At 55.4% G+C, this 115,343-nt stretch carries 98 protein-coding genes, 8 tRNA genes, 3 rRNA genes and 1 riboswitch (2 of these 110 only partly in view); of the genes, 32 read left to right on the top strand and 77 right to left on the bottom strand.

All coding sequences use genetic code 11. From position 1 onward, the window contains the following. The 3 genes in view from trkH to pepQ are tightly spaced (at most 40 nt apart) and all read right to left on the bottom strand, a layout consistent with a single transcriptional unit that may run on beyond the window. Positions 1-14 carry the 5' end (the start) of a Trk system potassium transporter TrkH gene (gene trkH / locus NQ842_RS01930; protein ID WP_013099227.1) on the bottom strand. The gene continues 1,438 nt to the left of window position 1, outside the view, so only the first 14 of its 1,452 coding nucleotides appear in the window; its start codon is at positions 12-14; its stop codon lies beyond the left edge, outside the window. A 40-nt stretch (positions 15-54) separates the two neighbouring features. Then, complete coding sequence (locus NQ842_RS01925) at positions 55-669, bottom strand: IMPACT family protein (protein WP_014833685.1); 615 nt, start codon at positions 667-669, stop codon at positions 55-57. Then, complete coding sequence (pepQ, locus tag NQ842_RS01920) at positions 669-2,000, bottom strand: Xaa-Pro dipeptidase (RefSeq protein ID WP_014833686.1); 1,332 nt, start codon at positions 1,998-2,000, stop codon at positions 669-671. The genes NQ842_RS01925 and pepQ overlap by 1 nt, the downstream gene beginning before the upstream one ends. A 190-nt stretch (positions 2,001-2,190) precedes the next feature. Between pepQ and fadB the strand changes: the two genes are divergently transcribed. Both fadB and fadA read left to right on the top strand, forming a co-directional pair. Continuing rightward, the gene (gene fadB / locus NQ842_RS01915; RefSeq protein ID WP_047360235.1) at positions 2,191-4,380 is read left to right on the top strand and encodes a fatty acid oxidation complex subunit alpha FadB; all 2,190 of its coding nucleotides are present in this window, start codon (positions 2,191-2,193) and stop codon (positions 4,378-4,380) included. A 9-nt stretch (positions 4,381-4,389) separates the two neighbouring features. Beyond that, positions 4,390-5,553, top strand: a complete 1,164-nt coding sequence (gene fadA / locus NQ842_RS01910) for an acetyl-CoA C-acyltransferase FadA (RefSeq protein WP_025757514.1) — start codon at positions 4,390-4,392, stop codon at positions 5,551-5,553. A 161-nt stretch (positions 5,554-5,714) separates the two neighbouring features. On the opposite strand, the gene fre is transcribed toward fadA, so the two are convergent. Then, positions 5,715-6,416: an NAD(P)H-flavin reductase gene (gene fre / locus NQ842_RS01905; protein ID WP_014833689.1), complete on the bottom strand. Its 702-nt coding sequence runs from the start codon at positions 6,414-6,416 to the stop codon at positions 5,715-5,717. A gap of 30 nt (positions 6,417-6,446) precedes the next feature. Next, the gene (ubiD, locus tag NQ842_RS01900) at positions 6,447-7,952 is read right to left on the bottom strand and encodes a 4-hydroxy-3-polyprenylbenzoate decarboxylase (RefSeq protein WP_014833690.1); all 1,506 of its coding nucleotides are present in this window, start codon (positions 7,950-7,952) and stop codon (positions 6,447-6,449) included. Between the two features lie 170 nt (positions 7,953-8,122). Between ubiD and rfaH the strand changes: the two genes are divergently transcribed. Further along, positions 8,123-8,614: a transcription/translation regulatory transformer protein RfaH gene (rfaH, locus tag NQ842_RS01895; RefSeq protein WP_046889423.1), complete on the top strand. Its 492-nt coding sequence runs from the start codon at positions 8,123-8,125 to the stop codon at positions 8,612-8,614. Here rfaH and tatD read toward each other — a convergent pair. The 9 genes from tatD to udp form a co-directional block, all read right to left on the bottom strand. Continuing rightward, on the bottom strand, positions 8,611-9,393 hold the full coding sequence (gene tatD, locus NQ842_RS01890) for a 3'-5' ssDNA/RNA exonuclease TatD (RefSeq protein WP_096928768.1): 783 nt from the start codon (positions 9,391-9,393) through the stop codon (positions 8,611-8,613). The two genes, rfaH and tatD, sit on opposite strands and share 4 nt — an antisense overlap. A 41-nt stretch (positions 9,394-9,434) precedes the next feature. Then, on the bottom strand, positions 9,435-10,205 hold the full coding sequence (gene tatC / locus NQ842_RS01885) for a Sec-independent protein translocase subunit TatC (protein ID WP_096928769.1): 771 nt from the start codon (positions 10,203-10,205) through the stop codon (positions 9,435-9,437). 2 nt (positions 10,206-10,207) lie between these two features. Beyond that, a complete protein-coding gene (gene tatB, locus NQ842_RS01880) occupies positions 10,208-10,750 on the bottom strand; it encodes a Sec-independent protein translocase protein TatB (protein ID WP_046889422.1) in 543 nt (180 codons plus the stop codon). 3 nt (positions 10,751-10,753) lie between these two features. Beyond that, on the bottom strand, positions 10,754-11,008 hold the full coding sequence (tatA, locus tag NQ842_RS01875) for a Sec-independent protein translocase subunit TatA (RefSeq protein WP_014833694.1): 255 nt from the start codon (positions 11,006-11,008) through the stop codon (positions 10,754-10,756). 76 nt (positions 11,009-11,084) lie between these two features. Continuing rightward, on the bottom strand, positions 11,085-12,725 hold the full coding sequence (gene ubiB / locus NQ842_RS01870; protein ID WP_014833695.1) for a ubiquinone biosynthesis regulatory protein kinase UbiB: 1,641 nt from the start codon (positions 12,723-12,725) through the stop codon (positions 11,085-11,087). Further along, the gene (ubiJ, locus tag NQ842_RS01865) at positions 12,722-13,327 is read right to left on the bottom strand and encodes a ubiquinone biosynthesis protein UbiJ (RefSeq protein ID WP_046889421.1); all 606 of its coding nucleotides are present in this window, start codon (positions 13,325-13,327) and stop codon (positions 12,722-12,724) included. Before ubiJ ends, ubiB begins: the two co-directional genes overlap by 4 nt. Positions 13,328-13,340: 13 nt before the next feature. Next, positions 13,341-14,096 carry a bifunctional demethylmenaquinone methyltransferase/2-methoxy-6-polyprenyl-1,4-benzoquinol methylase UbiE gene (gene ubiE / locus NQ842_RS01860; RefSeq protein WP_013099241.1) on the bottom strand — a complete coding sequence of 252 codons (756 nt, stop codon included), beginning with the start codon at positions 14,094-14,096 and terminating at the stop codon, positions 13,341-13,343. A gap of 66 nt (positions 14,097-14,162) precedes the next feature. After that, positions 14,163-15,620, bottom strand: a complete 1,458-nt coding sequence (gene rmuC, locus NQ842_RS01855; RefSeq protein ID WP_257256446.1) for a DNA recombination protein RmuC — start codon at positions 15,618-15,620, stop codon at positions 14,163-14,165. 138 nt (positions 15,621-15,758) lie between these two features. Next, complete coding sequence (gene udp, locus NQ842_RS01850) at positions 15,759-16,520, bottom strand: uridine phosphorylase (protein ID WP_003860792.1); 762 nt, start codon at positions 16,518-16,520, stop codon at positions 15,759-15,761. A gap of 255 nt (positions 16,521-16,775) precedes the next feature. On the opposite strand from udp, the gene NQ842_RS01845 reads away from it, so the two are divergent. After that, entirely contained in the window at positions 16,776-17,582 is an 807-nt protein-coding gene (locus tag NQ842_RS01845; RefSeq protein WP_046889419.1) for a dienelactone hydrolase family protein, read from the top strand. 61 nt (positions 17,583-17,643) lie between these two features. Here NQ842_RS01845 and metE read toward each other — a convergent pair whose 3' ends face one another. Next, on the bottom strand, positions 17,644-19,905 hold the full coding sequence (gene metE / locus NQ842_RS01840; RefSeq protein ID WP_096928770.1) for a 5-methyltetrahydropteroyltriglutamate--homocysteine S-methyltransferase: 2,262 nt from the start codon (positions 19,903-19,905) through the stop codon (positions 17,644-17,646). A gap of 115 nt (positions 19,906-20,020) precedes the next feature. Between metE and metR the strand changes: the two genes are divergently transcribed. Further along, a complete protein-coding gene (gene metR / locus NQ842_RS01835; protein WP_014833699.1) occupies positions 20,021-20,974 on the top strand; it encodes an HTH-type transcriptional regulator MetR in 954 nt (317 codons plus the stop codon). On the opposite strand, the gene NQ842_RS01830 is transcribed toward metR, so the two are convergent. The 3 genes from NQ842_RS01830 to pldB form a co-directional block, all read right to left on the bottom strand. Next, complete coding sequence (locus NQ842_RS01830; RefSeq protein ID WP_014833700.1) at positions 20,862-21,761, bottom strand: carboxylate/amino acid/amine transporter; 900 nt, start codon at positions 21,759-21,761, stop codon at positions 20,862-20,864. The two genes, metR and NQ842_RS01830, sit on opposite strands and share 113 nt — an antisense overlap. Before the next feature lie 82 nt (positions 21,762-21,843). Further along, positions 21,844-22,644 carry a sugar/pyridoxal phosphate phosphatase YigL gene (gene yigL / locus NQ842_RS01825; RefSeq protein ID WP_047360241.1) on the bottom strand — a complete coding sequence of 267 codons (801 nt, stop codon included), beginning with the start codon at positions 22,642-22,644 and terminating at the stop codon, positions 21,844-21,846. Between the two features lie 25 nt (positions 22,645-22,669). Next, positions 22,670-23,662, bottom strand: a complete 993-nt coding sequence (pldB, locus tag NQ842_RS01820) for a lysophospholipase L2 (RefSeq protein WP_014833701.1) — start codon at positions 23,660-23,662, stop codon at positions 22,670-22,672. Between the two features lie 111 nt (positions 23,663-23,773). On the opposite strand from pldB, the gene rhtB reads away from it, so the two are divergent. Further along, on the top strand, positions 23,774-24,394 hold the full coding sequence (gene rhtB, locus NQ842_RS01815) for a homoserine/homoserine lactone efflux protein (RefSeq protein WP_014833702.1): 621 nt from the start codon (positions 23,774-23,776) through the stop codon (positions 24,392-24,394). Here rhtB and rhtC read toward each other — a convergent pair. The 3 genes from rhtC to pldA all read right to left on the bottom strand — a co-directional run bounded on the left by rhtC (position 24,391) and on the right by pldA (position 27,862). Then, entirely contained in the window at positions 24,391-25,011 is a 621-nt protein-coding gene (gene rhtC, locus NQ842_RS01810) for a threonine export protein RhtC (RefSeq protein WP_014833703.1), read from the bottom strand. The genes rhtB and rhtC overlap by 4 nt on opposite strands. Before the next feature lie 61 nt (positions 25,012-25,072). Beyond that, positions 25,073-26,902, bottom strand: coding sequence for an ATP-dependent DNA helicase RecQ (recQ, locus tag NQ842_RS01805; RefSeq protein ID WP_257256445.1), 1,830 nt, complete (start codon positions 26,900-26,902; stop codon positions 25,073-25,075). A 90-nt stretch (positions 26,903-26,992) separates the two neighbouring features. Beyond that, positions 26,993-27,862 (bottom strand): phospholipase A, encoded by an 870-nt coding sequence (pldA, locus tag NQ842_RS01800; protein ID WP_014833705.1) that lies wholly within the window; start codon positions 27,860-27,862, stop codon positions 26,993-26,995. A gap of 162 nt (positions 27,863-28,024) precedes the next feature. On the opposite strand from pldA, the gene yigI reads away from it, so the two are divergent. Both yigI and rarD read left to right on the top strand, forming a co-directional pair. Continuing rightward, positions 28,025-28,492, top strand: a complete 468-nt coding sequence (yigI, locus tag NQ842_RS01795; protein ID WP_014833706.1) for an acyl-CoA thioesterase YigI — start codon at positions 28,025-28,027, stop codon at positions 28,490-28,492. Positions 28,493-28,543: 51 nt separating this feature from the next. Continuing rightward, complete coding sequence (gene rarD, locus NQ842_RS01790; RefSeq protein ID WP_046889416.1) at positions 28,544-29,440, top strand: EamA family transporter RarD; 897 nt, start codon at positions 28,544-28,546, stop codon at positions 29,438-29,440. Positions 29,441-29,523: 83 nt separating this feature from the next. On the opposite strand, the gene corA is transcribed toward rarD, so the two are convergent. The 8 genes from corA to NQ842_RS01750 form a co-directional block, all read right to left on the bottom strand. After that, positions 29,524-30,474 carry a magnesium/cobalt transporter CorA gene (gene corA, locus NQ842_RS01785; RefSeq protein ID WP_008501540.1) on the bottom strand — a complete coding sequence of 317 codons (951 nt, stop codon included), beginning with the start codon at positions 30,472-30,474 and terminating at the stop codon, positions 29,524-29,526. A gap of 151 nt (positions 30,475-30,625) precedes the next feature. After that, a complete protein-coding gene (ysgD, locus tag NQ842_RS01780) occupies positions 30,626-30,682 on the bottom strand; it encodes a YsgD/CorL family protein (RefSeq protein ID WP_212743980.1) in 57 nt (18 codons plus the stop codon). A 149-nt stretch (positions 30,683-30,831) separates the two neighbouring features. Next, complete coding sequence (gene uvrD / locus NQ842_RS01775) at positions 30,832-32,994, bottom strand: DNA helicase II (protein ID WP_014833708.1); 2,163 nt, start codon at positions 32,992-32,994, stop codon at positions 30,832-30,834. Between the two features lie 108 nt (positions 32,995-33,102). Beyond that, positions 33,103-33,819 carry a 5-amino-6-(5-phospho-D-ribitylamino)uracil phosphatase YigB gene (gene yigB / locus NQ842_RS01770; protein ID WP_257256443.1) on the bottom strand — a complete coding sequence of 239 codons (717 nt, stop codon included), beginning with the start codon at positions 33,817-33,819 and terminating at the stop codon, positions 33,103-33,105. After that, positions 33,819-34,721: a tyrosine recombinase XerC gene (gene xerC / locus NQ842_RS01765; protein WP_118284037.1), complete on the bottom strand. Its 903-nt coding sequence runs from the start codon at positions 34,719-34,721 to the stop codon at positions 33,819-33,821. The genes yigB and xerC overlap by 1 nt, the downstream gene beginning before the upstream one ends. Further along, on the bottom strand, positions 34,718-35,425 hold the full coding sequence (locus tag NQ842_RS01760; RefSeq protein ID WP_023621549.1) for a DUF484 domain-containing protein: 708 nt from the start codon (positions 35,423-35,425) through the stop codon (positions 34,718-34,720). The genes xerC and NQ842_RS01760 overlap by 4 nt, the downstream gene beginning before the upstream one ends. Further along, positions 35,422-36,246, bottom strand: coding sequence for a diaminopimelate epimerase (gene dapF / locus NQ842_RS01755; RefSeq protein ID WP_013099259.1), 825 nt, complete (start codon positions 36,244-36,246; stop codon positions 35,422-35,424). The genes NQ842_RS01760 and dapF overlap by 4 nt, the downstream gene beginning before the upstream one ends. A gap of 35 nt (positions 36,247-36,281) precedes the next feature. Beyond that, the gene (locus NQ842_RS01750; protein ID WP_023621548.1) at positions 36,282-36,485 is read right to left on the bottom strand and encodes a lipoprotein; all 204 of its coding nucleotides are present in this window, start codon (positions 36,483-36,485) and stop codon (positions 36,282-36,284) included. A 135-nt stretch (positions 36,486-36,620) separates the two neighbouring features. Here NQ842_RS01750 and cyaY point away from each other — a divergent pair, with 135 nt between their 5' ends. Beyond that, the gene (cyaY, locus tag NQ842_RS01745) at positions 36,621-36,941 is read left to right on the top strand and encodes an iron donor protein CyaY (protein WP_014833711.1); all 321 of its coding nucleotides are present in this window, start codon (positions 36,621-36,623) and stop codon (positions 36,939-36,941) included. 73 nt (positions 36,942-37,014) lie between these two features. Here cyaY and cyaA read toward each other — a convergent pair whose 3' ends face one another. Then, positions 37,015-39,558 carry a class I adenylate cyclase gene (gene cyaA / locus NQ842_RS01740; protein ID WP_014833712.1) on the bottom strand — a complete coding sequence of 848 codons (2,544 nt, stop codon included), beginning with the start codon at positions 39,556-39,558 and terminating at the stop codon, positions 37,015-37,017. A gap of 350 nt (positions 39,559-39,908) precedes the next feature. Between cyaA and hemC the strand changes: the two genes are divergently transcribed. From hemC to hemY, 4 genes are read left to right on the top strand one after another with little or no spacing between them, the layout of a single operon-like run. Continuing rightward, positions 39,909-40,850, top strand: a complete 942-nt coding sequence (gene hemC / locus NQ842_RS01735) for a hydroxymethylbilane synthase (protein ID WP_063411891.1) — start codon at positions 39,909-39,911, stop codon at positions 40,848-40,850. Next, positions 40,847-41,587: a uroporphyrinogen-III synthase gene (gene hemD, locus NQ842_RS01730; RefSeq protein ID WP_063425632.1), complete on the top strand. Its 741-nt coding sequence runs from the start codon at positions 40,847-40,849 to the stop codon at positions 41,585-41,587. Before hemC ends, hemD begins: the two co-directional genes overlap by 4 nt. A gap of 21 nt (positions 41,588-41,608) precedes the next feature. Continuing rightward, positions 41,609-42,805 carry a uroporphyrinogen-III C-methyltransferase gene (gene hemX / locus NQ842_RS01725; protein ID WP_221345871.1) on the top strand — a complete coding sequence of 399 codons (1,197 nt, stop codon included), beginning with the start codon at positions 41,609-41,611 and terminating at the stop codon, positions 42,803-42,805. Between the two features lie 2 nt (positions 42,806-42,807). Continuing rightward, positions 42,808-44,007, top strand: coding sequence for a protoheme IX biogenesis protein HemY (hemY, locus tag NQ842_RS01720; RefSeq protein ID WP_014833715.1), 1,200 nt, complete (start codon positions 42,808-42,810; stop codon positions 44,005-44,007). A gap of 537 nt (positions 44,008-44,544) precedes the next feature. Here the strand turns inward: hemY and NQ842_RS01715 are convergent. From NQ842_RS01715 to trxA, 17 genes are all read right to left on the bottom strand, one after another. Further along, positions 44,545-44,621: transfer RNA gene (locus NQ842_RS01715), tRNA-Pro, on the bottom strand. A 42-nt stretch (positions 44,622-44,663) separates the two neighbouring features. After that, positions 44,664-44,750: transfer RNA gene (locus tag NQ842_RS01710), tRNA-Leu, on the bottom strand. A gap of 20 nt (positions 44,751-44,770) precedes the next feature. Beyond that, positions 44,771-44,846: transfer RNA gene (locus NQ842_RS01705), tRNA-His, on the bottom strand. Positions 44,847-44,913: 67 nt separating this feature from the next. Further along, positions 44,914-44,990: transfer RNA gene (locus tag NQ842_RS01700), tRNA-Arg, on the bottom strand. A 102-nt stretch (positions 44,991-45,092) separates the two neighbouring features. Further along, complete coding sequence (locus NQ842_RS01695) at positions 45,093-46,478, bottom strand: amino acid permease (protein ID WP_046889410.1); 1,386 nt, start codon at positions 46,476-46,478, stop codon at positions 45,093-45,095. 197 nt (positions 46,479-46,675) lie between these two features. Next, positions 46,676-47,416: a lipopolysaccharide N-acetylmannosaminouronosyltransferase gene (gene wecG / locus NQ842_RS01690; RefSeq protein ID WP_063425626.1), complete on the bottom strand. Its 741-nt coding sequence runs from the start codon at positions 47,414-47,416 to the stop codon at positions 46,676-46,678. Positions 47,417-47,428: 12 nt separating this feature from the next. After that, entirely contained in the window at positions 47,429-48,781 is a 1,353-nt protein-coding gene (wzyE, locus tag NQ842_RS01685; RefSeq protein ID WP_014833719.1) for an ECA oligosaccharide polymerase, read from the bottom strand. Beyond that, the gene (locus NQ842_RS01680) at positions 48,778-49,857 is read right to left on the bottom strand and encodes a TDP-N-acetylfucosamine:lipid II N-acetylfucosaminyltransferase (protein WP_046889408.1); all 1,080 of its coding nucleotides are present in this window, start codon (positions 49,855-49,857) and stop codon (positions 48,778-48,780) included. The genes wzyE and NQ842_RS01680 overlap by 4 nt, the downstream gene beginning before the upstream one ends. Further along, the gene (wzxE, locus tag NQ842_RS01675; protein ID WP_257256442.1) at positions 49,854-51,104 is read right to left on the bottom strand and encodes a lipid III flippase WzxE; all 1,251 of its coding nucleotides are present in this window, start codon (positions 51,102-51,104) and stop codon (positions 49,854-49,856) included. The genes NQ842_RS01680 and wzxE overlap by 4 nt, the downstream gene beginning before the upstream one ends. Position 51,105: 1 nt before the next feature. Continuing rightward, the gene (gene rffA / locus NQ842_RS01670; RefSeq protein WP_014833721.1) at positions 51,106-52,236 is read right to left on the bottom strand and encodes a dTDP-4-amino-4,6-dideoxygalactose transaminase; all 1,131 of its coding nucleotides are present in this window, start codon (positions 52,234-52,236) and stop codon (positions 51,106-51,108) included. A 4-nt stretch (positions 52,237-52,240) separates the two neighbouring features. Further along, positions 52,241-52,918, bottom strand: coding sequence for a dTDP-4-amino-4,6-dideoxy-D-galactose acyltransferase (gene rffC / locus NQ842_RS01665; protein WP_046889406.1), 678 nt, complete (start codon positions 52,916-52,918; stop codon positions 52,241-52,243). Continuing rightward, positions 52,915-54,177, bottom strand: coding sequence for a UDP-N-acetyl-D-mannosamine dehydrogenase (gene wecC, locus NQ842_RS01660; RefSeq protein WP_046889405.1), 1,263 nt, complete (start codon positions 54,175-54,177; stop codon positions 52,915-52,917). Before wecC ends, rffC begins: the two co-directional genes overlap by 4 nt. Next, positions 54,174-55,304: a non-hydrolyzing UDP-N-acetylglucosamine 2-epimerase gene (wecB, locus tag NQ842_RS01655; RefSeq protein ID WP_014833724.1), complete on the bottom strand. Its 1,131-nt coding sequence runs from the start codon at positions 55,302-55,304 to the stop codon at positions 54,174-54,176. Before wecB ends, wecC begins: the two co-directional genes overlap by 4 nt. Positions 55,305-55,360: 56 nt before the next feature. Beyond that, positions 55,361-56,407 carry an ECA polysaccharide chain length modulation protein gene (gene wzzE / locus NQ842_RS01650; RefSeq protein ID WP_014833725.1) on the bottom strand — a complete coding sequence of 349 codons (1,047 nt, stop codon included), beginning with the start codon at positions 56,405-56,407 and terminating at the stop codon, positions 55,361-55,363. A 13-nt stretch (positions 56,408-56,420) separates the two neighbouring features. Continuing rightward, positions 56,421-57,524, bottom strand: coding sequence for a UDP-N-acetylglucosamine--undecaprenyl-phosphate N-acetylglucosaminephosphotransferase (gene wecA / locus NQ842_RS01645; RefSeq protein WP_014833726.1), 1,104 nt, complete (start codon positions 57,522-57,524; stop codon positions 56,421-56,423). 242 nt (positions 57,525-57,766) lie between these two features. After that, positions 57,767-59,026: a transcription termination factor Rho gene (gene rho / locus NQ842_RS01640; protein ID WP_001054528.1), complete on the bottom strand. Its 1,260-nt coding sequence runs from the start codon at positions 59,024-59,026 to the stop codon at positions 57,767-57,769. A gap of 340 nt (positions 59,027-59,366) precedes the next feature. Next, a complete protein-coding gene (gene trxA, locus NQ842_RS01635) occupies positions 59,367-59,696 on the bottom strand; it encodes a thioredoxin TrxA (protein WP_004386384.1) in 330 nt (109 codons plus the stop codon). A gap of 144 nt (positions 59,697-59,840) precedes the next feature. On the opposite strand from trxA, the gene rhlB reads away from it, so the two are divergent. Continuing rightward, positions 59,841-61,106, top strand: a complete 1,266-nt coding sequence (rhlB, locus tag NQ842_RS01630) for an ATP-dependent RNA helicase RhlB (protein ID WP_063411897.1) — start codon at positions 59,841-59,843, stop codon at positions 61,104-61,106. A 6-nt stretch (positions 61,107-61,112) separates the two neighbouring features. After that, on the top strand, positions 61,113-62,597 hold the full coding sequence (gppA, locus tag NQ842_RS01625; protein WP_014833728.1) for a guanosine-5'-triphosphate,3'-diphosphate diphosphatase: 1,485 nt from the start codon (positions 61,113-61,115) through the stop codon (positions 62,595-62,597). Positions 62,598-62,648: 51 nt separating this feature from the next. Here the strand turns inward: gppA and rep are convergent, their stop codons facing one another. Continuing rightward, on the bottom strand, positions 62,649-64,673 hold the full coding sequence (gene rep / locus NQ842_RS01620) for a DNA helicase Rep (RefSeq protein ID WP_257256441.1): 2,025 nt from the start codon (positions 64,671-64,673) through the stop codon (positions 62,649-62,651). A gap of 85 nt (positions 64,674-64,758) precedes the next feature. On the opposite strand from rep, the gene ppiC reads away from it, so the two are divergent. Next, positions 64,759-65,040, top strand: a complete 282-nt coding sequence (gene ppiC, locus NQ842_RS01615; protein WP_008501570.1) for a peptidylprolyl isomerase PpiC — start codon at positions 64,759-64,761, stop codon at positions 65,038-65,040. Between the two features lie 85 nt (positions 65,041-65,125). Here the strand turns inward: ppiC and ilvC are convergent, their stop codons facing one another. Beyond that, positions 65,126-66,601 (bottom strand): ketol-acid reductoisomerase, encoded by a 1,476-nt coding sequence (gene ilvC / locus NQ842_RS01610; RefSeq protein WP_008501571.1) that lies wholly within the window; start codon positions 66,599-66,601, stop codon positions 65,126-65,128. A gap of 152 nt (positions 66,602-66,753) precedes the next feature. Between ilvC and ilvY the strand changes: the two genes are divergently transcribed. Next, the gene (gene ilvY / locus NQ842_RS01605) at positions 66,754-67,644 is read left to right on the top strand and encodes an HTH-type transcriptional activator IlvY (protein WP_046889426.1); all 891 of its coding nucleotides are present in this window, start codon (positions 66,754-66,756) and stop codon (positions 67,642-67,644) included. 45 nt (positions 67,645-67,689) lie between these two features. Here the strand turns inward: ilvY and ilvA are convergent, their stop codons facing one another. The 7 genes from ilvA to ilvL all read right to left on the bottom strand — a co-directional run bounded on the left by ilvA (position 67,690) and on the right by ilvL (position 74,240). Next, positions 67,690-69,234, bottom strand: coding sequence for a threonine ammonia-lyase, biosynthetic (gene ilvA, locus NQ842_RS01600; protein WP_014833732.1), 1,545 nt, complete (start codon positions 69,232-69,234; stop codon positions 67,690-67,692). Positions 69,235-69,236: 2 nt separating this feature from the next. Next, a complete protein-coding gene (gene ilvD / locus NQ842_RS01595) occupies positions 69,237-71,087 on the bottom strand; it encodes a dihydroxy-acid dehydratase (RefSeq protein ID WP_063411899.1) in 1,851 nt (616 codons plus the stop codon). Between the two features lie 60 nt (positions 71,088-71,147). Continuing rightward, positions 71,148-72,077 carry a branched-chain-amino-acid transaminase gene (gene ilvE / locus NQ842_RS01590; RefSeq protein WP_013099287.1) on the bottom strand — a complete coding sequence of 310 codons (930 nt, stop codon included), beginning with the start codon at positions 72,075-72,077 and terminating at the stop codon, positions 71,148-71,150. An 18-nt stretch (positions 72,078-72,095) separates the two neighbouring features. Next, positions 72,096-72,359, bottom strand: coding sequence for an acetolactate synthase 2 small subunit (gene ilvM, locus NQ842_RS01585; RefSeq protein ID WP_003860184.1), 264 nt, complete (start codon positions 72,357-72,359; stop codon positions 72,096-72,098). Continuing rightward, entirely contained in the window at positions 72,356-74,002 is a 1,647-nt protein-coding gene (gene ilvG / locus NQ842_RS01580) for an acetolactate synthase 2 catalytic subunit (protein ID WP_257256440.1), read from the bottom strand. Before ilvG ends, ilvM begins: the two co-directional genes overlap by 4 nt. A gap of 2 nt (positions 74,003-74,004) precedes the next feature. Then, positions 74,005-74,055, bottom strand: a complete 51-nt coding sequence (gene ilvX / locus NQ842_RS01575; RefSeq protein WP_102046757.1) for a peptide IlvX — start codon at positions 74,053-74,055, stop codon at positions 74,005-74,007. Between the two features lie 86 nt (positions 74,056-74,141). After that, positions 74,142-74,240 carry an ilv operon leader peptide gene (gene ilvL / locus NQ842_RS01570; RefSeq protein WP_001311244.1) on the bottom strand — a complete coding sequence of 33 codons (99 nt, stop codon included), beginning with the start codon at positions 74,238-74,240 and terminating at the stop codon, positions 74,142-74,144. Positions 74,241-74,581: 341 nt separating this feature from the next. Between ilvL and NQ842_RS01565 the strand changes: the two genes are divergently transcribed. Further along, positions 74,582-76,102: a YifB family Mg chelatase-like AAA ATPase gene (locus tag NQ842_RS01565; protein WP_257256439.1), complete on the top strand. Its 1,521-nt coding sequence runs from the start codon at positions 74,582-74,584 to the stop codon at positions 76,100-76,102. A gap of 32 nt (positions 76,103-76,134) precedes the next feature. Here NQ842_RS01565 and NQ842_RS01560 read toward each other — a convergent pair whose 3' ends face one another. Further along, positions 76,135-76,473, bottom strand: coding sequence for a DUF413 domain-containing protein (locus NQ842_RS01560; protein WP_013099290.1), 339 nt, complete (start codon positions 76,471-76,473; stop codon positions 76,135-76,137). A 118-nt stretch (positions 76,474-76,591) separates the two neighbouring features. Here NQ842_RS01560 and hdfR point away from each other — a divergent pair, with 118 nt between their 5' ends. Then, complete coding sequence (gene hdfR / locus NQ842_RS01555; RefSeq protein ID WP_014833736.1) at positions 76,592-77,413, top strand: HTH-type transcriptional regulator HdfR; 822 nt, start codon at positions 76,592-76,594, stop codon at positions 77,411-77,413. Between the two features lie 99 nt (positions 77,414-77,512). Here hdfR and NQ842_RS01550 read toward each other — a convergent pair. From NQ842_RS01550 to btuB, 9 genes are all read right to left on the bottom strand, one after another. Continuing rightward, positions 77,513-77,588 (bottom strand) — tRNA-Trp (locus tag NQ842_RS01550). A 52-nt stretch (positions 77,589-77,640) separates the two neighbouring features. After that, positions 77,641-77,717 (bottom strand) — tRNA-Asp (locus tag NQ842_RS01545). A 55-nt stretch (positions 77,718-77,772) separates the two neighbouring features. Further along, positions 77,773-77,888 (bottom strand): 5S ribosomal RNA (gene rrf / locus NQ842_RS01540). Between the two features lie 69 nt (positions 77,889-77,957). Then, positions 77,958-80,862, bottom strand: a 23S ribosomal RNA gene (locus NQ842_RS01535). Positions 80,863-81,032: 170 nt separating this feature from the next. Continuing rightward, positions 81,033-81,108: transfer RNA gene (locus tag NQ842_RS01530), tRNA-Ala, on the bottom strand. A 106-nt stretch (positions 81,109-81,214) separates the two neighbouring features. After that, positions 81,215-81,291: transfer RNA gene (locus NQ842_RS01525), tRNA-Ile, on the bottom strand. Positions 81,292-81,360: 69 nt separating this feature from the next. Further along, positions 81,361-82,900: ribosomal RNA gene (locus tag NQ842_RS01520) — 16S ribosomal RNA — on the bottom strand. Together the 16S, 23S and 5S rRNA genes with 4 tRNA genes alongside form the textbook arrangement of a ribosomal RNA operon. Before the next feature lie 384 nt (positions 82,901-83,284). Next, positions 83,285-84,136: a glutamate racemase gene (gene murI / locus NQ842_RS01515; protein ID WP_050860297.1), complete on the bottom strand. Its 852-nt coding sequence runs from the start codon at positions 84,134-84,136 to the stop codon at positions 83,285-83,287. Beyond that, positions 84,081-85,919: a TonB-dependent vitamin B12 receptor BtuB gene (gene btuB / locus NQ842_RS01510; RefSeq protein ID WP_047360293.1), complete on the bottom strand. Its 1,839-nt coding sequence runs from the start codon at positions 85,917-85,919 to the stop codon at positions 84,081-84,083. Before btuB ends, murI begins: the two co-directional genes overlap by 56 nt. A 65-nt stretch (positions 85,920-85,984) precedes the next feature. After that, positions 85,985-86,161, bottom strand: a riboswitch (cobalamin riboswitch). A 104-nt stretch (positions 86,162-86,265) separates the two neighbouring features. On the opposite strand from btuB, the gene trmA reads away from it, so the two are divergent. After that, entirely contained in the window at positions 86,266-87,366 is a 1,101-nt protein-coding gene (trmA, locus tag NQ842_RS01505; protein WP_014833739.1) for a tRNA (uridine(54)-C5)-methyltransferase TrmA, read from the top strand. 49 nt (positions 87,367-87,415) lie between these two features. Here trmA and NQ842_RS01500 read toward each other — a convergent pair whose 3' ends face one another. Together NQ842_RS01500 and fabR are read right to left on the bottom strand one after the other, a co-directional pair. After that, on the bottom strand, positions 87,416-87,775 hold the full coding sequence (locus NQ842_RS01500; protein ID WP_008501783.1) for a YijD family membrane protein: 360 nt from the start codon (positions 87,773-87,775) through the stop codon (positions 87,416-87,418). A gap of 9 nt (positions 87,776-87,784) precedes the next feature. Beyond that, entirely contained in the window at positions 87,785-88,423 is a 639-nt protein-coding gene (fabR, locus tag NQ842_RS01495) for an HTH-type transcriptional repressor FabR (RefSeq protein ID WP_008501784.1), read from the bottom strand. 196 nt (positions 88,424-88,619) lie between these two features. Between fabR and sthA the strand changes: the two genes are divergently transcribed. Continuing rightward, the gene (sthA, locus tag NQ842_RS01490; RefSeq protein WP_014833741.1) at positions 88,620-90,020 is read left to right on the top strand and encodes a Si-specific NAD(P)(+) transhydrogenase; all 1,401 of its coding nucleotides are present in this window, start codon (positions 88,620-88,622) and stop codon (positions 90,018-90,020) included. Here the strand turns inward: sthA and oxyR are convergent. From oxyR to argC, 4 genes are all read right to left on the bottom strand, one after another. After that, positions 90,003-90,920, bottom strand: a complete 918-nt coding sequence (gene oxyR / locus NQ842_RS01485) for a DNA-binding transcriptional regulator OxyR (protein ID WP_014833742.1) — start codon at positions 90,918-90,920, stop codon at positions 90,003-90,005. The genes sthA and oxyR overlap by 18 nt on opposite strands. A gap of 327 nt (positions 90,921-91,247) precedes the next feature. Further along, positions 91,248-92,621, bottom strand: coding sequence for an argininosuccinate lyase (argH, locus tag NQ842_RS01480; RefSeq protein WP_257256437.1), 1,374 nt, complete (start codon positions 92,619-92,621; stop codon positions 91,248-91,250). Positions 92,622-92,698: 77 nt separating this feature from the next. After that, on the bottom strand, positions 92,699-93,475 hold the full coding sequence (gene argB, locus NQ842_RS01475) for an acetylglutamate kinase (protein WP_020686923.1): 777 nt from the start codon (positions 93,473-93,475) through the stop codon (positions 92,699-92,701). Between the two features lie 6 nt (positions 93,476-93,481). Then, complete coding sequence (gene argC, locus NQ842_RS01470; protein WP_257256436.1) at positions 93,482-94,486, bottom strand: N-acetyl-gamma-glutamyl-phosphate reductase; 1,005 nt, start codon at positions 94,484-94,486, stop codon at positions 93,482-93,484. Between the two features lie 88 nt (positions 94,487-94,574). On the opposite strand from argC, the gene argE reads away from it, so the two are divergent. The 5 genes from argE (at position 94,575) to NQ842_RS01445 (ending at position 101,414) form a co-directional block, all read left to right on the top strand. Next, positions 94,575-95,726: an acetylornithine deacetylase gene (gene argE, locus NQ842_RS01465; RefSeq protein ID WP_013099301.1), complete on the top strand. Its 1,152-nt coding sequence runs from the start codon at positions 94,575-94,577 to the stop codon at positions 95,724-95,726. A 271-nt stretch (positions 95,727-95,997) separates the two neighbouring features. After that, a complete protein-coding gene (ppc, locus tag NQ842_RS01460; protein ID WP_014833745.1) occupies positions 95,998-98,649 on the top strand; it encodes a phosphoenolpyruvate carboxylase in 2,652 nt (883 codons plus the stop codon). Between the two features lie 93 nt (positions 98,650-98,742). After that, positions 98,743-99,507, top strand: a complete 765-nt coding sequence (locus tag NQ842_RS01455) for a helix-turn-helix domain-containing protein (protein ID WP_257256434.1) — start codon at positions 98,743-98,745, stop codon at positions 99,505-99,507. A gap of 128 nt (positions 99,508-99,635) precedes the next feature. Continuing rightward, positions 99,636-100,298, top strand: coding sequence for a fructose-6-phosphate aldolase (gene fsa, locus NQ842_RS01450; protein ID WP_050860300.1), 663 nt, complete (start codon positions 99,636-99,638; stop codon positions 100,296-100,298). Between the two features lie 12 nt (positions 100,299-100,310). Next, positions 100,311-101,414 carry a glycerol dehydrogenase gene (locus NQ842_RS01445; RefSeq protein ID WP_063412575.1) on the top strand — a complete coding sequence of 368 codons (1,104 nt, stop codon included), beginning with the start codon at positions 100,311-100,313 and terminating at the stop codon, positions 101,412-101,414. Between the two features lie 39 nt (positions 101,415-101,453). Here NQ842_RS01445 and katG read toward each other — a convergent pair whose 3' ends face one another. The 4 genes from katG to metB form a co-directional block, all read right to left on the bottom strand. Further along, positions 101,454-103,634 (bottom strand): catalase/peroxidase HPI, encoded by a 2,181-nt coding sequence (gene katG / locus NQ842_RS01440; protein ID WP_046889515.1) that lies wholly within the window; start codon positions 103,632-103,634, stop codon positions 101,454-101,456. A gap of 147 nt (positions 103,635-103,781) precedes the next feature. Then, entirely contained in the window at positions 103,782-104,669 is an 888-nt protein-coding gene (gene metF, locus NQ842_RS01435; RefSeq protein ID WP_014833750.1) for a methylenetetrahydrofolate reductase, read from the bottom strand. Between the two features lie 228 nt (positions 104,670-104,897). Further along, positions 104,898-107,330 (bottom strand): bifunctional aspartate kinase/homoserine dehydrogenase II, encoded by a 2,433-nt coding sequence (locus tag NQ842_RS01430; RefSeq protein ID WP_203461692.1) that lies wholly within the window; start codon positions 107,328-107,330, stop codon positions 104,898-104,900. A gap of 2 nt (positions 107,331-107,332) precedes the next feature. Next, a complete protein-coding gene (gene metB / locus NQ842_RS01425) occupies positions 107,333-108,493 on the bottom strand; it encodes a cystathionine gamma-synthase (protein ID WP_013099309.1) in 1,161 nt (386 codons plus the stop codon). A 276-nt stretch (positions 108,494-108,769) separates the two neighbouring features. On the opposite strand from metB, the gene metJ reads away from it, so the two are divergent. After that, complete coding sequence (gene metJ, locus NQ842_RS01420; protein ID WP_003862042.1) at positions 108,770-109,087, top strand: met regulon transcriptional regulator MetJ; 318 nt, start codon at positions 108,770-108,772, stop codon at positions 109,085-109,087. Between the two features lie 48 nt (positions 109,088-109,135). On the opposite strand, the gene rpmE is transcribed toward metJ, so the two are convergent. Further along, on the bottom strand, positions 109,136-109,348 hold the full coding sequence (gene rpmE / locus NQ842_RS01415; RefSeq protein ID WP_003862040.1) for a 50S ribosomal protein L31: 213 nt from the start codon (positions 109,346-109,348) through the stop codon (positions 109,136-109,138). A gap of 200 nt (positions 109,349-109,548) precedes the next feature. Here rpmE and priA point away from each other — a divergent pair, with 200 nt between their 5' ends. The 5 genes from priA to hslU form a co-directional block, all read left to right on the top strand. Further along, positions 109,549-111,744, top strand: coding sequence for a primosomal protein N' (gene priA / locus NQ842_RS01410; RefSeq protein ID WP_047360301.1), 2,196 nt, complete (start codon positions 109,549-109,551; stop codon positions 111,742-111,744). 152 nt (positions 111,745-111,896) lie between these two features. Next, positions 111,897-112,889, top strand: coding sequence for a DNA-binding transcriptional regulator CytR (gene cytR, locus NQ842_RS01405; protein ID WP_373692673.1), 993 nt, complete (start codon positions 111,897-111,899; stop codon positions 112,887-112,889). Positions 112,890-112,982: 93 nt separating this feature from the next. After that, entirely contained in the window at positions 112,983-113,987 is a 1,005-nt protein-coding gene (gene ftsN, locus NQ842_RS01400; protein ID WP_063411847.1) for a cell division protein FtsN, read from the top strand. Between the two features lie 94 nt (positions 113,988-114,081). Then, positions 114,082-114,612: an ATP-dependent protease subunit HslV gene (gene hslV / locus NQ842_RS01395; RefSeq protein WP_008501802.1), complete on the top strand. Its 531-nt coding sequence runs from the start codon at positions 114,082-114,084 to the stop codon at positions 114,610-114,612. 9 nt (positions 114,613-114,621) lie between these two features. Next, positions 114,622-115,343, top strand: partial view of an HslU--HslV peptidase ATPase subunit gene (hslU, locus tag NQ842_RS01390; RefSeq protein ID WP_014833755.1) — the 5' portion only. Its footprint extends 610 nt past the window's final position; 722 of the gene's 1,332 nt are visible here — the first part of the coding sequence; the start codon lies at positions 114,622-114,624; its stop codon lies beyond the right edge, outside the window.

Below are 115,343 nucleotides of genomic sequence, written 5' to 3'. Positions count from 1 at the left end.
GCACGAAAATGCATCTCTGCCGCTTCCTTTGGTATTCAAAAAGTGAGGTGGGGATTATTCTTCAATCGGCAGCAATTGCAACGAACCGCGACTAAAATCCGCCAGTTTTGCCGAAAAAGCAGCCAGTTCAGCCTGAGGAAGCGCCACACGCAATTGCACCATTGCCTGGTAATCACTGTGTGCAATCACACCGTTAAACTGTTTGAGCAGCGCTTCGACACCCGATAGCTGGGCGTAGTCGCACAACAAAGTATATTCGGTGAGTGGCGTTTTGCGGGTGGTGACCAACATATTAAGCGCCTGCTGTACGCCACCGCCATAGGCTTTCACCAGCCCACCGGTACCTAACAAGATGCCGCCGTAGTAACGAACGACCACGGCGGTTATTTCGCCCACACCGCTGCCCATGAGCTGGGAAAGCATGGGTTTACCGGCAGTGCCCGCAGGCTCACCGTCATCAGAAAACCCCAGCTGCTGCGAGTCGTCCGGCGGCCCGGCGACCCACGCCACGCAGTGATGACGTGCATCAGGATGCGCAGCGCGGACAGACTCTACAAATGCCTTTGCCGCCTCTACGCCGTCGGTGTGTGCCAGCAGCGTAATAAAGCGGCTTTTCTTGATTTCCTCAACAAAGGTGACCGGTTCAGCCGGTATCAGCCAGCTTTCCATCAGGCCAGCTTCAGGTCTCGCGTCATATTCTCGATACCGTTCTCATGAATCACCACGTTATCTTCGATACGAATGCCGCCAAACGGTTTCAGCGCGTCAATTTTTTCCCAGTTGAAGTGCTTGCTGAACTGACCTTCGCGCCATGGCGCTAACAGCGATTCGATAAAGTAGATCCCCGGTTCAATGGTCAGCACCATGCGCGGTTCAAGAATACGCGTGCAGCGCAGGTAAGGATATTTAGACGGCGCGGCAAGGTGCGTGCCGGTATCATCCTGCATAAAGCCCGCGACATCGTGTACCTGCAGACCCAGCGGGTGGCCGATACCGTGCGGCATAAAGGGCCCGGTCAGATCGTTTTCGACCATCGCCTCTTCGCTCATGTCTTTCACAATCTGGTGTTTACGCAGCAGTTTAGCGATGCGCTGATGGAACTGGATGTGGTAATCCACATAGCTGGTTCCGGCTTTCATGGTGCTGATCAGCGCCAGTTGCTCATCGTTGACGTCTTTAATCAGGTGCGCAAAATCGGTATCCGCATTGGCCGCCCAGGTACGGGTCAGGTCTGCCGCGTAGCCGTTGTACTCTGCACCCGCGTCCAGCAGGAAGCTGCGCATCTCAGACGGCACATGGTGATCCAGTTTGGTGTAATGCAGCACAGACGCATGTTCATTCAGGGCGACGATGTTGCTGTACGGCACATCGGTATCACGGTGACCGGTCGCGGTGAGGTATGCCTGATTGATATCGAACTCGCTCATACCGGACTGGAACGCTTCATGCGCCGCACGGTGGCCATTCACCGCCGTTTTTTGCGCTTCACGCATGCAGTAAAGTTCGTAGTCGGTTTTATACGCGCGGTAATAGTGCAGATAATCCAGCACCCCTTTCGGGTTGAGTTTGTCTGCCGGGATATCCAGCCCCAGCGCACGCTCGGGTACCGGACCAATGTAGGCGATATTGCCACGCGCGGCTGGCAACAGGCTGCCAATACCGTCGGCTTTTGGTAACGCAATAACGTCCACTTCTTCTGTCCAGAAGCTGGTCGGCAGTGGCTCAACGTTGTGCCAGTAATCGACTGGCAGATAGAACCACAGTTTCGGCTTGTTCACGCCATCCACCAGCAACCAGCAATTTGGCACCTGGGTTACCGGCACCCAGGCCTTAAACTGCGGGTTAACCTTAAACGGATACGCATGGTCGTCCAGAAAGGTATTCATCAGCTCGCCGGAGTGGATTAACAGCGCATCCAGCTTAAAGCGGGCGAGTACATCACGGGTACGTTCCTGTAGGGTAACGATATGATTTTTATAAAGCGAAGCCAGTGAGTCCATCATTCTTCCTTTCGTTTTTTTGACCTCAAGTCCTCGCATCTTAGCACACCTGTCTCCGGCTGCGTGATTTCCACCGACCGTGATCAATGCAGCAATTTCTTAATGAGTAATTTGCATTTTATTAACATAAATCCCACACTCCGACTCATCTGGTATGACCAGATCCACTTGCTGGATTCAGGAGACTGACATGCTCTACAAAGGCGACACCCTGTACCTCAACTGGCTGGAAGATGGCATTGCCGAACTGGTGTTCGATGCCCCCGGCTCAGTCAATAAGCTCGATACCGCGACGGTGGCCAGTCTTGGCCAGGCGCTGGATGTACTTGAAAAGCAAACTGATTTAAAAGGGCTGCTGCTGCGCTCGAACAAAGCGGCCTTTATTGTCGGTGCCGATATCACCGAATTTCTTTCACTGTTCCTGGTGCCTGAAGAACAGCTGAGCCAGTGGCTGCACTTTGCCAACAGCGTCTTCAATCGTCTGGAAGATCTGCCTGTCCCGACCCTTTCCGCCGTTAACGGCTACGCGCTGGGCGGCGGCTGTGAATGCGTGCTGGCCACCGACTACCGCCTTGCCACGCCGGATCTGCGCATCGGTCTGCCGGAAACCAAATTGGGCATTATGCCGGGCTTTGGCGGCTCCGTACGTATGCCGCGCATGCTGGGCGCCGACAGCGCCCTGGAAATCATTGCCGCAGGTAAAGATGTCGGCGCAGAGCAGGCACAAAAAATCGGCCTGGTCGATGGCGTCGTGAAACCAGAAAAACTGATTGAAGGCTCCCTTGCCATTCTGCGCCAGGCCATTAACGGTGATCTCGACTGGAAGGCCAAACGCCAGCCGAAACTGGAGCCGTTAAAGCTCAGCAAGATTGAAGCGGCCATGAGCTTCACCATCGCCAAAGGTATGGTGATGCAGACGGCGGGTAAACACTACCCGGCGCCGATCACGGCGGTGAAAACCATTGAAGCCGCAGCCCGCTTTGGCCGCGACGAAGCACTGAAGCTCGAAAACCAGAGCTTTGTCCCGCTGGCACACACCAATGAAGCCCGCGCGCTGGTTGGCATCTTCCTCAACGATCAGTTCGTGAAAGGCAAAGCAAAACAGCTGACGAAAAACGTTGAGACGCCAAAACATGCGGCGGTACTTGGCGCAGGCATTATGGGCGGCGGCATCGCTTACCAGTCCGCCTGGAAGGGCGTGCCGGTGGTGATGAAAGACATCAGCGAGAAATCCCTGACGCTGGGGATGACCGAAGCGGCCAAGCTGCTCAATAAACAGCTGGAACGCGGCAAAATTGACGGTCTGAAACTCTCAGGCGTGATCTCTACTATCCAGCCCGTACTGGAATACACCGGTTTTGACCGCGTCGATGTGGTGGTTGAGGCCGTGGTAGAGAACCCGAAAGTGAAGAAAGCGGTGCTGGCCGAAACGGAAGAGAAAGTGCGTCCGGAGACCGTACTGGCCTCTAACACCTCGACGATTCCGATTAGCGAGCTGGCAAGCGTCCTGAAGCGCCCGGAAAACTTCTGCGGAATGCATTTCTTCAACCCGGTGCACCGTATGCCACTGGTCGAAGTGATCCGCGGTGAAAAAACCTCTGACGACACCATCGCAAAAGTGGTGGCGTGGGCCAGCAAGATGGGCAAAACCCCGATCGTGGTCAACGACTGCCCGGGCTTTTTCGTCAACCGCGTGCTGTTCCCTTACTTCGCTGGTTTCAGCCAGCTGCTGCGCGACGGCGCGGACTTCCGCAAAGTCGACAAAGTGATGGAAAAACAGTTCGGCTGGCCAATGGGTCCGGCGTATCTGCTGGATGTGGTTGGCATTGATACCGCGCATCATGCACAGGCGGTTATGGCCGCGGGTTTCCCGCAGCGCATGCAGAAAGATTATCGCGATGCGATTGACGCCCTGTTTGACGCCAACCGTTTTGGTCAGAAAAACGGTCTGGGCTTCTGGCGCTATAAAGAAGACAGCAAAGGCAAACCGAAGAAAGAAGAAGATCCGGCGGTGGATAGCCTGCTGGCCGGGGTGAGTCAGCCAAAACGTGACTTCACGGACGATGAAATCATCGCCCGGATGATGATTCCAATGATCAACGAAGTGGTGCGTTGCCTCGAAGAAGGCATTATCGCCAGCCCGGCAGAGGCCGATATGGCGCTGGTCTATGGCCTGGGCTTCCCTCCGTTCCACGGCGGCGCGTTCCGCTGGCTGGATACGCTCGGCAGCGCCCGCTATCTCGATATGGTGCAGCAGTATCAACACCTCGGTCCGCTGTATGACGTGCCGGAAGGGCTGCGTAACAAAGCGCGCCATAACGAACCCTATTACCCAGCAGTTGAGCCAGCCCGCCCGGTTGGCGAGCTGAAAACGGCTTAAGGAGTCACAATGGAAAAGGTTGTCATTGTTGATGCGATTCGCACCCCAATGGGCCGTTCAAAAGGCGGTGCCTTCCGTAACGTGCGTGCTGAGGATCTCTCAGCGCACCTGATGCGTAGCCTGCTGGCGCGTAATCCGGCGCTGGACCCGGCTGCGCTCGACGATATCTACTGGGGCTGTGTGCAACAGACACTTGAGCAGGGCTTCAACATTGCCCGTAATGCGTCACTGCTGGCGGAGATCCCGCATTCGGTGCCGGCAGTGACCGTCAACCGTCTGTGCGGTTCCTCAATGCAGGCGCTGCATGATGCGGCGCGTATGATCATGACCGGCGATGCCCAGGCCTGCCTGGTCGGCGGCGTGGAACACATGGGCCATGTGCCAATGAGCCACGGGGTCGATTTCCACCCTGGCATGAGTCGTAACGTGGCGAAAGCCGCAGGCATGATGGGACTGACCGCCGAAATGCTGTCCCGTCTGCACGGCATCAGCCGTGAAATGCAGGATACCTTTGCCGCGCGTTCTCATGCTCGCGCATGGGCCGCCACGCAATCCGGCGCGTTTAAGAATGAGATCATCCCGACCGGCGGCCACGACGCTGACGGCGTTCTGAAACAGTTCAGCTACGACGAAGTGATCCGTCCAGAAACCACCGTTGAAGCGCTGTCCACACTGCGTCCGGCGTTTGACCCGGTTACCGGCACGGTTACAGCAGGGACCTCGTCAGCGCTGTCTGACGGAGCGGCCGCGATGCTGGTTATGAGCGAAAGCCGCGCCCGCGAGCTGGGGTTAACGCCACGCGCTCGGGTACGTTCGATGGCGGTTGTAGGATGCGATCCTTCAATCATGGGCTACGGCCCGGTTCCGGCCTCGAAGCTGGCGCTGAAAAAAGCGGGATTGACCACCAGCGATATCGACCTGTTTGAGATGAATGAAGCGTTCGCCGCGCAGATCCTGCCGTGCATCAAAGATCTTGGGCTGATGGAGCAGATCGACGAGAAGATTAACCTCAACGGCGGCGCGATCGCCCTCGGTCACCCGCTGGGCTGCTCCGGGGCGCGTATTAGCACAACGCTGATTAACCTGATGGAACGCAAAGATGCGCAGTTTGGTCTGGCAACGATGTGTATTGGGTTGGGTCAGGGTATCGCGACGGTGTTTGAGAGAGTGTAAGGCGATAACGTAGGCCCGATAAGCATCGCGCCATCGGGCTTTTGCCGGGAGGCGCTGCGCTTTCCCGGCCTACGAGAGGTACCTCACCGCAAGTGACGCCATTGGCGAAGAGAGACAGTTTAGTTGCCGTTCTTCCCGCCTGTCAGGGGCGGGTTTTTTATTTAGATAAACGCAAACGCATCGCCAAACAGACGATCTTCACGTGCATCACGTTCGTTACAGAACAGGTCACGGGCAATTTTCGCCATCTCAAAGCGGCCCGCGATATAGATGTCGTGCCCTGCCAGCGTGCCATGATCCTGCAGTACCGCCGTCAGCACCGTCCCGCTACGCCCACGCCAGCCCTCTTCCGGCTGCTCAACCACCGGCTCAACACGCAGGTTGGGATGGTTAACGCTCAGCGCTTCCAGCTCAGAGAGGTCGTAGAGATGTTTCTCTTCGCGGCCACCCCAGTAAATGGTGATATCACGGTCTGGATTACGGGCCAGTGCGGTCAACAGAATAGAGCGCACATACGAGAAGCCTGTGCCACCAGCGATCAGAATCAGTGGACGGTCTTCGTCATCGCGCAGCCACGCTTCACCGTGTGGAATATCCACTACGATTTCGCGTTCCTTCAGGATCCGATCCATCACCGCCATCGCATACAGGTTAAGCTCTGACGCACCAATATGAAGCTCAATAAATTCCTGCTCCGCTGGCGTTGAGGCCATAGAGAAAGGACGCTTATCACGTTCATCCATCACGACCATCAGGTACTGACCAGCACGGAAAGAGAATGCCGCTTCAGGCACTAAACGGACGCGATATACGGTGTCGGTGATAGCATCTACCGAGGTCACTTTACAGCTTAAGGTTGTCATTCGCTCTCTCTGTCGGGAAGTCTATAGGGCTTAACGGTCAGCCTGCGGTTTACCGTTACTCATTATGGCCAGTTCGTCCCAGATCGCGTCAATTCGCGCGGTCACAGCAGGATCTTTCTTGATCGGGCGACCCCATTCACGGTCGGTTTCGCCAGGCCATTTATTTGTGGCATCCAGTCCCATTTTTGAGCCAAGACCGGAAACCGGCGAGGCAAAATCCAGATAATCTATCGGCGTGTTTTCCACTAACACCGTGTCGCGTGCCGGATCCATTCGCGTGGTAATGGCCCAGATAACATCATTCCAGTCGCGGGCGTTAACGTCATCATCGCAGACAATCACAAATTTGGTATACATAAACTGGCGCAGGAAAGACCATACGCCCATCATCACCCGTTTCGCGTGGCCAGGATACTGCTTCTTCATTGTGACCACCGCCAGGCGATACGAGCATCCTTCAGGCGGCAAATAGAAATCAACAATTTCCGGGAACTGCTTTTGCAGGATCGGCACAAACACTTCATTCAGCGCCACGCCCAGCACTGCGGGTTCGTCCGGTGGACGTCCGGTATAGGTGGAGTGATAAATCGCATCTTCACGCTGGGTAATGTGCGTGACGGTAAACACCGGGAAGTTATCCACTTCGTTATAATAGCCCGTGTGGTCACCGTACGGGCCTTCGGGTGCCAGCTCGCCCTGTTCAATGTAACCTTCCAGGACAATCTCTGCACTCGCGGGCACTTCGAGGTCGTTAGAGATACACTTCACGACTTCCGTTTTGGTGCCACGCAGCAGTCCTGCGAAGGCATATTCCGACAGCGTATCCGGCACTGGCGTGACCGCGCCCAGAATGGTGGCGGGGTCGGCACCTAACGCAACAGAGACCGGAAAACGCTCGCCCGGGTGCGCAGCGCACCACTCCTGGAAATCCAGCGCGCCACCGCGATGCGACAGCCAGCGCATAATGAGCTTATTCTTGCCAATCAGCTGCTGGCGGTAAATACCCAGATTTTGACGCTCTTTGTGTGGCCCGCGTGTGACGGTGAGCCCCCAGGTGATGAGTGGCGCAGCATCTTCAGGCCAGCACTGCATGATCGGGATTTTGGTCAGATCAACCGCATCGCCTTCCAGCACTTTCTGCTGGCATGGCGCGCCGCGAAGGCGTTTGGTTGGCATGTTCAGTACCTGCTTAAACTGCGGCAGTTTATCGAACAGATCGCGGAAGCCTTTCGGTGGCTCCGGCTCTTTCAGAAACGCGAGAAGTTTACCTACTTCACGTAACGCGGTGACGTCCTCTTGCCCCATGCCCAACGCCACACGCCGAGGTGTCCCAAACAGGTTGCACAGCACCGGCATTGAATAACCTTTCGGGTTTTCAAACAGAAGCGCCGGACCACCGGCACGCAGGGTGCGGTCAGCAATTTCTGTCATTTCCAGATAAGGATCGACAGGAAGCGTAATGCGTTTGAGTTCGCCCTGCTTTTCCAGCAGCGTCAGGAAGTCGCGGAGATCGTGGTATTTCATGCAGTTAATCATGGCCTCTCTGTAAGCGCTTCATTATACGGCGTAAGCCTGCGTGATGCTGTAATTTTGTTAAATTAGCGTGAACTTCTGCATCCTGTTCCCATTTCGGCCATTATAATCAACTTAGCGATCCCGCCAGGGTTTTGATATGCTTGCGCCCGAAACTAAGGGAAAGAGTGATTATGCAGGCCTGGTATTTACTGTATTGCAAACGCGGGCAGCTTCAGCGCGCGCAGGAACATTTAGAACGTCAGTCTGTAAATTGCCTGACACCCGTGATCACGCTTGAAAAAATGCAGCGCGGGAAGCGCACAACCGTCAGTGAGCCGCTATTTCCGAACTATTTGTTCGTGGAATTCGACCCGGAAGTGATCCACACCACTACCATCAGTGCCACGCGTGGCGTCAGCCATTTTGTCCGTTTTGGTGCGCACCCGGCAACGGTGCCGTCGACGGTGATCCATCAGCTTTCGGTTTATCAACAACCTGACGATATTACCGACCCGGAAACCCCGTACGCGGGAGACAGTGTTGTCATCACCGAAGGTGCCTTCGAAGGCCTGCAGGCAATTTTCGCCGAGCCGGACGGTGAAGCACGCTCTATGCTGTTGCTCAATCTGCTTAATAAGCAGGTGCTGCAAAGCGTGAAAAACACCGACTTCCGCAAAGTTTAAAAATCAATGCCAAACAGGCGACGCACGTTGTCATCCGTCAGCGCAGATAACCCATGCGGATCTTCTCCGCGCCACTGCGCCACGCTCGTCAAAATATGCCCCAGACAGGCCGGTTCGTTACGTCGCGATGCCGGCTTAGGTTTCATATCACGCGGCAATAAATAAGGCGCATCGGTTTCGAGAAGCAGCCGGTCGGCCGGGATCGCCGGCAACAGTTCGCGAAGCGTGAGCCCGCGACGTTCATCGCATACCCAGCCGGTAATCCCCAGATAAAGCCCACGATCCAGACAGTCCAGCGCCTCCTGACGAGTACCGGTAAAGCAGTGCAGCACTGCGCCAGGCAGTTTATCCAGCCAGGGGTCCAGCAGCGCGAGGAAGCGCTCATGCGCGTCACGACAGTGCATAAACACCGGCATTTCAAGCTCGGCCGCCAGGGCGAGTTGCGCCGTAAACGCGTTTTCCTGTTCGGCAGGGGTGGAAAAATTGCGGTTGAAATCGAGGCCACATTCACCGATGGCCACCACTTCGGATGTTTTCGCCAGCCTGTGAATGATTTCAGCACTCTCCGAGGTCCACTGGCTACTGTCGTGAGGATGCACGCCCGCGGTAGACCAGCAGCGATCGTAGCGTTGAGCCAGCTGTCGCGCCTGCTCGCTTTCATGCAGATTGGTGCCTGTCAGCAGCAGGCCTTTTACGCCAGCGGCAAATGCACGCGCCACCACGTCGTCACGATCTTTCGCAAACTGCGAACTGGTCAGGTTGAGTCCGATATCAAACATGCAGATCCCCATATGACAACCGCCCTGACGGGCGGCTGGTTTTACTCTTCACTGCTCTTTTCAGAGACGTCGTCTTCGTCCTCTGATCGACGCCCTTTCCCCACATAGAAACGTGAGAAGAAGACGCCAACCTCAAACAGGCAATACATCGGTATGGCCAGCAGCGTTTGCGAGAAGACATCGGGCGGCGTCAGCAGCATGCCGACCACAAATGCGCCGACCAGGATATACGGACGCTTCTTACGCAGGTCATCCGGGGTTGTCACCCCTACCCAACAAAGCAGCACAATCGCTACCGGCACTTCGAACGCCACGCCGAACGCCATAAACAGCGCCATCACAAAGCTGAGATAGCTGGCGATATCGGTCGACACCTGTACCCCTTCCGGCGCGGTATGCGTCAGGAAGCCGAAGGCCAGCGGGAAGACCACGAAATAGGCAAACGCCATGCCGATATAGAACAGCAGCGAGCTGGAGACCAGCAGCGGGATCACCAGTTTGCGTTCATGCTTATACAAGGCCGGCGCCACAAACGCCCAGACCTGGTAAAGAATGACCGGAGCAGAAGCAATCAACGATACCCAGAACGTGAGCTTAATGGGCGTGAAGAACGGCGAAGCAACGTCCGTCGCGATCATCGTCGCGCCCAGCGGCATCTGCTTTATCAGCGGCGCAGAGACAACCTGGTAGATATCGTTGGCGAAATAAACCAGGCATAAGAAAATAACGAAAACCGCAATAATGCAGTTTAACAGGCGCTTACGCAGCTCTATGAGGTGCGTAATGAGCGGTTGAGTATCATCTACTGCCATGTTTACGCTTTATCACTCGACGAGGGGGATGATTCGGTAACAGGCGCGGCGGGCTTTGCCTCAGCCGCTTTGACCACAGGGTCTTCCGGCTGCGCCTGTTTTTTCAGTTCAGGTTCCTGCGGCGTATGTTCAGGCGCGGTGGCCTGATGCTCCGCGCTGGCAGGCGTTACGCCCTCGCGCTGCGCTTCACTGTTCTTCACCACCGGGTTGTGAATGGTGTTTGCTTCATCGCTCGCTTTTTCAGGATCGTTGACGCTGTAGGAGCGCTTCATGGATTCTGCCGCTTCGCGCAGTTCATCCATTGAAGCTTTCAGTTCCGGCGTCAGGTTATCCATGCTCGCCTTCTCAACCTTTTTCAGGCTTTCCTGAAATTCCTGCAGCTTAAGCTCCTGCGCCAGCTCGTTCTGTACGGTAGTCGCCAGCGAACGAAGCGCACGCACCCACCCCGCAACCGTTTTTACTGCAACGGGTAAACGCTGCGGACCCAGCACAATCAGGCCAATCACAAAGACCAGCAGCAGTTCACCAAAACCAATGTCGAACACGACTTATACCTGCTCTTTATCGTGGCGTTTAGCGTCTTCCTTTTTGGCATCTTCTTGCTTGTCGGAGATGGACTTAGCAGTGAAATCAGCATCCTGGCTGGTTTTATCCTGCTTGTTCTCATCATCGCTCATCGCTTTTTTGAAGCCTTTGATAGACGCGCCCAGATCGGAACCGATAGAACCGAGCTTTTTGGTGCCAAACAGCAGCACGACGATGACGGCAATAATTAACAATTGCCAGATACTGATACCACCCATACAAATTCCTCAGTGATAGATGATTAATTAGTCAGGCCGCATTATACGTACGCAGCCTGGTGATAGCGACGACTGTTCAGCGCGTCTTTCTCCAGCCAACGAACCAGACCACTATTCCGGCGGCCATCAGCCAGGCGGGCGCCATCTGCCAGTCCGGACGGTTGATTAACAACAACGTACCACTTAGCAGCAGTGTTGCGCCAATACCAAACAGATAGCGAGACTGGCCCTGACGCACACGATTCGACTGAAGCTCGTGGGCGATTTTATCCATGCTGAGTTGCAGGTTCTTGCTCTGACGCAAACTGTCATACACCAGTTCAGGAAGCTCCGGCATTTTTTCAACCCAGAACGGGGCTTTATCTTTGAACGCACGTACCAGTGCCGGAATGCCAACCTGATCTTTAATCCAGGATTCCAGGAAAGGTTTCGCCGTCTTCCACAAGTCTAACTGAGGATAGAGCTGTCGACCTACACCTTCAACGTAAAGTAATGTTTTCTGGAGTAAAACAAGCTGTGGCTGCACTTCCATGTTGAAGCGGCGAGCGGTGTTAAACAGATTCAGTAGCACGTGACCGAACGAGATTTCCGCCAGCGGTTTTTCAAAAATCGGTTCGCAGACGGTACGGATGGCAAACTCGAACTCTTCGACATTGGTATCCGGCGGAACCCATCCTGAATCGACGTGCAGTTCGGCCACCTTACGGTAGTCGCGGTTAAAGAAGGCGATAAAATTCTCCGCCAGATAACGCTTATCTTCTTTATTCAGCGAACCGACAATACCGCAGTCAATGCCGATATATTGCGGGTCATCCGGATGCTCATAGCTCACAAAGATATTGCCCGGATGCATGTCTGCGTGGAAAAAGCTGTCGCGGAAGACCTGGGTAAAGAAGACTTGTACACCACGTTCGGCCAACAGTTTCATGTTCGTTCCCTGCTTCTCCAGGGCCACGACATCCGAGACAGGAATACCGTAAATACGCTCCATAACCATCATGTTCTGGCTGCAGTAGTCAGAATAGACTTCAGGGACATACAGCATCGGGCTGTTTTCAAAATTGCGACGCAGCTGGATGGCGTTTGCCGACTCGCGCAGCAGGTTCAGTTCATCGATTAGCGTTTTTTCGTATTCCCGTACCACCTCCAGCGGGCGCAGGCGGCGTCCGTCAGGGAGCAGACGTGGAACCCAGCGCGCCAGACGATAGATAAGCTTCATGTCCGCTTTGATGATCGGCAGGATATCCGGGCGGATAACTTTGATAACGACTTCTTTGCCATTCTCTTTCAGACGTGCGGTATGCACCTGGGCAATGGAGGCAGAAGCCAAAGGCTGAATGTCGAAATCGTCGAACCAGGTCTCAACAGGAATATTGCCCATCGCCTCTTCGATCTGTTTTTTCGCGCGCACGCCGTCAAACGGGGCCACGCGATCCTGCAGCAGCGCCAGCTGATCGGCAATCTGTGGCGGGAAAAGATCGCGACGGGTAGAGAGCATTTGCCCGAACTTAATCCATACCGGGCCCAGCTCCTGTAGCGCCAGACGCAGGCGTTCACCCAGCGGCTGACCTTTATGGCGATTAGGCATCCAGAACAACATCCGCCGCCAGATACGAAGCGGCAGCGTGATACGCATTTTGGGGATAAGCTCGTCGAGCCCGTAACTCAAAAAGGTGTGGACGATAAAATAGAGGCGCCGAATTTCACCAGGCGTCATTTGCCCTCCAGTTTTTCCAGCCGTTTGGTTAACGCATCAACCGCACGTTCAACAGCCGCGGTCTCTTCCGCGAACCAGGCCACTTCCAGCGGTCCGGGGGCCATACGCCACTCTTCGGTCAGCACTTCTGCCGCATAGCGCTGCTGACGTTGCAGGCTTTTACGCAGGAACGCGGTACCGCCATGCAGGGCTTTGCCGATCCCTTCCGCTGCAATGTCGCCAATAAAAGGCGCAAGCAGCTCTGCCGGGTCGAACTCAGCCAGATCGCTGAGCGCAACGAAATTTTGTACGACCTGTATGTCGCCTTCCACTTCCAGCTCACCGCTACGGATCAGCGCCGTCAGCTGCTGGCGGTCACGCAGTTTTGGCAGCACGCTCATGTGCGTGATAACAGAGCAGTCGGCTTCTCCTTCCCACTCCCCCAGAACGTCAAGCTGGCGTTCGCTGAAGACCAGCACAAGCGGCGTCGAGAACTCTTTTAAAACGATGCGTAATACCTTCCCATTAAGCCGCTGACGCGCGGCTTTTAGCGCCGGCGCACGATAGAGGAAGGCATTCAGTACATTCTCGATGCCTGCGGTGACTAAGGGTTTAAAGGGCACGGGACACCTCCACTCAGAACTTATAACCGCGATGCAGTGCGACGACACCCGCCGTCATGTTGAAATACTCAACGTTTTCAAACGCCGCGTCCTGCATCATGGCCTTCAGAGTGTCCTGATCCGGATGCATGCGAATGGATTCCGCCAGATAGCGGTAGCTTTCTGCGTCGTTTGCCACCAGCTCGCCGATACGCGGCAGAACGTGGAATGAATAGGCGTCGTAGGCTTTGCTCAGCGGCTCGATAATCGGTTTGGAGAACTCAAGCACCAGCAGACGTCCGCCCGGTTTCAGCACGCGATACATTGAGCGCAACGCTTTTTCTTTATCAGTAACGTTACGCAGGCCAAACGAGATGGTGATGCAGTCAAAGGTGTTGTCCGGGAACGGCAGCGCTTCGGCGTTTGCCTGCACATACTCAACATTCCCCACCACGCCGATGTTACGCAGCTTCTCGCGTCCCATTTTCAGCATGGAGTCATTGATGTCGGCCAGAACGACACGCCCGGTTTCACCCACCAGACGGGAGAACTTCGCGGTCAAATCGCCAGTACCACCGGCAAGATCCAGTACCGTTTGTCCACGACGTACACCGCTACAGTCGATGGTGAAGCGCTTCCACAAGCGATGAATGCCGAATGACATCAAGTCATTCATCACATCGTACTTCGCCGCCACGGAATGAAATACGTGGGCCACCATGTCAGCTTTCTGCGCTTTGGCGACAGTCTGAAAGCCAAAGTGCGTCGTGTCTTGTGAATCGTCAACCATCTCAGAGCCTGCTTATCAGTAAAATGTTCGTGAAGTGTAACAGATTGGGCGCGTTTGCCCTACGTTTCAACCACCACGTAAGAAACGCGCCAGATGCGGGTCTGGCGATAACTCTGCCGCTAACTCGTTGTCTTCACTGTCTCTCTTTTGTTCATCAGCGCCTTCCCGCAGGCGAAACTCTTCGTCCTGTGCCGTGGCTTGTTCAACCAGTTCCGGATTAATCTCGCGTTTAACCTCTACCCCCAGTCCGCGGAAGGCTTCGGCTTGCGCCAGCAGATTGCCACGCCCGGAGGCGAGTTTTTTCATCGCCTGGCGGTAGTTGTCCTGCGCGCGGTCCAGGCTTTGCCCGACCGAGGACATATCATCCACAAAGAGGCGCATTTTGTCGTACAGCTTGCTGGCGCGATCGGCAATCTGCTGCGCGTTGCGGCTCTGATGTTCATAGCGCCACAGGTTGGCAATGGTGCGTAACGCCACCAGCAGCGTGGTGGGACTGACCAGCATAATGTTGTTTTTCAGCGCTTCAGTTATCAGTTCGGGCTGTCTGTCGAGTGCCAGCAGAAACGCGGGCTCTACCGGGATAAACATCAGGACATAGTCAAGTGAGCGCAGCCCCGGCAGCTGCTGGTAGTCTTTTCTGCCCAGCAGACGAATATGGTTCCGCACGGAGGCAATGTGCTCCTGTAGCGCCGATTCGCGGATGTAGTCATCCTCCGCGTTGAAGTAACGCTCATAGGCCACCAGCGTCATTTTGGCGTCAATCACCACATCCTTGCCCTGCGGCAAACGCACGATGACATCCGGCTGCATTCGCGAGCGGGCGTCGTTTTCGATGCTGACCTGAGTTTCGTATTCATACCCTTCACGCAGACCAGAAGCTTCCAGCACCCGGGTGAGGACGACTTCACCCCAGTTACCCTGCGTTTTGTTATCCCCTTTCAGGGCACGGGTCAGGTTGACCGCCTCCTGCGCCATTTGCGCATTCAGCTGCTGCAGATTACGAATTTCATGTGCCAGGGTGTGGCGCTCACGGGCCTCCTGACCAAAGCTGTCCTGCACCTGACGACGGAAACCGTCCAGTTGCTCACGCAGAGGCGTCAGGAGACTGTTCAGACTCTGGCGGTTTTGTTCATCAACGCGGCGGTTGCTGTGTTCAAAAATGCGGTTTGCGAGGTTCTCAAACTGTTCGCTGAGACGCTGCTCGCTGTTGATCATCTGGCGGATTTTATCTTCCGCATGCAGTTGAGTGGATTCAAGGCGGGTCGTTACTTCACGGAGATCGGCTTCCAGTGAAGTGTTGATATCACGCAGATTGCGCAGTTCGTTGTTGAGTAACTCGCACTCGTCTCGCCAGTGTTCACTCAACGCAAGTTGCTGTTTTGCCCCGCTTAGCTCGGCGACTATCTCTTCACGCTCTGCCAGCTGGTCGGCCTTTTGCTGCGCGTGCTGATAGCTGGAAATCAGCCAGCCTATCGCCACGCCCGCCAGCGCAATCACCGCGTAAATCAGGATTGAGAGATCCACAATGCCCCCTGCATCAACGTATTACCGCACAAAATAAGATTGTGCTGTATAAACGTCCAGTTTGAAAGGGTTTTCCTGCGAGGCGCTACGCAAAAAATAAAGGCCGAACGTGTCGGCCTTTGGTTGCAATAGAGGGAACTAGATCAGACGACGCGCGGCTTCAACCACGATTTTCACCGCATGACTTTCGGTCTGCTTCATGGTTTCGGCGTTCGGGATCTCCTGCTGGGTACGGTTGACGATAACGCCCGCCACCATACCGGCACGCAGACCCTGGCTTGCGCACATGGTCAGCAGCGTTGCGGATTCCATCTCATAGTTCATCACGCCCATAGACTGCCACTCTTCCATAGAACCTTTAAAACGGCTCACCACACGGCCAGAGAAGGTGTCGTAACGCTCCTGGCCTGGGTAGAAGGTATCGGAAGAGGCGGTTACGCCCACGTGCGTGGTGGCGCCAACGGATTTCGCCGCTTCAACCAGCGCCGTCGTACATTCGAAATCGGCAACCGCCGGGAACTCCATCGGTGCAAAGTGCAGGCTTGCGCCATCCAGGCGCACGGACGCGGTCGTGACCAGCACGTCGCCGACGTTAATATGTGGCTGAATAGCGCCAGTGGTACCGATACGCAGGAAAGTACGGATGCCCAGCTGCGCCAGCTCTTCAACGGCAATGGAGGTAGACGGGCCACCGATACCGGTAGAGCACACAATCACGGCCTTACCATCCAGCTCTGCACGCCAGGTGGTGAATTCACGATGGGCTGCCAGCTTAACCGGCTTATCCATCAGCGCGGCGATCTTTTCCACACGCTCAGGATCGCCCGGGACGATAGCGAGCGTAGCCCCTTGTAAATCGTTTTTGGTGAGGCCGAGATGAAAAACATCAGACTTAGACATAGGTGACTCCTCTGTGGGTCGGTTAGTCAGAAGAAGTAAAACGGTACTTTACAGAAGCAATACGCATAATTTCGTGACACATCTCACCATGAATGAAAATGATTGCAGTAAATTTCCATAAAAAAGTGATTTACATCACATTAACAAGTTATATCGTGGCGTGCTGCACAAAAGATAGACCGTTTAAGGCACTGTGGGTTGTTAACCTGGTGTCTATATTTACCTTTGCGCTAACTCATTGGTACGGAGAATGCCATGACTGAAAAAACCGGTTTTGCACCTGCTGCGGCCCCGCATGCCTCGACCATCGTCTCAACGCCTGAAGACGCCATCACGGCGGGAGAGACCTCCATTCCCTCGCAGGGGGAGAATATGCCTGCTTACCACGCGCGACCAAAATCGGCTGACGGTCCGCTGCCGATCGTGATTGTGGTTCAGGAAATTTTCGGCGTTCACGAACATATTCGCGACCTCTGCCGCCGACTGGCGCTGGAAGGTTATCTGGCCGTTGCGCCAGAGCTCTATTTCCGTCAGGGCGATCCGAATGACTACAGCGACATCCCAACGCTTTTGAGCAACCTGGTCAGCAAAGTGCCGGATGCACAGGTGCTGGCCGATCTGGATCATGTTGCCAGCTGGGCGGCGCGTAACGGCGGTGATGCGCATCGCCTGATGATAACGGGTTTCTGCTGGGGGGGACGTATTAGCTGGCTGTATGCCGCACACAATCCGCAACTGAAAGCTGCCGTGGCCTGGTACGGTAAACTGGTAGGCGAAAAAACGCTGAACTCGCCAAAACATCCGGTTGATATCGCCACAGACTTAAATGCCCCGGTGCTGGGACTGTACGGTGGTCAGGACACGGGTATTCCACTCGATACAGTAGAGACTATGCGTCATGCGCTACGCGCGGCGAATGCGAAGGCGGAGATTGTGGTCTATCCGGATGCCGGGCATGCGTTTAACGCCGATTATCGTCCGAGCTATCACGCAGAATCTGCGAAAGATGGCTGGCAGAGAATGCTGGCGTGGTTTAGCCAGTATGGCGGGAAGAAAGCGTAAACATTAAAGCCCGGTGGCGGCGATGCCTTACCGGGCCTACATAACGGGAGCAACGAACGTCTTATCCCTGACGCAAATTCTGCGCCGCCTGCACCATGTTCGCCAGCGCCGCGCGGGTTTCAGGCCAGCCGCGGGTTTTCAGACCGCAGTCCGGGTTCACCCACAGACGCTCTGCCGGAATGCGCCGGGCGGCTTTCTTCAGCAGGGCTTCGATCCACTCCACGCTCGGCACGTTCGGGGAGTGAATGTCATACACACCCGGCCCGATTTCGTTCGGGTAGTCGAACTCTTCGAACGACTCCAGCAGCTCCATATCTGAACGCGAGGTTTCAATGGTGATCACGTCGGCGTCCAGTGCGGCGATCGAATCCATGATGTCGTTAAATTCGCAGTAACACATATGAGTGTGGATCTGCGTGTCATCCTTCGCCACTGCGGCGTTGATGCGGAATGCTTCCACACCCCACTGCAGATAGGCATCCCAGTCGCTACGACGCAGCGGAAGCCCTTCACGCAGGGCCGGTTCATCAATCTGGATGATGCCAATGCCCGCCGCTTCCAGATCCGCCACTTCATCACGCAGCGCCAGCGCAATTTGCTTCGCGATCGTTTCGCGGCTGACGTCCTCACGCGGGAAGGACCAGCAAAGAATGGTCACCGGACCGGTCAACATGCCTTTTACCGGCTTGTCAGTCAGGGACTGGGCATATTTAGCCCATTCGACGGTGATCGGGTGCGGACGGCTGACGTCACCGATCACCACCGGTGGTTTTACACAGCGGGAGCCGTAGCTCTGTACCCAGCCGTTTTGGGTAAAGACAAAACCGTCCAGATGTTCACCGAAGTACTCCACCATGTCGTTACGCTCTGCCTCCCCGTGAACCAGCACGTCCAGACCTAAGCGCTCCTGCTCCACAATCGCCTGTTTGATATGTTCCGCGATGCCGGTGCGGTAGTTGGCCGCATCAAGGTTGCCCTTTTTGAAGTCCAGACGAAGACCGCGGATCTCGGTAGTTTGCGGGAAGGAACCGATGGTGGTGGTTGGCCATGCAGGTAAGTTGAAACGGGCACGCTGGGCTTCAGCACGCACTTCATACGGGCTTTGACGCTGGCTGTCCTGCGCGGTGATGGCCGCCAGGCGTTTTTCCACCGCCGGGTTGTGAACGCGAGCCGAGTGACGGCGCGCCTGAATCGGGGCGCTCCATTCGGTAATCGCCGCCGTGTCACCGCTGTTCAGGGCATCACGCAGCAGAGCCAGCTCTTCACATTTTTGCAGCGCAAAGGCGAACCAGCTCTTCACTTCCGCATCCAGACGGGTTTCTACGCTGAGATCGATCGGGCTGTGCAGCAGGGAGCAGGAAGAGGCAACCCACAATTCACGTTTGCCGACGATATCCTTAATCTGCGCATATTTCTCTGTCAGATCGGCGCGCCAGACGTTACGACCATTCACCAGACCGGCAGAAAGCAGCCAGTCCGCTGGCAGGCGTTTATGCAGTTCTGCGACATTATCTTTGCCGTGCACCAGGTCAACGTGCAGGCCCTGCACCGGCAATCTGGTGATGGTGCCGAGGTTCGGCGTCACACCTTCAAAGTAGGTGGTAAGCAACAGCTTCACCTGCCCGGTGAGTGCATCGTAAGCCGGTTTGAAAGCCTCAAGCCATGCTTGTGGCAGTTCGAGCACCAGCGCTGGCTCGTCAATTTGCACCCACTGAATACCGCGTTTGCCCAGCTCAATCAGCACCTGTTTGTAGACCGGCAGAATGTCCTTCAGCAGGCTCAGACGATCGAACGGCTCGCCTTTGACTTTCCCCAACCACAGGTAGGTCACAGGCCCCAGCAGCACCGGTTTCACCTGATGCCCCAGCGCCAGCGCTTCGTCCACTTCATCCAGTAACTGGGTCCAGGTCAGTTTGAACTGCTGCCCTTTAACAAATTCCGGCACCATATAGTGATAGTTGGTGTTAAACCACTTGGTCATTTCCGCCGCTGCCGCTGGCTCACCGGTTGGCGCACGGCCGCGTCCGATGCGGAACAGCGTGTCGATATCTACCGATCCATCGTTGTTCTGATGACGAGCCGGTACGTTGCCAAGCAGCAGGCTGGTCGTCAGAACATGGTCGTACCAGGCGAAATCGCCCACCGGCAGCAGGTCTACCCCCGCCTGTTTTTGCTGCTCCCAGTGGCGGGCACGCAGTTCGCGGCCCACTGCCAGCAGCTCTTCACGCGTGGTGTTTCCTGCCCAGTAGCTTTCTTGTGCTTTTTTTAGCTCGCGACGCAGGCCAACGCGAGGGAAACCGAGAGTGTGATTGCGGATTGTCATGTCATGCCCCTTGTGAAATTCGTTATTTAGACGTCCAGATGTTTACACTTCTATAATTGGCAGGTACTGTATATTCCTCAAGCGCAAAATGTTCATGGCGAAGTGAAGGACTTTCATGATCGAGATAAAACACCTGAAAACGCTACAAGCGTTGCGAAACTGCGGTTCTCTCGCGGCGGCGGCGGCCTCACTGCACCAGACTCAGTCCGCCCTTTCTCACCAGTTCAGCGATCTGGAACAACGTCTCGGCTTTCGTCTGTTTGTGCGTAAGAGCCAGCCGCTGCGCTTTACCCCGCAGGGCGAGATCCTCCTGCAACTGGCTAATCAGGTGCTGCCGCAGATTGCCAGCGCGCTTCAGTCCTGTAATGAGCCGCAGCAGACTAAATTGCGTATCGCCATTGAGTGCCACAGCTGTATTCAGTGGTTAACTCCCGCGCTTGAGAACTTCCGCCAGAAGTGGCCGCAGGTGGAGATGGACTTTACCTCCGGCGTGACGTTTGACCCGCAGCCGTCTCTCCAGCAGGGCGAGCTGGATCTGGTCATGACATCAGACATCCTGCCACGTAGTGGCCTGCACTATTCACCGATGTTCGATTATGAGGTGCGCCTGGTGCTGGCGCCGGATCATCCGCTGGCCAGCAAGACGCGTATCACCCCGGAAGACCTGGCGACTGAGACACTGCTGATATACCCGGTGCAGCGCAGTCGCCTGGACATCTGGCGCCATTTCCTGCAGCCAGCGGGTATCAGCCCACAGCTGAAAAGCGTGGATAATACGTTGCTGTTGATTCAGATGGTGGCCGCCAGAATGGGCATCGCGGCGCTGCCGCATTGGGTGGTGGAGAGTTTTGAACGCCAGGGCCTGGTGGTCACCAAAACCCTGGGTGAAGGACTGTGGAGCCGGCTGTACGCCGCCGTGCGCGATGGCGAGCAGCGTCAGCCGATTACGGAAGCGTTTATTCGCTCAACGCGGAACCACGCGTGCGACCATCTTCCGTTTGTGCGGAGCGCGGAGCGACCCAACGCCGATGTACCCACAGCGAAGCCAGGATCACCGCTCCCCCAATAAGGAAACTTGGCCAGTGTGGCTGTTGCTGCCAGATGGCAAGATTAACCAGCAGCCCCGCGGGTACATGCACATTGTTCATGATCCCCAGCGTACCGGCGTCTACCTGTGTAGCGCCGTAGTTCCACATGAAGTACCCCAGCCCCGAGGCCACCACGCCCAGCCAGACCAGAATGCCCCACTGCACGGAGGTGGTAGGTAGCTTTTGCGGGTTACCCAGCATAAACCACGCCGCGACCGCAACCACTGCCGCCCCCAGATAGAACCAGGCAAAGGCGTTGTGCTGCGGCATCGGGCGGGTTTCCATCAGGCGCTTGTAGCCCACCATGCCGATGGCGAAGCTGATGTTTGCTAACTGCACGAACATCAGGCCGGTCCAGAAGTGATCGCTCACTTTATCGTAGCGAATAATCGCCGCGCCAATCACCGCCAGCGCCGCGCTCAACAGATAGCCCCAACGCAGACGACGCCTGCTGAGCAGGTCGTAAATCAGCGTGATGTAGAGCGGCGTCAGCACCGTAAAGAGCAGGAACTCCGAAACGGACAAGTAGATATACGCCCGAAAGCTGAACAGATACATGATGCCGAGCTGCATCGCCCCCACCAGCATATAGAGCAGAATGGTTTTCAGTGATTGTCCGCGCATCCGCAAAAAGGGCAGGAACACCAGCGCCGCCAGCCCCACGCGCATCAGCACCGAGAAATAGCTATCGACCGAACCGGCAAGGTATTCGCCAATCAGGCTAAAGGAGAAGGCCCACAGGATAGTGGTGATAATGAGTAGCGCCACAATGCTTGTCTCTCAGAAAGAAGGAGAGGCATTGTAGCGAACTCTTTAGTTGACAACTGAGCGATAAATAATCAAATGAAGATTATTCAAGGAACAGCTTGCGCAGATATTTCGGTACCGCGTTGTCTGCGTTAGTGCCGATCACTTCCAGCTCCGGGTGCAGGTCTTTCAGGCGCTGGTGCGCGTTCTGCATGATGCAGCCTTTACCCGCCATCGAGAGCATCTCAGCATCGTTCATGCCATCACCAAAGGCGATACAGTCTTTCAGCTCAAAGCCCATGCGTTTGGCTACCGCTTCCAAGGCGTGACCTTTGGAGACACCCCCCGCCATCACTTCCAGGCAGGTCAGCGTGGAGAAGCTTACGTTGACGCGGTCGCCCCAACGGGCGTTGATCGCCTGCTCCAGCGGCAGCAGTTCTTCGTGACTTTCGCAGGTAAAGAAGACTTTGCTGATCCCTTCCGGCTCCAGCAGACCTGGCTCATACAGGGAGTAGTTAAACACCGCTTCTTTGAAGAAACGCATCTCTTCCGGGCGATGACGGTTCATGAACCAGTCATCATCGCGGTAAACGTTCGTGACGATAGCCGGATTATTGTGCACCACACCGAACAGATCGGCGGCAATATCGCGATCCAGGTTGTGGGTAAAGATCAGATTGCCATCGGTGTCGTGCACGCGCGCACCGTTGGAGGTGATCATGTACGATTTGATCTCCAGGTTATCGCGGATCTGCCCCACGTCCACGTGGTGGCGCCCGGTGGCAAACACAAAGTTCACGCCGCGGGCAGTCAGCAGTTTTAACGTCTCTTTCGCGTAAGGCGACAGGGTGTGGTCGGGGGAAAGCAGCGTGCCATCTAAGTCAGATGCAACAACCTGGTACATAGGGAAATTTAACCTCAATAAAAAATCAGTTATGCCTGTCGAAAAATTCAACAATGGCGTTGAGCGCGACTGAGCGCATAGCGTCCTTTTCGAAAAGGATCTCATGGTACGCGCCGTTGATGACCAGTGGTTTACCCCCTTCACAGGGGTGACCCGCGGCAGCGCGCAATTCACAAAAACGGTCGTGCATGCGGTTATCCACCACACGCTCTTCTTCTGCCTGGATCAGCAGCGTCGGCGTATCATCACAACCAACCCCTGCCAGAACCTGTTCACCGGCAAGAATGCCCTCCCGTACCCAATGATACGTTGGGCCACCTACGCGCAGGCGCGGTTCATCGGCATAAAAACGCAGGTTACGTCGATACCGTTGCCGGCTATGGGTCAGCACGTTCAGAGCAAACGGCAATGCGCGCCAGCGCCCCGTCCCGATGGCGTACCCTTCACGAATGCGCTGATGGCCCTCAGCCCAGTCAAGGATATGGCGCACCATCCAGTCAGGAAAACGCATGACGATGCCATACATCGGCGCGGTGAGCGCAATGGCATCGCACTGGTGCTCATAACGTTGTAAAAACAGCGTTGAAATCGCGCCGCCCATCGAGTGCGCCAGAATATAGCGCTTACGCCACGGTCCAGGCTCGACTTCCTGCTGCCAGAATGCGGCAAGATCGTCGACATAATCGCTGAAGTTATCCACATGACCGCGATGGGTGTCGGATAACATACGCCCGGACAGTCCCTGCCCGCGGTGGTCGATAATCAACACGTCGAAGCCCAGATGGAACAGGTCATAGGCCAGTTCAGCGTATTTAATGTAGCTCTCAATACGACCGGGACAGACCACGATGACCCTATCGTTTTTTACATCACGGAAACGAACAAAGCGTACCGGGATATTCCCGACGCCTGTAAACTCATCTTCCTCACGCTGGCGCCAGAAATCGGTCAGCGGCCCCATGGAGAAAGCAGCAAATGCGTTTTCTCGTGTTTCCCAGTCCTTTTTCTGCTGCAACATCGGGTTTCCACCCCCCGTAATTCAGGGAATATCGTTTTTTTCGTAACCGGTCACAAAATGACTCAACAATAGCGTATTGTGGCATAAAAACAGACGATTCGGGAGTTTCAAATGACCTTTGAGTGGTGGTTCGCTTACCTGCTGACATCCATCATCCTCAGCCTTTCACCGGGTTCGGGCGCAATTAATACCATGACAACCTCCATTAACCACGGTTATCGCGGGGCGGTGGCGTCTATTGCCGGTTTGCAGGCTGGGCTGGGTATTCACATTGTGCTGGTCGGTATTGGTCTGGGGACGTTGTTCTCCCGCTCGGTGCTGGCGTTTGAAGTGCTGAAATGGGCCGGTGCGGCGTATCTGATTTGGCTCGGCATTCAGCAGTGGCGCGCAGCAGGCTCGATTGACCTGAACACCCTCGCCCGGACGCAAACGCGCGGTCGCCTGTTTAAGCGGGCGGTGTTTGTGAATCTGACCAACCCCAAAAGCATCGTTTTTCTGGCCGCCCTGTTCCCACAGTTTATCGTCCCGCATCAGCCGCAGGTAATGCAGTACGTAGTCCTGGGCGTGACCACCATTGTTGTCGATATTATTGTGATGATTGGCTACGCGACGCTGGCGCAGCGAATTGCGGCATGGATTAAAGGGCCTAAACAGATGAAGGCCCTGAATAAAGTCTTTGGTTCGCTGTTTATGCTGGTTGGCGCGCTGCTTGCGTCAGCGCGTCACGCTTAGCGAGAAATAATAAGATGAATACCAAAGCCGGCGAACAGCGCGCCGGCGAAGCCGTCAATCCACTTCGCGATGCGCTGATAGCCACGGCGCATCGCCGGTAAGGCAAACAGGCTGGCAACAACGGTGAACCACGCAAACGTCTCAACCACGATCAGCAGGAAGATCCCCCAGCGCGCACCCGCCCCCACGCTGTCGCCCACGAACAGGGAGAAGACAGAGCCGAAATAGATAATCGCTTTCGGGTTCGCCAGGTTGGTCAGCAGCCCTTTCACAAAGCTACGGCCGCCCGTAGCCAGCTCGACCTTCGGCTCTTGCGGCTTTTTCTCTTCTTTCTTCAGCGCCCCGCGCAGCATCTGGTAGCCCATCCAGCACAGGTACAGGCCACCACCGACCATAATGATGTTATGCAGCCAGGCCATCTTCGCCAGAATCAGGTTCAGACCGAGCAGTGCGACTGCCGCCCAGACCATGACGCCCATGGTAATACCGAGCACGCCCATCATCGCCTCTTTGCGGGAGCGGCTGACGGCGGTTTGTGACACGAAGAAAAAGTCAGGGCCTGGGCTCATCAGCGCAACGATGTGCACTAACGCCACGGTAAGAAATAGCATTAACATAATTAGCTCGCGGGGAAATAATTCAGTGAGTCATCATCCTGGCACTTTTTTGCCCGGCTGACTACTCCTCATCATCACCATCGGCATGTGAACGGATGAGCGCCATGAACGCTTTACCAAAGCGCTCCAGCTTGCGCGTACCGACGCCGTTGACGCTGAGCATTTCGCTGGCGCTGAGCGGCATTTGCTCGGCCATCTCGATCAGCGTCGCGTCGTTGAAGACCACATATGGCGGAATGTTCTCTTCATCAGCAATCGCTTTACGCAGCTTGCGCAGTTTGGCAAACAGCTTGCGATCGTAGTTACCGCCGTAAGATTTTTGCATCACCCGCGGTTTCAGGGCGACAACGCGCGGCACGGCGAGCTTGAGTTCAACATCCCCGCGCAGTACCGGACGCGCAGCTTCGGTGAGCTGAAGCGCGGAGTGCTGGGCGATGTTCTGTGTGGCAAAGCCGAGGTGAATCAACTGGCGAATAATGCTGACCCAATGCTCGTGGCTCTGGTCCTTACCAATACCGTAGACGGGCAGCTTATCGTGGCCCATGTCGCGGATACGCTGGTTATTGGCGCCACGTAACACTTCCACCACATAGCCCATCCCGAAGCGCTGGTTCACACGGTAAATGGTCGAGAGCGCCTTACGCGCGTCCATCAGGCCATCGTACTGCTTCGGCGGGTCGAGACAGATATCGCAGTTGCCGCACGGCTCCTGACGCCCCTCACCAAAGTAGTTGAGCAGCACCAGACGGCGGCAGGTTTGCGCTTCAGCAAACGCACCCATGGCGTTGAGCTTGTGACGCTCGATATCCTGCAGCTGTCCCTGCGGTTTCTCTTCCAGACAGCGGCGCAGCCACGCCATATCGGCCGGATCGTAAAACAGCATCGCTTCCGCAGGCAGGCCATCACGTCCGGCGCGGCCGGTTTCCTGATAGTAGGATTCGATATTTCGTGGAATATCGAAGTGCACCACAAAGCGGACGTTGGGCTTGTTAATGCCCATCCCGAATGCCACCGTCGCCACCACAATCTGCAGATCATCGCGCTGGAATTTTTCCTGCACGTCGGCGCGGATATGGTTTTCTAACCCGGCATGATAGGCCGCCGCGCTAAAGCCGCGGTTTTGCAGACGCGCAGCGGTGTCTTCCACCTTCGCGCGGCTGTTACAGTAAATGATGCCTGACTTGCCGCGCTGCTCCTGCACATAACGCAGAAGCTGATCCAGCGGCTTGAACTTTTCCATCAGCATATAGCGGATGTTCGGGCGGTCGAAACTGCTGACCTGGATAAGCGGGTCGTTCAGCCCCAGCAGGCGGACGATATCCAGCCGCGTGGTGTCATCTGCCGTGGCGGTCAGCGCCATAAACGGCAGTTCGGGGAAGCGCTGGCGAAGCTGGCCAAGTGCGGCATATTCCGGGCGGAAGTCGTGGCCCCATTGCGAAATACAGTGCGCTTCATCAACGGCCAGCAGAACGGGATTCCAGTGCGCCAGATGGTCGATGAAGTTATCCAGCATCAGACGTTCTGGCGCGATATACAGCAAGCGAATCTGTCCGGTACGGCAACCGGCCATCACCTCTTGCTGCTGCTCGCGGGTTTGCGTGGAGTTAAGACAGGCCGCTGCCACGCCGTTGGCGAGCAGTTGGTCAACCTGGTCTTTCATCAGAGAAATCAGCGGCGATACCACGACCGTCAGGCCATTAAGTACCAGTGCAGGCACCTGATAGCAGAGCGATTTACCGCCACCGGTCGGCATTACCACCAGGCAATCACGACCTTCCAGCACGGTTTCAATGATGGTTTCCTGGCCAGGACGGAATTGCTGATAGCCAAAGGTTTCATGCAAAACCTGTTTAGCCAGCGATTCCTGATTCAATACTTCCGCCTGCGCCACGTTAACCCCATATGCCAGAAATGAAACAGGCGCTATTTTCAGCGCCTGAGAGAGAAACTTCAACGATTAACGCAAAAACATTCGAGCAACCTAGAAAATATCGTTCAGCATTACGCCCACACCCACGCGGGTCTGGTTGAAGTTGTAATCGATGAGCGACTCGCCGTAACCGCTGTAGACCTGGGTATAAATACGCACGTGTTTGGTCATCGGGTAGCTTAAGCCCACTTCTGCGCCACCGTAACCGGTGTTCCAGTTGTACTGGCCCCTGGCGCTCAGTACCGCATCACCCAACTGATAACCAATTTTGAGCTGATAGTAGCCCATATATTTGGTGATATCCGGGTTGTCATCGGTGCTGCCCACCACGTACCACGGCTTCACTTCCACCATCAAATTACCATTCTGCGCCATCAGGCGCGTATAGGCGCGGTTCCAGCTACGTGAGGTGGGATCGGAACGGCCGTTGGAGTCATGGTTGAAGCCCACTTCAACGTCACGCAATGTCCAGCCTGCAAACTCATAATCCGTTGCGAAACCCAGAAACAGCTGTGGCTCATAGTTGGTTTCACGGAACGGTGAAGATTCACCGCTGTTGGAAAGCTGCCACCAGGATTTCTGCGTATAAGACGCCCCGAGTACCGAATTCGGCCCCAGAATGCCGCGCCAGAATGGGAACGCGAGGCTGAGCTGATACTTCACCTCATCTTTACGCGCATTCTCAGCCCAGTCATAGGAGCGAATCGCCTCTTTGTTGAGATCGCTGGTCCAGGTGTAAAGCACATAGTTGGTGTCGTACGGGTAGAGCGTGAACGGATTATCATGCTCCTGCAGCAGGTTAGCGATAATGCTACCGCGAACAGCTGGCGTATCGTGCACTTCTTTGACTGTCGCTTCCTGTGCATATGCTGTGAGGGGCAGTGCAACCGCTGCCAGTAACCAGGCCAGATACGTCCGCATCGGTGGTGATCTCCTGCAAAGTGTTAAAAGACTCGAATTGTTATATGGCGCACATTCTACAGACTTCTGTCGCAACTTCTGCATCCTCGTTTCTGAAAGTGGCATTCTTGCTTGCCCAGGCATAAAATCAACATTTCATTAACATTAAGGATGTGATGCCTCATGTCAGCCATGCTTACCGCCGAAGAAGCGTTAAAACTCGTGGGCGAGATTTTTGTTTACCATATGCCGTTTAACCGCGCGCTGGGACTGGAGCTGGAGCGGTACGAGAAAGCCTTTGCCCAGCTCAGTTTTAACAACCAGCCGATGATGGTAGGCAACTGGGCGCAGAGCATTTTGCATGGCGGGGTGATTGCCTCCGCGCTGGACGTGGCGGCAGGGCTGGTATGCGTTGGCAGCACCCTGACGCGCCATGACACCATCAACGAAGACGAACTGCGCCAGCGGTTATCCCGTATGGGTACCATCGACTTACGCGTCGATTACCTGCGTCCCGGGCGCGGAAACCGCTTCACCTGTACCAGCAGCCTGCTGCGCGCGGGGAACAAGGTTGCCGTCGCGCGTGTTGAACTGCATAACGAAGAACAACTTTATATCGCCAGCGCAACAGCCACTTATATGGTGGGTTGAAGCCGAAAAATCGGGTAAAGTTGATTCACTTTTTTGTCACGGATTTTCCCGATGGATGCTAAACAGACGCGGCAGGGCGTGCTACTCGCCCTTGCCGCTTATTTTATTTGGGGTATCGCACCCGCTTACTTTAAGTTTATCGCTTACGTACCGGCCGATGAGATCCTCACTCATCGCGTCATCTGGTCCTTCTTCTTCATGATCGCGCTGATGAGCGTTAGTCGTCAGTGGTCTGGCGTCAAAACGCTGCTACAAACTCCGAAGAAGATCTTTCTGCTGGCACTCTCGGCAGTACTGATTGGCGGAAACTGGCTGCTGTTTATCTGGGCGGTGAATAACCATCACATGCTCGAAGCGAGTCTGGGGTATTTTATTAACCCGCTGGTGAATATTGTGCTGGGGATGATTTTCCTCGGCGAGCGCTTCCGCCGGATGCAGTGGCTGGCGGTGATCCTCGCCTTCTGCGGCGTGCTGGTTCAGCTGTGGACCTTCGGTTCACTGCCTGTTATTGCGCTGGGGCTGGCGTTCAGCTTTGCGTTCTACGGGCTGGTGCGTAAGAAGATTGCCGTGGAAGCGCAAACCGGGATGCTGTTTGAAACCCTGTGGCTGTTGCCGGTGGCCGCTATCTATCTGTTCGCCATTGCCGACAGCCCGACCAGCCACATGGGCAGCAACCCGTGGTCCCTGAATGTGATGCTGATGGCCGCAGGGGTGGTGACGACCATCCCACTGCTCTGCTTTACCGGTGCGGCAACCCGCCTGCGTCTGTCCACGCTGGGCTTTTTCCAGTACATCGGCCCAACGCTGATGTTCCTGCTGGCGGTGGTGTTTTACGGCGAAGTGCCGGGTGCGGATAAGATGGTGACGTTCGCGTTTATCTGGGTAGCACTGGCGATTTTTGTCGCAGATGCGATTTATACCCAGCGCCGGGTACGTAAAGGGCTGTGATCTTCCCCTCACCCTAACCCTCTCCCACCGGGAGAGGGAATTCGATCGTAGAGCGGGTAAGCGCAGCGCACCCGCCAGATTTATTACAACCAGTTGCGACGCTTGAAATAGAGATACGGCGCCAGCCCGGCGAGGATCATAAAGATAATCGCGCCCGGGTAGCCGAAACTCCACTTCAGCTCCGGCATAAACTCAAAGTTCATCCCGTAGCTGGATGCCACCAGCGTCGGCGGCAGGAATACCACCGATACCACCGAGAAGATCTTGATGATGCGGTTCTGCTCGATGTTGATAAAGCCCATCGCCGCCTGCATCAGGAAGTTAACCTTCTGGAACAGGGATTCGTTGTGCGGCAGCAGGGATTCGATATCGCGCAGGATCTCACGCGCCTGTTCCAGCTGGCCACCCGGCAGACGCGCCTTGCGCACCAGGAAGTTCAGCGCACGCTGGGTATCCATCAGACACAGACGCACTTTCCAGCCGATATCTTCCAGTTCCGCCAGCGTGGAGAGCGCTTCGTCGTATTCATCGCCCTGATGCCCTTCCATGATGACACGGCTCAGTTTTTCCAGATCGCTGTAGATGTTTTCAATCTCATCCGCCAGCTGCTCAATTTTGGTTTCGAACAGATCGAGCAACAATTCGTAAGCATTACCGTCCACCATCGCCTGGCTGCGGGCGCGCATACGGTAGAGACGAAACGCCGGCAGTTCACGTTCGCGCAGGGTAAACAGGCGCCCGTCGCGAATGGTAAATGCCACGGTGGAGTTTCCCGCGTGGTCTTCGGCATCTTCAAAGAAGAAGAAGGAGTGGATGTGCAGGCCGTCTTCGTCTTCAAAAAAACGTGCGGATGCTTCGATGTCTTCCAGTTCCGGGCGAGTTGCCAGACTCTGCCCCAGCTCAGATTGTACGCGCAGGCGTTCATCGTCGTCCGGCTCGACCAGATCCACCCATACGGCATCAATGAGGGGCTGTGACTCTTCGGCTTCAAGCCGAGTCAGTCGGTTATTTTCGAGTTGAAATGCGCTCAACATGACCGGGACTCCCAATGCAAAAAATATCGGACAGTTCGGTGGGCACACAGAAACAAATTGGGTTTCAGACCATTAAACAGCCTGACTCAGCGCGACGGGAATAATGCAGGTCGCTGACAACCACTAAGGCCATCAGCAAGAGGAGATAGCCTTAGGAGTTGTTCCTGGATGACAGGGAATTGAGCCAGTATCTACTGGGTGTGTCCAAGGCGAATGTCCTCTTAGCGTAATCGTGCGCGCATGTTACGCCAGCAGCAACTGTGGCGTCAACACGCAACGAAACGCTGAAGGGCATTAATTGACCTTCAACGTATAAGGCTAGCAGATTATTACAAAATAATGATACTTTTCTGAATGTTACACTGTTTCCAGCTTAGCATACGCGGCCACCAGCCATTTGATCCCCTGGCCCTGGAACGCCACCTGCAAGCGACTGTGCTCGCCGCTACCTTCCAGGTTGACAATGGTGCCTTCGCCAAATTTCGAATGACGTACGCGCTGGCCCAGCTTATAGCCAGTGTCGGTTTCCGCGATGGGCGAGCCCATCCGCTGATGGCTGACCGGGCGGCTGATACTGGCACGCAGACGCACCTCTTCCACACACTCTTCCGGCAATTCGCCGATAAAGCGTGACGGACGGTGATACACCTCTTTGCCGTACAAACGACGGGTTTCGGCGTAGGTCAGCGTCAGTTTCTGCATCGCTCGCGTCACGCCGACGTAAGCCAGACGGCGCTCCTCTTCCAGGCGTCCGCCTTCATCCAGCGACATCTGGCTCGGGAACATCCCCTCTTCCATGCCGACAATAAATACCTGCGGGAATTCGAGGCCTTTGGCAGAGTGGAGGGTCATCAGCTGAACCGCATCCTGCCAGGTATCCGCCTGCCCTTCGCCCGCTTCCAGCGCGGCGTGGGAAAGGAATGCCTGCAGCGGCATCAAATCTTCGTCTTCTTCGTTGTAGCTGAACTGGCGCGTTGCCGTCACCAGCTCCTCTAAGTTCTCAATACGGGTCTGGCCCTTCTCGCCTTTCTCTTGCTCGTACATCATGCGCAGGCCGGAGTCTTTGATCACCCGGTCGGTCTGCACGTGAAGCGGCATATCGGCCGTTTCCTGGGCCAGCGCGTCAATCAGCTCAAGGAAGCGCTGCAGCGCGCTGGCGGCGCGTCCGGCGAGCGCCTTTTCCTGCAACAGCTCGCGGCACGCCTGCCAGAGCGTAAGCTGGCGATCGCGCGAGGCCTGACGCACCACATCCAGCGTGCGGTCACCAATGCCGCGGGTTGGCGTATTCACCACGCGTTCAAACGCCGCATCATCGTTTCGGTTAGCGATCAGGCGCAGATACGAGAGCGCGTCTTTGATCTCCTGACGTTCGAAGAAGCGCATGCCGCCATAAATACGGTACGGCATGCTCACCTGCAGCAGTGCCTCTTCCAGCACGCGCGACTGGGCGTTGCTGCGATAGAGAATGGCACACTGTTCAAGCGCGCCACCGTTGTCCTGCCAGGTTTTGATGCGGTTCACCACGAAACGTGCTTCGTCGAGCTCGTTGAAGGCACAGTAAATGGAAATCGGTTCGCCGTCGACACCGTCTGTCCACAGCTTTTTACCCAGGCGCCCGTTGTTGTTTTCAATCAGGGCGTTGGCCGCACTGAGGATATTGCTGGTCGAGCGGTAGTTCTGCTCCAGACGGATGGTTTCGGCGCCGGGAAAGTCATTGAGGAAGCGCTGGATGTTTTCCACCTGCGCGCCACGCCAGCCGTAGATGGACTGATCGTCATCGCCTACGATCATCACCTTGCCGGTATCCCCGGCCAGCAGGCGGATCCAGGCGTACTGGATGTTGTTGGTATCCTGGAATTCGTCCACCAGAATGTTGGTGAAGCGTTCACGGTAGTGCTGCAGGATGTGCGGTTTATTGAGCCACAGCTCGTGGGCGCGCAGCAACAGTTCGGCAAAGTCCACCAGCCCGGCGCGGTCACACGCTTCCTGGTAGGCCTTGTAAACGTTCTGCCAGGTCTGCTCCACCGGGTTGCCAAAGCTCTGAATATGGTGCGGGCGCAACCCTTCGTCTTTCTGGCCGTTGATGTACCACATCGCCTGACGTGGCGGCCACTGTTTCTCGTCGAGATTCATCGCCTTAATCAGGCGTTTCAGCAAACGGAGCTGGTCTTCGCTGTCGAGGATCTGGAAATCCTGCGGCAGATTGGCATCCATATGGTGCGCGCGCAGCAGACGGTGCGCCAGACCGTGGAAGGTGCCGACCCACATGCCGCCCTGGCTGGTGCCCATCAACTGGGCGATACGGTGGCGCATCTCCGCCGCCGCCTTGTTGGTGAACGTGACCGCCATGATGGAGTACGGAGAGCAGTTTTCCACGCTCTGCAGCCAGGCGATACGGTGAACCAGCACGCGCGTCTTACCACTGCCCGCCCCAGCCAGCACCAGCAGGTTGGTACGCGAGGCGGCAACCGCGTCACGCTGTTTGTCATTAAGGCTGTCGAGCAGGTAAGAAACGTCCATTGGCACCGTCACATAGTATTCAGGAACACAGCAAAGCGCCCGGTGGCGCTTTGCTTACCGGGCCTACAACTGCAAAAACCCTGGTAATTTATACAATATTACTGGTGATTATATCAGCGTCGTGAGGGATGCCAACCGTGAAATTTCCAGGTGCGGCAGAAGACGGCTGTCCGGGGCGATCATCAGGTCCGTCTTTTCTGGCTTGATCCAGCAGGCCTGCATACCGCAGCGGATGGCACCCGCTACGTCTGTGGTCAGGTCATCACCCACATGCAACATTTCGCCGAGCGGCAGGTTCAGCTTCTCCGCCGCCAGATGATACATATCGTTAAACGGCTTCGAGCGCCCGTGCGGACCCGCCCGCAGCACAAACTCGAAGTAATCCCCCAGACCAAACAGCTCCGGCTGCGCATTGCCATTGGTGATTGCGACCAGCGGCCATTTTTCGGCAAGCTTCGCCAGGGTGTCGTGCGTTTCCTGCGGCACGTCGATACGGCTGCGCCATTTGGCGAAGTTTTCCATTGCGGCTTCAGCCCCGACAGCCGCATCCTGCGCGCTCAGCCCAGCGTTGAGCATCGCCTGCTCCACCGCACGGCGACGCCATTCGGTTACATCGTGATAAATATCCGGCTCGGTCTCACGCAGGGACTGGCGCAGCAGCTGAAAGTCCTTGTTCTGCATCTTCTTCAGCGCCGGATGGTAGTTCTGAACAAACGCCAGCGACTCCTGCTCAGTACGCAGGATCACTTCACGGTTGTCATAAAGGGTGTCATCAAGATCAAACGTCAGGGCTGAGATGTGACCCAGTGGGCGGTAAAAACGCATTATTTCCCCCGTTTGGCGCGTGGATGCGCCGCGTCATACACCGACGCAAGGTGTTGAAAGTCTAAGTGGGTATAGATTTGGGTGGTGGAGAGATTCGCGTGGCCGAGCAGTTCCTGCACGCCACGCAGATCGCCACTCGATTCCAGCATGTGGGTGGCAAAGGAGTGGCGCAGCTTATGCGGATGGACGTGGCTGTTCAGCCCCTGCTTAATACCCCACTCCGCAAAACGCTTCTGCACATTACGCGCCGAGATCCGCTTGCCGAGTTTAGACAGGAACAGCGCATCCTCCTCGGCGCCAAACAGCCCGCGCAGATCCAGCCAGTGCTCAATCCACGAGACGGCATTACGGCCAATCGGCAGGCGGCGCTCTTTGCTGCCCTTACCCATCACCCACACTTCGCCGGACTCCAGATCGAGATGTTTTAAATCGAGATTAACCAGTTCGGAAAGACGCAAACCCGCACCGTACATGACCTCCAGCATCGCGCGATCGCGCACGGCCAGCGGGTCGTTGAGGTCAATATCCAGCAGGCGGTTTACATCGTCGACGTCGATATTTTTCGGCAGGTGACGCGGGGCTTTCGGCGTGGCGATGCCTTTCGCCGGGTTGGCTTTTAAGCCGCCCTGGCTCACCAGCCAGTCGAAGAAACTGCGCAGCGCAGAAAGCCTGAGCGCCAGACTCGCCGGGCTTAGGTTTTTTTTACGGCTGCGCACAACAAACCCGCGGACGGTCGCAGCGTCACATTGTTGCCAGCTTTTCAGGCCGATCTCATCGGCAATCTGCATGATGGCATCAAGCTGACGCTGGTAGTTCAGCAGTGTAATCGGGCTTAGCTGACGTTCAATGCCCAGGTAGCGCAGAAAGCGTGAGACGTCAGTCGTGAGCAGGGCGTCCGTCATACGCGCTCAATCCAGCGCTCCAGCAGCTCAGGCAGCATCAGGGCGATCTCCTGCAGCAGCTGCGTACCTTGTCCCTGCTCGTAATGATGCGCATCGCGGCTGGTAAATAACATCACCCCCAGATCGCCATCACGCCCCATCATCGACATCGCCACCGAGCCTATCGCTTTGGCTTCCGGCAGTACCACCAGCAGTTCCGGTCCGTTAAGCGGCCCAAGATAGTGGTGCTCATGGCCCAGACGCTGAATACGCAGAGGTTCAAACGCCTGGCGACTCAACGCCAGATGGGTAAAACCAGACGGCGCGCCAATGCGCCAGCGGTCAGGGAAAAGACGGATCGTAGCGCCAGCCAGCCCCAGTTCACGCGCCCAGCGGTGGAAGCGGCTGAGAAATTCTTCAAGGCTGTGCGCCGAGGCCAGACGCGCCTGCAGATGCAGCAGACGATAGAACAGGCTTTCGTTCGTGTTGGCCTGCTCCATCAGCAGCGTCATGTTCTCTTCAAGCTGACTGATGTGGTTGCGCGAGCGTGCCATATGCCATTCGACCAGCGACACGGTCCCGCGAACCGGATGCGGCACACGCATCGCTTCGACGACGCGTGCATTGCGAATAAAAAACTCAGGATTGCGCAGCAGATAATCAACAACAGCCCTGTCGTCCAGTTCCGTCACCGTTTCCTGCAGTTCTTCCCCTGGTTGTTTCATAGATGGATAAACCCGTCATAGACATGTGCCGCCGGGCCAGTCATATACAGTGGATGACCCGGTCCTTTCCAGGCGATATCAAGACGACCGCCTGGTAACTCCACGCGAACCTCTTCGGCCAGTAACCCCTGAGAGATACCGACGGCCACCGCAGCACAGGCACCGCTCCCGCAAGCCTGTGTTTCGCCCGCGCCGCGCTCGTACACACGCAGGCGGATATGCTCGCGCTTCACCACCTGCATAAAACCGATATTCGCCCGTTCCGGGAAACGTTCGTGGCTTTCCAGCACCGGGCCAAGGGTTTCGACCGCGGCCGTTTCCACATTATCGACCTGAATCACACAGTGCGGGTTGCCCATTGAGACGACGCCACACAATACTGTCTGCTCGGCCGCACGCATAATATAGGTCTTTTCCGCTTTGTTTGCGCGAAACGGCACCGCGGAGGGCTCAAAGTTTGGTTCGCCCATGTTCACACGCACCAGTTCGTCATCGGTAACGCTGAGCACCATGCGGCCATTCGCCGTACTGACGCGTATATCGCGTTTATTGGTCAGCCCTTTCAGGCGGACAAAGCGGGCAAAACAGCGCGCGCCATTGCCGCACTGATTCACCTCGCTGCCATCCGCATTGAAAATACGGTAGTGGAAATCGAGGTCGGGATCGTACGGCGGTTCAACCACCAGCAGCTGATCGAACCCCACGCCCAGGTGTCGATCCGCCAGGCGGCGGATCAGTTCCGGGGAGAAAAAGACATTCTGCGTTACCGCGTCGACGACCATAAAATCGTTACCAAGGCCATGCATTTTAGAGAACTGCATCATTTGCTCCATTGCGCGGGTACAGAACGTGATCGTCAGAGATTAACCTGAGTCGGGCCACCGTTGTTGCCACGATCGTTAGTATCTGGCGTAGAAGACTCAATGCCGCTTTGCACGGGTTTGGTCGGTGGCGGTGCCGTTTTATCCGCAGGCGGGAAGTACAGCGGCCCCTTCAGTCCACAGCCAGTCAGACTAAACAGCGTGATGAGAACGGCAAGCGTTCGGAAAGCGTTTTTCATTATAAAGTTGCCCGTAAGTTCAAATCTGTTTCTATCATCGCAGGAGAAGACACAAAAGCAAGAGTTTGCCGCTTTCCTGCAACGGGAATTATTTAGGGTTATACTGCCGGCATCACGAAAAACAGGAACAAAACCATGAACGACAGTGAATTCCATCGCCTTGCCGACACCCTGTGGATGACCATTGAAGAGCGCCTGGACGACTGGGAAGGCGACAGCGATATCGATTGTGAAATCAACGGCGGTATCCTGACCCTCAGTTTCGAAAACGGCAGCAAAATTATTATTAACCGCCAGGAGCCGCTTCACCAGGTATGGCTGGCGGCCAGACAGGGTGGCTACCATTTCGATCTGAAAGGGGATGAATGGGTTTGCGACCGTAGCGGTGAAACCTTCTGGGATCTGCTGGAGCAGGCAGCGACTGCGCAGGCGGGTGAGGAAGTGAGTTTCAGGTAGTGTTGTTGCCCGGTGGCGGCTACGCCTTACCGGGCCTACAACGGCTCGGACCGTAGCCACCCGGCGAAAAACATCACGAGAAATACTGCTGCAACAGCGGCGCGGTGTCCTGATTTGCAGGCGCTACAGGCGTGACGGCCTGGGTCCGGAACGGAATCACCTGCGCACGGCCATCGACATTCACAATCTGGTAGAACTGCGGCAGGTTGAAGTTGATGAAACTGGAACCGTAGGTAAAGCGGTCGTGTGATGAGGAGTAGAAGCGGCTGACGTCACGCACCAGTTCCTCTTTACTGCCTTCACAGTGGTGATACACCTCGGCGCGGTTGGTCTCATCCAGAATGTAGATATTGAAACCGGCATCGTCTCCCGACTCTTCAAAGAAGAACTGGATAATCCCTTCACTGGCAAAGCCATCCACCACCTGTGGCAGTTTGACGTGGTTGGTCTCCACCTGAACCGACAGGCCATGCAGTTTGTTGTGGGAAATCGCGCCGTAAAACTCAATGGCGTTCTCCAGCTTTTGCACCGACACGTTCAGACGTTCGAAGAACAGACCCCAGGTTTGCCCTGAAACACGCAGCGCTTTAAAGCGACCGGTTTCCTGACGGGTACTGGAAAGACGCAACTCAATACACTCTGAAACTAACTGCTGCACGCGGGTACGAATCAAACCCCGCAGGTGCTGGCTGTAGCAGAACACTTCCACGCTGTCCGGCGGCGCGGCATCCTGGTGCATCTTGCCGAGAATGGTTTTCAGCGCTTCGATCATCGCCTGCTCACCGTTGAAATGCAGGGTACGCACTTCGTTCCACGAATTGCGGTACAGCAGATCCACGCTGCCGACCAGGCAGTTTTGCTGCTCGCCAAAGCTGAAGACGTCCAGCTTGCGGAAGTCAAAATGCACGACCTGATTGCGGAAGGCCGCCGTCGGGTCATATTCCAGGTTGACGATAATCGCCAGATGACGAATTTCACACGGGCTGTAGAGCGCTTTTGGCGTGGGTGCCGGCAGACGCAGCGGGAAGTGATGGGAGACATCTGCCACCATCTCCTGCAGTTTGGCTAAATCGACCACCTCGTTGCCTTTGATAAACAGGCGGGTGCGCGAGGTCAGCAGGCCATTAAACCAGGCCCAGGCCACCAGCTTGTTCAGGTAGCGGTTGTACTCCAGCGGCTGATGACTGATGATCGAATCCATGCTTGGCGCACGGTTATACAGATACCACCCGGTGCGGTTCGCGCGACCCGGCGGCACATAGATAAAGGTCAGGTTCGGTTCTGACAGATCGGGGGAAATCTGCGGGTTAACAAGGGTGACTTTGCCCGGCAACGCTTCAAACGCGGCATACAGTTTGCGGGTCAATACCCCGATGTCCTGCGGGCTGGCGGAGACGCTGAGGTTGTTACGGCGCGCAAAGCGGATCAGGTTACGGTAGCTTTGCATCATCGCATCAAGCAGTTCGTTGTGCGCTTCACGTACCTGATCGATTTTCCAGTTGGCGCGATTGTCGAGCATGGAGAGACGCTCTTCGCCCCATCCCCACTCTTTGACTAACTGTGTGACCACTTCACGACGCCAGCCAACACAAGCGCGTTCGCGGCTCAACTTCTCACAAACTTTGAGATAGAAACATCGACGCACCAGGTCGAGACGCGTGGTGTCATCAATGGCTTTCAGGTATTCGGTGACGCGCTCCAGCATCATGCAGTAGGCATCAAGCCCAAAGGAGACAATCTCTCCATCGTGCAGACGCTGCTTGATATCTTTCGCCAGCAGGCGCGGGGTGGGGTATTCCCAGGAATAGGCTTCGAGCAACAGCGTTTTCAGCACCGCTTTGTACGGTGAGTCGATGCTCTTATAAAGCTGCCAGAGGCTGGCGCCAAAGTACTCTTCTGCCGACAGGGAGCTCAGGCCGCCCAAATCCAGCCATTCGTTTGGCGTCAGTACGCCCTGTGCGTAAAGCGACATGACGTAATCGTCGTAATGCTCTTCTTCTTCGCACGGGACCATATTCCACAGAATACGCTTCCCGGCCAGACGCACTGCCGTACGGTAAAATTCGTCCAGCAATAAGATGTGCTGCGTCGAGCCGCAGTCTTCACCACCCAGACTGCCGCTTTCGTTATGGCGGAAACGGTTTTCATCAATCAGGAAGAAGCTCACTTCCACGCCGAGCGACGCTGCCCAGCTTTCCAGCAGGCTGCATTTACGCTGCAGTAGCTGACGCTCTTCGTTATCGAGCCAGGATTGATGGCAGACCCAGATATCCAGGTCAGACGAACAGCTTTGCCCTACCGATGAGGTGCTTCCCATGGAGTAAACGCCGGTAATGGGCAGCTCACCTTTCGGCGATTCCTGCGGCGGCATGCCACGGTAGAGCTCAAGTTCGTTGAGATAATGCTGTTGGGTTTCATCAGGCGTGAAAAGGCAAATGCCCTTGGGAACGTTACCGTCAAGGTAACCCGGCATCAGCGGATGGTGATAGTGCAATAATGTCGGCAGCAGACTGTATACCTGCTGGAAAGCAGGGCCCATAGCAGCAAGCGCGCGATCCACACGCAGTTGATTTATGGCATCCAGTCTCTGTTTCAGAGTCTCAATATAGAGGTACAAGACGTATCGCCTGATGTTTCCGGGTGTCGCAAGCTATTCAAAAACAAAAATAACAGCGCGCCCGCAGTATTTCAAAAAGATAACCGTTACCCTTTTTCGTCCTTATCATTATGCTGGTACCGACGAAAAAATGGTCTAAAACGTGATCAATTTAACACCTTGCCGATTGACCGTAAAGAAAGTTGCGCTACATACAAAGTGTAGCACCGTTCTGTACGTGTAAATTCCTTAATACGGCTGTGGCTGACGAGAACCCCCGCCCTGTCCCTCTCTTCTTCATCACCGTAAAACTGCCATCCCAGAGTCAACAATGTTAGGATGGTTAGCGATTGATAATGACGGTAACAAGCATGTTAGACAATGTTTTGAGAATTGCCACACGCCAAAGCCCTCTGGCGCTCTGGCAGGCACATTATGTTAAGCAGCGCCTGGAAGCCTGCCACAGCGGCTTGCGCGTCGAGCTGGTGCCCATGGTCACGCGCGGTGACGTGATCCTTGATACGCCGCTGGCGAAAGTGGGCGGCAAAGGCTTGTTTGTCAAAGAACTGGAACTGGCATTGCTTGAGAACCGCGCCGATATCGCCGTGCATTCGATGAAAGACGTGCCCGTCGAGTTCCCGGAAGGGCTGGGGCTGGTGACCATTTGCGAGCGCGAGGATCCGCGCGATGCGTTTGTCTCTAACCAGTTTGACTCGCTTGATGCATTGCCCAAAGGCAGCGTGGTTGGCACGTCCAGTTTACGTCGCCAGTGTCAGCTGGCTGAACGCCGTCCGGACCTGATCATTCGCTCGCTGCGCGGTAACGTCGGCACACGTCTGGGCAAGCTGGATAACGGCGATTACGATGCCATTATCCTTGCGGTAGCAGGGCTTAAGCGTCTGGGTCTGGAGTCGCGCATTCGCGTCGCGTTGCCGCCGGAGCTCTCTTTACCAGCCGTGGGTCAGGGCGCAGTCGGTATTGAGTGCCGTCTGGATGATACTCGTACCCGTGAACTGCTTGCGCCGCTGAATCATGACGAGACGGCCATTCGCGTCAAAGCCGAGCGTGCGATGAATACCCGCCTTGAAGGGGGGTGCCAGGTGCCGATTGGCAGCTATGCTGAATTAATTAACGGTGAACTGTGGCTGCGTGCGCTGGTTGGCGCGCCGGACGGTTCGCAGATGGTACGCGGTGAGCGCCGCGGTAAACCGCAAGATGCTGAGCAGCTTGGCGTTTCGCTGGCGGAAGAGCTACTGGATAACGGTGCCCGCGAAATTCTCGCTGACGTTTACGATGGAGAACCCCCTGCATGAGTATTCTCGTCACCCGCCCTTCTCCCGCAGGAGAGCAGTTAGTGAGCCGTCTGCGCGCACTGGGGCAGGTGGCCTGGAGTTTTCCGCTTATTGAATTCTCCCCGGGTCGGGAGCTGTCCGCGCTCGCCGACCAGATGAATACCCTTCAGGAAGGCGACCTGCTGTTTGCCTTGTCGCAACATGCCGTGGAATTTGCCCATGCGCAGTTACAACAGCAGGGACTGAACTGGCCTACTGCGCCACGCTATTTCGCGATTGGCCGCTCAACCGCCCTGGCGCTGCATACCGTAAGCGGAACAGACGTACGTTACCCGTTAGATCGGGAAACCAGCGAAGTCTTGCTACAATTACCTGAATTACAAACCCTAATCGGAAAACGGGCGTTGATCTTACGCGGTAACGGCGGACGCGAACTGTTAGGCGAGACGCTACGCGAACGCGGTGCTGACGTCACGTTTTGTGAATGTTATCAACGCTGTGCAAAACATTACGATGGTGCACAAGAGGCGATGCGCTGGCAAACGCGCGGCATTACAACCCTGGTGGTGACCAGCGGTGAAATGCTGCAGCAACTCTGGTCGCTGGTGCCACTTTGGTATCGTGAAAACTGGTTACTCCACTGTCGGCTGCTGGTCGTCAGTGAGCGTCTGGCGAACCTCGCCCGGGAACTGGGCTGGCAAGATATTCGGATCGCTGATAACGCCGACAACGATGCGCTGCTGCGCGCATTACAATAACTCTCATAATGGGATGCCATAATGACGGAACACGATAAATCCTCCGCCGTGGTTGAAGAGACCAGGGAGACTGTGGACATGACGCCGCAGTCAGAAACGACTGAGAAAACCGTTGAGAAGAAAAACGGCAGCAACAAAACCAGCCTCGCGCTGAGCGCGATTGCCATCGCCATTGCGCTGGCAGCAGGCGTCAGCCTTTACGGACTGGTGAAACAGCAAAGCACCAACCAGACGGCCACCAGCGACGCGCTGGTTAATCAGCTCACCGCGCTGCAAAAAGCGCAGGAGACACAAAAAACCGAGCTGGAAGGCGTGATCAAGCAGCAGGCCGCCGCGCTTGCCGATGCGAACAACAAACAGCAAGAGCTGACCAAACAGCTCGAGGAAGTTCAGCAAAAAGTTGCCACCATTTCCGGTACCGATGCCAAAACCTGGCTGCTGTCTCAGGCCGATTTTCTGGTGAAACTGGCCGGGCGTAAGCTCTGGAGCGATCAGGATGTCACCACCGCCGCCGCTCTGCTGAAAAGCGCGGATGCGAGCCTGGCGGACATGAACGATCCAAGCCTCATCACCGCCCGTCGCGCCATTACCGAAGATATCGCCAGCCTCTCCGCCGTTTCTCAGGTGGATTATGACGGCATCATCCTCAAGTTAAATCAGCTCTCGAACCAGATTGATAACCTGCAGCTGGCGGATAACAACGACGACGATTCTCCCATGGATTCTGACGGCACTGAGCTGTCCAGCTCCCTGAGCGAGTGGCGTGTAAATCTGCAAAAAAGCTGGCAGAACTTTATGGATAGCTTCATCACGATCCGTCGCCGCGATGAAACCGCCGTGCCGCTGTTAGCGCCGAACCAGGATATCTACCTGCGTGAGAACATTCGTTCCCGTCTGCTGGTCGCGGCCCAGGCCGTGCCACGTCATCAGGAAGAGACCTACAAGCAGGCGCTGGATAACGTGTCTACATGGGTCCGTGCCTACTACGACACCAATGATGCCACCACCACGGCGTTCCTCGACGATATCGACAAACTGAGTCAGCAGAACATCACCATGAACGTGCCGGATAAACTGGCCAGCCAGCCAATTCTGGAAAAGCTGATGCAAACGCGCGTCCGTAACCTGCTGGCACAGCCGGGCGTTCCGGCTGCGCAGACGGGTGAACCTGCACCAGCCGCCGCGCCCGCGTCTGAAAGCGCCCCACAAGGAGAGTAACGATGCTTAAAGTCCTCTTACTCTTTATCCTGCTGATCGCCGGGATCGTCCTTGGGCCGATGCTTGCCGGTCACCAGGGATACGTGTTGATCCAGACCGACAATTACAATATCGAAACCAGCGTCACGGGTCTGGTGATCATCCTGATCCTGGGCGTAGTGGTACTGCTGGCGCTGGAGTGGATCCTGCGCCGTATTTTCCGCACCGGTGCTCATACCCGTGGCTGGTTCGTTGGCCGCAAGCGTCGTCGCGCCCGTAAGCAGACCGAGCAGGCGTTGATTAAACTTGCCGAAGGCGACTATCAGCAGGTGGAAAAGCTGATGTCCAAAAACGCCGACCACGCCGAACAACCCGTCGTGAACTATCTGTTGGCTGCTGAAGCAGCTCAACAGCGTGGTGACGAGGCCCGCGCCAATCAGCATCTGGAGCGCGCGTCGGAGATGGCGTCTGACAACCAGATCCCGGTTGAGATCACCCGTGTTCGCCTGCAGCTGGCACGTAATGAAAACCATGCGGCGCGCCACGGCGTTGACCGTCTGCTGGAAATCACCCCTCGCCACCCTGAAGTGCTGCGCCTTGCCGAGCAGGCCTATATCCGTACCGGTGCCTGGGGTTCACTGCTGGACATTATTCCTTCGATGGCGAAAGCCGACGTGGGTGATGATGAACATCGTGACGAACTCCAGCGCATGGCGTGGATTGGTTTGATGGATCAGGCGCGTGCCGATCTGGGCAGCGATGGTCTGAAAACCTGGTGGAAGAATCAGAGCCGCAAAACGCGTCAGCAGGTTCCACTGCAGGTAGCGATGGCGGAACATCTGATTGAATGTGACGATCATGACACTGCGCAGGAGATCCTCCTCGACGGTCTGAAGCGCCAGTACGACGACCGACTGGTCATGGTGATCCCGCGTCTGAAAACCAACAACCCTGAGCAAATCGAAAAAGTGCTGCGTCAACAGATCAAAACCGTTGGCGATCGTCCGCTGCTCTGGAGCACACTGGGCCAGTCGCTGATGAAACACGGTGAATGGCAGGAGGCGAGCCTCGCCTTCCGTGCGGCGTTAAAACAGCGCCCGGACGCGTTTGACTACGCGTGGCTTGCCGATACGCTCGACAAGCAGCATAAGCCGGAAGAGGCTGCCGCCATGCGGCGCGACGGACTGCTTCTGACGTTGCAGAATAACGGGAATCAGCAGTAATCGTTAAAGAGGCCAAATGGCCTCTTTTTTTTGGTAAAAAAAACGCCTGCTATAAAAGCAGGCGTTAAAACAGGTCTGTAAGACAACATATTTGGTGCTTCACTCAACGTTATGCCCATGGTGTCTGATGAGGCCGAAGCGACATCTGTCAGTGGACGATAAGCACCGTAAATGGCTCTGCATCATTCCTGAGTTTATGAGGCACTGAGGCGAACATAAGAGATGGAATGAGCATCTACACGCATATTATTGCACGTTACATGCCAACGTTACACGAAGAAATTTTACATCGCGCAACATTTTAAGATAAAAGGAATTTCTGCTGCCAGGCCCTATCTCAAGCACCATAAAATGTTGGCAAAAGCGCAGAAGTGTCGTCAGAAAGAGACGGTTAAGACATTTATGCAATATTATTTTAATTTTCAATTAATTAAGTGTCGCTGGTTCGCGACAACAGGAAACGCGTATGTCGGGGAATGGATACAGAGGTGAAAAGCCGCAGAAAACAAAAAACCCCGCCGAAGCGGGGTTCAAAATTGGTCGGCGAGAGAGGATTCGAACCTCCGACCCACTGGTCCCAAACCAGTTGCGCTACCAAGCTGCGCTACTCGCCGATGTACTGCTTTTTGAATTTTTAGTTCAATTCATTAAAGTCGTGGTGCGAGGGGGGGGACTTGAACCCCCACGTCCGTAAGAACACTAACACCTGAAGCTAGCGCGTCTACCAATTCCGCCACCTTCGCAATTCACAACTCTTCAATAATGGGGTGGCTAATGGGATTCGAACCCACGACAACTGGAATCACAATCCAGGGCTCTACCAACTGAGCTATAGCCACCACTGTATTCTTTCACGCGGTACTGACTACTTCTCAGACCACCGCAGCTCTAGCGCCGGGATTAAAATGGCGCGCCCGACAGGATTCGAACCTGAGACCTCTGCCTCCGGAGGGCAGCGCTCTATCCAGCTGAGCTACGGGCGCTTAGCGCCGTTGCGGGGCTGGATATTACGTACCTCCGCCCCCGCTGTCTAGTGCTTTTTTGAAAAAAATGCGCGTTTGGTTATGGTTTGCACATTTTGCCGCTTATTCCTCCACTTTCTGCGTGGTGGCGCGGCGCCCCAGCCCAAATAGCTTATAGGCCGCCGTGACTGCGGCCAGGAAGATCATCCCGACAAACAGCGACATGCGGGTATCATCATTAAAGTACATCCCAATTAATACGCAAATCAGGAATGCCATCGTCAAATAGTTCGCATACGGGAACAGAATCGAGCGGAACGGATGGCTGGCAATCGCCTTTTTATGCGCATGGCGGAAACGCAGTTGGCTAATCAGGATAACGAACCACGGCACCATCCCCGGCAGCACGCTGGCGCTGTAGACATACACAAATACGCGCTGCGGATTTGGAATGATGTAGTTCAGGCATGAACCAATCAGCAGGATGGCAATCGACACCGCCACACCCGCAACAGGCACACCCGCACGAGATACCTTACTCATTGCCGCTGGCAACTGGTTGTTCTTCGAAAGCGCATACAGCATACGGCCGCAGCTGTACATTCCGCTGTTACAGCCAGACAACGCCGCCGTCAGGACAACAAAGTTGATGATACCTGCCGCCGCCGTGATACCAATCTTCGCGAACGTTAAGACAAACGGGCTACCGGTCGTACCGATGTCGTTCCACGGGAAGATGGTCACGATAACGAAGATCGCCCCCACATAGAAAATCAGGATACGCCACAGCACCTTACCCACCGCACTACGCAGCGTGACTTGCGGGTTCTTCGCTTCACCGGCGGTAATACCGATAAGCTCAACACCCTGATAGGACGCGACAACGATACACAGCGCCGTCAGGAAGCCTTTCCAGCCGCCAGCGAAGAAGCCGCCGTGTTCGGTCAGGTTACCGAAGCCAATCGCGTGGCCACCGTTGCCAAAGCCGAAGAAAATGACGCCGAGTCCAACCACAATCATCACGATGATGGTGGTGACTTTAATCATCGCAAACCAGAACTCAATTTCACCATACAGGCGAACGGCTGCCAGGTTTGCCAGTGCCACCAGCCCCACAGCAATCAGCGCCGGTATCCACTGGACCATATCCGGGAACCAGAACTGCACATACACCCCGATTGCGGTAATCTCCGAGATACCGACCGCCATCCACATAAACCAGTATGACCAGGCCGTCAGGTAGCCAAAGAACGGGCTCATGTAGCGGTGTGCATAGACAGCGAAGGAACCCGTCACCGGCTCCAGGAAGAGCATTTCCCCCATCGAACGCATGATGAAGAAAACAAACAGGCCAGCAATAATATAAGCCAGCAAAACTGATGGTCCTGCCCACTTGAGCGTGCTTGCAGAGCCCATAAACAGGCCCACGCCGATAGTGCCGCCCAGCGCTATCAGTTCAATATGACGAGCTTCCAGCCCACGCTGTAGCTCCGGTTTTTTCTCTGCCATAGATCCTCGGTTGTGTTTGCTGTTTCCCGGCTTAATGCCGGGTATTGTTTTTTAGGGGTACTAAAATACGGTGCGAATGGTTTCTTAAATTCTGCAAAATGGCAAACGATGCATTAAAAAAATAAATGCATTGCACAGATTCGCAGCAGTTTTGCAGGGGAGTTGCAGCGCGAATAGCATATCGCGCTACATTTTGATTACATTTTCCCGGTGTAATGCCAGGCGAGATAACGCAGCAGACGGAGCTGGCGTTTAATACGTGTCGGCTGCGACAGCAGGCGGTACAGCCACTCCAGTCCAAGATTTTGCCATACCTTCGGCGCACGTTTTACATGGCCAGTGAAAACGTCATAGGTCCCGCCGACGCCCATATAGAGGGCATCAGGGCAAACCAGACGACAATCACGCATCAGAATTTCCTGGCGCGGTGAGCCCATCGCCACGGTGACGATTTTCGCCCCGCTGTCGCGCACGCGGTCAAACAGCGCCTGCCGGTCCTCCGGCTTAAAGTAACCGTCCTGACTGCCCACAATATTAACATTCCACTGATGTCGCAGCTTTTGTTCGGTCTGTGCCAGAACCTCAGGCTTACCGCCAATCAGAAACACTGGCGTACCTTCTGCTCCTGCCCGTGCCATCAGCTGCTCCCAGAGATCGGCCCCCGCGACGCGAGAAACATTAGCGCCAGGAAACTTTTTGCGGATGGAGCGCACCACGCTGATACCGTCCGCGTATTTAAACTCGGCGGCGTCTATCAGGCTTCTGACTTCCGCGTTATCTTCTACCGCCAGCATCTTTTCCGCATTGATGGCGACCAGCGTACCGGATTTCATCTGGCCGCCAGCAAAGAGAAAATCCAGCGCGTGTTGCATATCGCGCCAGCCAATAAGCTGCAGGCCACGAAGCGCGTAGCGCGGTGCAGAGGTTGTGTCGGTCATGACTATCCTTACTCAGACTTGCGATAGCGTTCTGCTGCCCTGTGGCTCGCGCTTATGCACGAGTCCTGCACTGTCAAACAGCCAGTACAGCAGCTTGGCCAGCAGCAGACAGACGCCGAAAACGACCATGAAGAAAACCACACGCGAGACAAATGAATCCAGACCCTCGCGCGCCAGAACGATCATATTGAAAATGGCACCAAAGCAGAAACTGTGCAAAATGGCGGCCTTGTAGCGGTTAGTCTCTTCATTGCCAAGTACGTAGAGCCAGTCAAACCATTTGATAATCAGCCCTACCACCACCGCGCCCGGCAGAATAAACCAGCTTCCGCCCATCACCACCAGCGAACCAATCAGCGTGGGGGAGATAGCCAGACCAGAATGGTTGTTCAGCACTTCCCAGGTAAAGTAGTTCGCCGTATTGAGCACGGCACCTGGACGATCAGGCCATAGCCACGATGGGATAAAGACATAGAAGTCACGCACAATGGGCGCCAGCCCCTGAAAATCGATCTTGTCGTAGTTTTGCAGCAGTAAAGCGAGGTTTTCCCACGGCGAGAAGGTATCGCGCGTGAGATACAGGAAGGTGTAAAACGCTTCGTCACCGGCCACGTTCAACCCGTAGCGCTTCAGGGCCAGCCAGAACATCCCCACAATGCCAAACACGCCCGCTGCCGCCAGCATCCACAGGGAGATCCACCCGCGAATGATGCCGATAAACAGGAAGATCGCAAAGGCGATAATAATGTTGGCGCGCGTCCCCCCCACAATCATGTAGGTCAGGAAACCAAAGGCGACCGTGCTCACCAGGAAGAAGAGCCAGGCCTTACTGTCCTGGCGCAGGAAAAAGATCACCAGCATTGCCGGGATGAAGAAATAGAAGAAGCGCTTAAGCGCCACGCCCGAAACTTCGGCAGAAAAAATCTGGCTGTAGGAGTGCAGCTTAAACAGCAAAAAGCCGTTATGCATGAAGAAGATCCCCACGCTGACCAGCGCGATGGTCATCAGCATCACCCACGTCAGATGGGTCTCCACCCGGTTCATGGTGAAAAGCGGACGACGCGGCGCACTCGCTTTCACCGCACGCAGACGCGTTTTATAGGTGACGTAGTACACCGCATAAAAGCAGGTCGCCGACAATAGCGCCTGGAGCAGGATCTCCGGCGGCGCAACGCTCACGTCAAAACGGAAAACCAGAATGCTGGTCAGTGGAAATCCGAAGAAGAAGGTCAGAAGAAACAGTAACGAGAAGAAGACGTTAAAGTTAAAACGCACGCGGCGGAACTCAAACCAGGTCAGTGTGGCGATGAATAAGGTGCTCAGAAGCCATACCACTAACAAGCCGCTGAATTGCAACTGGCTCATGCGTTGTCTCCTGAAGCGATACGCAGCGCACGGTGCCACGGCGTAAGGTAGTTCGGGCTAAAGAAATCGATGGTACTTTTATCCACCAGCGCCAGCTGACGCTGGGCTTCGCGTACCACCTCCACATTCAGGGTATCCGTGGTGAACAGCACCGGAATGTGTTGCTCAGCCATATCCTGCCAGAAGGGGTTATCGCGATTAAGCACACACGGAACGCCAGCCTGAATCAGCAGACACAGCGTACCAATCCCCTGCTGGCGGGCAAAGATGAAATAGCCGAGATCGCACTGACGAAGCAGCGCCAGATAGTCATCAAATTCCAGCTTATCGCACAGGATATTCACATTCTCCGGGCTAAACAGCGACAGAGCCTGCTGACGAACGTCAGTGATATAAGCATCATTATTGGCCGGATAGCCCATCGGCACAACGACATTCACCGTGTCGCCAAACTGCTGATGTACCGCCTTCAGCGCAGCAATATGCTCGTTGCTGCGATCGCCGGAGTTGCCTACCAGAATCGTCAGTTTGCCCTCACGCGGCGTATCGTTTGCCATGTTATTCAACGCCGGGTTCATGCGTGTCGGGAAATAGAGCAGCTCACCGCGAACGTTGGGGTGTTGTTTCGCAAAGTAATTGAGATCGCCACGAGTGGCAAATACACGGCCAACGCGGCCCTGCGCCATACGCCGTAGCGGGTAGAACAGTCGGAATTTCCAGCCGCGGGAGACTTCATAGAGATCGGCTCCCCAGATATGCCAGCTGCACTGGGAAGGTTTAATCCCGCCGCTCAAAAGAGCCAGCCACAGACCGGTATTAAATTGTCCATGGAAGAAGAAGCGCTGCTCACGATCCGCCTTCGCTTTGGCGACAACCGCCTTCGCCAGTGCGGCTTTATCCGGCCAGAAAGTGAGAGTTAGCGCCGGGCACGCCTCGCTCAGACCCTTATCCTGGCCTGCAACCATAAACTCGCGCGCATCGGGATCCCCCGGTGCCAGCTCATCATTGAAGAACCGCAAAACGGTCTGGTTATGGTGTGGGATATCCGATCCCAGTATGTGAATCAGTGCAGTCATGCGCGTTTACGCCAAAGTAAAAATACGCCGCAACAGGCAGCGAAATAAACGATATAGGTTGCCATATAGGCCTGAGCCGCCCCCAGCGCACCGTGTGCCGGGATCAGCCAGTGTGAGAACGCCGTCAGGAGCGTAAACTGGCTGATCTCCGCCAGGATATACAAACGCAGCGAGGCTTTCGCAATCACCAGATACCCGAAAACGTAAGCGCCTACTTTCAGCACATCCCCCACCAGTTGCCAGGCAAACAGATCGCGCATGGCGATGAATTTCGCCGAAAAGAGCAGCCAGATGGCGACATCACGCAATAACCACACGGTAAAACTGGCCGCCGCCACGGCGGGAAGCACAAAACGTAGCGAACGGGCAATCTCGCGGGTAATATCCTGTCGGGAGCTCAGACGCGATAAGGTTGGCAGCAACCAGACGCTAAAGGAAGCCGTTATAAATTGGAGGTAGGCGTCAGAAATGCTGCTGACACCCTGCCAAATCCCCACCTCATCCCAGCTGTAATGCGCCGCCAGCTGGTTTCGCATCATCACGTAGGCCACCGGCAGCGTCACAGAGGTAATGAGCGCCATCAGCGTAAATTTGCCAAGCTGGCCCGCCAGGACTTTGTCCCATTGCGGTTTCAGGTAGCTTAAAGGGATAACACCCCGACGCATCAGCATAAACGGCGCCGGAACGACCACTAACGCAGGTACCAGCGCCAGACCCAGCAGCGCACCTTCATACCCGCCCAGACGATAGCAAAAGTAATAGGCGATAACACCAATGACGCTGCCCAGGATCAGCGCAAGCGCGTTCCCGGCAGCATCACGAAACCCTTTCATCAGCGCCAGCAGCAGGTTAGCCCACGCGATCCCCATCTGAACCAGAGCGATCAGACGCACCAGCCCTTCATAATGCGTGTGTCCAAACAGCCCCTGGCTAATGGGGGCCGCCGCCAGCAGAAACACCGCGGCCAGCAGAGTCGAGAAACCTAACACCATCGCCGACGATGTGCCGACAACTTTGCGCAGCTGCGCCGCGTCGTCCTGATGCTGTGCAACGTATTTCGTGACGCCGTTAAAGATCCCGGCCCCGGCCAATACCCCAAGGACGGTGACAAGCTGGCGGAAATTGCCCGCCAGACCCACTCCTGAAGGGCCGAATGAGACGGCTAACAGCTTGACGACCAGCAGCCCGGCGCCAATTTTGACAAGTGTGGACGCGGCGGTCCACACCGATGCTTTTGCCAGAGACATATCAGCCGAAATAGCTCAGAAGGGTATTAATCACCGTGCGCTGATTAACTGGCGCGAGGTTGTAGAACAGTGGCAAGCGAAGCAAACGCTCACTTTCTTTCGTGGTGTAACGGTCTTCACCCGCGAATGTCCCGAACGCTTCACCGGCCGGGCTGGAGTGCAGCGGAATGTAGTGGAACACCGCCATAATCTCCGCCTCTTTCAGCCAGGCAATCAGCTTGCTGCGATCGTCGTTATCGCGCAATTTGATGTAGAACATATGGGCATTGTGGACGCAGTCTGCCGGAATGGTCGGCAGCGCAATACGCCCGGCTTTTGCCAGCGGTGCCAGCGCGTCGTAATAGGTTTGCCACAGGGACAGACGCTGCAGGTTAATGCGCTCTGCCGCTTCCAGCTGTGCCCACAGGTACGCCGCCTGCAGATCCGCCATCAGATAGCTTGAGCCGATATCGCGCCAGGTGTACTTATCAACCTGGCCACGGAAGAACTGGCTGCGGTTGGTGCCTTTTTCGCGGATCACTTCCGCACGCTCAACCAGCGCGCGGTCGTTGATCAGCGTCGCGCCGCCTTCACCACCTGCGGTGTAGTTTTTGGTTTCGTGGAAGCTAAAGCAGCCGATATGGCCGATGGTGCCGAGCGCGCGTCCTTTGTAGGTAGACATCACGCCCTGAGCGGCATCTTCCACCACAAACAGGTTATGCTTTTTCGCGATCGCCATAATGGTGTCCATTTCACAGGCCACGCCCGCGTAATGGACCGGAACAATCGCCCGCGTTTTATCAGTGATCGCCGCTTCAATCAGCGTTTCATCGATATTCATGGTGTCCGGGCGAATATCCACAAAGACGATTTTCGCCCCGCGTAACACAAACGCGTTCGCCGTGGAGACGAAGGTGTAGCTCGGCATAATCACTTCATCACCGGGCTGAATATCCAGCAGCAGCGCAGCCATTTCCAGCGATGCCGTACAGGAAGGGGTCAGCAGCACTTTAGCGCTGTGAAAACGCTGTTCCATCCACTGCTGGCAGCGACGGGTAAACCCACCATCACCGCAGAGTTTGCCGCTGCCCATAGCAGACTGCATATAGTCGAGTTCGGTTCCCACGACGGGTGGTGCGTTAAATGGAATCATCTTGTCACCTGTATAACCAGTAGGCGGTGGCGTCGATGTTAGCACCACTCGCAATATAACGTTTAAGCGCAGCGGTGTTGCCCATCTGGGTCGCCACCCGCAGCGTCGAGACCTGTTGCTGCTGCGCCCAGTGTAGCGCCGCCTGCATGAGTTTCTCGCCCATACCCCGCCCGGCTAATAAGCCGATACGCGCCTCGCGCTCGTTGAGCTTGCGAAGCGAAACAAAGCCCTGGATCGGGCCGTCCGCCGCGCGGAACACCAGACAAACATGATCAAACGTCCCCTTTACCGCATTTTCAATCCACTGGGCATAGAAACGTCCGCTGTCTTCAGGAGCATACCAGGGGGCACGAAAGCGGCTGCGGGCAAACGCCTGCGCCGCCATTTCGCGCAGTACCGGGATATCCTGCTCAGTTGCGATCTCCGCGCCTGGCGCCTCATGCCGGGTTAGCGTAATGGCAAGATCAACTTCACCTTCCACCAGCTGAAATCCGTGTTGCTGAAGCGCATCCAGCAGATCAGCACGCTCCGCCGGGATCTTCGCCTGTACCCGCTGCCAGACGCGAAAGTCGGCGTCAGTCAGTGCCGGTGCCGTTTCGCGCAGGCGCAGAATGGCTGAAGGCAGGCCAAAAAACTGGCTCTCCCACTCAAGGGACTCAAGCGTCCCGTTCAGGTTGATCAACGCCAGACACCTTTGGTATCAACAACGTAACGCTGCTGAACGGCATGAGCGGGAGTCGCTTTAAACTCTTTATGATCCACCAGCAGCACCAGTACGTCCGCCGTGGTCAGCGCGTCATCCAGCGCGGTAAGCGTGCAGTGCCCCGCCAGTTTTGCCGGCAGTTCATGAATATTCGGCTCGACCACCAGCGTTTCGCCCGTGTGCCATTGGGCAATCATCTCAGCAATTTCCATTGCCGGGCTTTCGCGCAGATCGTCGATGTTGGGTTTGAACGCCAGGCCAAAGCAGGCAATTTTCAATTCGCTGGCCCGTTTGCCGCTCTCAGACAGACAATCTGCTACCGTGGTTTTAACCTGGTTCAGGACCCAGTGTGGCTTGCTGTCGTTGACTTCACGCGCGGTGCGGATCAGACGAGCCTGATCCGGATTTTGCGCCACGATAAACCATGGGTCGACGGCGATACAGTGACCGCCCACGCCAGGGCCTGGCTGCAGAATGTTAACGCGTGGATGGCGATTCGCCAGGCTGATTAACTCCCAGACGTTAATCCCCTGATCGGCGCAGATCAGCGACAGTTCATTGGCAAAAGCGATGTTCACGTCGCGGAAACTGTTTTCCGTCAGTTTGCACATTTCGGCGGTACGGGAGTTGGTCACCACGCATTCGCCTTCGAGGAAAATCTTGTACAGCGCGCTGGCACGAGCGGAACAAACAGGCGTCATACCGCCAATCACGCGGTCGTTTTTAATCAGTTCGACCATGACCTGCCCCGGCAGCACGCGCTCCGGACAATAGGCGATATTGATATCGGCCTGTTCTCCCGCCTGCTGCGGGAAGCTTAAATCAGGCCGGGCTTCTGCCAGCCATTGTGCCATCTGCTCGGTTGCTCCAACCGGAGACGTGGACTCCAGGATCACCAGCGCCCCTTTCTTCAGCACAGGTGCAATAGATTTCGCAGCGGCCTCGACGTAGACCATGTCGGGCTCATGGTCGCCTTTAAATGGCGTCGGCACAGCGATGAGATAAGCATCGGCTTCAACCGGCGTGGTACTGGCGCGCAGGAATCCCCCATCAACGGCCTCTTTGACCACGCGGTCGAGATCGGGCTCCACAATATGGATTTCGCCACGGTTAATGGTTTCCACCGCGCGCGCGTTGATGTCCACGCCTACAACCTGTTTTTGACGGGAGGCAAAGGCTGCCGCAGTAGGCAAGCCAATGTAGCCAAGACCAATGACAGAGATGGTAGTAAAACTCATAGCGATACCCGATTGTGTTTAAGTGCATGCAAAATACGGCCACAAGCCAGCCCATCACCGTACGGGTTATGGGCCCGGCTCATCGCCTGATACGCTTCTTCGTCGTGCAACAGACGCGTCACTTCATCGACGATGCGCTGCTTATCCGTGCCGACCAGACGCACCGTGCCCGCTTTTACCGCTTCCGGACGCTCGGTGGTTTCACGCATCACCAGCACCGGCTTGCCAAGGGAAGGCGCCTCTTCCTGAATACCACCTGAATCGGTGAGGATCAGCCAGGCATGGTTCATCAGCCAGACAAACGGCATGTAATCCTGCGGCTCAATCAGAAGGACATTTTCAACATGCCCCAGTATGCGGTTGACCGGCTCGCTGACGTTAGGGTTGAGATGCACCGGATAGACAATCTGCACGTCTTCATTTTGCGCAGCGATTTCAGCCAGCGCATGACAGATTTGCTCGAAACCCCGGCCAAAGCTCTCACGACGGTGACCGGTGACCAGAATGGTTTTTTTACCGTTGTTCAAAAACGGATAGCGCGCAGCGAGTTCACGCTGGAGATCGTCATTTGACAGTACGCGGTCACGTACCCAAATCAGGGCATCGATAACCGTATTGCCTGTCACAAAGATTTTTTTGTCAGCGATATTTTCACGCAGCAGGTTCTGGCGCGAATTTTCGGTGGGTGCAAAGTGGTACATCGCCAGATGCCCGGTGAGCGTACGGTTAGCTTCTTCCGGCCACGGCGAGTAAAGGTTGCCGGTACGCAGGCCCGCTTCAACGTGGCCGACAGGAATACGTTGATAAAACGCCGCCAGACTGGTTGCCACGGTGGTGGTGGTGTCGCCATGCACCAGCACGACATCAGGCTTAAAGGATTCCAGAATGGGCTTAAGCTCTTGCAGAATACGGCAGGTTATCTCCGTTAATCCCTGCCCCGGCTTCATAATATTGAGGTCGTAATCCGGGACGATGGAAAAGAGCGTTAAGACCTGATCAAGCATCTCCCGGTGTTGCGCAGTCACGCACACTTTCGCTTCAATATCAGGATCGCTGGCCAGCGCATGCACCAGAGGGGCCATCTTGATGGCCTCCGGCCTGGTGCCAAATACGGTAAGTACTTTCACATCGATTCTCTTCGATTAGGCGATGAAGGCCGTAGCCTTCATCGTAGACGGCGTTCTTAATTTGTGCGACGACGTATTAACGCCACGCCAGCGCCCGTCAGTGCGCCTACAATCCCCCACATGATCATCAGGAATGCACGACGCGGACTATCGCGTTTTACAGGTTCTTCAGGCGTTCGCAAATAACGATAGGTCTGAAAACGCGGGTCCAGCGTTGGACCGACATTCAGGGTGTTGAGCATGGCGCGGTTTTGATCGTAGTCGAGGTCAAAATCAGGGCCAACGGCCTGAAGGTTTTCCAGACGTGCCTGCAGCATGGGACGACCAAGCAGGAACATTTCAGAATCAGGCAGTTCATCCGCCGGGACATCCGTTTCGCTGCGGGAAATATTGTGCTGCTCTGCAATTTTCAGCGCCTGCTCAATATTGTGTACGCGGCGAGAGAAAATGGCTTGTGCCACCTCTTCCTGACGTTTTACCTGGGCTTTCATCTGGATGGTACGGGCCGCCCAGGCGCCTTTAAGCTCTTCATTAAGATGGCTTGCGGCACGCTGGCTGGCAAAAGCCACATACTGACGCAACAGATTATTGGCATCCGGTGCCGTTTCCGCTATCAGTTTGACGCTATCATTAACGTTACGCAGCGCATCTCCCGGCATAAACTGAATGTTGTTTATCAGGTCATCCAAAAACGCAGCATCCGCTTTACTGTTGCCCACCATGCGTTGCTTGTAATAGTCCGTCTGGCTCCAGAAATCACGACGCGTGTCCCAGGAGGCCAGTTGCATCACAAACTCTTTATACGCCTCATCCATGACGGAAACCTGATCGGGCGTCGCCAGATTCGCCTTGATATCCAGGTTACGCAGGAACTGCTGCTGGGAATAAAACCCGCCAAGCATGTTAACCGTTGGTCTGTCTGTAATTGCCGTGGCGCTCCACTCTTGTTTTGCAAAGAAGGTGTAGGCCAGCGCTAACAGTGCGAACCCCAGCGCGATCCCCGCAATCCAAAGTTTGCCTGCCCATAACACGCGAAACAAACCCCGAATATCCAGTTCATTCTCAGTTACCACTGATTTCGCTCCCGCCAACGGTTGAGTCATCATAGTCCCGGTTTTACTTAGTTAATGTTGTGTTTTTGTCATTGTTACGACGCATCCTGCGTTTAAGACGTTTAATGAATCGCGCCACTTTCCATGCGCGCTTGATGCAGTAGCCGTACAGGAAAAACGCAAGCAAGAATAATACCAACATTACCCATTCTGGAATGAAATGCGCATATTCTGCAGCGACGCCAATCGCGGCCAGAATAGCAGCGGCAAGGGTAATCAGGACAAACGCCTGACGAGAGGTAAAGCCCGCGCGCATGATGAGATGATGAATATGCTGACGGTCGGGAGAGAAAGGACTCATTCCTTTACGCAGACGGCGATACATAATCGCCACCATATCCATTAATGGGATGGCAATGATCCACAAGGCCGTCACAGGGCTAATCGGATGAGTTTTACCCTGCGTGGTTTCCAGCAAAATCCAGATAACCGTAAAACCAATGAGTGTACTGCCCGCATCACCCATAAAGACTTTATAGCGACGCCCCAGCGCACCGAGGTTCAGGAGAATATAAGGCAGGATGGCGGCAATCATGGCGAAGCACCACATTGACAAACTGTACTGACCATCAAACCAGAGAATGATGCCGATAGCGGCAAAGGAAACCGAAGACAACCCGCCGAGCAGACCGTCAATACCGTCCACCATGTTGAAAGCGTTAATCGCAGCCCAGACAGCAAACAGCGTCAGGAAGAAGCCAAATGGACCCAGGACTAACTCCCAGGGGCCAAACACATAACCGAGGCTTCTCAGGTAAAGTCCGCCAACGACCATCATAATCACGCCAATCGCCGCCTGGACGGTGGCGCGGATCTTCACCGCGATATCGAATCGGTCATCCAGTGCCCCAACGAGAACCAGGACACCCGCACAGGCAAGATAGAGGGCGGCGTGTGGAATATAATAATCCGCAATGCCAAACGTGAAACAAATGCCAGCGTAAACAGAAATCCCTCCCACCAGAGGAATAAGTCCCTGATGACGTTTACGAAAATTAGGTTTATCCACCAACCCTATTCTTTTTGCCACCTTACGCGCAATGAACAAAAAACAGGTTGTGAATAAAAAAATACTGATCAGCTCAGTTACGGCGGTGAGTAGATTCACAATGGATTGCTCTCAACAAATGTTAGTCCCGGAAGTATAACCATGAAGTCTCCGCCTCAGAAGTATTAAAGGTGGCTTCTTACAACTCCCTTTGTATATTTTTCAATCAATTATTTCTTTGACTGTACAAACGGTCCTATTGTCGCACCGACCGGTCAAAATTGGGAGTGTGTGGTAATAGCGTATAGTCCATAAAAGAAAAACGCCACGTAAAAACGTGGCGTTCACTGGCTTTATTTGCGTTACGAGCGCTTCATCATGTCGAAGAAATCGTCGTTGGTTTTGGTCATCGCCAGTTTGTTAATGAGGAACTCCATTGCGTCGATTTCACCCATCGGATGGATGATTTTGCGCAGGATCCACATTTTCTGCAGCTCTTCCTGAGTGGTGAGCAGCTCTTCCTTACGGGTACCGGAGCGGTTGTAGTCGATAGCCGGGAAGACACGTTTTTCCGCAATCTTACGAGAGAGGTGCAGTTCCATGTTGCCTGTCCCTTTAAACTCTTCGTAGATAACTTCGTCCATTTTGGAGCCGGTATCGATCAGCGCCGTCGCGATGATGGTCAGGCTACCGCCCTCTTCCACATTACGTGCAGCACCGAAGAAGCGCTTAGGACGATGCAGGGCGTTAGCATCCACACCACCGGTCAGTACTTTACCGGAAGCCGGGACCACGGTGTTGTAGGCACGCGCCAGACGGGTGATGGAGTCGAGCAGAATGATAACGTCTTTCTTGTGCTCAACCAGGCGTTTCGCCTTCTCGATCACCATTTCCGCAACCTGAACGTGACGGGATGCCGGCTCGTCAAAGGTAGAAGCCACAACTTCACCCTTCACCAGACGCTGCATCTCGGTCACTTCTTCCGGACGCTCGTCAATCAGCAGTACCATGAGCACACAGTCAGGATGGTTGTAGGCAATGCTCTGCGCGATATTCTGCAGCAGCATGGTTTTACCCGCTTTTGGCGGTGCCACAATCAGACCACGTTGACCACGACCAATTGGCGAAGCCAGATCCAGAACGCGTGCGGTTAAGTCTTCGGTAGAACCGTTACCACGCTCCATACGCAGACGAGAGTTCGCGTGAAGAGGCGTTAAGTTCTCAAAGAGGATCTTATTACGCGAGTTTTCCGGTTTGTCGTAGTTAACTTCGTTAACTTTCAACAGCGCAAAGTAGCGTTCACCCTCTTTTGGAGGACGAATCTTACCTGAAATGGTGTCACCAGTGCGGAGGTTGAAACGGCGGATTTGGCTGGGGGATACGTAGATGTCGTCAGGGCCGGCGAGGTAGGAGCTGTCTGCAGAGCGGAGGAAACCAAATCCGTCTTGCAATATCTCCAGCACACCGTCGCCAAAGATATCTTCGCCACTCTTAGCGTGCTGCTTCAGGATGGCGAAAATGATGTCCTGCTTGCGCATACGAGCCTGGTTTTCCAGTCCCATATTTTCGCCGAGAGTGATCAGCTCAGAAACCGGCGTATTCTTTAATTCGGTAAGATTCATAATGGTGTGGGTTCTTAAACTCGGGGTGATTCTCGAACTTAATGTTGTGAATGGTATGGCAGGGTCATCCATGCCTGTTTAGCGGCCATCAACTCATGTCTGTTCGCTGTCTGGTCACAGGGAAAGAACGCAGATCTGAAACGACAAGACGGATTGAGTGACAAGCCCGGAATTTAGCCACTTCACGCACTGTTTATGTTAACAACGGGAAGTTTCGGGTAAAACAAGATTCAAACAACAAGATATGTTTAAAACGAAGTCATAGCTAACTTAGCACGACTTAAGCCGGGCGTCCAGAGTTGCAGATCATTTAGGACTCTGGACGCGCAGCGGAGAAACCTTACGCCAGGTTAGCGTCGAGGAACTCTTTCAGTTGACCTTTGGACAGTGCGCCCACTTTGGTCGCCGCCACTTCGCCATTTTTGAACAGCAGCAGGGTCGGGATGCCACGGATACCGTATTTTGGCGCGGTGCCCGGGTTCTGGTCGATGTTCAGCTTGGCAACGGTCAGTTTGCCCTGATATTCGTCAGCGATCTCATCCAGAATCGGGGCGATCATTTTGCAAGGACCACACCATTCAGCCCAGAAATCGACGAGGGTCAGCCCGTCAGCCTTAAGTACGTCCGTGTCAAAACTGTCGTCAGTCAGGTGAATAATTTTATCGCTCATATATAACTCCACAGGAATAAGCCTGGTGCGTTGGTTTCGCCTTCATCAACGACGTGTTGATGTCGCATTAACCAACTAAAGGTTGACTTTATTTCACCGGATACGCTTTCGTAAAGCAATAGTAAGCTGATATTCTACCACACTATGAGCAAAACACATTTAACAGAACAGAAGTTTTCCGACTTCGCCCTGCACCCAAAAGTGATTGAAGCCCTTGAAAATAAAGGGTTTCATAACTGCACGCCCATTCAGGCTCTCGCCCTGCCGCTGACGCTGGCCGGTCGTGATGTAGCAGGGCAGGCGCAAACCGGTACTGGCAAAACGATGGCGTTTTTAACGTCAACGTTTCATTATTTACTTTCTCATCCAGCGATTGCAGACCGCAAAGTTAACCAGCCGCGCGCGCTTATCATGGCTCCGACGCGAGAACTGGCGGTACAGATCCACGCAGACGCTGACCCCCTAACGCAGGCGACTGGCCTGAAGATCGGCCTGGCTTACGGCGGCGATGGCTACGATAAGCAGCTGAAAGTGCTGGAAAGCGGCGTGGATATCCTGATCGGAACCACTGGCCGTCTTATCGACTATGCAAAACAGAACCACATTAACCTTGGCGCAATCCAGGTTGTGGTGCTGGATGAAGCCGACCGCATGTACGATCTGGGCTTCATTAAAGACATCCGCTGGCTGTTCCGTCGCATGCCGCCGGCAAATCAGCGTCTGAACATGCTGTTCTCCGCGACCCTTTCTTATCGCGTACGCGAGCTGGCGTTCGAGCAGATGAACAACGCCGAATATGTGGAAGTGGAACCGGAGCAGAAAACAGGTCACCGCATTAAAGAAGAGCTCTTCTATCCCTCCAATGAAGAGAAAATGCGCCTGCTGCAGACGCTGATCGAAGAAGAGTGGCCAGATCGCGCCATTATCTTCGCGAACACGAAACACCGCTGTGAAGATATCTGGGGCCATCTGGCTGCGGATGGTCACCGTGTGGGTCTGCTGACCGGCGATGTCGCACAGAAAAAACGCCTGCGTATTCTCGACGAATTTACCCGTGGCGATCTTGATATTCTGGTCGCAACTGACGTGGCAGCACGTGGTCTGCACATTCCCGCCGTCACGCACGTCTTCAACTATGACCTGCCGGATGACTGCGAAGATTACGTACACCGCATTGGTCGTACTGGTCGTGCGGGCGCAAGCGGTCACTCTATTAGCCTTGCGTGTGAAGAATACGCGCTGAATCTTCCGGCGATTGAGACCTACATTGGTCACTCTATTCCACAGAGTAAATACAATCCGGATGCGCTGTTAAGCGAACTGCCGCCGCCTAAGCGCCTTACCCGCGCCCGCTCCGGTAATGGCCCGCGTCGTTCTGGCGCACCGCGTAATCGTCGTCGTTCAGGTTAAGAAAATATGCTCAGCTCCACCTCGCTTTATGCGGCAATTGATCTCGGTTCGAATAGTTTTCATATGCTGGTTGTGCGCGAGGTGGCGGGAAGCATACAAACGCTGACGCGCATTAAGCGCAAGGTCCGCCTCGCGGCGGGCCTGAGCAGCGATAATTATCTCTCTCCCGAAGCCATGGAACGTGGCTGGCAGTGTCTGCGTCTCTTTGCCGAACGCCTGCAGGATATCCCCCATTCGCAAATTACCGTTGTCGCCACCGCGACGCTGCGCCTGGCAGTAAATGCCGTGGATTTTATTGCCAAAGCGCAGGAAATTCTCGGGTGCCCGGTTCAGGTTATCAGCGGTGAAGAAGAAGCGCGTCTGATCTATCAGGGGGTTGCGCACACGACGGGGGGCGACGATCGCCGTCTGGTCGTGGATATCGGGGGTGCCAGCACCGAGCTCGTCACCGGCACGGGTGCGCAGGCGACTTCGCTGTTCAGCCTGTCGATGGGCTGTGTGACCTGGCTTGAGCGCTACTTTGCTGACCGAAATCTGGGCAAAGAGAACTTCGATGAAGCGGAAAATGCTGCCCGCGAGGTGTTACGTCCGGTGATGGACGAACTGCGCTATCACGGCTGGAAAGTCTGCGTAGGTGCTTCAGGTACCGTGCAGGCGTTGCAGGAAATCATGATGGCCCAGGGGATGGACGAGCGGATCACGCTGACCAAACTCCAGCAGCTGAAACAGCGTGCGATTCAGTGTGGTCGTCTGGAAGAGCTGGAGATAGAGGGCCTGACGCTGGAACGCGCGCTGGTCTTCCCGAGTGGTCTGGCCATTTTGATCGCCATTTTTACCGAACTGAACATCCAGTGTATGACGCTGGCTGGCGGCGCGCTGCGTGAAGGTCTGGTCTACGGAATGCTGCATCTTTCAGTTGATCAGGATATTCGTACCCGCACTCTGCGTAACGTACAGCGCCGCTTTATTGTCGATACCGATCAAGCGCAACGGGTGGGACAACTGGCCTCTTTGTTTGCCGATCAGGTCAAGAACAGCTGGGATATTGAACCCTTAAGCCGCGATTTGTTGCTAAGTGCCTGTGCGCTGCATGAAATTGGTCTGAGCGTCGAGTATAAGCAGGCGCCGCTGCACGCAGCCTGGCTGGTGCGTAATCTCGATCTGCCGGGTTACACGCCGGCACAAAAGAAACTGCTGGCAACGTTACTGCTGAACCAGACCAACGCCGTTGACCTCTCCTCGTTACATCAGCAAAACGCTGTGCCGCCGCGCGTGGCCGAGCATCTGTGTCGCCTGCTGCGTCTGGCAATTCTGTTTGCCAGCCGACGTCGCGATGATTTGCTGCCCAACATTCGTCTGGTGGCGGATGACGAAAGACTGTCGCTGACGCTGCCGGAACACTGGATTGATAATCACCCGCTTGGGGCAGAGATGATTGAGCAGGAGTGTCAGTGGCAGAGCTATGTGCACTGGGCGCTTGAAGTGAAATAACACGCTGTACATTGCCGGGTGGCGGCTTCGCCATACCCGGCCAGCACATTCTTATCCCTTTTCTTTGGCTTTTGCCAGCATCGCGCGAATGTTCGCGACGTTAGCCTGGCCTTTGTGCATCCGTTCTTCTGCGGTAATGACTTTGCGTTCCTGTTCCCAGATCAGATCGTCCTGCGGCAGTTCGAGCAAGAAACGGCTCGGTTCCGGGCGCACCAGTTCACCGTACTGTCTGCGCTCTTTGCACAGCGTGAACGTCAGCTCTTTCTGCGCACGGGTAATGCCCACGTAGGCCAGACGACGCTCTTCATCGACGTTATCTTCATCAATGCTGCTCTGGTGCGGCAGTAAGCCCTCTTCCATGCCGACCAGATAGACATACGGGAATTCCAGCCCTTTTGACGCATGCAGCGTCATCAGCTGTACCTGATCGGCCTCCTCTTCGCTCTCACCGCGCTCCATCATATCTCGCAGCGTAAAGCGGGTAACGACCTGGGTCAGGGTCATCGGCTCGTCGATTTCAGAACCTTCCAGCATTTCCGTCATCCAGCTGAACAGCTGGTTAACGTTTTTCATGCGCATCTCCGCCGCCTTCGGGCTGGCAGAGGTTTCATACAGCCAGGATTCATAGTCGATGCCGTGGATCAGATCGCGAACGGCGGCAACCGGTTCACGCTCCGCCAGACGCTGGACTTTACCAAGCCAGTGGGTAAAGCGGGTTAACGAATCATAGCCGCGCCCGGTTAACGTCTGGCTCAGCCCCATGTCAAAGCTCGCGGTGAACAGGCTTTTGTTGCGCGTCATCGCCCATTCTCCGAGCTTTTGCAGCGTCGCCGGGCCAATTTCACGTTTCGGGGTGTTCACGATACGCAAAAACGCGCTGTCATCATCCGGGTTAGTCAGCACGCGCAGATAGGCCAGCAGATCTTTGATTTCAGGCCGCGAGAAGAACGAAGTTCCACCCGAAATTTTGTACGGGATGCGGTTCTGCATCAGCATCTTTTCAAAGACGCGTGACTGGTGGTTGCCGCGATAGAGGATCGCGTAATCTTTATATTCCGTTTTATTGACGAAGTGGTGCGCAATCAGCTCGCCCGTCACGCGCTCCGCTTCATGCTCTTCGTTGTTGGCACTGAGCACTTTTAGTTCTGTGCCATAGCCAAGTTCGGAGAACAGGCGTTTTTCGAAGACGTGCGGGTTATTGGCAATCAGGATATTTGCCGCTTTCAGGATGCGCCCGGAGGAGCGGTAGTTCTGTTCCAGCTTGATCACCTGCAGCGCCGGAAAATCTTTGCTCAGCAGCACCAGGTTTTGTGGACGCGCACCGCGCCAGGAGTAGATTGACTGGTCATCATCGCCTACCACGGTGAAACGCGCACGCTGTCCCACCAGCAGCTTCACCAGCTCATACTGACTGGTGTTGGTGTCCTGGTATTCATCCACCAGCAGGTAGCGGATCTTATTCTGCCAGCGTTCACGCACCTCTTCATTACGCTGCAGGAGCAGCGTGGGCAGCAGGATCAGATCGTCAAAATCCAGCACGTTACACGCTTTCATATGTGCATCGTACAGACCGTAGCAGTGAGCGAAGATCCGATCCCGCTCACCTTTGGCGCTCGCCGCCGCCTGAGCGGGGGTCATCAGATCGTTTTTCCAGTTGGAGATCGTCGAGATCAGCTGCTGCAACAGCACTTTGTCATCTTCGATCAGCCCCTCGGTAAGCTCTTTAAGCAATGCCACCTGATCGGTGTCGTCGAAGAGCGAGAAGTTGGATTTCATCCCCAGCGCCGCGTATTCACGTTTGATGATATCCAGCCCCAGCGTGTGGAACGTGGAGATCATCAGGCCTCGCGCCTCTTTACGCCCCAGCGTCTGGCCGACACGCTCTTTCATCTCGCGCGCCGCTTTATTGGTAAAGGTCACCGCCGCAATGTGCCGGGCCTGATACCCACAGCCGCGGATCAGGTGGGCAATTTTATTCGTGATCACTCGGGTTTTACCGGAGCCAGCCCCCGCCAGCACCAGACACGGTCCGGTGACAAATTCGACAGCTTGTTGTTGTCCGGGGTTTAAACGCATAAATGATCACTCAATGAAAGTCAGGAGGGGAGAATAACAGCGTGGTAGTATAGCGAGCCTAATCCATACCACTCAAGGCACGATCATGGCAAAAACAGCAGCAGCACTGCATATCCTTGTTAAAGAAGAGAAACTGGCTCTGGATCTTCTGGAGCAGATCAAAAACGGCGCCGACTTCGGCAAGCTGGCGAAGAAGCACTCCATTTGCCCGTCAGGCAAACGCGGCGGTGACTTAGGTGAATTCCGTCAGGGTCAGATGGTTCCTGCGTTCGACAAAGTGGTCTTCTCCTGCCCGGTACTGGAGCCGACTGGCCCACTGCATACGCAGTTCGGTTATCATGTGATCAAGGTTTTGTATCGCAAATAAAAAGCCGGGTGGCGGCTGCGCCTTACCCGGCCTACGTCTTAGCGTTTTGTAGGTCGGGTAAGCGAAGCGCCACCCGACGAGGGTGTTAACCCGCTACCGCGATACGTTTCATATCGGTCATGTAGCCACGCAGTTTGTGACCTACTTTCTCGATCTGGTGGCTGCGAATCGCTTCGTTCACATCGCGCAGTTGCGCGTTGTCTACCGCACCTTCGGCAATGGCTTTGCCCAGATCGCCCGGCTGCAGGGTGGTCATGAACTCTTTCAGCAGCGGTACGCACGCATAAGAGAACAGGTAGTTGCCGTACTCCGCGGTATCAGAGATAACCACGTTCATTTCGTACAGACGCTTACGGGCGATGGTGTTCGCGATCAGCGGCAGCTCGTGCAGTGATTCGTAGTACGCAGACTCTTCGATGATGCCGGAATCCACCATGGTTTCGAACGCCAGCTCAACACCTGCTTTCACCATCGCGATCATCAGTACGCCTTTATCGAAGTACTCTTGCTCGCCGATTTTACCTTCATACTGTGGCGCAGTTTCGAACGCGGTTTTACCGGTTTCTTCACGCCAGGTCAGCAGTTTTTTATCGTCATTCGCCCAGTCCGCCATCATACCGGACGAGAACTCGCCGGAGATGATGTCGTCCATATGTTTCTGGAACAGTGGCGCCATGATGGTTTTCAGCTGTTCAGACAGCGCGTAAGCACGCAGCTTCGCCGGGTTGGACAGACGATCCATCATCAGGGTGATGCCGCCCTGCTTCAGCGCTTCGGTGATGGTTTCCCAGCCGAACTGAATCAGTTTTTCTGCGTATGCCGGGTCGGTACCCTCTTCTACCAGCTTATCGAAGCACAGCAGTGAACCGGCCTGCAGCATGCCGCAAAGAATGGTCTGCTCGCCCATCAGGTCAGATTTCACTTCAGCTACGAAGGATGATTCCAGAACGCCCGCACGGTGGCCGCCGGTCGCCGCTGCCCATGCTTTGGCAATCGCCATGCCTTCGCCTTTCGGATCGTTTTCCGGGTGAACGGCGATCAGGGTCGGCACGCCGAAGCCACGCTTGTACTCTTCACGCACTTCCGTACCCGGACACTTCGGTGCCACCATCACTACGGTGATGTCTTTACGGATCTGCTCGCCCACTTCAACGATGTTGAAGCCGTGGGAGTAACCCAGCGCAGCGCCGTCTTTCATCAGCGGCTGCACGGAGCGCACAACGTCAGAGTGCTGTTTGTCTGGCGTCAGGTTAACAACCAGATCCGCCTGCGGGATCAGCTCTTCGTAGGTACCCACTTTGAAACCGTTTTCGGTCGCTTTACGCCAGGAAGCGCGTTTTTCAGCAATCGCTTCTTTACGCAGGGCGTAAGAGATATCCAGACCGGAGTCACGCATGTTCAGGCCCTGGTTCAGGCCCTGCGCGCCACAGCCGACGATGACCACTTTTTTACCCTGAAGGTAGCTCGCGCCATCGGCAAATTCATCGCGTGCCATGAAGCGGCATTTGCCCAGCTGCGCCAGCTGCTGGCGCAAGTTCAGTGTATTAAAGTAGTTAGCCATGGGTGATACCTCGTGATGTTGTGTGTCTTATTGTTCGGTTCGCGTTTCAGCGAGAATGTACCCACATTACAGCAGGAAATGTATTGCGGAAATTGATATATTCACAACATCACGTTGCAATATCTGCAATGTAAAAAGGGGGAGTGAAATCCGTGGATTTACGCGATCTGAAAATGTTTTTGCATCTGGCAGAAAGTCGCCATTTTGGCCGTAGCGCCCGGGCCATGCATGTCAGCCCATCCACGCTTTCACGCCAGATCCAGCGCCTTGAAGAAGACCTCGGCCAGCCCCTGTTTGTGCGGGATAATCGCACCGTTACCCTCACGGAAGCGGGCGAAGAACTACGAGTCTTTGCTCAGCAGACGTTGCTGCAGTACCAGCAGCTACGACATACCATCGATCAGAAAGGGCCGTCTTTGTCCGGCGAGCTGCATATTTTCTGTTCTGTAACGGCCGCCTATAGCCATCTTCCCCCCATCCTTGACCGCTTCCGCGCGGAGCATCCTTCGGTTGAAATTAAGCTCACTACCGGCGATGCCGCCGACGCCATGGAAAAAGTGGTGACCGGTGAAGCGGATCTGGCCATTGCCGGGAAACCAGAAACCCTGCCGGGCGCGGTGGCGTTCTCCATGCTGGAGAACCTGGCGGTGGTGCTGATCGCCCCGGCGCTACCCTGCCCGGTGCGTAATCAGGTGTCGGTGGAAAAGCCGGACTGGTCAACGGTACCGTTTATCATGGCCGATCAGGGGCCGGTGCGACGCCGTATCGAACTCTGGTTCCGTCGTCAGAAAATCAGTAATCCGTCGATTTACGCGACGGTGGGTGGACATGAGGCGATGGTCTCGATGGTGGCGCTTGGCTGCGGCGTGGCGCTGCTGCCGGAAGTGGTGCTGGAAAACAGCCCGGAACCGGTGCGCAATCGCGTGATGATTCTGGAGCGCAGCGACGAGAAGACGCCGTTCGAGCTTGGCGTGTGCGCACAAAAAAAGCGGCTGCATGAGCCGCTTATTGATGCGTTCTGGAAGATATTGCCGAACCATTAAAGTCGGGTGGCGCTACGCTTACCCGACCTACACGCAGACCTCCCCTTAGCCCGCCAGGAAGAAGCGGAACGCCGGGTTGTGGGTTTCATCATGGCACTCATAGCCCAGTTCGTTCAGGCGCGTTTCGAAATCCGGCTCGTGCTCGGCCAGCTCAAACGCTGCCAGCACGCGACCGTAATCGGTGCCATGGCTGCGATAGTGGAACAGGGAGATGTTCCAGTGCGTACCCAGCGTATGCAGGAACTTCAGCAACGCGCCCGGTGATTCCGGGAACTCAAAGCTGTAGAGACGTTCCTTAAGCGGCTTCGACGGACGACCGCCGACCATATAACGCACGTGCAGTTTCGCCATCTCATCGTCAGAGAGATCGACCACGCTGTAGCCGCCTTCATGCAGCAGGTTGAGGATCTCTTTGCGCTCTTCCAGACCGCGGCTTAAACGCACACCGACAAAAATGCAGGCGTCTTTCGCATCGGCAAAACGGTAGTTGAACTCCGTTACCGAACGGCCACCGAGCAGCTGGCAGAACTTCAGGAAGCTCCCCTTCTCTTCCGGAATGGTCACCGCCAGCAGGGCCTCACGCTGCTCCCCCAGCTCGCAGCGCTCAGAAACGTAGCGCAGACCGTGGAAGTTGACGTTAGCACCCGAGAGCACGTGCGCCAGACGCTCGCCGCGAATATTATGCTGGGCGATATATTTCTTCATTCCTGCCAGCGCCAGCGCGCCGGACGGTTCCGCCACCGCACGCACATCCTCGAACAGATCTTTCATCGCCGCGCAGATTGCGTCGCTGTCGACGGTGACGATGTCATCAAGATACTCCTGGCACAGGCGGAAGGTTTCGTCGCCAATACGTTTCACCGCCACGCCTTCGGCAAAAAGCCCAACGCGCGGAAGATCGACCGGATGACCCGCATCCAGTGCGGCCTTCAGGCAGGCTGAATCTTCCGCTTCCACGGCAATCACTTTAATCTGCGGCATCAGCTGTTTGATCAGCACCGCCACGCCTGCGGCTAAACCACCACCGCCCACCGGAACGAATACACGGTCAAGATGGGCATCCTGCTGCAGCAGTTCCAGCGCCAGGGTACCTTGTCCTGCAATCACCATCGGATGATCGAACGGCGGTACCCAGGTAAAGCCCTGCTGCTGCGCCAGCTCGATCGCTTTGGCTTTTGCTTCGTCAAAGTTAGCGCCGTGGAGCAGCACTTCGCCACCGAAGCCACGCACCGCATCCACTTTGATATCTGCCGTGGCAACCGGCATCACGATCAACGCTTTCAACCCCAAACGGGCAGACGAGAACGCCACACCCTGCGCGTGGTTGCCCGCCGACGCGGTAATCACGCCGCGTGCTTTTTGCTCGTCGGTCAACCCGGCCATCATCGCGTAGGCCCCGCGCAGCTTGAAGCTGTGCACCGGCTGACGGTCTTCGCGCTTCACCAGAATCACGTTGTCGAGGCGCGAAGAGAGTTTTTCCATTTTCTGCAGCGGGGTGACCTGCACCGCTTCATAGACCGGCGCGCGTAGTACTGCCCGGAGATATTCCGCCCCCTCTGGGGCGGCGGATAAGGGTTGTGACTCGGCCATCATTAGCCCCCAAGTTTCGATTTATCGCGTACCGCGCCTTTGTCTGCACTGGTCGCCAGGCTCGCGTAAGCGCGCAGGGCGAAGGAGACTTCACGCTGGCGGTCCTTCGGCGTCCAGGCTTTATCGCCGCGCGCTTCCTGTGCTTCACGACGAGCCGCGATCTCCTGATCGCTCAGCTTGAGCTGGATCCCGCGATTCGGAATGTCAATTTCAATCAGGTCACCGTCTTCGATGATCGCAATATTGCCGCCGCTCGCCGCTTCCGGTGATACGTGGCCGATGGAGAGGCCGGACGTTCCGCCGGAGAAACGTCCGTCGGTGATCAACGCACACGCTTTACCAAGGCCCATCGATTTCAGGAAGGTGGTTGGGTAGAGCATCTCCTGCATGCCCGGCCCGCCTTTTGGCCCTTCGTAACGGATGACCACCACGTCGCCTTCCACGACTTTGCCGCCCAGGATGGCGTCTACCGCCTCGTCCTGGCTCTCGTAAACTTTGGCCGGGCCGGTAAATTTGAGGATGCTGTCATCCACGCCTGCGGTTTTTACGATACAGCCGTTTTCCGCAAAGTTGCCGTACAGCACAGCCAGACCGCCGTCTTTGCTGTAGGCGTGCTCCAGCGAACGGATGCACCCTTCGGCACGGTCATCATCCAGGGTGTCCCAGCGACAATCCTGCGAGAAGGCCTGCGTGGTACGAATACCGGCGGGACCCGCACGGAACATATTTTTCACTGCCTCGTCCTGGGTCAGCATCACGTCATATTTATCCAGCGTCTGCGGCAACGTCAGACCGAGAACGTTCTTCACATCGCGGTTCAGCAGCCCGGCGCGATCCAGCTCGCCGAGAATACCGATGACGCCACCCGCGCGGTGGACGTCTTCCATGTGATATTTCTGGGTACTTGGCGCGACTTTACACAGCTGTGGCACTTTGCGGGACAGCTTATCGATATCACTCATGGTGAAGTCGATTTCGGCTTCCTGCGCGGCGGCCAGCAGGTGCAGCACGGTATTGGTAGAACCGCCCATGGCGATATCCAGCGTCATGGCGTTTTCGAACGCCGCCTTACTGGCGATGTTGCGCGGCAGCGCGCTGGCATCGTCCTGCTCGTAGTAACGTTTGGTCAGCTCAACAATGCGCTTACCGGCGTTGAGGAACAACGCTTTACGGTCAGCGTGCGTCGCCAGCAGCGAGCCGTTGCCCGGCTGAGAGAGGCCCAGCGCCTCGGTCAGGCAGTTCATGGAGTTGGCGGTGAACATCCCGGAACAGGAGCCGCAGGTTGGGCACGCGGAACGTTCCACCTGGTTACTCTGCTCATCAGACACTTTCGGATCCGCCCCCTGAATCATCGCATCGACGAGGTCGAGCTTGATGATTTTGTCAGAAAGCTTGGTTTTACCCGCTTCCATCGGGCCACCGGAAACGAAGATCACCGGAATGTTCAGACGCAGGGAGGCCATCAGCATCCCCGGGGTGATTTTGTCGCAGTTGGAGATACAGACCATGGCATCCGCACAGTGAGCGTTAACCATGTATTCCACCGAGTCGGCAATCAGCTCGCGCGACGGCAGTGAATAGAGCATGCCCCCGTGCCCCATTGCGATACCGTCATCCACCGCAATGGTGTTGAATTCTTTCGCCACACCGCCCGCAGCTTCAATTTGCCCGGCAACCAGTTTACCGAGATCGCGCAGGTGCACATGGCCCGGCACAAACTGGGTGAAGGAGTTCACCACGGCGATAATCGGTTTACCGAAATCAGCGTCGGTCATCCCGGTGGCGCGCCACAGTGCGCGGGCACCGGCCATATTACGGCCATGAGTGGTGGTGGCGGAACGATACTTAGGCATGCTTTATTTACTCCCGTCTGACTATTAAATGGGACGGTGCGTGCCGTCCCATATTTATGCTTATTGATTAACCTGATCCAACCAGCCGTATTTGTCTTCTGTTTCACCGGTGAAGAGGCCGAAGAAAGCTTGCTGAATACGTTTGGTGACCGGACCACAGCGGCCTGCCCCCACCTGGATACCATCTACGCTGCGAACCGGCGTGATCTCAGCCGCAGTACCGGACATAAAGACTTCATCGGCCAGATACAGGGATTCACGGGACAGAACCTGCTCACGCACTTCGATACCCAGATCTTTCGCCAGCTTAATGATGGCGTCACGGGTAATTCCCGGCAGGGCTGAAGAGGTAAACGGCGGGGTGAACAGGATGCCATCTTTCACTTCAAACAGGTTTTCACCTGCGCCTTCAGAGATATAACCGTTCACATCCAGCGCGATGCCTTCCTGGTAGCCGTGGCGGCGCGCTTCGCTGCCAACCAGCAGTGAGGAGAGGTAGTTCCCGCCCGCCTTGGCCGCAGTTGGGATGGTGTTAGGCGCCACGCGGTTCCAGGACGAGACCATTGCGTCGATCCCCTGCTCCAGCGCTTCTGCACCCAGGTACGCCCCCCACGGGAACGCAGCAATGATCACGTCAGTGGTATAACCGGCTGGCGGGTTAACGCCCATCCCCACATCCCCCACGAACACCAGCGGTCGAATATAAGCGCTGGTGAGGTTGTTCTTACGAATCACCTCGCGGCAGGCTTCCATCAGTTCATCAACACTTTGAGAAACCGGGAAACGATAAATTTTGGCTGAGTCATGCAAACGCTGCATGTGTTCACGATGACGGAACACCACTGGCCCTTTGTGAGAGTCGTAGCAACGGATGCCTTCAAACACAGACGTACCGTAGTGCAGCGCGTGGGACATCACGTGGACCTTCGCGTCCTCCCAACGAACCATCTCACCATTGAACCAAATGTAATCAGCTTTTTTTGTCGTCATTTTCTCTTCCTGTCACGCTCAGGCGCGGATTTGTTGTGATGTGGTTGTGCTCTGACAGATGGCAACATGGGCAACATCTACCAGCTTTGATAACTGACTAAACAGTAAGTCGACCGGGCGCGGACTGGCAACGGTTAATTCGATGCTGATGTTTTGGGCGTCAGTGGCCGTCTCCATATTCATAGAGCAAATCTGAAAGCCACGATGACGGACCACGCGCAAAACGCGCTCTAATGTTTCTGGATTGAAGCGAGCCTGAACGGCGACCTGATGTTGCATCATGATAATTTCTCCAGCATTTGTGAGTTACTGGCACCTGGCGGTACCAACGGCCAGACGTTCTCAAGCTCGTCGATTGAGACATGAAGCAGGTAAGGCCCTTCGCTTGACAGCATGGTGTCGAGTGCCGCTTCAACCTGGTCTTTACGGGTGATGTGCTGTCCAGGGATGCCAAAGGCGCTGGCCAGAGTGAGGAAATCGGGGTTGTCAGTCAGGGTGGTCTCGCTGTAGCGCTCCTCGAAGAACAGCTGCTGCCACTGGCGCACCATCCCTAAACGCTGGTTATCGAGCAACACGATCTTCAGCGGCAATTGTTTACGCTTAACGGTGCCCAACTCCTGAACGTTCATCATGAAGGAGCCGTCACCGGAGATACAGATGACCGTATCGTTCGGGCGCGCAACCTGAGCACCCACCGCGGCAGGCAGACCGAAGCCCATCGTGCCTAATCCGCTGGAGGTGATGAAGTTTTCCGGGCGGGTGTAGGTCATGTGCTGCGCAGACCACATCTGGTGCTGGCCGACATCGGTCGTCACTACGCTGTCTGCCGGTTTACGGTCAGACAACTGCTTCAACAGCAGCGGCGCATAGATGGCCTCACCCGGATGGTCGTAACGCCAGGCGTGCCCGGCACGCATTTCAGCCGTGTGCTGGCGCCACTCGCGGATATTCAAAGGTTGCTGTAACGCCGGCAGCAGCGTGTTGAGATCGCCCTGCAGCGCAACATGCGCCTGACGCAGTTTGTTCATCTCCGCCGGGTCGATATCCATATGGATAACTTTGGCGTTTGGCGCGAAGGTATTCAGCTTGCCGGTCACGCGATCGTCAAAACGGGCACCGACGGCAATCAGCAAATCACACTCCTGCACCGCCAGGTTTGCCGCTTTGGTACCGTGCATCCCCAGCATGCCCAGGTAGTATGGGTAGTCAGCATCGACGGCCCCCAACCCTTTCAGCGTGCAGGTGGCTGGCATTTGCGTCACTGCGATAAACTCGCGCAGGGCCGGAACCGCCTGTGCCATGCCGACGCCGCCGCCGACATACAGCATCGGCTGGGTTGCCTGCGCCAGCATCCGACGCGCTTCTTCGACTTCCGCATGCGGGTACGCATCGTCGCTCTCCACGGTGGAGAAGTGCGGTTCCAGTTCGCCGACTGCGACCTGGATGTCTTTCGGGATATCCACCAGAACCGGGCCAGGACGGCCAGAGCTGGCAATACGGAACGCTTCCGCCATCACGCCCGGCAGTTCTTCGAGGGACTGCACGAGGAAACTGTGTTTGGTGCAGGCCAGCGACAAGCCGAGCACATCGACTTCCTGGAAGGCATCGGTACCGATGAACGGCGAAGCCACCTGGCCAGTAATTGCGACAACGGGAACAGAGTCGAGCAGTGCATCAGCCAGACCGGTAATCAGGTTTGTGGCGCCCGGTCCAGACGTTGCCATGCAGACACCCGTTTTACCGGTGGCACGTGCATAGCCAATGGCCGCCATGGCTGCGCCCTGCTCGTGTCGGCACAACAGGTGTTCCACGCCGCCGTCATACAGTGCATCGTAAATCGGCATAATTGCGCCTCCCGGATAACCGAAGACCGTTTCGACTCCCTGTGCGCGCAACGCATGTACTACCCACTGTGCCCCATTCATAGTTAGTTCCCCGTCATAAATCGGGAGAAACAGAATTTTGTGCTATTTGTCATTCTCTGCCCCTCGTTTAAGTTTTTTAGTCATAAAAAAACCCCCGGACCTTTCGGTGCGGGGGTCTTAGTTCGTTAAGGCTTGATTTCTAAGCCTTTCCTCGTCCAAGTGCAGCCCCGCACGGTGGGATAATAATCACCACCACGCTAATTACGACCAGGCTAATCACTCGTAGAAGGGCTGTCATTTTCAGTTCTTTTTGCATCTTGTTCGAAGGAATACCTAAAGAGTTATCACAGTTATTAAACCAAACACAAGATTTATTTATGACGGATTTGATTAGCAGGCAAATCATATTCCTGAAAAGCGTTGTTTTATATAAGGAAATTAGATAGTGAATATTTTTCATTTTTTGGGCGTGTTTTAGCGCTCTGCAGCGTTCCGTCCTTATCTTTGCGAGATGGCTTCCGAATGAGTGAAATAGTTACAGTATGTCGCTAAAAATCAGGAATGAGCGTCGTAAATAAGCCAAATGACGCTCAACAGGCAAAATCAATACTGACATAGTGACTCACTGAGGAGGTGCTTATGTCACTGTCAGTTGTTTATACGCGCGCGGCTATCGGAGTAAAGGCACCGCTTATTTCTGTGGAGGTTCATCTGAGTAATGGGCTCCCTGGGCTAACACTTGTCGGCTTGCCAGAAACCACGGTCAAAGAAGCCAGGGATCGGGTACGCAGCGCAATTATCAATAGCGGTTATACCTTCCCTGCAAAGAAGATCACGATCAATCTTGCTCCCGCAGATCTGCCCAAAGAGGGCGGTCGATACGATTTACCTATCGCTATTGCGCTTCTCGCAGCCTCTGAGCAGCTCAACACACCGAGGCTAGGCTCGTACGAGTTCATTGGCGAACTGGCGCTTACAGGCGCGTTAAGAGGCGTTCCTGGCGCCATCTCTGGTGCGCTGGAAGCCATTCATGCCGGTCGACAAATTATTGTAGCCAATGAAAATGCCTCAGAAGTGAGCCTGATTGCGGAGAAAGGTTGCCTGGTCGCGGGGCATTTGCAGGAGGTCTGCGCATACCTTGAAGGCCGACATGAGCTGTCTGAACCGGAAGAAACGGAAGATATCCTGCCAGAAAGTCCGGATGACCTCAGCGATATTATCGGGCAGGTGCAGGGGAAGCGGGCGCTGGAGATCACCGCTGCCGGGGGACATAACCTGTTGCTGATAGGGCCGCCGGGAACGGGGAAAACCATGCTGGCGAGCAGGCTGAACGGGTTATTGCCGCCACTCAATAATCATGAGGCACTTGAAAGCGCTGCGATATACAGCCTGGTGAGTTCTGCCTCGTTGCACAAACAGTGGCGACGTCGGCCTTTTCGCTCTCCACATCATAGTGCCTCCCTGACGGCCATGGTCGGCGGTGGCTCCATTCCGGGGCCGGGAGAGATCTCGCTGGCACACAGTGGCATCCTGTTCCTCGATGAGCTGCCTGAGTTTGAACGCCGCGTTCTGGATGCGCTGCGGGAACCCATCGAATCGGGAGAAATCCATATCTCCCGCACGCGCGCTAAAATAAGCTACCCGGCACAATTCCAACTGGTTGCCGCCATGAATCCCAGCCCATCAGGCCATTATCAGGGGAATCATAATCGCTGCACGCCTGAGCAAACGCTGCGCTATCTGGGGAAGCTGTCGGGTCCTTTCCTCGATCGTTTTGATTTATCCCTGGAGATCCCTTTACCTCCTCCCGGTTTGCTTAGCCAGACGACTGTGCGTGGTGAAAGCACAGCTGAAGTACGCAAGCGGGTCATCGCCTCACAGGCACGACAGTACGCACGTCAACGTAAGCTAAATGCCCGTCTGGATAATGCTGAGATTCGGCAGTTTTGCCATCTTAAGGCTGAGGATGCCTGCTGGCTTGAGGAGACATTGACGCGATTTGGGCTCTCGATCCGTGCATGGCAGCGCCTACTGAAAGTGGCTCGCACCATTGCCGATGTGGAAGGAGACCCAGAGATTGAAAGACACCATCTGCAGGAAGCGCTGAGCTATCGCGCCATTGATCGGTTGTTGCTGCACCTGCAAAAATTACTGGCATAAAAAAAGGAGCCGAAGCTCCTTTTCTCATCAACTTAGTCGTCAGACTCGGTGTAGTCTTCCGCACCTTCCATCTGCGGCTTACCGCCAGACAGCGTATGGAAACGCTTTGGACGCTTGATGCGTGCCATGTACTTGATCCATACACGTTCCGCTTCAGACTGCGGCTCACGCTCACCGCGACAAACAGCAACGAACTGTTTTTCGTCTTCAGTCGCAGGCTCACGTTTACCCAGATCCAGCTCGTTAAAGGCATAACCATGACGCTCAAGCAATTGCGCCTCTTTGATGGTGAAATCGCCGTGACGAGAGAACCCGCGTGGATAATTTTTATTGTCGAAAAAACGATTAGTCGTCGTAAAGCTTTCCGCCATCCTACACGCTCCTAATTCTTTGGCCGAGCTATTTATGGCGCGGAGTATTAGTTACGCTTGACAGAGTGTAAAACAAAACATTTAAATCATAACGACAAATAATTTTGTGGAGAAAGATGTGGATACGGAATTGCTAAAAACTTTCCTTGAAGTGAGCAGGACTCGCCACTTCGGGCGAGCAGCTGAAGCCCTTTATCTGACGCAGTCAGCAGTCAGTTTTCGTATTCGACAGCTGGAAAATCAATTAGGTGTGAATCTTTTTACCCGCCACCGTAACAACATCCGTTTGACGCCAGCCGGCGAGAAACTGCTTCCCTATGCAGAAACGTTGATGAATACCTGGCAGGCGGCCCGCAAAGAGGTGTCTCATACGTCCAGGCACAATGAGTTTTCTATTGGCGCCAGCGCATCATTGTGGGAATGCATGCTCAGTCAATGGCTTACCCGGCTATATCATTCGCACAGCCATTTGCAATTCGAAGCCAGAATTGCGCAACGTCAGTCGCTTGTTAAGCAACTCCACGAACGTCAGCTGGATCTTCTGATCACGACTGAAGCTCCCAAGATGGACGAATTTAGCAGCCAGATTGTTGGACAGTTCAGCCTGGCACTTTATGCTTCTGCCCCTTCGATGATGAAGGCAGACCTGAGTTATTTACGTCTTGAGTGGGGGCCGGATTTTCAACAACATGAGGCTGGGTTGATTGCGCCTGATGATGTGCCACAACTCACGACCAGTTCAGCGGAGATCGCCTGTCAACAACTCGCATTACTGAAGGGTTGCACCTGGTTACCTGTACGCTGGGCAGACAGTCAATCCGGACTCCATACCGTGCTGGATTCCACCACGCTTTCCAGACCGCTGTATGCGATTTGGTTGCAAAACAGTGACAAGCAAACACAGATAAAAGATCTGCTAAAAATCAATATCATCGATTGATGCATAAGCCTGCAGGGATGCAGGCAGCATATTCAGAAGGGGTATTTTTTACCGTTTTTCAGGTAAAAAAAATCCTTTGCCGAAGCAAAGGATTATATATGGCAGGGGCGGAGAGACTCGAACTCGCGACACCCGGTTTTGGAGACCGGTGCTCTACCAACTGAGCTACGCCCCTAAAGTTTTTTACCATTAAGCCTGCCGCGAGGCAGGCTTAATGTCTTTATAAGTGGCGGAACGGACGGGACTCGAACCCGCGACCCCCTGCGTGACAGGCAGGTATTCTAACCGACTGAACTACCGCTCCACCGAAGACTGCTGTAACCACCGGATTAACGCACCGGCTTACTACTTAATTTGATGCCTGGCAGTTCCCTACTCTCACATGGGGAGACCCCACACTACCATCGGCGCTACGGCGTTTCACTTCTGAGTTCGGCATGGGGTCAGGTGGGACCACCGCGCTAAAGCCGCCAGGCAAATTCTGTTATCTGTATCAGGCTGAAAATCTTCTGTCTCTCGTCCGCCGAAACAGCTTCGGCGTTGTAAGGTTAAGCCTCACGGTTCATTAGTATCGGTTAGCTCAACGCATCGCTGCGCTTACACACCCGACCTATCAACGTCGTCGTCTTCAACGTTCCTTCAGGAGACTTTAAGTCTCAGGGAGAACTCATCTCGGGGCAAGTTTCGTGCTTAGATGCTTTCAGCACTTATCTCTTCCGCATTTAGCTACCGGGCAGTGCCATTGGCATGACAACCCGAACACCAGTGATGCGTCCACTCCGGTCCTCTCGTACTAGGAGCAGCCCCCCTCAATTCTCCAGCGCCCACGGCAGATAGGGACCGAACTGTCTCACGACGTTCTAAACCCAGCTCGCGTACCACTTTAAATGGCGAACAGCCATACCCTTGGGACCTACTTCAGCCCCAGGATGTGATGAGCCGACATCGAGGTGCCAAACACCGCCGTCGATATGAACTCTTGGGCGGTATCAGCCTGTTATCCCCGGAGTACCTTTTATCCGTTGAGCGATGGCCCTTCCATTCAGAACCACCGGATCACTATGACCTGCTTTCGCACCTGCTCGAGCCGTCACTCTCGCAGTCAAGCTAGCTTATGCCATTGCACTAACCTCCTGATGTCCGACCAGGATTAGCTAACCTTCGTGCTCCTCCGTTACTCTTTGGGAGGAGACCGCCCCAGTCAAACTACCCACCAGACACTGTCCGCAACCCGGATCACGGGTCTACGTTAGAACACCAGCCATTAAAGGGTGGTATTTCAAGGTTGGCTCCACGCAGACTGGCGTCCACGCTTCAAAGCCTCCCACCTATCCTACACATCAAGGACCAGTGTTCAGTGTCAAGCTATAGTAAAGGTTCACGGGGTCTTTCCGTCTTGCCGCGGGTACACTGCATCTTCACAGCGAGTTCAATTTCACTGAGTCTCGGGTGGAGACAGCCTGGCCATCATTACGCCATTCGTGCAGGTCGGAACTTACCCGACAAGGAATTTCGCTACCTTAGGACCGTTATAGTTACGGCCGCCGTTTACCGGGGCTTCGATCAAGAGCTTCGCGTTACCGCTAACCCCATCAATTAACCTTCCGGCACCGGGCAGGCGTCACACCGTATACGTCCACTTTCGTGTTTGCACAGTGCTGTGTTTTTAATAAACAGTTGCAGCCAGCTGGTATCTTCGACTGATTTCAGCTCCACCCGCAGGGGCTTCACCTACATATCAGCGTGCCTTCTCCCGAAGTTACGGCACCATTTTGCCTAGTTCCTTCACCCGAGTTCTCTCAAGCGCCTTGGTATTCTCTACCTGACCACCTGTGTCGGTTTGGGGTACGATTTCGTGTTACCTGATGCTTAGAGGCTTTTCCTGGAAGCAGGGCATTTGTTACTTCAGCACCGTAGTGCCTCGTCATCACACCTCAGCGTTAAAAAGGTACCGGATTTACCTGGAACCTCCGCCTACATGCTTAAACCGGGACAACCGTCGCCCGGCTAACATAGCCTTCTCCGTCCCCCCTTCGCAGTAACACCAAGTACAGGAATATTAACCTGTTTCCCATCGACTACGCCTTTCGGCCTCGCCTTAGGGGTCGACTCACCCTGCCCCGATTAACGTTGGACAGGAACCCTTGGTCTTCCGGCGAGCGGGCTTTTCACCCGCTTTATCGTTACTTATGTCAGCATTCGCACTTCTGATACCTCCAGCAACCCTCACAGGCCACCTTCAACGGCTTACAGAACGCTCCCCTACCCAACAACACATAGTGTCGCTGCCGCAGCTTCGGTGCATGGTTTAGCCCCGTTACATCTTCCGCGCAGGCCGACTCGACCAGTGAGCTATTACGCTTTCTTTAAATGATGGCTGCTTCTAAGCCAACATCCTGGCTGTCTGGGCCTTCCCACATCGTTTCCCACTTAACCATGACTTTGGGACCTTAGCTGGCGGTCTGGGTTGTTTCCCTCTTCACGACGGACGTTAGCACCCGCCGTGTGTCTCCCGTGATAACATTCTTCGGTATTCGTAGTTTGCATCGGGTTGGTAAGCCGGGATGGCCCCCTAGCCGAAACAGTGCTCTACCCCCGAAGATGAATTCACGAGGCGCTACCTAAATAGCTTTCGGGGAGAACCAGCTATCTCCCGGTTTGATTGGCCTTTCACCCCCAGCCACAAGTCATCCGCTAATTTTTCAACATTAGTCGGTTCGGTCCTCCAGTTAGTGTTACCCAACCTTCAACCTGCCCATGGCTAGATCACCGGGTTTCGGGTCTATACCCTGCAACTTAACGCCCAGTTAAGACTCGGTTTCCCTTCGGCTCCCCTATACGGTTAACCTTGCTACAGAATATAAGTCGCTGACCCATTATACAAAAGGTACGCAGTCACACCCGAAGGTGCTCCCACTGCTTGTACGTACACGGTTTCAGGTTCTTTTTCACTCCCCTCGCCGGGGTTCTTTTCGCCTTTCCCTCACGGTACTGGTTCACTATCGGTCAGTCAGGAGTATTTAGCCTTGGAGGATGGTCCCCCCCATATTCAGACAGGATACCACGTGTCCCGCCCTACTCTTCGAGTTCACAACCTGTGCATTTTCGTGTACGGGACTTTCACCCTGTACCGTGCGACTTTCCAGACGCTTCCACTAACACACAAGCTGATTCAGACTCTGGGCTGCTCCCCGTTCGCTCGCCGCTACTGGGGGAATCTCGGTTGATTTCTTTTCCTCGGGGTACTTAGATGTTTCAGTTCCCCCGGTTCGCCTCGTTAACCTATGTATTCAGTTAACGATAGTGTGACGAATCACACTGGGTTTCCCCATTCGGACATCGCCGGGTCAAGGGTTCATATCACCTCGCCGGCGCTTTTCGCAGATTAGCACGTCCTTCATCGCCTCTGACTGCCAGGGCATCCACCGTGTACGCTTAGTCGCTTAACCTCACAACCCGAAGATGTTTCACTTCTGATTGCGAAAATTTGAGAGACTCGAACACACATAACATGTGTGTCGTTTCAATTTTCAGCTTGATCCAGATTTTTAAAGAGCAAAACTTCGCAGTGCACCTTTTCAGGTTCACTCTGAAGTTTTCTTGTGTTCGCAGTAAAAGATGGTGGAGCTATGCGGGATCGAACCGCAGACCTCCTGCGTGCAAAGCAGGCGCTCTCCCAGCTGAGCTATAGCCCCATCGTTTGCAACCTCTGTACCGGTAATTCTTCCTGAGACAAGGCGTGGTAACGCGACGCATACATCAGTATGTGAGCGTTGCCGCAACGCAGTATCAGGGAAAATTTGGTAGGCCTGAGTGGACTTGAACCACCGACCTCACCCTTATCAGGGGTGCGCTCTAACCACCTGAGCTACAAGCCTGTAGAGGTTTTTACTGCTGTTTTTCATCAGACAATCTGTGTGAGCACTACAAAGGCAGGTTCTTTAAGGTAAGGAGGTGATCCAACCGCAGGTTCCCCTACGGTTACCTTGTTACGACTTCACCCCAGTCATGAATCACAAAGTGGTAAGCGCCCTCCCGAAGGTTAAGCTACCTACTTCTTTTGCAACCCACTCCCATGGTGTGACGGGCGGTGTGTACAAGGCCCGGGAACGTATTCACCGTAGCATTCTGATCTACGATTACTAGCGATTCCGACTTCATGGAGTCGAGTTGCAGACTCCAATCCGGACTACGACGCACTTTATGAGGTCCGCTTGCTCTCGCGAGGTCGCTTCTCTTTGTATGCGCCATTGTAGCACGTGTGTAGCCCTGGTCGTAAGGGCCATGATGACTTGACGTCATCCCCACCTTCCTCCAGTTTATCACTGGCAGTCTCCTTTGAGTTCCCGGCCTAACCGCTGGCAACAAAGGATAAGGGTTGCGCTCGTTGCGGGACTTAACCCAACATTTCACAACACGAGCTGACGACAGCCATGCAGCACCTGTCTCACAGTTCCCGAAGGCACCAAAGCATCTCTGCTAAGTTCTGTGGATGTCAAGACCAGGTAAGGTTCTTCGCGTTGCATCGAATTAAACCACATGCTCCACCGCTTGTGCGGGCCCCCGTCAATTCATTTGAGTTTTAACCTTGCGGCCGTACTCCCCAGGCGGTCGATTTAACGCGTTAGCTCCGGAAGCCACGCCTCAAGGGCACAACCTCCAAATCGACATCGTTTACGGCGTGGACTACCAGGGTATCTAATCCTGTTTGCTCCCCACGCTTTCGCACCTGAGCGTCAGTCTTTGTCCAGGGGGCCGCCTTCGCCACCGGTATTCCTCCAGATCTCTACGCATTTCACCGCTACACCTGGAATTCTACCCCCCTCTACAAGACTCTAGCCTGCCAGTTTCGAATGCAGTTCCCAGGTTGAGCCCGGGGATTTCACATCCGACTTGACAGACCGCCTGCGTGCGCTTTACGCCCAGTAATTCCGATTAACGCTTGCACCCTCCGTATTACCGCGGCTGCTGGCACGGAGTTAGCCGGTGCTTCTTCTGCGGGTAACGTCAATTGCTGCGGTTATTAACCACAACACCTTCCTCCCCGCTGAAAGTACTTTACAACCCGAAGGCCTTCTTCATACACGCGGCATGGCTGCATCAGGCTTGCGCCCATTGTGCAATATTCCCCACTGCTGCCTCCCGTAGGAGTCTGGACCGTGTCTCAGTTCCAGTGTGGCTGGTCATCCTCTCAGACCAGCTAGGGATCGTCGCCTAGGTGAGCCGTTACCCCACCTACTAGCTAATCCCATCTGGGCACATCTGATGGCAAGAGGCCCGAAGGTCCCCCTCTTTGGTCTTGCGACGTTATGCGGTATTAGCTACCGTTTCCAGTAGTTATCCCCCTCCATCAGGCAGTTTCCCAGACATTACTCACCCGTCCGCCACTCGTCACCCGAGAGCAAGCTCTCTGTGCTACCGTTCGACTTGCATGTGTTAGGCCTGCCGCCAGCGTTCAATCTGAGCCATGATCAAACTCTTCAATTTAAAAGTTTGATGCTCAATGAATTAAACTTCGTAATGAATTACGTGTTCACTCGTTGAGACTTGGTATTCATTTAGTGTCCGAGGACATTAAGAATCCATGTCACTTTGAGTGCCCACACAGATTGTCTGATAAATTGTTAAAGAGCAGTGCAACGCGGCTTTCGCTCACCGTTGCGAGGTCCCGTATAATACGTTTTCCTCATTCAGAGTCAAGTGATTATTTTCACTTTTCTCTGTCGGCATTCATCTCTGAACCCCGCTAACCCGGCGGCTTGCAAGCCGTTGTTCCGTGTCAGTGGAGGCGCATTATAGGGAGTTCTCAGACGTTGACAACCCCTCTTTAAAAAAAAACGTTCAACCGTCTCTTTTTTGCTCAAAACCGTGCTACAGCGCGAGTTTTTCGAGCGTTTCAAAGCCATAACGGCGCAGAACGGGTAAAAGTTGCTCAGTCTCTGTTGTTAATGCCATACAAAAAGCGATATTCGCATCGGCAGATTTGGCATCCGGCGCTTCATGTTCCAGCAGCCAGGCAGTACGACGGGCAATAGCCGCACCGGAATCCACCAGACGCGTCCCCTCCGGCAGTACTTTTAACAATTCTTCCTGTAAGAGCGGGAAGTGAGTGCAGCCCAGTACGACGGTATCCGGAGGTTCCGGCATACGCAGCCACGGGCGAAGAATACGACGCAGCTCCTCAAGTGGCACCGTCTTGCCATGCAGCTTCGCTTCAGCCATCTCCACCAGCTCTGCTGAACCGAGCATCGCGATCTGGCATTCATTGGCAAAACGGTCGATAAGTTCACGCGTATAAGGGCGCTTCACCGTGCCGCGTGTTGCCAGCAGACCCACAATGCCATTCGCCGTCAGACGCGCAGCTGGCTTTATAGCAGGAACGACACCCACAACCGGGAACTGAAATTTTGCGCGCAAGGCTGGCAGCGATACCGTGCTTGCGGTATTACAGGCGATGACCGCCAGCGCCAGGGGATAACGCTGCTGTACCGCGGTGACGATTTCAACGACACGCTCAACAATAAAATCCTCACTCTTCTCCCCATAAGGGAAAGCGACGTTATCGAAGGCGTAGATATAATGGAGATCCGGCAGGAGATGCCGAATCTCATCATAGACCGAAAGCCCACCGACGCCGGAATCAAATACCAGCACGGTGGGACGCGGATTAGAAGGTGTAGCTGCCAGACAAGGTGTATTCCCGTCCTGCAGTTTGGTAGCCATAAACTGTCTCGTAATCTTTATCGAACAGGTTGGCTATTTTACCACGAACTGTAAGGTGAGAGGTGACAGGATATGAAACTGCGACATCCCACAGGCTTACCCCGCCCATTTTGACCTTCTGACTCGGCCAGGTACCGAAGTCGGTATCGTAGCGCGTACCCAGGTAGTGATAAGTCAGGCTCCAGTCAAAATCATAGATCTGGGTATCAAGCTGGTACTTCACCTGCTGCTTAGCACGGCGGTCCAGCAGCTGGTTGGTTGCCGCATTGCGGGCATCAACATAGTCATAACCGACAGTATGCATGACCGGGCCAGTATCAAACGAGGCAGTAGCTTCGACACCTTTAATACGTGCCTTGCCGACGTTGTAGAACTCCATTAGGTTATTGTTGAAGTCGATCAGGTTCTCAACATCGTTACGATAAGCCGACACACGCCAGTTCACACCTGCGGTAAGCCCCTCGAACGCACCTTCCCACTGCTTACTCTCTTCAGGCTCAAGACGGTCATTGCCGTAAGAGCCATAGAGTTGCCCCTGATTCGGTGCTTTATAGGCTGTGCCATAAGAGGCAATGAAACGATAACCGTCAATAAACTCCCAGCCTGCACTGCTCTGCCAGGTGCCGTGGCGACCAAACTGTGAGTTGTCGTCGCTGCGAACCGCCCCTTCCAGAGTGACGTCACCAAACTGCTGCAACCCGGTCAGGTAGATGCCCGTGTTGCGAATGTCGTAGGCATTCGACACGTAGTTGGTGTTAGGTTCAGTACTCTGCTTCTGCCAGTCGATACCCGCGCCGATATTACCGTGGCCCACGTCCACAGAGTTTGTCCACTGAACGTTGTACTGTTTGATTTCATCCAGCGTCGCCGTGGAGTCATAACGCCCAAGATGCGGATCGTAGTTAAAGTCCTTACTGTGGCTGTAACTGGAAAGCAACTGCGAATGGAAGATATCGTCGTTAAAGCGCACTCCGGCATCCCAGGTCTGGCTATATAACTGACGGGTATCAACAAGCACATTTGGATTGTAATAATTGTCATAGGCAGTACGGTTGCTGTAGCCATACCCGCGAACGAAGCCGCTCCATTGATCGGAGAACGCATGCTCAAGCGCACCGTAGATCGTTTTATTCATGTAGCCGTCACGATCGGTTTGCGGAACGCCGCCGTTGTTGCCGTCCGCCACCACGTCAAAGCCTTTGGTATACGTGTAATCACCTGCCAGCGTCACACGCGTGGAGTCACCCAGCGTCTGCTGCGTACTGCCGCCATAATTTTGGTAACCATGGGAGCCTACGCCTGCATTCAGAGTCGTACCGTCCTTGGCGCGGGTGGTAATGATGTTCACAACGCCACCAATCGCATCGGAGCCATACACCGCCGAACGCGGGCCACGAATGTATTCGATACGCTGCACCAGCGCGATAGGGAACTGGCTGAGGTCGGACGACCCCGTAACACCAGCCTGGTTAAGGCGGATCCCGTCGACGAGGATAAGAACATGGCTGGAGTTAGTGCCACGAATAAAGAGTGAAGAAGACTGCCCCATTCCGCCGTTTTGCGCGGTATCCACACCCGGCAGGCGGCGCATAACGTCGATAACGGTCGTGGATTGCCAGCGTTCAATATCATCACGCGTGACCACAGACGTGGGCGCCAGAACGGTATTAAGAGGTTGTTCAAAACGATTTGCTGTCACCACCAACGAGTCAGCGCTATCCTGCGCCCAGCCCGAAAATGCCGTGACGGACAACGCCGTCAACAGCGATACTTTTTTAATCATTGTTAAAGCATCCACAATATAAGAAGGATGCCGCAGGCCTCATCTATAGCACGCGATGATGAAACCAAATGCGACGTGATCCCGGCAGGTCTTCGGGCTAGGTGGCGTTATACGGATGAAGACTTCCCATTTTCACAGTGTCTACAACTCTCATCCCGCCAGTCTTTACCGCTGCGCGTCAGCTCCAGATTTGCACTGGATTCCCTTTTCACTCTCAGGAGACCGGAAACAGAATGCTACAATTAGACACGTATAGATGTCCAGATAGCTATTAGCCATTAAATCTGGACATCCACTGCACAATCCCTACAATCCCCGCGTAATTCTTTATCACTCAGGACGCATCATGACCCCCGAACACCTCCCGACAGAACAGTACGACGCACAGCTGGCAGAGAAAGTTGTCCGCCTGCAAAGTATGATGACGCCGTTCAACGCGCCCGTTCCTGAGGTGTTCCGTTCGCCCGTCAGCCACTACCGTATGCGCGCTGAGTTCCGCATCTGGCACGATGGCGACGACCTGTACCACATCATTTTCGATCAGCAGACCAAATCGCGTATTCGGGTAGACAGCTTCCCGGCAGCGAGTGAGTTGATTAACCAGCTCATGACGTTAATGATTGAAGGAGTCCGCAACAATCCTGTGCTGCGCCACAAGCTGTTCCAGATTGATTACCTGACCACCCAAAGCAATCAGGCCATTGTCTCTCTGCTGTACCACAAGGCGCTTAATGACGAGTGGCGCGAGCAGGCAGAAGCGCTGCGCGATGCGCTGCGGGCGCAAAACATCAACGTTCACCTGATTGGCCGCGCGACAAAAACCAAAATCATGCTGGATCAGGATTACATCGATGAGCGCCTGTCGGTGGCAGGAAAAGAGATGGTTTACCGTCAGGTAGAGAACAGCTTCACCCAACCTAACGCGGCGATGAACGTGCAAATGCTGGAGTGGGCGCTGAAAGCGACCGAAGGGTCAAAGGGCGATCTGCTTGAGCTGTACTGTGGGAATGGCAACTTCTCGCTGGCACTGGCGCGCAATTTCGAGCGCGTACTGGCGACGGAAATTGCCAAACCGTCCGTTGCGGCCGCGCAGTACAACATTGCCGCCAACCATATCGACAACGTGCAGATTATTCGTATGGCAGCAGAAGAGTTTACGCAGGCCATGAACGGTGTGCGCGAGTTTAACCGTCTTGAGGGGATCGATCTGAAGAGCTATCAGTGCGAGACGATTTTTGTCGATCCGCCGCGCAGCGGCCTGGACAGCGAAACCGAGAAGATGGTGCAGGCATACCCGCGTATTTTGTACATTTCCTGTAACCCGGAAACGCTGTGCAAGAACCTGGAAACATTAAGCCAGACGCACAAGGTTGAACGTCTGGCGCTGTTCGATCAGTTCCCGTATACCCACCATATGGAGTGTGGCGTCTTACTTACCGCACGGTAATGTTGTGCCGGATGGCGTTTCGCTTATCCGGCCTACACAACCCCACATCTTATTCTGGCAACTGGCTCTTGCGGCTGCGCATGCGAGAGCCGATCCAGAACACCAGCGCAACAGACAGTACTGCAGGGAAGAAGTTAGAGCCAATATCCGGGTACTCGGCGCGTACCACGGTGCTGTACAGCAACACGCCCAGAATAAAGCAGGCAGCGGCCAGACCCGGTAACCCAACCGGCATGGTGCGGTTCAGGTAACGCTGATGCAGGCAGTAAACTGTCAGCACCAGTGCGATGAGCGGGAAAATAGAGAAGGGTACGATTGAGCTAAAAATAGCGGCAAACGTGCCATTAATGGATAAGCCAGCGATCAATGCCAGCAACAGCGTCCCTTTATCCTGACCTGACTGTTTCATTACTCACCTTCACTCTTCGGTTTGATGTGCCAGTTTCTCTTGTTCACGGCGATACCAGTAATATGCGCCTTTGGAGATCATCCGTAGCTGCAATACCAGTCGTTCTTCGAGCTGCTTACGTTGTTCAATGCTGACATCCAGCGCTTCGGCACCTGCGCTGAACACAATCGTCACCATTGCCTCAGCCTGCGCTTCTGTGAATGCACGCGGCATGTGGTTTTCGAGTTCAAGATAGTCGGCAAGTTCCGCAATGAAATGCTGAATTTCACGCGCGACAGCGGCACGAAATGCCGCTGACGTCCCTGAACGCTCGCGCAGCAACAGGCGAAAGGCGTTGGGGTTGTTGCCGATAAATTCCATGAAGGTCGACACGGAGGTGCGGATCACGCTGCCGCCTTTTGCGATACGCTGCCGCGCCTGGCGCATAAGCTGGCGCAGCATCAGCCCGCTCTCGTCGACCATGGTCAGACCCAGTTCATCCACATCACGGAAATGGCGGTAGAAGGACGTTGGCGCAATCCCGGCCTCGCGTGCGACTTCACGCAGGCTCAAACTGGCAAAACTCCGCTCAGCACTCAGTTGACTGAATGCGGCTTCCACCAGCGAACGCCGGGTTTTCTCTTTTTGTTGTGCTCTTACGCCCATCACGATAGTTGAATCCTTCCAAAGGCCTGATGGCACTATACCAGAGAATAAAATTAATCTGTTTGTCTGGCTTTGTGAATGATTGTTTACGCGCGCTTTGTGCTCCACTGCCGGAAAAAAGCACAACGATAATTGGGTTACTCTGGCAATGATGTTATGATTCTGTTGCTTTTATGTATAAGAACAGGTAAGCCTTGCCATGCCACATTCCTACGATTACGACGCAATAGTTATTGGTTCCGGCCCCGGCGGCGAAGGCGCTGCTATGGGACTGGTGAAACAGGGAGCCAGAGTAGCGGTTATAGAGCGCTACCATAATGTTGGCGGCGGTTGCACCCACTGGGGCACCATCCCTTCCAAAGCCCTCCGCCACGCCGTTAGCCGCATTATTGAATTTAACCAGAACCCTCTTTACAGCGACCACTCCCGACTTCTTCGTTCCTCTTTTGCCGATATCCTGAATCACGCAGATACCGTTATTAACCAACAGACACGAATGCGACAGGGGTTTTACGAGCGTAACCACTGCGAAATTCTTCAGGGCAATGCGCATTTTGTGGATGAACACACGCTGGCGCTGGAGTGTCACGACGGTTCGGTTGAAACCCTGACCGCTGAAAAATTTGTTATCGCCTGTGGTTCCCGCCCGTACCATCCGGCAGACGTGGACTTCTCACACCCGCGCATCTACGACAGCGATTCCATCCTCAGCCTGCACCATGAACCACGTCATGTGATTATCTATGGCGCGGGGGTGATTGGGTGTGAATATGCGTCTATTTTCCGCGGAATGGATGTCAAAGTTGATCTGATTAACACCCGCGACCGCCTGCTGGCTTTCCTGGATCAGGAGATGTCAGACTCGCTCTCCTACCACTTCTGGAACAGCGGTGTGGTGATTCGCCACAACGAAGAGTACGAGAAGATCGAAGGCTGCGACGACGGCGTGATCATGCATCTGAAGTCTGGCAAAAAGCTGAAAGCCGACTGCCTGCTGTATGCCAACGGCCGTACCGGTAACACCGATTCACTGGCGCTGGAAAACATCGGTCTGGAAACGGACAGTCGTGGTCAGTTGAAGGTCAACAGCATGTACCAGACTGCCCTGCCGCATGTGTACGCGGTCGGTGACGTGATTGGTTACCCGAGCCTGGCATCCGCGGCTTATGACCAGGGGCGCATTGCGGCGCAGGCGCTGGTAAAAGGCGAAGCGACGGCGCATCTGATCGAAGATATTCCGACAGGGATTTACACCATTCCGGAAATCAGCTCCGTGGGGAAAACCGAGCAGCAGCTGACCTCCATGAAGGTGCCTTACGAAGTGGGTCGCGCCCAGTTTAAACATCTGGCGCGGGCGCAAATTGTGGGCATGAGCGTGGGAACGCTGAAGATCCTGTTCCATCGCGAGACGAAAGAGATCCTCGGTATTCACTGCTTTGGTGAACGCGCGGCGGAAATCATTCATATCGGCCAGGCGATAATGGAGCAAAAAGGTGGCGGTAACACCATTGAGTACTTCGTTAACACCACCTTTAACTACCCGACCATGGCGGAAGCCTATCGGGTCGCCGCGCTGAACGGTTTAAACCGCCTGTTTTAACGCGTTGTCAAAATGGCCATCCATCGCACCACGGATGGCCTCTGCCAGCTGCTCATAGCGGCTGCGCAGCGGTGATCCCGGGCGATAAACCAGCCCAATGGTACGACGCGGCTCTGGCTTAATGCACGGCAGGTAAACCACACCGTCACGTTTACGCTCGCGCGGCACGGCCAGCGCAGGCAGCAACGTAATACCACTTCCCGCCGCCACCATATTGCGCAGCGTTTCCAGGCTGGTTGCGCGGAAATGGGTATCTTCATCCGCACCCGCTTCGAAGCAAAAGCCCATCGCCTGATCGCGCAGGCAGTGGCCATCTTCCAGCATCAGCAGCTTTTCACCGGCAAGATCGGCCATTGGCACGCGATCGCGGTTCGCCCACGGGTGATCTTCGTAGATCGCCAGCATCATCGGCTCGTCAAACAGCGGCACTTCGATAAAGGCTTCGCTCTCTTTTACCAGCGCCAGAATGGCGCAGTCGAGCTTGCCGCTATCTAACTGTGCCAGCAGCTGATGGGTTTGCGCTTCATGCAGATACATTTCGAGTTTCGGGAACGTCTGGTGCAGCATCGGAATGATGTGCGGCAGAAGGTACGGACCAACGGTTGGGATCAGGCCAATATGCAGCGGGCCGGACATGGTCTCCCCTTGCTGACTTGCCATTTCCTTGAGCACTTTGACCTCGCGCAGCACGGTGCGCGCCTGATCCACCAGCAGCAAACCCGCCTGAGTGAACAGCACTTTACGACTGGTGCGCTCCAGCAGCATCACGCCCAGCTCATCTTCCAGCTTGCGGATCTGACCGCTCAGCGTAGGCTGGCTGACGTGGCAGGAATCTGCCGCACGGCGAAAGTGGCGATGCTCGGCTAACGCTACCAGGTATTCAAGATCACGAATATTCATTATTCATCCTCCGTCGCCACGATAGTTCATGGCGATAGATAGCATAGCAACGAACGATTATCCCTATCAAGCATTCTGTTGAATAATACACCACATAGACGAGGCGGCACGTGTTTGACCCTTGACGTCCCCGCACCGTCAGCGAGTTTCTCTCAAAACTCGAACAACTAAAGCCAACGTGAACTTTTGCGGACCCCGTGGTCCGCATTTTTTTTGCGTAAAAAAGCCCGGGGGTAAAAGCAAAATGGCAACCGAAGTTGCCATTTTTAGTGTTTGCTCCCTCTCCCTGTGGGAGAGGGCCGGGGTGAGGGCACCAGCCCGCACAAATCAAACCAACCGGTTTTTCGCGTCCGCAATCGCCTGCGCCACCTGCTTCGGCGAGACTCCACCTTTCGCCGCACGCTTATCCAGACATGACTGCAACGAAAGAATCGGATACACATCCTCCCCGATCACCGCACTGAATTTCTGCAGGTCGGTAAGCGCCAGATCTTCCAGCGGTTTCCCCTGACGAATCGCTTCCACGACCGCTTCGCCCACAATATGGTGTGCTTCACGGAACGGTACCCCTTTCGCCACCAGGTAATCCGCCAGTTCGGTCGCGTTTGCATAACCCTGCTGCGCCGCTTCCTGGCAACGCGGACGTTTCACCTGAATGCCGTCCAGCACCAGCGCGCCCATATGCAGGCAGTCCAGCCAGGTGTCGAGCGCGTCGAACAGCCCTTCTTTGTCTTCCTGCATATCTTTGTTGTACGCCAGCGGCAGCCCTTTCAGGGTCATCATCATGCCGGTCAGCGCGCCCTGCACGCGGCCACACTTACCGCGGATCAGCTCCAGCGCATCCGGGTTTTTCTTCTGCGGCATCAGGGAAGAGCCGGATGTCACACGGTCAGACAGCTCAACAAACCCAGCTTCGCCAGAGTTAAAGAAGATCAGGTCTTCGGCAAAACGAGACAGGTGGACCATGCCGATAGAGGCATTCGACAGCAGTTCCAGCACGTGGTCACGGTCAGAGACGCTGTCCAGGCTGTTACGGGTGGCAGAGGCGAAGCCCAGCCAGCCTGCCAGCTGCTCACGGTCGATTTCATATGCCGTACCCGCCAGTGCACCGCTTCCCAGCGGGCTGACGTCCAGACGCTTCAGGGTATCCTGCAGACGGCTTTCATCACGCGCCAGCATCTCGACATAGGCCAGACACCAGTGGGCAAAGGTTACCGGCTGCGCGCGCTGCAGGTGGGTATAACCCGGCATCACCGCGTCCTGGTTGTTCTGCGCCGTTTCCACCAGCGCGCTCTGCAGCTGGCGGTTAGCCGCCAGCAGTTCGCCAACGGTATCTTTACACCACAATTTCAGATCGGTGGCGACCTGATCGTTACGGCTACGGCCGGTATGCAGCTTTTTACCCAACTGGCCAACTTTGTCGATGAGCTTCACTTCCACCCAGCTGTGAATATCTTCGGCATCGCTCTGCAGGATTTGCTGCGGATCCAGACGCACTTCTTCCAGCAGATTATTGAGCGCCTCTTCCAGTTGCAGCTGTTCCTCTGCGGTCAGCACGCCTACTGTCACCAGCGCTTTGGACCAGGCCACAGAGCCGACGATATCCTGTTCGGCCAGGCGGTAGTCGAAGCGCAAAGAGTCGTTGAACTGTTTGAACCGTTGATCCGCTGCCTGTGTAAAACGCCCACCCCAAAGTGCCATAACATGCTTCCTTAATATCTTTGAATTTCATTGCCCGGTGGCGCTGCGCTTACCGGGCCTACAAAACATTAAATCGATTACGCAAGAATACGCGTGCCAATCGGCGTGCCGTTAAACAGCGCCGGAAGTTGTTCCGCGTGACGCCAGGAGGCGATATCCACCGGGCGTCCGAGCGTACGGGCGGCATCCAGTGCCGCATTCACTTTGACGATCATCCCGTCGGTAATAATGCCCTGGGCGATCAGCTGTTCGGCTTTTGCCGCGGTCATTTCCGCGATGCGCTGGCCTTTGCCGTCCAGAATACCGCTCACGTCGGAGAGCAGGATCAGATCCGCGCCCAGCGTCGCGGCCAGCGCCGTTGCTGCCTGGTCTGCATTCACGTTCATCAGCTCACCTTCTTCGGTCACACCGATAGAGCTCACCACCGGCAGAAAACCGCCTTCCAGCAACGTGTTAATCAGCTTAGGCGAACCTGGCTGTGCCAGTCCAACATGGCCGAGCTCTTCATCGAGCTGGGTCACTTTTACGCTGTCGCCATCGCCCAGATAGAGGCCAACGGAGGCAATGTGGTGTTTCTTCGCCCAGGACAACAGGGTTTTATTCGCCGTACCTGCCAGCGCACCGGTGATGATGTCAATCTGGTCGGCAGGCGTCACGCGCAGGCCATTTTTCTTTTTCACCGGCAGGTTGAGCCCTTTCATCAGCTCATCCACCACGCAGCCGCCGCCATGGACAATCACCAGCGGACGTTGATGTGATTCGCGATAGTTAACCAGCGCGGTAAAAAGACGCTCCAGCGCTTCTTCGCTGTCCAGCAGTACACCACCGAGTTTGATAATTAATGGGTTCATCATCACACCTTAAATAAGAGCCTGCGTTTCCGGGAAACCGAAACGAATATTTGCACATTGCATTGCCTGAGCGGCAGCGCCTTTGAGTAAGTTATCTTCTGCGGCCACCACGATCAGATGCTCGCCCTGCACGGCAAAGCCGATATCGCAGAACGGCAGGCCAACCACGTTTTTCAGGGCGGGCACGCCTTTGTCATACAGACGCACCAGCGGTTTATCCGCATACGCCCGAGTAAAGACCTCGCTCACCTGCGCTTTGGTCACACCCGCTTTCAGGCGGCAGGTAATAGTTTCGAGAATCCCACGCGGGAAACTGCCCAGATGCGGCGTAAAGATGACATCCGCACCCAGATGGGTGGTGATTTCCGGATGATGGCGGTGATTAAACACGCCATACGGCTGCAGGCTGACTTCGCAGAAGCTGTTAGAGATAGCGGCCTTGCGTCCGGCACCGCTGACGCCACTGGTGGCGTTGATCACCGGCCACTGATTCAGATCCAGCAGGTCTGCGTCGATCAGCGGCTTCAGAGAAAGCTGTGCGGCCGTCGGGTAGCAGCCCGGGACGGCAATCAGATCCGCTTCTTTCAGCTTGTCTGCGCTCCACTCCGCCAGCCCATACACGGCTTTTGCAAGCAGGTCCGGGTGCTGATGGGTGAAGCCATAATATTTTTCGTAGAAAGCGCCGTCGTTAACACGGAACGCGCCGGAGAGGTCGAACACTACGCAACCGGCCGCCAGGAATTGCGGCGCCAGGTCATGACTGACCTCGTGCGCGGTGGCCAAAAACACCACGTCGACGCCGTCAGTGAACTCGCTGATGTCAGACATCGGCTGCAGCGGCAGATCGACAATGCCCCTAAGCTGCGGATGCAAATCGGAAATTAACTTTCCTGCATCATTGCTTTGCGCTGACACGGTCAAAGCGGTTATGGTCATATGTGGATGGCGATTCACGTAGCTTACAAGCTCTGCGCCCGCATAACCGCTAGCGCCTACAATCAGCGTATTCAACATCGGGTTCCTTTATGCTCAACGTTAATGTATTTTTATTCACATTTATTGCATGAATATTGATACTATCACGACCTAAGGTGTGTCAACAATGAAAATGAACTTACCGCCATTTATCGAGATTTACCGCGCCCTGATTGCCACACCCTCCATCAGCGCGACCGAAGAAGCGCTGGATCAGAGCAATGAGTCTTTAATCAATCTTCTGGCGGGTTGGTTTAGCGATCTTGGCTTTAACGTTGAGGTTCAGCCTGTTCCCGGAACACGCCATAAATTTAACCTGCTCGCCAGTACCGGACACGGCGCAGGCGGCCTTCTTCTGGCCGGTCATACCGACACTGTGCCCTTTGATGATGGCCGCTGGACCCGCGACCCATTTACCCTGACCGAGCATGACAACAAACTCTACGGGCTGGGCACGGCCGACATGAAAGGCTTTTTCGCCTTTATCCTTGACGCCCTGCGTGACGTAGACGTGACCAAACTGAAAAAGCCGCTCTACATTCTGGCGACCGCCGACGAAGAGACCAGCATGGCGGGGGCACGTTACTTCTCAGAAAATACCTCTATTCGCCCGGATTGCGCCATCATCGGTGAGCCAACGTCATTACAACCGATCCGTGCGCATAAGGGCCATATCTCCACGGCGGTGCGCGTGATGGGCCAGTCCGGCCACTCCAGCGATCCGGCGCGTGGCGTCAACGCCATTGAGCTGATGCACGACGCCATCGGCCGCATCATGACTCTGCGCGACGAACTGAAAGAGCGGTATCACTACGACGCCTTCACCGTGCCGTATCCGACACTGAACCTCGGCAGTCTGCACGGTGGTGATGCTTCCAACCGTATCTGCGCCTGCTGTGAGCTGCACATGGACATCCGTCCGCTGCCGGGCATGACGTTAAGCGATCTCGACGGTTTGCTGACCGAAGCGCTGGCCCCGGTAAGTGAACGCTGGCCAGGTCGCCTGACGGTGTCTGAGCTGCATCCGCCGATCCCGGGTTATGAATGTCCACCGGATCATCAGCTGGTTGAGGTGGTGGAAAAACTGCTCGGCGAGAAAACCGACGTGGTGAACTACTGCACCGAAGCGCCGTTTATTCAGACGCTGTGCCCGACGCTGGTACTTGGCCCTGGCTCCATCAACCAGGCACACCAGCCGGATGAATATCTGGAAACCCGTTTTATCAAGCCAACCCGCGAACTGATTACCCAGGTCGTGCATCACTTCTGCTGGCATTAAAACCGCACCGATTAGTCCCCTCTCCCGGTGGGAGAGGGTTAGGGTGAGGGCAACAAATCCCGCGATCTCCGTCACATTCCCATAAGCATCTCTTATCTGACGCAATGCGAATTAAATTTCGTAAATTGCCTGCATTTATTCGTTTGCTGAACCGTTTTCGCAGCAATTGACGACGGGGGTTTTACGTGGCTTTATAAAGGGAGATGACAAAATAATGTCCAGAAGATTTTCGCATGGGCATAAACAAAAATGATGGGGTGACTGGGTTTTTATGAACGAACAATATTCCGCGTTGCGTAGTAATGTCAGTATGCTCGGCAAAGTGCTTGGAGATACCATCAAAGATGCGTTGGGGGAAAACATCCTCGACCGCGTTGAAACCATCCGCAAGCTGTCTAAATCTTCCCGTGCCGGTAACGAAGCGAGTCGTCAGGAGCTGCTCACCACCTTGCAGAACCTCTCTAACGATGAGCTGCTGCCTGTTGCACGCGCATTCAGCCAGTTCCTGAACCTGGCAAACACGGCTGAGCAATACCACAGCATTTCGCCAAACGGCGAAGCTGCCAGCAACCCGGAAGTCATTGCCCGTACGCTTCGTAAACTCAAAGACCAGCCAAACCTCAACGAAGCCACCATCAAAAAAGCGGTGGAATCCCTTTCGCTGGAGCTGGTGCTGACCGCCCACCCAACCGAAATCACCCGTCGCACCCTGATCCACAAAATGGTCGAAGTGAACAACTGCCTGAAGCAGTTGGATAACAAAGACATTGCCGACTACGAACGTAACCAGCTGATGCGCCGTCTGCGCCAGTTGATTGCTCAGTCCTGGCACACCGATGAAATTCGTAAGCATCGCCCAAGCCCGGTAGACGAGGCCAAATGGGGCTTTGCGGTGGTGGAAAACAGCCTGTGGGAAGGCGTTCCGAACTACCTGCGTGAGCTGAACGAACAGCTGGAAGCGAACCTGGGCTACCGCCTGCCGGTGGATTTTGTCCCGGTACGCTTTACCTCCTGGATGGGCGGCGACCGTGACGGTAACCCGAACGTGACGGCGGAAATCACCCGCCACGTGCTGCTGCTGAGTCGCTGGAAAGCCACCGATCTGTTCCTGAAAGATATTCATGTGCTGATCTCCGAGCTGTCGATGGTGGAAGCGACGCCAGAACTGCGCGCGCTGGCCGGTGAAGAAGGTGCCAGCGAGCCGTATCGTTTCCTGATGAAAAAACTGCGTAGCCAGCTGATGGCGACCCAGGCCTGGCTGGAAGCACGCCTGAAAGGCCAGCGCCTGCCGAAGCCAGAAGGTCTCCTGAGCCAGAACGAACAGCTCTGGGAGCCGCTATACGCCTGCTATAAATCACTGCAGGCCTGTGGCATGGGCATCATCGCCAATGGCGAACTGCTCGACACCCTGCGCCGCGTGAAGTGTTTTGGCGTGCCGCTGGTGCGTATCGACGTGCGTCAGGAGAGCACCCGCCATACCGAAGCGTTGGGCGAACTGACCCGCTATCTCGGCATCGGCGACTATGAAAGCTGGTCTGAAGCCGACAAACAGGCCTTCCTGATCCGCGAGCTGAACTCTAAGCGTCCTCTGCTGCCGCGCAACTGGGAGCCAAGCAACGAAACCCGCGAAGTGCTCAACACCTGTAAAGCGATCGTTGATGCGCCGAAAGGATCGGTGGCCGCCTATGTGATCTCCATGGCGAAAACCCCGTCCGACGTGCTGGGCGTTCACCTTCTGCTGAAAGAAGCCGGTATCGACTACGCTCTGCCTGTAGCGCCACTGTTTGAGACCCTCGACGACCTGAACAACGCCAACGACGTGATGACCCAGTTACTCAATATCGACTGGTATCGCGGCTTTATTCAGGGCAAACAGATGGTGATGATCGGCTATTCTGACTCCGCAAAAGATGCAGGCGTGATGGCCGCCTCCTGGGCGCAGTATCAGGCGCAGGACGCCCTGATCAAAACCTGCGAGAAAGCCGGTATTGAGCTGACCCTTTTCCACGGTCGCGGTGGCTCCATTGGTCGCGGCGGTGCGCCTGCGCACGCGGCACTGCTGTCACAGCCGCCGGGAAGCCTGAAAGGCGGGCTGCGCGTCACCGAACAGGGTGAGATGATCCGCTTCAAATACGGTCTGCCGGAAGTGACCATCAGCAGCCTGTCGCTTTATACCAGTGCGATTCTGGAAGCGAACCTGCTGCCACCGCCAGAGCCGAAAGCGTCCTGGTGCCATATCATGGACGAGCTGTCGGATATCTCCTGCGATCTGTACCGCGGCTACGTGCGTGAAAACAAAGATTTCGTGCCTTACTTCCGCTCTGCAACGCCAGAGCAGGAGCTGGGTAAACTGCCGCTGGGTTCACGTCCGGCTAAGCGTCGCCCAACCGGCGGTGTGGAGTCTCTGCGTGCGATCCCGTGGATCTTCGCCTGGACGCAAAACCGTCTGATGCTGCCAGCCTGGCTGGGTGCCGGTGCGGCGCTCCAGAAGGTGGTGGAAGACGGTAAACAGAGTGAGCTGGAAACCATGTGCCGCGACTGGCCGTTCTTCTCTACCCGTCTGGGTATGCTGGAGATGGTCTTCTCGAAAGCTGACCTGTGGCTGGCGGAATATTACGATCAGCGTCTGGTGAAGCCTGAGCTGTGGGCACTGGGTAAAGAGCTGCGCGAGCTGCTACAAGGCGACATCAAGGTGGTGCTGGATATCGCTAACGATTCCCACCTGATGGAAGACCTGCCGTGGATTGCCGAGTCTATCCAGCTGCGTAACATCTATACCGACCCGCTGAACGTTCTGCAGGCAGAGCTGCTGCACCGTTCGCGTCTGGCGGAAGAAGAAGGGAAAGAGCCGGATCCACGCGTTGAACAAGCGCTGATGGTGACGATTGCGGGCGTTGCAGCGGGTATGCGTAACACCGGTTAATGCTCACTGCCCGGCGGCGCTTCGCTTGCCGGGCCTACGACAGGTAGGCCGGGTAAGCGTCAGCGCCACCCGGCAAATTTCGGTAGTCTCCTGATGCATTCCGATATCACCCGAATTTTGACAGATCTGGTTAACCGCACGTTATCGCTGGGTCAGATTCATTTCTCAGCCCCGGCTGGACAGCCCTCCCGAACAGCGCCCTGCCTTGTCATTACCCTGAATAACCCCTGTGATGCAATATTTTCCTCCTCCGGACACATTGTTCATCACCCGGCTAACTTCCTGCAAATACACTTCGGTAAGCAGCAAATGGCCATCGAGTTACAGTGTGAGCATACGCTTTTGCAACAGGTACAGGTTGCCCGACGTGGGCCGCGAACCGGTGCTTTTCTCCTCCAGACGCTGGCCGAGTTACAGATGCAACCGGATGAACAAGAGACCGCCAGGCTGGTAGTACTGAGCCTGCTCAGCCATTGCCGGGATCTTTTGGGGAGCGACATCCATACCGCCAACCGCAGCCGCGCGCTCTTCGAAGCGGTTCGTAGCTATATCGACGAACATCACGCCTCTTTGTTAACGCGCGAATCGGTGGCGCAGGCGTTCTACATCTCCCCAAACTATCTTTCCCATCTCTTTCAGAAAGTTGGCAGTGTCGGATTCAACGAATACCTGACCCAAACCCGTCTTGAACATGCCCGACAGTTGCTTAAAGGCTACGATCTCAAAATCAAGGATATCGCCGCACGATGCGGTTTTATGGACAGCAACTACTTCTGCCGCCTGTTTCGCAAACACACCGAACGTTCTCCTTCCGAATATCGCCGCCAGTATCACAGCCAGTTAACCGCCAAAAACTAGCACTGTGATCGGCATCGCACATCGCTAAGCACATTACATTTGTCCAGTATTTGGCAAAATTGACCTGTATATCCTGCCTGCCGCTCCGCCTTATCCTTAAATCAATCTTTTTGACTTAAGGAAAAATAATGGAACTGTATCTGGATACCGCCAACGTGGCGGAAGTTGAACGCCTTGCGCGCATTTTCCCCATCGCAGGCGTCACCACCAATCCGAGTATCATTGCCGCCAGCCGTGAGTCTGTCTGGGAGGTACTGCCGCGCCTGCAAAACGCCATTGGGCCAGAAGGCACGCTATTTGCCCAAACAATGAGCCGCGACGCAGAAGGCATGGTGGACGAAGCCAAACGCCTGAGCAATGCCATTCCGGATATCGTGGTGAAAATCCCGGTCACCGCCCAGGGGCTCATCGCCATTAAGGCGCTAAAAACAGCGGGCATTACTACGTTGGGGACCGCCGTATACAGCGCCGCGCAAGGCCTGCTGGCTGCACTGGCCGGGGCAAACTATGTCGCGCCATATGTAAACCGCGTAGATGCCCAGGGCGGGGACGGTATTCGCATGGTTCAGGAGCTGCAATCCCTGCTGGAACAGCATGCACCGGAGAGCAAGGTGCTGGCAGCCAGCTTCAAAACGCCACGCCAGGCGCTGGACTGCCTGCTCGCCGGATGTGAAGCTATCACGCTTCCCTTAGACGTAGCGCAACAAATGCTCGGCACACCGGCGGTAGAGTCAGCGATAGAGAAGTTCGAGCAGGACTGGAAAAACGCGTTTGGTAACCTCAACCTCTAAGGGAGATATGTTATGGACCGTATCATTCAATCGCCGGGGAAATATATCCAGGGCGCTGATGTTCTCACCCGTCTCGGCGACTATCTGAAACCTCTGGCTACACGCTGGCTGGTTGTTGGCGATAAATTTGTGCTGGGTTTTGCCGAAGAGACCCTGCGCCAGAGTTTTAAAAATGCAGAGCTAGATGCCGAAATCGCGCCGTTTGGCGGCGAATGCTCGCAGAATGAGATCGATCGTCTGAAAAAACTGGCCGACAGTGCGGACTGCATGGCGGTGCTGGGTATTGGCGGCGGTAAAACGCTGGATACCGCCAAAGCGCTGGCACATGTTATGGACGTGCCGGTCGCTATCGCCCCGACTATCGCCTCCACCGATGCCCCGTGCAGCGCCCTTTCTGTGATTTACACCGACAGCGGCGAATTCGAACGCTATCTGATGCTGCCGCATAACCCCAATATGGTGATTGTCGACACCAAAGTGGTGGCTGGTGCGCCGCCGCGTCTGCTGGCCGCCGGGATTGGCGATGCCCTTGCCACCTGGTTTGAAGCGCGTGCCTGTTCCCGCAGTGGCGCGACCACCATGGCGGGCGGCAAGTGTACGCAGGCCGCGTTAGCGCTCGCCGAGCTGTGCTACAACACGCTGATTGAAGAGGGAGAAAAAGCGATGCTGGCCGCCGAGCAGCACGTAGTAACCCCGGCGCTGGAGCGCATTATCGAAGCTAATACCTATCTGAGCGGCGTAGGGTTTGAAAGCGGCGGGCTGGCGGCAGCGCATGCCATTCACAACGGGATGACGGCAGTGCCGGATGCGCATCACTTCTATCACGGTGAAAAAGTGGCGTTTGGTACGCTGACGCAACTGGTGCTGGAAAACGCACCGGTTGAGGAGATCGAAACCGTCGCGGCGCTTTGCCACAGCGTTGGATTGCCGATCACGCTGGCGCAGCTGAACATCAAAGAAGACATTCCGGCCAAAATGCGCCTGATTGCCGAAGCGTCTTGCGCTGAGGGAGAGACTATCCACAACATGCCGGGTGGCGTGTCGCCGGATCAGGTTTATGCGGCGCTGCTGGTCGCCGACCAGTATGGGCAGCGTTTCCTGCAGGAGTGGGAGTAACAAAAATGCCGGGTGCGCTACGCGTACCCGGCTCAATGGTTATTTCACGTCAAAACGGTCCAGATCCATCACCTTCGCCCACGCCGCTACGAAGTCGCGGACAAACTTCTCGTGAGCATCACTGCTGGCGTAAACCTCTGCCAGCGCGCGGAGAACGGCGTTAGAGCCGAAGACCAGGTCAGCGCGGGTGGCAGTGTATTTCACTTCACCGCTGGTGCGATCGCTTCCGGCAAACAGCTCGTTCGATTCATCGGTCGCCTTCCACTGAGTGTTCATATCCAGCAGATTGACGAAGAAATCGTTGCTCAGCACGCCTTCGCGATTGGTGAACACACCGTTCTTACCGCCATCGAAATTTGCACCCAGTACGCGCAGGCCGCCAATCAGCACCGTCAGTTCTGGCGCGGTCAGCGTCAGCTGCTGGGCTTTATCAATCAGCAGCGATTCGGTGGTGGAGACATCCACCTGCGCACGGTAGTTGCGGAAACCGTCGGCAATCGGTTCGAGCAGATTAAACATCTCGATATCCGTCTGATCCTGACGCGCATCCACACGACCCGGCGTGAACGGTACGGTGACGTAAACGCCTGCCGCTTTCGCCGCCTGCTCAACACCAACCACACCCGCCAGCACGATGATATCGGCCAGTGAGGCTTTATTGGTGGTGCGCTGAATAGCTTCCAGAGCAGGCAATGCACGTACGGCTGCGGCATTAACATCCCAGTTGCGCTGAGGCGCAAGTGCCAGACGCGCACCGTTGGCACCGCCACGCTTGTCGCCGCCGCGGAAGGTTGAGGCCGACGCCCATGCCACGGAAATCAGTTCGCTCACGGAGAGCCCGGATGCTGCAATTTCCGCTTTCAGGCTCTCAATGTCCTCTTTGGTCGGATTGAATACTGCCTCCGGCAGCGGATCCTGCCAGATCAGATCTTCTTTCGGCACTTCCGGGCCAAGATAACGCGATTTCGGCCCCATATCGCGGTGAGTCAGTTTGAACCACGCGCGCGCAAAGGCTTCGTTGAAGGCCTGCGGATCGTTCAGGAAGCGACGGGAAATTTTTTCGAATTCCGGGTCAAAACGCAGCGTCAGGTCGGTAACCAGCATGGTGGGTTTGCGTTTTTTCGACGGGTCGAACGGGTCTGGCATGATCTCAGGCGCGTCCACGGCTTCAAACTGAATCGCACCGGCCGGGCTGCGGGTTTGCACCCATTCATATTTGAACAGGTTCTCGAAGAAGTAGTTGCTCCACTGGGTTGGGGTTTGTGACCAGATGACTTCCAGACCGGAAGTAATGGCATCTGCACCTACACCGGTACCATGCGTGCTGGCCCAGCCCAGGCCCTGCGCTTCAATCGGAGACGCTTCCGGGTCTGTGCCAACGTGTGTTGCTTCACCCGCGCCGTGGGTCTTGCCGAGCGTATGACCACCAGCGATCAGCGCCACGGTCTCTTCGTCGTTCATCCCCATGTTGCCGAAGGTTGCGCGGATGGCTGCCGCCGCTGACAGCGGTTCACCGCTGGCGTTTGGCCCTTCCGGGTTAACGTAGATCAGCCCCATTTCAGTGGCCGCCAGCGGACGTTTCGCCAGCGCTTCCGGGTCACGATGGGTCAGCCAGGCTTTTTCATCACCCCAGTTGACGTCGAGATCCGGTTCCCAGACATCTTCACGCCCGGCACCAAAACCAAAGGTGCGGAAGCCGGAGTTTTCCAGCGCCACGTTGCCCGCAAGAATGAACAGGTCGGCCCAGGAGATTTTTTGACCATATTTTTGCTTGATCGGCCACAGCAGACGGCGAGCTTTATCCAGACTGACGTTATCTGGCCAGGAGTTCAGCGGCGCAAAGCGCTGTTGACCGCGTCCGGCACCACCACGCCCGTCCACCGAGCGATAGGTACCCGCACCGTGCCAGGCCATGCGAATAAACAGGCCCGCATAGCTGCCCCAGTCGGCAGGCCACCACGGTTGAGAGTCGGTTAAGAGTGCTTTGAGATCGCCCTTAAGGGCAGAGTAATCCAGCTTGCTAAATTCTTTGCGGTAGTCGAAGTCTTCACCCAGAGGGTTCGAACGATTGGAGTGTTGGTTAAGAAGATCGATGCGGAGTTGTTTTGGCCACCAGTCACGGCTGCCTGTACCTGCCCCCGCGCTGTGATCGACGCCGCCCTGATGGAACGGGCATTTGCCGACTGATGCCGCTTTATTGCTCTCGTCTGACGTGCTCATCGCTATGCTCCCTTTTACAGTGTTACCGTTACGATATACACCACTAGCAATAAGATATAGTTGAATTAATCCACAGATTCGATAGCTAATACCTTTTAACTTTTAGCCAGACTAAAAAGCCCCCTTTATATGAGGGCTTTATGCGCGCTACGCCGGACGAACGCCGAGCGTATGACAAATGGCGTAGCTCATCTCCGCGCGGTTCAGCGTGTAGAAGTGGAAATCTTTTACCCCTTCACGGCTTAAAATTTTCACCATATCCATTGCGATGTTGGCACCCACCAGCTTGCGCGTTTCCGGATCATCATCCAGCCCTTCGTACATTTTGGACATCCACAGTGGAATGCGTACGTTGGTCATATCGGCAAATTTCTTCGCCTGTTTGAAGTTAGAGACCGGCAGAATACCCGGGATGATTTCCACGTCGATACCCGCAGAAACGCAGCGGTCACGGAAGCGCAGGTAGCTTTCCACATCAAAGAAGAACTGAGTAATGGCCCGGTTCGCACCGGCATCCACTTTACGCTTCAGGTTAAGGAGGTCGGCCTGAGCGCTTTTCGCTTCCGGATGCACTTCCGGGTACGCTGCGACGGAGATATCAAAATCGGCAACCTCTTTCAGCAGCGCGACCAGATCCGCCGCATACATTTCTGGCTTACCGCTACCCGGCGGCAGGTCGCCGCGCAGGGCGACGATATGACGAATCCCGTTATTCCAGTAATCCTGGGCGATAGCACGCAGCTCGTCACGGGTGGCGTCGATACAGGTCAGGTGAGGAGCCGCTTCCAGACCGGTACGATCCTTGATGCCCTTGATAATGCTGTGCGTACGGTCACGCTCGCCGGAGTTCGCACCGTAGGTCACGGAGACAAACTTCGGTTTAAGGCTGCTCAGGCGATCGATAGAGCTCCAGAGGGTTTGCTCCATTTCACTGGTGCGCGGCGGGAAAAATTCAAAAGAGACGTTAATCTGGCCGTTTACTTCGGCCAGGCTCTGATTCAGGGCTTCCCGCTGGTTGGCGTGAAAAAAGCTCATACCTTACCTCTATCTTTCGCGTGTCGTTGTTTGTTGTGTTGTGAACTTCTATACGTTTAGACGTCCAGATGTAAAAATGACGGAAAAGCGGAGGGACGTCAACAGAAATAATCAACAATAACGGTGAGGAATGCTCAGGGAAGATGAAGAAAATTCATGATGGGGGGGTGAGTGCGGTCTGATGCCCTCACCCTAACCCTCTCCCACAGGGAGAGGGAAATACAGGGGTTACAGTAATTTAGCGAGACGATTGATGTCCGACTGGATCGCCCCGGCGGTGACATCGCGCCCTGCACCCGGGCCACGGATCACCAGTGGGTTATCGCGGTACCAGCGGCTTTCGATTGCAAAGACGTTATCGCACGGCAGCAGCGCCGCCAGCGGATGTTCAGGACGCACCGCCTCAACCCCCACACGCGCTTTACCGTTGGCCTCGAAACGCGCCACATAGCGCAGCACCAGCCCCATCTCGTTTGCCGCTTCCAGACGTTGCAGCATCTGCTCGTTCAGCTCATCACCGTTTTCAAAGAAGTGGTCAATAGATCCTTCCTCACAGCCCGCCGGCACCAGCGACTCGACGCGAACAGAACCAGGTTCAATGTCATAACCGGCTTCACGCGCCAGGATCACCAGCTTACGCATCACGTCTTTACCGGAGAGGTCGACGCGGGGATCGGGTTCGGTTAACCCCTGCTGCCACGCCTGATCCACCAGGTCAGTGAACGGCACGGTGCCATCAAACTGCAGGAAAAGCCAGGAGAGCGTACCGGAGAAAATACCGCTCAGCGCCAGGATGCTGTCGCCGCTTTCAATCAGATCGCGCACGGTATGGTTAACCGGCAGACCCGCACCTACGGTGGCATTATAGAGCCAGTGACGACCGGTTTTTTCGAACGCGTCGTGGATCTGACGGTATTTGTCGGTGCTGCTTGCCCCCGCCAGTTTGTTCGCACTGATAACGTGGAAACCGTGGCTGGCGAAATCAAGATACTGATCGGCAAGCTGTTCGCTGGCAGTAACGTCCAGCACCACCAGATCGTCATACGGGTGCGCGCGCATCCACAGGAACAGCGACTCTTCGTCCTGTTCAACCGCTTCATCGTTAAAGAAGGCAAGCGCGCGGCTGGCATCCAGCCCTTCGTAGTTAAGCAGACTGCGGCGGCTGTCCACCACACCCGCGAGGATAAACTCAAAGCCGGTACGTGCTGAGAGCGTGACCTGCTCGCGCGCGAACAGCTCCAGCCAGCGAGAACCGATGTTGCCTTTACCGAACAGCACCAGGCCGATGCGTTTTTCCGCACGGAACAGAGAGGTATGCAGACCCTGAATCAGGCTCTCAGTTGGCCCTTTACGCAGGACGGCAACGAGGCTGATGCCCTCTTCCGACTGCCAGGTAAATTCAACCGGCTGCCCTTTCAGCTGTTGCCAGAAACGGTGGCAGTGCAGCGGGTTACGGGTGACGCCCGCGCCCACCATCGCCACCAGCGCCAGCCCCTGACGCAGACGAAGCTCGCCCGGCAGGCCCGCTTCATCCAGAATTTTCAGCGCGCTGTCCGCCACTTCGGCGGTGTAGCAGAACTGCAGCAGTTGACGGTCGTTATGTACGCCAACCGCCAGCGGACGCACCTGAGCACGTTTGAGGATCGTGTCGATATCTTTATGCGCCAGTTTGAAGTCCTGGCCCGCCGGGACCTGGAACTCAATCAGGCAGATGTCGTCGTGGCTGGTGACAATACGCGCCCCCGTACCGGATGCCAGCACGCGTTCGATGCGCGTGGAGCCCTGATCCGGGGTGTAACTGCAGCGAAGCTGCAGATCGATATCGCTACCGGAAACCGGCTGCAGCGTACGCGCGTGAAGAACCGGCGCGGCCAGACGTGCCAGCTCGCTGGCTTCATCCAGGCGCAGCAGCGGCAGCAGGCAGGCGTCTTTCACCTTGCGTGGATCAGCGCTGTAAACACCGGCGACGTCACTCCAGATAGTGACGCGGGACACGCCCGCAAGGGCACCGATTTGCGTCGCCGAGTAGTCAGAGCCATTACGCCCCAACAGCACGGTTTCCCCGGCATTGCTGCGGCTGATAAAGCCGGTCACCACAATGCGTTTACCCGGATGCTGTACCAGCAATTGTTGCAGCAGCGGGTAGGATAGACCTTCATCCACCTGTGGCTGTGCGGCGCGTTCGGCACGCAGGAAATCACGCGCGTCGAGCCAGGCAGCGTCAACGCCCAGATGTTGCAGCACGGCGGCCATCAGACGCGCAGACCACACTTCACCGTGGCCCACCACTTCGGCGTACACCGCATCGGTAATACCGCTGTCCAGCAGGGCGGCCAGACGCTCAAGGTCATGCGTAAAAGCGCTAATCAGCCCATCCGCCACGTCTGCGGGCAGCAAACCGGCAATCAGCTCGCTCTGGTAACGGCGTAAGGACTGTTGCACCTGATGCGCAGAGAGGCGATCGGTCTGGCTCAATTTCAGCCAGCTAATCAGCTGGTTGGTGGTGCTGCCCGCCGCAGAGACAACCATCATGTCACCCGGCTGTGAATACTCTGTCATGATCCCTGCAACGCGCAGGTAACACTTCACATCAGCAAGACTACTACCACCAAACTTGTGCAGTTGACGACCCTTCGCCCCTGCCTGCGCTATCACACTCATGATTACCCCTTGGCTGCGACCCGGAAGCCATTTTCCAGATCGGCAATTAAATCTTCAGAATCTTCAATACCGGTTGAGATCCGCAGCAGCGTCTCAGAAATACCGGCGGCGGCACGTGCCTCTGGTGCCATACCTGCGTGCGTCATGGTCGCGGCGTGGGAGATTAAACTTTCAACCCCACCCAACGATTCCGCCAGCGTAAACAATGACAGCCCGCTCAGGAAGCGACGCAGCGTTTGCTCGTCACCGTCCAGTTCAAAACTTAACATCGCGCCAAACCCTTTCTGCTGACGCGCGGCAATCTCGTGCCCCTGGTTTTCAGGCAGCGACGGGTGATAAAGCTTCTTCACCAGCGGCTGCGTTTTCAGGAAATCGACAATCGCCTGGGCATTGCGCTGTGCCACCTCCATACGCGGCGACAGCGTGCGAATCCCGCGTAACAGCAGATAGCTGTCGAAGGCCCCGGCAGTGACGCCAATGTTATTGGCCCACCATGCCAGTTCGGTGACAACGTCGGGATCTTTTGCAATCACCACACCCGCGACCACATCAGAATGACCGTTCAGATATTTAGTGCATGAATGCAATACCAGATCTGCACCCAGCGCCAGTGGGTTCTGAAGGGCCGGACTGAGGAACGTATTATCCACTACACTTATCGCTCCCGCATCCCTTGTGAGCTGACAAATTTTCGCAATATCGACAACGCGCAACAATGGATTGCTTGGACTTTCCACCAGCACCAGCTTCGGCTTCTCTGCCAGCGCCTGTTTCAGCGCCTGTTCGTCATTTTGATCGACAAACAACACCCGGTAACAACCGCGTTTTGCCAGACTATCAAACAGACGATAGCTGCCGCCGTAACAGTCGTGCGGCGCAACCAGCAGATCGCCCGGTTTCAGGAACACGGTGGTCACCAGATGAATGGCAGACATGCCGGTATTGGTTAATACTGCCCCTGCGCCACCTTCCAGTTCCGCCAGCGCGCGCTGGGTCACGTCGCGCGTAGGGTTGCCACGACGCGAGTAGTCATGCGCACGGGGTTCATTAAATCCGGTGAAATTGTAGGTACTGGAAAGATGAATCGGCGGGACAACACAGCCGTACTGCTCGTCATCATTCAATCCGCTACGCACTGCGATGGTGGCCTGTTTACGCGTCATGGTGAAGGCTTCCTGGCTAATTAGGTGAAAAGTCAGGCACCAGAGTAAACATTGAAAGTATGGACGTCAATACATCTGGACATCTAAACTTCTTTGCGTATAGATTGAGCAATGCGCAAATAGCCGTTAAAATTATATGCTTTAGTGCACGCTGCAGCGGCAATATCCGTGCCACGGTATCGTCTCTACGGTAAACTACGCAGGTTTACGGTTCAAAACCGACGGTTACAGGTTTTGCACCTTTAGATTAATGACTGAGAGGATTAAAGGTATCTCATGGCTGAATGGAGCGGCGAATATATCAGCCCATACGCTGAGCACGGTAAGAAGAGTGAGCAAGTAAAGAAAATTACGGTTTCCATTCCTCTGAAGGTGTTGAAGATCCTCACCGATGAACGTACGCGTCGTCAGGTGAACAACCTGCGCCACGCAACCAACAGCGAACTGCTGTGCGAAGCGTTTCTGCATGCGTTTACCGGCCAACCGTTGCCGAACGATGACGACCTGCGCAAAGAGCGTAGCGACGAAATCCCGGAAGAGGCGAAGGTGATCATGCGTGAACTGGGTATCGACCCGGAGACGTGGGAATACTGATTAGCGGATACAAAAAAGGCACCTTGCGGTGCCTTTTTTTCGGGAAACTTATTTAGCGCCCGGGATGCTGAAACGCTTGTTGAAGCGGTCAACACGGCCACCGGTTGCAACGTCACGCTGCTTACCAGTGTAGAACGGGTGGCATTTGCCGCACACGTCCAGGTTCAGATCGTGACCCACGGTGGAGCGGATCTGGATAGAGTTACCGCAAGAGCAGTTTGCAGTAATCATTTCGTATTTCGGGTGAATATCTTTTTTCATGGGAGAACCTCAGTTAAGGCCGCGTCGCTCTTCCAGCCCTAACGCCAGACACCACGCGATGTTGAATGTAAGTTCTTTGGCGTAAAGTACACCAAAGGCGGCGAATCATACAGAATTTGACCAACGTATGCAAACTGATCCGCACGCCGCTTTCACTAATGTGTATACTAACGCGCCACTTTTCAAGTCAGGAAGATTCGATGCCCGTCGCTCACGTTGCCCTGCCCGTTCCGCTTCCCCGCACGTTTGACTATCTGCTGCCCGACAGCATGAGCGTTAAAGCGGGCTGTCGCGTGACCGTGCCCTTTGGCAAACAGCAGCGCGTAGGGATCGTCGTCTCCGTCAGCGACAAGAGCGAATTGCCGCTTAACGAACTGAAATCGGTCGTTGAGGTGCTCGATAGCGAGCCCGTTTACTCCACCAGCACCTGGCGACTGCTGCTGTGGGCGGCGGATTATTATCATCATCCGATTGGCGATGTTCTGTTCCACGCTTTACCGATTATGCTGCGCCAGGGCAAAAGCGCCAGCCACGCACCAATGTGGTACTGGTTTGCGACCGAACAGGGCCAGGCGGTGGACATTAACAGCCTGAAGCGCTCCCAGAAGCAACAGCAGGCGCTGGCCGCCCTGCGTCAGGGGAAAATCTGGCGCCATCAGGTCGATGAGCTGGAAGTCAGCGAAACCGCACTCCAGGCACTACGAAAAAAAGGGCTGAGCGAGCTGGCAAGCGAGGCACCGGCCCTGTATGACTGGCGGGAGCAATTTTCCGTCTCTGGCGATCGCCTGCGCCTGAACACTGAACAGGCCACCGCCGTGGGGGCGATTCACAGCGCCTCCGATCATTTCTCCGCCTGGCTGCTGGCCGGGGTCACCGGATCCGGCAAGACAGAAGTCTATCTCAGTGTGCTGGAAAATGTGCTTGCGCAGGGCAAACAGGCGCTGGTGATGGTGCCGGAAATTGGCCTGACGCCGCAAACCATCGCCCGCTTTCGTGAGCGGTTTAATGCGCCGGTTGAGGTGCTGCACTCTGGCCTGAATGACAGCGAACGCCTCAGCGCCTGGCTGAAAGCGAAAAACGGCGAAGCGGCGATCGTGATTGGCACCCGTTCATCACTGTTTACGCCGTTCAAAAATCTTGGCGTCATTGTCATCGATGAAGAACACGACAGCTCTTATAAGCAGCAGGAAGGCTGGCGCTATCACGCCCGCGATCTGGCCGTCTATCGCGCGCACAGCGAGCAAATCCCCATTATTCTGGGCTCTGCTACCCCGGCGCTCGAAACGCTGCATAACGTTCGTCAGCGTAAATACCATATGCTGCGCCTGACGCGCCGCGCGGGGAATGCGCGTCCGGCCATTCAACACGTGCTGGATCTGAAAGGTCAGCAAGTGCAGGCGGGGCTAGCGCCCGCGCTTATTACCCGCATGCGCCAGCATTTGCAGGCGGGGAACCAGGTTATTCTGTTCCTCAACCGACGTGGCTTTGCCCCCGCACTGCTGTGTCACGACTGCGGCTGGATTGCCGAGTGCCCGCGCTGCGACCACTACTATACCTTCCATCAGGCCCAGCGCCATTTGCGCTGCCACCACTGCGACAGCCAGCGCCCGGTGCCGCGTCAGTGCCCGTCGTGCGGGTCAACGCACATCGTGCCGGTCGGTCTGGGCACTGAACAGCTGGAACAGGCCCTGGAGCCGTTCTTCCCGGATGTGCCCATTTCCCGAATCGACAGGGACACCACCAGCCGTAAAGGGGCGCTGGAACAACAGCTGGCAGAAGTGCATCGCGGTGGCGCGCGCATCCTGATTGGCACCCAGATGCTGGCCAAAGGACACCACTTCCCGGACGTGACGCTGGTTGCCCTGCTGGATGTCGATGGCGCGCTGTTCTCTGCCGACTTCCGCTCAGCCGAGCGTTTTGCCCAGCTTTATACCCAGGTGGCCGGACGCGCGGGACGTGCCGGGAAACAGGGCGAAGTGGTACTGCAAACGCACCATCCTGAGCATCCGTTGCTGCAAACCCTGCTGCACAAAGGCTATGACGCGTTTGCCGAGCAGGCACTGGCTGAACGCCAGACCATGCAGCTTCCCCCGTGGACCAGCCACGTGATCATCCGCGCGGAAGATCATAACAACCAGCAGGCGCCGCTTTTCCTGCAGCAGTTGAGAAACCTTCTGCAGGCCAGCCCGCTGGTCGATAATCAATTGTGGATTTTAGGGCCGGTTCCGGCGCTGGCCCCCAAGCGCGGCGGACGTTTTCGCTGGCAGATTTTGCTGCAACACCCTTCGCGCATCCGTTTACAGCACATCGTCAGCGGCACGCTGGCCTTGATTAACACCCTGCCAGAAGCGCGCAAAGTGAAGTGGGTGCTTGACGTTGATCCCATCGAAGGCTGAAGACGGATCGAAAAATTTAACGTCCCTCACACTTTTTATGAAAATTCTGTAACCGATTCCATTAACTATCTGTAAAAATGGTGGCGTCAGAAGTTCGGTGTTCAGGCGAGGAGAAGACGTTGAAGTCCAGGAAAGAGGTTGCCACGGCGACCATGAAAGACGTTGCCCAGAAAGCACAAGTCTCTACGGCAACCGTGTCCCGCGCATTAATGAACCCGGATAAAGTCTCCCAGGCGACCCGCAACCGGGTAGAGCAGGCTGCGCTGGAAGTGGGGTATTTTCCGCAGGCAATGGGGCGTAACGTGAAACGTAATGAGTCGCGTACCATCCTGGTGATTGTGCCGGACATCTGCGATCCCTTCTTCAGTGAAATTATTCGCGGCATCGAAGTGACGGCTGCGGAGCAAGGGTATCTGGTGCTCATTGGCGACTGCGCGCACCAGAATCAGCAGGAAAAAACCTTTATTGACCTCATTATCACCAAGCAGATCGACGGCATGCTGCTGCTTGGCTCGCGCCTGCCGTTTGATGCCAGCATTGAAGAGCAGCGCAATTTACCGCCGATGGTAATGGCCAACGAGTTTGCGCCAGAGCTTGAGCTGCCAACGGTACATATCGATAACCTGACCGCCGCGTTCAACGCCGTTAACTATCTGCAGGAGCTGGGGCATAAACGGATTGGCTGCATTGCCGGGCCAGAAGAGATGCCGCTGTGTCACTATCGCCTGCAGGGCTATGTTCAGGCACTTCGCCGTACCGGCGCGACGGTTGACCCGCACTATATTGCACGCGGTAATTTTACCTTTGAAGCCGGTGGACAGGCGCTGGAAAAACTGCTGGCGTTGCCTGAGCCGCCTACCGCAGTGTTCTGCCACAGCGACGTGATGGCGCTGGGCGCATTATCGTATGCGAAACGCCGCGGCCTGCGCGTACCGAAAGATTTGTCGATTATCGGTTTCGATAATATTTCGCTTTCAGAATTTTGCGATCCCCCGCTCTCAACCGTTTCGCAACCACGCTACGACATTGGCCGTGAAGCGATGCTTCTCCTGCTCGATCAGTTGCATGGTCAAACAGTTAGCAGCGGTTCGAGGTTGCTGGACTGCGAGCTGATTGTTCGTGGTTCTACCCAGGCATTGACTTAAAGTAAATGTCTTTAGGACACCCTTATCTGGTCAAAGCCCCGCCGCTTAAGTAACATGGCGGACTGACGAACGAATAAATACAGCGAAACGATAGTGGCACAACGAGATTATGTACGTCGCGGCCAGCCGGCACCTTCGCGACGCAAAAAGAGTAGCGCAAAGAAAAAGCAACGTAACCTGCCTGCTGTCTCGCCAGCAATGGTCGCTATTGCTGCGGCGGTACTGGTGGCCTTTATTGGCGGCCTGTACTTCATCACGCACCATAAAAAAGAAGAGTCTGAGGCCCTTCAGGGCAACAAAGTGGTCGGAAATGGTCTGCCACCGAAGCCTGAAGAGCGCTGGCGCTATATTAAAGAGCTGGAAAGCCGTCAGCCTGGCGTGCGGGCGCCGACCGAGCCATCCGCCGGTGGCGAGGTGAAGAATGCCGATCAGCTCACGGATGAGCAGCGTCAGTTGCTGGCACAGATGCAGGCCGATATGCGCCAGCAGCCTACGCAGTTGAATGAAGTGCCGTGGAATGAACAAACGCCGGCGCAGCGTCAGCAAACGCTGCAACTGCAGCGCCAGCGTCAGGCACAGATTCAGCAGCAACAACAGCAGCAGCAGTGGACGCAAAGCCAGCCGGTCCAGCAGCCTAAAGCGCAGCCGCGCGTGACGGAACAGCCGTACCAGCAACCGCAGACGCGAACGGTGCAGTCTCAGCCTGTTCAACAACAGCCGAAGACCCAGGCGCAGAAGCAAACGGCTCAACCGTATCAGGATCTGCTGCAGACGCCTGCGCATACCACCGCGCAGCAGCCGAAAACACAGCAGGCCGCACCGGTCACCAAAGAGACCGAGGCACCGAAGCAGACGGCTGAGAAGAAAGACGAACGCCGCTGGATGGTGCAGTGCGGCTCGTTCAAAGGTGCCGAGCAGGCCGAAACGGTCCGCGCTCAACTGGCATTTGAAGGATTTGACTCGCGCATTACCACCAATAACGGCTGGAATCGCGTGGTGATTGGCCCGGTCAAAGGCAAAGAAAATGCCGATGGCACGATTTCTCGTTTGAAAGTAGCCGGTCACACAAACTGCATTCGACTTGCTTCCGGGGGTTGAAACCCCCAAATTCCCCCCCATCTATCTTTCTATTCAGCCCTGAGCACAGGCTCAGGGCTTCTGTTTCCCGATTCTGTAACCAGGGGGTCTGCTCGTGACAACAATAGTAAGTGTACGCCGTAACGGCCACGTGGTAATCGCCGGTGATGGCCAGGCCACGCTGGGTAATACCGTAATGAAAGGCAACGTGAAAAAAGTCCGTCGTTTATACAACGACAAAGTGATCGCCGGTTTTGCAGGCGGCACGGCTGATGCTTTCACGCTGTTTGAACTGTTTGAACGTAAACTGGAAATGCACCAGGGTCATCTGGTGAAAGCCGCCGTTGAGCTGGCGAAAGACTGGCGAACCGACCGCATGCTGCGCAAGCTTGAAGCGCTGCTGGCCGTGGCCGATGAAACCGCATCGCTGATCATCACCGGTAACGGTGATGTCATTCAGCCGGAAAACGACCTGATTGCCATCGGCTCTGGCGGCCCTTATGCCCAGGCTGCGGCTCGCGCACTGTTGGAGAATACCGACATGAATGCGCGTGATATCGCTGTGAAGGCGTTGGATATTGCAGGTGATATCTGCATCTATACCAACCACAACCACACCATCGAAGAATTGACCTCTAAAGCGTAAGGATCTCCCATGTCTGAAATGACCCCACGCGAAATTGTCAGCGAACTGAACAAACATATTATCGGCCAGGACAATGCCAAGCGCTCCGTGGCTATCGCCCTGCGTAATCGCTGGCGCCGCATGCAGCTCGATGAAGAGCTGCGCCATGAAGTGACGCCAAAAAACATTCTGATGATCGGCCCAACCGGTGTCGGTAAAACCGAAATCGCCCGTCGTCTGGCGAAACTGGCTAACGCGCCGTTCATCAAAGTTGAAGCCACTAAGTTCACCGAAGTGGGCTATGTAGGTAAAGAAGTGGACTCTATCATCCGCGATCTGACCGACTCGGCAATCAAGATGGTTCGCGTCCAGGCGATCGAGAAAAACCGCTATCGCGCGGAAGAGATGGCTGAAGAGCGCATCCTCGACGTGCTGATCCCGCCGGCGAAAAACAACTGGGGCCAGGCTGAACAGCAGGCTGAACCGTCTGCGGCGCGCCAGGCATTCCGCAAAAAGCTGCGCGAAGGCCAGCTGGATGATAAAGAGATTGAGATCGATCTCGCCGCCGCACCAATGGGTGTGGAAATCATGGCTCCTCCTGGCATGGAAGAGATGACCAGCCAGCTGCAGTCCATGTTCCAGAACCTGGGCGGTCAGAAACAGAAAGCGCGTAAGCTGAAAATCAAAGATGCGATGAAGCTGCTGATTGAAGAAGAAGCGGCAAAGCTGGTGAACCCGGAAGAGCTGAAGCA

Source organism: Enterobacter cloacae complex sp. R_G8 (assembly GCF_024599795.1).
GTDB classification, from domain to species: Bacteria; Pseudomonadota; Gammaproteobacteria; order Enterobacterales; family Enterobacteriaceae; genus Enterobacter; species Enterobacter dissolvens.
The sequence above is the reverse complement of the archived record's forward strand: the minus strand, read 5'-3'. Positions and strand labels throughout refer to the sequence as shown.

What these genes read in the sequence shown, in the direction of transcription:
- wecC (WP_046889405.1), bottom strand. Translation starts at nt 54,177, where the DNA reads ATGAGTTTTACTACCATCTCTGTCATTGGTCTTGGCTACATTGGCTTG.
- rpmE (WP_003862040.1), bottom strand. Translation starts at nt 109,348, where the DNA reads ATGAAAAAAGATATTCACCCGAAATACGAAATGATTACTGCAAACTGC.
- NQ842_RS01445 (WP_063412575.1), top strand. Translation starts at nt 100,311, where the DNA reads ATGGACCGTATCATTCAATCGCCGGGGAAATATATCCAGGGCGCTGAT.
- NQ842_RS01455 (WP_257256434.1), top strand. Translation starts at nt 98,743, where the DNA reads ATGCATTCCGATATCACCCGAATTTTGACAGATCTGGTTAACCGCACG.
- NQ842_RS01925 (WP_014833685.1), bottom strand. Translation starts at nt 669, where the DNA reads ATGGAAAGCTGGCTGATACCGGCTGAACCGGTCACCTTTGTTGAGGAA.
- NQ842_RS01500 (WP_008501783.1), bottom strand. Translation starts at nt 87,775, where the DNA reads ATGAAACAGTCAGGTCAGGATAAAGGGACGCTGTTGCTGGCATTGATC.
- wzxE (WP_257256442.1), bottom strand. Translation starts at nt 51,104, where the DNA reads ATGTCTCTGGCAAAAGCATCGGTGTGGACCGCCGCGTCCACACTTGTC.
- tatD (WP_096928768.1), bottom strand. Translation starts at nt 9,393, where the DNA reads ATGTTTGATATCGGACTCAACCTGACCAGTTCGCAGTTTGCGAAAGAT.
- metJ (WP_003862042.1), top strand. Translation starts at nt 108,770, where the DNA reads ATGGCTGAATGGAGCGGCGAATATATCAGCCCATACGCTGAGCACGGT.
- ilvD (WP_063411899.1), bottom strand. Translation starts at nt 71,087, where the DNA reads ATGCCTAAGTATCGTTCCGCCACCACCACTCATGGCCGTAATATGGCC.
- murI (WP_050860297.1), bottom strand. Translation starts at nt 84,136, where the DNA reads ATGGCTACCAAACTGCAGGACGGGAATACACCTTGTCTGGCAGCTACA.
- oxyR (WP_014833742.1), bottom strand. Translation starts at nt 90,920, where the DNA reads ATGAATATTCGTGATCTTGAATACCTGGTAGCGTTAGCCGAGCATCGC.
- fsa (WP_050860300.1), top strand. Translation starts at nt 99,636, where the DNA reads ATGGAACTGTATCTGGATACCGCCAACGTGGCGGAAGTTGAACGCCTT.
- rffA (WP_014833721.1), bottom strand. Translation starts at nt 52,236, where the DNA reads ATGATTCCATTTAACGCACCACCCGTCGTGGGAACCGAACTCGACTAT.
- ubiD (WP_014833690.1), bottom strand. Translation starts at nt 7,952, where the DNA reads ATGATTAACTGCATGAAATACCACGATCTCCGCGACTTCCTGACGCTG.
- metF (WP_014833750.1), bottom strand. Translation starts at nt 104,669, where the DNA reads ATGAGCTTTTTTCACGCCAACCAGCGGGAAGCCCTGAATCAGAGCCTG.
- trmA (WP_014833739.1), top strand. Translation starts at nt 86,266, where the DNA reads ATGACCCCCGAACACCTCCCGACAGAACAGTACGACGCACAGCTGGCA.
- argH (WP_257256437.1), bottom strand. Translation starts at nt 92,621, where the DNA reads ATGGCACTTTGGGGTGGGCGTTTTACACAGGCAGCGGATCAACGGTTC.
- ilvA (WP_014833732.1), bottom strand. Translation starts at nt 69,234, where the DNA reads ATGGCCGAGTCACAACCCTTATCCGCCGCCCCAGAGGGGGCGGAATAT.
- argC (WP_257256436.1), bottom strand. Translation starts at nt 94,486, where the DNA reads ATGTTGAATACGCTGATTGTAGGCGCTAGCGGTTATGCGGGCGCAGAG.
- priA (WP_047360301.1), top strand. Translation starts at nt 109,549, where the DNA reads ATGCCCGTCGCTCACGTTGCCCTGCCCGTTCCGCTTCCCCGCACGTTT.
- udp (WP_003860792.1), bottom strand. Translation starts at nt 16,520, where the DNA reads ATGTCTAAGTCTGATGTTTTTCATCTCGGCCTCACCAAAAACGATTTA.
- NQ842_RS01565 (WP_257256439.1), top strand. Translation starts at nt 74,582, where the DNA reads ATGTCACTGTCAGTTGTTTATACGCGCGCGGCTATCGGAGTAAAGGCA.
- rhtC (WP_014833703.1), bottom strand. Translation starts at nt 25,011, where the DNA reads ATGTTAATGCTATTTCTTACCGTGGCGTTAGTGCACATCGTTGCGCTG.
- rhtB (WP_014833702.1), top strand. Translation starts at nt 23,774, where the DNA reads ATGACCTTTGAGTGGTGGTTCGCTTACCTGCTGACATCCATCATCCTC.
- btuB (WP_047360293.1), bottom strand. Translation starts at nt 85,919, where the DNA reads ATGATTAAAAAAGTATCGCTGTTGACGGCGTTGTCCGTCACGGCATTT.
- wecG (WP_063425626.1), bottom strand. Translation starts at nt 47,416, where the DNA reads ATGACCGACACAACCTCTGCACCGCGCTACGCGCTTCGTGGCCTGCAG.
- cyaY (WP_014833711.1), top strand. Translation starts at nt 36,621, where the DNA reads ATGAACGACAGTGAATTCCATCGCCTTGCCGACACCCTGTGGATGACC.
- metB (WP_013099309.1), bottom strand. Translation starts at nt 108,493, where the DNA reads ATGACGCGTAAACAGGCCACCATCGCAGTGCGTAGCGGATTGAATGAT.
- pldB (WP_014833701.1), bottom strand. Translation starts at nt 23,662, where the DNA reads ATGTTGCAGCAGAAAAAGGACTGGGAAACACGAGAAAACGCATTTGCT.
- yigB (WP_257256443.1), bottom strand. Translation starts at nt 33,819, where the DNA reads ATGCGTTTTTACCGCCCACTGGGTCACATCTCAGCCCTGACGTTTGAT.
- sthA (WP_014833741.1), top strand. Translation starts at nt 88,620, where the DNA reads ATGCCACATTCCTACGATTACGACGCAATAGTTATTGGTTCCGGCCCC.
- wzzE (WP_014833725.1), bottom strand. Translation starts at nt 56,407, where the DNA reads ATGACTCAACCGTTGGCGGGAGCGAAATCAGTGGTAACTGAGAATGAA.
- hemD (WP_063425632.1), top strand. Translation starts at nt 40,847, where the DNA reads ATGAGTATTCTCGTCACCCGCCCTTCTCCCGCAGGAGAGCAGTTAGTG.
- cytR (WP_373692673.1), top strand. Translation starts at nt 111,897, where the DNA reads ATGAAAGACGTTGCCCAGAAAGCACAAGTCTCTACGGCAACCGTGTCC.
- ilvE (WP_013099287.1), bottom strand. Translation starts at nt 72,077, where the DNA reads ATGACGACAAAAAAAGCTGATTACATTTGGTTCAATGGTGAGATGGTT.
- NQ842_RS01845 (WP_046889419.1), top strand. Translation starts at nt 16,776, where the DNA reads ATGACTGAAAAAACCGGTTTTGCACCTGCTGCGGCCCCGCATGCCTCG.
- rhlB (WP_063411897.1), top strand. Translation starts at nt 59,841, where the DNA reads ATGAGCAAAACACATTTAACAGAACAGAAGTTTTCCGACTTCGCCCTG.
- NQ842_RS01560 (WP_013099290.1), bottom strand. Translation starts at nt 76,473, where the DNA reads ATGGCGGAAAGCTTTACGACGACTAATCGTTTTTTCGACAATAAAAAT.
- katG (WP_046889515.1), bottom strand. Translation starts at nt 103,634, where the DNA reads ATGAGCACGTCAGACGAGAGCAATAAAGCGGCATCAGTCGGCAAATGC.
- hemC (WP_063411891.1), top strand. Translation starts at nt 39,909, where the DNA reads ATGTTAGACAATGTTTTGAGAATTGCCACACGCCAAAGCCCTCTGGCG.
- fadA (WP_025757514.1), top strand. Translation starts at nt 4,390, where the DNA reads ATGGAAAAGGTTGTCATTGTTGATGCGATTCGCACCCCAATGGGCCGT.
- ubiE (WP_013099241.1), bottom strand. Translation starts at nt 14,096, where the DNA reads ATGGTTGACGATTCACAAGACACGACGCACTTTGGCTTTCAGACTGTC.
- metR (WP_014833699.1), top strand. Translation starts at nt 20,021, where the DNA reads ATGATCGAGATAAAACACCTGAAAACGCTACAAGCGTTGCGAAACTGC.
- fre (WP_014833689.1), bottom strand. Translation starts at nt 6,416, where the DNA reads ATGACAACCTTAAGCTGTAAAGTGACCTCGGTAGATGCTATCACCGAC.
- NQ842_RS01695 (WP_046889410.1), bottom strand. Translation starts at nt 46,478, where the DNA reads ATGGCAGAGAAAAAACCGGAGCTACAGCGTGGGCTGGAAGCTCGTCAT.
- ilvC (WP_008501571.1), bottom strand. Translation starts at nt 66,601, where the DNA reads ATGGCTAACTACTTTAATACACTGAACTTGCGCCAGCAGCTGGCGCAG.
- ilvM (WP_003860184.1), bottom strand. Translation starts at nt 72,359, where the DNA reads ATGATGCAACATCAGGTCGCCGTTCAGGCTCGCTTCAATCCAGAAACA.
- tatA (WP_014833694.1), bottom strand. Translation starts at nt 11,008, where the DNA reads ATGGGTGGTATCAGTATCTGGCAATTGTTAATTATTGCCGTCATCGTC.
- rarD (WP_046889416.1), top strand. Translation starts at nt 28,544, where the DNA reads ATGGATGCTAAACAGACGCGGCAGGGCGTGCTACTCGCCCTTGCCGCT.
- argB (WP_020686923.1), bottom strand. Translation starts at nt 93,475, where the DNA reads ATGATGAACCCATTAATTATCAAACTCGGTGGTGTACTGCTGGACAGC.
- wzyE (WP_014833719.1), bottom strand. Translation starts at nt 48,781, where the DNA reads ATGAGCCAGTTGCAATTCAGCGGCTTGTTAGTGGTATGGCTTCTGAGC.
- fadB (WP_047360235.1), top strand. Translation starts at nt 2,191, where the DNA reads ATGCTCTACAAAGGCGACACCCTGTACCTCAACTGGCTGGAAGATGGC.
- tatC (WP_096928769.1), bottom strand. Translation starts at nt 10,205, where the DNA reads ATGGCAGTAGATGATACTCAACCGCTCATTACGCACCTCATAGAGCTG.
- NQ842_RS01750 (WP_023621548.1), bottom strand. Translation starts at nt 36,485, where the DNA reads ATGAAAAACGCTTTCCGAACGCTTGCCGTTCTCATCACGCTGTTTAGT.
- xerC (WP_118284037.1), bottom strand. Translation starts at nt 34,721, where the DNA reads ATGACGGACGCCCTGCTCACGACTGACGTCTCACGCTTTCTGCGCTAC.
- ppiC (WP_008501570.1), top strand. Translation starts at nt 64,759, where the DNA reads ATGGCAAAAACAGCAGCAGCACTGCATATCCTTGTTAAAGAAGAGAAA.
- trxA (WP_004386384.1), bottom strand. Translation starts at nt 59,696, where the DNA reads ATGAGCGATAAAATTATTCACCTGACTGACGACAGTTTTGACACGGAC.
- rho (WP_001054528.1), bottom strand. Translation starts at nt 59,026, where the DNA reads ATGAATCTTACCGAATTAAAGAATACGCCGGTTTCTGAGCTGATCACT.
- yigI (WP_014833706.1), top strand. Translation starts at nt 28,025, where the DNA reads ATGTCAGCCATGCTTACCGCCGAAGAAGCGTTAAAACTCGTGGGCGAG.
- yigL (WP_047360241.1), bottom strand. Translation starts at nt 22,644, where the DNA reads ATGTACCAGGTTGTTGCATCTGACTTAGATGGCACGCTGCTTTCCCCC.
- ubiB (WP_014833695.1), bottom strand. Translation starts at nt 12,725, where the DNA reads ATGACGCCTGGTGAAATTCGGCGCCTCTATTTTATCGTCCACACCTTT.
- dapF (WP_013099259.1), bottom strand. Translation starts at nt 36,246, where the DNA reads ATGCAGTTCTCTAAAATGCATGGCCTTGGTAACGATTTTATGGTCGTC.
- metE (WP_096928770.1), bottom strand. Translation starts at nt 19,905, where the DNA reads ATGACAATCCGCAATCACACTCTCGGTTTCCCTCGCGTTGGCCTGCGT.
- argE (WP_013099301.1), top strand. Translation starts at nt 94,575, where the DNA reads ATGAAAATGAACTTACCGCCATTTATCGAGATTTACCGCGCCCTGATT.
- pepQ (WP_014833686.1), bottom strand. Translation starts at nt 2,000, where the DNA reads ATGGACTCACTGGCTTCGCTTTATAAAAATCATATCGTTACCCTACAG.
- corA (WP_008501540.1), bottom strand. Translation starts at nt 30,474, where the DNA reads ATGTTGAGCGCATTTCAACTCGAAAATAACCGACTGACTCGGCTTGAA.
- pldA (WP_014833705.1), bottom strand. Translation starts at nt 27,862, where the DNA reads ATGCGGACGTATCTGGCCTGGTTACTGGCAGCGGTTGCACTGCCCCTC.
- NQ842_RS01430 (WP_203461692.1), bottom strand. Translation starts at nt 107,330, where the DNA reads ATGAGTGTGATAGCGCAGGCAGGGGCGAAGGGTCGTCAACTGCACAAG.
- ilvG (WP_257256440.1), bottom strand. Translation starts at nt 74,002, where the DNA reads ATGAATGGGGCACAGTGGGTAGTACATGCGTTGCGCGCACAGGGAGTC.
- rfaH (WP_046889423.1), top strand. Translation starts at nt 8,123, where the DNA reads ATGCAGGCCTGGTATTTACTGTATTGCAAACGCGGGCAGCTTCAGCGC.
- ilvL (WP_001311244.1), bottom strand. Translation starts at nt 74,240, where the DNA reads ATGACAGCCCTTCTACGAGTGATTAGCCTGGTCGTAATTAGCGTGGTG.
- gppA (WP_014833728.1), top strand. Translation starts at nt 61,113, where the DNA reads ATGCTCAGCTCCACCTCGCTTTATGCGGCAATTGATCTCGGTTCGAAT.
- rep (WP_257256441.1), bottom strand. Translation starts at nt 64,673, where the DNA reads ATGCGTTTAAACCCCGGACAACAACAAGCTGTCGAATTTGTCACCGGA.
- uvrD (WP_014833708.1), bottom strand. Translation starts at nt 32,994, where the DNA reads ATGGACGTTTCTTACCTGCTCGACAGCCTTAATGACAAACAGCGTGAC.
- hemX (WP_221345871.1), top strand. Translation starts at nt 41,609, where the DNA reads ATGACGGAACACGATAAATCCTCCGCCGTGGTTGAAGAGACCAGGGAG.
- NQ842_RS01760 (WP_023621549.1), bottom strand. Translation starts at nt 35,425, where the DNA reads ATGAAACAACCAGGGGAAGAACTGCAGGAAACGGTGACGGAACTGGAC.
- hemY (WP_014833715.1), top strand. Translation starts at nt 42,808, where the DNA reads ATGCTTAAAGTCCTCTTACTCTTTATCCTGCTGATCGCCGGGATCGTC.
- ppc (WP_014833745.1), top strand. Translation starts at nt 95,998, where the DNA reads ATGAACGAACAATATTCCGCGTTGCGTAGTAATGTCAGTATGCTCGGC.
- NQ842_RS01680 (WP_046889408.1), bottom strand. Translation starts at nt 49,857, where the DNA reads ATGACTGCACTGATTCACATACTGGGATCGGATATCCCACACCATAAC.